Source organism: Microbulbifer maximicatervae (SeqCode) (genome assembly GCF_052467815.1).
Genome location: NZ_CP174326.1, coordinates 641,885 through 757,227 on the forward strand (window position 1 = coordinate 641,885; position 115,343 = coordinate 757,227).

Here is a 115,343-nt window from a genome sequence, read left to right on the forward strand (position 1 = left end):
GCTCCGCTGTCGTATCGTTATTATTCCCAATCTGATTAATTTCCAACGAACTTGACTCAGTCATAAACTGCTGGAAAGACTCAGCCATATTGCCATCACCCTCTTGGTAGTGGGTCATGGTGTTACTTATGGCATCGCTCGCCTGGGTCGATGACGAAGAATTACCATCGCCAATCTGGGTGACATCTATCAGGTTCCCTATAGCCGTAGGGTCAACCTGATTGGCATTCGCTGTATTACCCACTCCCTGCTGATCTATTAACGTCGTATTATTACTGGCCATCGCGATTCCACTCGCTGTGGTCAAAATAACTAACGCAACAGGCTTCAACTTCCTCATAATTCAATCCTTCATTAACTATTCAAGCTTTTCTTGGGACTCAAACTAGAGGGCCTCATCAACAACATCGATACCAATAGGCATGTCGGCGTAAGGCATGCGCAAAATCCAATTTAGCGCCATCCCTACTCCAAACAGCAGTATCCACCAAAGAAGTGTTAAAGCTCGCCAAACCCGAGCGCTGAGGCAATAAAATTGACACAGGCAATTATGCGAACAACAAATCCCAAGAGGAATTGACATGCACTGGCACAAGGTCACTTGCGATAATGAACGACTGAATATTTAGAAACTATTCTCAAATCGCTGATCATGGGCCGACCAACTACTGGGTAAGAGTTAACGATAAGCGGCGATACAGCTATAAGAAGGAAGTGGGGAAAAACTAGGAACAAAGTTTGGGATTAAATTTCTGTGCCACACAGATCAGAACCTAGCAGCACAGAAATCAAAGAACTGACTGCTACTGTAAAATTGTGCCGGTATTACTTACTCCAGACTGTGTCGCTATTGCCGTCTCGGCGGTACCCGCTTGAGAGGTAACATGCATATTCAATGTACCCGTTTGGGATATTGTGGCAACACCCGTAGTGATATTGTTCTGATCAATATTTACATCATTGGAGTCGCCGGTTTGCAACACTGTAGCTCTGGTAAAGAAGGCATTTCCTTGATCCAGCGTAGACATATTCATATCACCAAACTGGTCGACAATCATAGTTGAATTTTCTACCGTAAACACCTGTTCCAGGAGCGCCATATTGTCATTAGCCATTTGCAACAGCTCCATCACAAGAAAGCTAACCGAACCTAGCTGATCCAGGGCTGCGACATTTCCTATGCCATCCTGAGCACCAACTATCAAACTTGAGCTGACGCCTAAGTTTTGATTAACGTCCATTTGATTCATTTGGCCAATTTGTGTGGCCAGCAAAGTAGAATCGACCGTCTGCTGCTATAGAGAAAAACTCGGGCCGACAATTAGAAATATCTCTTACAAAAACCAACTCCTTTACCTACACAGATCGAACCGCACTACTTAGGGAGCCTCTGAATAACTCCGTGATACCTCTGGCATGCATAGCGGTTCACAATCAAGGCGCGGCTTCGCAGGAATGTCTAGACCTTTCAAGAGGTCGCAACGCGGAGTGTGAATCGCTCTGCAAGCCCCGAAGGGCGGGCCTTGAAGGCCACAGCTGCTGCGTTGCAGCTCTTGCAAAGGGCTACGCTATTCGCGGCGAGCTGCGCCTAACATCTGCAACCTTCAAGACCCGCAGAGGCATTACGGAGTTATTCAGAGGCTCCTTAGAAACTAAATCCGCAACATCAAGGTAAGCAGTATCCACCATAATTGGTGGCACGAAATGCTTGAGGAGGTAGCAACGCCAAAGACTGCATCCTTATTTCTCTGAAACTAGATTCATAGCATTAACTGGCTTCAAATTCCTACCAATGCGTCAGAAGACAAGTCGATGGCTCATTCAATACTACAAATATAATCTAAGCCATCCATGGGAATAAAGTACCCAATAACTAGGTATAAAGTTTTACAAAGAATAGAAGTGGCAGGTTTAGTGCATTCAGGGAAGAACCAAGAAAATCAGACATTGAGAACTATAAGAAAGGAATTTTTGGTCGCACTTGGCTTCATACCTTGAGCAACCGATTAAAAGTCGAGATATAAAGCTTATACTAGCCTTGTTTTGGAGATATCTCACTAAACCAACCATAACTTTGCATAACGACTCACCACTCTATCCAAAACAGGTTCGACAAGCCTCTATTTACTGCCACTAAAACTCGACTCCTCCAATATCAATTAGTATGGAAATATTTTGTCTGCCAAGAACAATATACGAATGTGGAATTGGGTAACCAGCCACCAAAAATCATCCAGCAGAATCATGCCAAACCTATCAGCAGATTTTTTACTAGAGATCGAGGTTGCCAACGGCAATGGTATTTTTACCATAGAAAGCAACTCCCAGCCCTTGATAACTCTCAATAAGTAGAGCAGAATGCGCCTCAAATTATCACTTCGCAAGTACCAGCTTTGTCAATCTGCTACTTTACCAAAACCAAACAATCACGAGGCGCACGAAACCTACTGCCTCGTATAGCGTTGTTTTTATTTTTGGTACAAGCGTTGATTCCCACTGGGTACATGCCAGCCTCGATCGCTACTGATGGTACAGCTATCAAACTCTGTCCTAGTGGCGTCTCACCAGAAGTAATGGCGATTATTCATCAGGGACATAATCAAAAGCCATTAAGCAGCGGTACAAAGAGCGAGCAGAATCACCACTCCCATCATCAACATATACACCATGAGATGGCGAGTATGTCAGCCGATAAAGTTGCTGAAAGTACAGATCATGATCACCATGCCGAAGGTAATTGGCAGCTGGACTGCAAGTTTGGTATTGCAAAGCCAAATTCCGAAGTAACATTTTTATCTACCCCTTATCTATCTAGCCTGTCAAAAACACGCTATATCCAGCAGCGACACTTGGCTGAGGAAGTAATCGCCAGCCTACATCGCAAACAGCAGCAGCGCGCTCCTCCCTTCTTCACCTCTTTGTCCACAATTTAAGTCTTTGCTCTTCACTTTTTGGGCTCGTTTACGCCTGCCCAAATCATGAAGCCAGTAAGGCATTCGATATAAGCAAATCAGCTTGCTCGTAGATACTACCAATCTAGTATCAGAGCACCTGTGCCTGTCGCTATATCGTCTGCGTTACAGCATCTAATTTATTTTATCGGCACGCTACATAGCGTTCCGACAGGATACCTATACATGAAAATTACTCGAAAGCTGCTCATCTCCTTAGCACTTATTGCTATCAGTAGCGCGCCTCAAGCTAAAGGCCAAGATCATCAATCCCAGTCAATTGAGGAGGTTGTAGTTACAGCTGATATCGATAATTCACTATCTGCACACTCTGCAAGTGAAGCAATTCATAACCTTCAGCGTGTTCCAGGGGGAGTTGACTTGGTTCGTGCCGAAGACTATTTAGTTGAGTTTACGCAGAGTATTGGTGACGCGCTGAAGTTCACACCCGGCGTTTACGCAGACACTTCAGCGCAGCGTGACAATCGAATTTCTATTCGGGGATCCGCTGCGAATGCTACTTATGAACGCCGAGGAATTACTGTATTGCGTGATGGAGTACCGATTTCACGTGCCAGTGGCAGCACCGAGTATCAAGAAATAGATCCACTATCTATTGACTATATCGAGATCTATAAAGGATCAAACGGCCTTCGTTATGGTGCAGCTTCACTGGGAGGTGCAATCAATGTGGTAACACCGACGGGAGCTACGTCAAAAGCTGGAAGTAATATAAGGTTGGAAAGCGGGTCATTCGATACATACCGAACCAGTATTAACACTAAAGGAAGAAATGACGCTTTTGATTATTACGGTGCGGTAACCAAACTAAATAGCAGTGGATTTAGAGAACATTCCGAAGTCGACAGTATTTATAGCTTTGGTAATGTTGGCTACAAATTTAGTGACAACTTAGAAACTCGCTTTTTCCTAACCGCATTGCAAGACAATTTTGAGCTGGCTGGCTCTTTGACACACGACCAAGCACTAAGCAATCCTGACATGTCGCCAGAATCAAATATTGAACGCGACATGGATCGAAACCTTGATGTATTTCGCTTATCAAATCGAACAGTTTTTGCACTGGATTCGCTCACTATTGAAGCCGGGGCTTGGCTAGCAACAAGATATTTGGATCACGCTATAACACCATATGCCGGCATCATTGAGCAAAGCGGAATGGAGTTTGGTATATCTACTGATATTACTGGTGATTTCCAACTGGATATCACTGATATTTCCTGGGTTATAGGTATAACCCATGCTGAAAGTAACAATGAGTCAGAACTGTTTGCGTACTCTGAGGGCCCTTTTAGCCCAACACCAACTGCCGAGAAGGGGGATTTATCAAGTAAAGATGATCGGAATGCGACGAATACTGTCATCTATGGACAGCTAGACTTTTCCCTAAGCGAGTCACTTAACCTAATCGCAGGAGCTCAATATATTAGTAGCGTCAGAGAAAACAAAAATATCTTTAACTCTGACCCCGCTCAGGATACGGGTGGACCGGAAGATGACACCGGTAAGTTGAGCTTCGAAAAATTCAATGGGCGTCTTGGTGTTATTTATACCCTACAAGATGAAAATCAGCTATACGCTAATGTGAGTGAAGGTTATGAGCCACCAGGAATAACTGATCTAACTTCGGGTGGAGCGGATCCATTTACAATTCTTGATGCACAAGAGTCATTGACTTTTGAGGTTGGCTCTCGCGGGCAGAAAGGTATTGTAAGCTGGGACGCATCTATTTATCACAGTGAAATTAGCAACGAATTTGTAGACGTTGGGCAGTCCGGGTTTAGCGGCGAAACAACAAGTACAGAAAACGCAAGAGGTAACACACTACACAAAGGTGTCGAGCTTGGTCTCGATATACAAATAAATAAGAATATTCTCTGGCGGAACATCTATAACTATAACGACTTTTGCTTTGATAATGATCCGGATAGAGGGGATAACAAGTTACCTGGAATACCTCAATCAATCTACGCCAGCGAATTGAAATACTCGAGCAATGGCAGGTGGTATGCAGGCATTAACTTGCGACATATTGCCAACGGAGCCTACGTTGACTACGCCAACACTGAAAGAACTGCGGGATATGAATTAATTGGCATTATTGCCGGTATCTCGATAAACGAAGCGATCGACTTATTTGCATCTGCGGAAAACCTAACCGACGAAAAATATATCTCAAATGTGTCAACAGTATCAGATCTTAGTATGGCTTCCAGTAATTCAGTTTTTACTCCAGGTCAAGGTCGCGCCTTCTATGTTGGTGTCAGCACTAACTTTTAATAGCCCCTCACAGTAGGAAATACATAAGCGAGGTAGCTTGATGAAACTGCAATTCATTAGATGGCACAGATTCCTAACCTGGATAGCTTTTTTTGGTGTTGTAACTTGGTCTTTGTCTGGAATATTCCATCCAATAATGGCTTGGTTTGGTCCGCAAGCCAAAAATACAATGCCACCCACGTTTCAAGCCAATGCAGAGACCTTATATAAACTTGAAAAAATTGTTGACAAGCTGCCTATTGAAAGGGTGGCTATCGCTAAAGTTGTTCCTTCAAGTGAGGGTAATCTACTGCAGATTACAGAAGCTGATAACAGTCCAAGGCGTTATTTCAACCTTGAAACTGGAAGTGAGTTGTTTGATCATGATATAGCACAAGCAAAGTGGCTCACATCTCATTACTTGGACTTACCACAAGAAAATATTATTGATGTTAAATTCAAGGAGAGCTTTAGCACTGATTACCCGCGAGTTAATCGCCTGCTGCCAGTTTATGAGGTGACCATTGCCGCCGACGATAATTTACTCAAAGCTTTTATCTACACCGAAACAGGTGCCTTAGCTGCTTTAAACAATAGTTTTAAAGCCAAAACTCAACTATTTTTCAGAGCGCTACATACCTGGAGCTGGCTAGATACTACCGGCCATGGGCGTGTGCTCACTGTTGCACTATTTATGTTGACGCTTGTAGTGATAGCTTCAACGGGACTCTATCTGATTTTTGCACTCCCCAGCCGCAAAATTCCGAAGTCTAATCGACGCTGGCATCGCCGCCTCGGCTACCTACTTTGGCTGCCATTACTTGGCTGGTCAGCAAGCGGGTTTTATCATTTATTACAGGCAGAATACATACAACCCATTTCAGGCTTGCGACTGCTTGAACCTGTGCAACTGGAAAGCTTTGCAGTTGCGGAAAGCGAGATGGCTCAGTGGCGGCATAGCATAGGGAGTAGCATTCCTAAGAAAGCGCATTTAAATGCTATTTCGCTCAATCAGTCCATCGATAAAAAACCACTTTATCGACTTGGAATTAGCGTTCCGATTGAAGAGTCAATGTCCAATTACCAACAGCGTAAAGCACGCTTTGGCGGACTGCCTCTGGAAAGATCATCAGCTTTAATCAACGCTCAAACAGGGGAGAAAGAGTCGGTTAAGGATCAGGACTTGGCCAAAGAACTAGCTCTACAATTCATCCAATCTAATAGCAATACAATCGACAATAGTAAAATTGATGAAATCAAGCTGGTTACACACTTTGGCCCAAACTATGACTTCCGCAATAAACGATTACCAGTTTGGCAGGTCGACTTGAACGACCCAGCCGGTAGCAGGTATTTTGTTGACCCAGTAACAGGTATTTTAGTTGACCAAAATCGAAAGATTGACCGATTGGAATCACTTTCATTTTCACTGCTTCACAAGTGGAATTTTTTACGCCCATTAATAGGAGCTGAAAAGCGTGACATATTGATTGTAATTACATTACTCGCCTTAATTGCAATGTCCTGCTTTGGATTGGCTATTTATTTAGCACGCAGAAAGCCAAGAGCTAGGAGGGTTGGTTCCAGCCTACCCCCTCAGGAAGCGTCTGGCTACATTAAAGCCTCGAATTAGAACTAGCCTTTTTCTCAGGCAAAACTCTCGGTCAAGAGCAGCCCCTGCGCCCAGGATCTACCCTTGACTGAGAGACTTATAGGGCAGAATAACCTAAAGGCTATACACGCCCCCTTTTAAGCTCAAGTGTTAACCACAATTATCGATAAAGGTGTTTTTACTGTCTCGAACTGACTTTTATCTTAGCTAAAAGTTTCTACAACAGCTTATTTTCCACATGCAACCTTGACACCAACGAGCACTAAATCGTGTTCATTGCCGATCTGGCGAGACTCTCTAACTCGGCAAAAGCCGCCGCCAAGACCAACATAAGGCCCTCTAAAGTAAATAGCGGCTATTGAGCCCAGGGTTAAGCACACACAACTTAAAGCACACCCTGGCGAGCACATCTGCGCAGTCGGCGAGCCTTTACGATGCGGAAAACTCTGATAGATCACCATACATGTAATATCCACCATTCAGAATCGAAAACGAAAGGAGCTGATTAATACAGCAAATAAGCACGGTAATAGAAAGTCTGAAACTAGCCCACGTGTACGATGGTAATACAGAGAAACTGGTTAATTGATAGTGGGGAAAAGGAGAGATGGTGGGTCGTGCTGGATTCGAACCAGCGACCAATTGGTTAAAAGCCAACTGCTCTACCAACTGAGCTAACGACCCCCAGGATGGTTGGACTAACTTGGTAACGGTCCAACTTGGGTTGTTTTTACCTTCGCGCAGAAGTGTAAAAACTGGGTGGGCTGCCTTGGGCATCCCTGTCGAAAATGGTGGGTCGTGCTGGATTCGAACCAGCGACCAATTGGTTAAAAGCCAACTGCTCTACCGACTGAGCTAACGACCCTTTTCGATGCCTCGTTGTGAGGAGCTGCGTATCTTACGGATCTATTTCGAAAAGACAATACCTAACTCAAAAAAAAATCTAACAAATTTAAGGAGTTAGGTATTTGTTCAAAAAATTGGCGCCAACGGCCAATTAAGGTGCGTAGACCGTGGGGTCCTCCAGGCCGGCCTCTGTGAAGCCGGCAGCCCTCAGGCGGCAACTGTCGCAGCGACGGCAGGCAGCGCCATCTGGCAAGGCTTGGTAGCAGGACACAGTTAAACTGTAGTCCACCCCTAAGCGGGTTCCTTCGGTAACAATATCCGCCTTGCTCATGTCCATCAGCGGCGCACGTATAGACAGCTTGCTGCCCTCGACACCGGCTCTGGTAGCCAGGTTGGCCATCTTCTCGTAGGCCTCAATATATTCCGGGCGGCAATCCGGATAGCCGGAGTAGTCCACGGCGTTCACACCCACAAAAATATCCTGGGCGCCCAGCACCTCTGCCCAGCCCAGGGCAATAGACAGGAATACCGTGTTTCGCGCCGGCACATAGGTCACCGGAATACCGGAGGTTTCCTCTTCGGGTACTTCGATAGAGTCATCGGTCAACGCCGATCCACCGATTGAGCGCAGGTCGAGCTTAACCACCTTGTGCTCAACGGCCCCCAAGTCCTTCGCCACCTTCTGCGCAGCCAATAGTTCTGCCTCGTGACGCTGGCCATAATCGAAGCCCAGGGCGTAACACTCGTAGCCCTCAGCGCGAGCCATGGCCAGTACGGTGGCTGAGTCCAGGCCACCGGATAGCAAGATTACTGCTTTCTTTGCTGTCATTTTTTCCTCTTTTCTTGATGTGGCGCAGCGGCGCTTTAAACCCCTGGGATGTCGCCCCACAACAGCTTGTGCATTTGCATCTGCATACGCACCGGTAACCCATCTTCCAGTATCCATTCAGCTAGCTGGCGCGGCTGCAGCTGCTCGTAGCTGGGGGAGAAAAGCACCTCTCCAACCCGCTCAGGTATGCGGTACTGATCCAGGGTAAATCGAGCCCAGTCATAATCCCCGCGATCACAGATCACAAACTTGACCTGGTCCTGGCGAGTGAGTACTTGCATATTCTCCATACGGTTGCGGTGCTGCTCCCCGGAGGCCGGCGTTTTCAGGTCGACCACTCTCGACACCCGCTCATCCACTTTATCCACAGGCATAGCGCCACTGGTCTCGAGGGACATCGCATAGCCCGCATCGCAAAGCGCCTTCATCAGGGGAAAACAATTGGGCTGGGCCAGGGGCTCACCACCGGTAACGCACACATGGCGAGTGGGATGGCTTTGCACCTGCTGCAAAATCTGCTCCAGCGTCATGCGCTCGCCGCCGTAAAAGGCGTACTCGGAGTCGCAATAGGTACAGCGTAACGGGCAGCCCGTCAGGCGTACAAACACCGTAGGAAGGCCACTTTCTCGCGCCTCTCCTTGAAGGGAGTAGAAAATTTCACTGATTCTGAGTGATTCTTTGGAAAGATCGGTCATACACACCCAACACAAAAACGCCCGAGTGGCACATGCCACCCGGGCGCGGGATCATAGGCTTTTTCTGCTCAAAAAACCAGCGATGACAGCCAGAAGCGGCGGAAGGCTACTGGAAGTTCTCCTGCAGATACTTCTTCGCCAGATTCGACGCTCTGGCGTCACTGGCTGCCACCTGCTCCAGCAGGTTGCGGGCTTTTTGCTGGTCGCCCAGCTGGTGATAAACAGTACCCAGCTTGTAGCGGCCATCCCAGACTTTACTGGAATTCGGGTAACCGTCGAGGAGGGCTACGAACCACTCCCGAGCCTCTTCCAGGTTGCCTTGAACCAGTGCAATCTCACCCAACCAGTAATTCGCATTCGGGGCGTACTGACCATTGGGGAAGTCCTGCAACAGGCTTTTGAACTCTTCACTGGCGCCGCCGTAATCGCCATTGCGGGCCAAGCCAAAGCTGGCCTGGTAGCGGTCGCGCTCGCTCTTGCCGTCTTTCGGGCCCAGGGGTTTAGGCGGCATTGCTGAGCCCCCCTGCCCTTGCATTGACGAAGCACCGCCTTCAGCGGTAGACGGCGGCTGAGCCGCTGGTTCTGTACCACTCAGGCGTGCAATACGCCGGTCCAGATCCATATAATCTTCGGTGCGCTGCTGTTTGAGACGCTTGATCTCATGGCGCAACTCTTCAACTGTGCCACGCAACTCCCGCACTTCCTGCTGCAAAACCTGCATTTGATAGTAGGCTTCGGCCTGGGGATTACCCTGGGCTCGGGGTGGTGACATACCGGCGCGGGCAAGCTGGGTCGGAGCACTGCTATCCGCTTCATCGGTATAAGTAATGGTCGACTGGTCCTGGCTTTTAGAAGACAGGTCTACAATCGGGGCCTGGGAAAATACCGGCGATGCCGCAGTCATTACTGCTGCGGCGATCGCTAGTTTTCTAATCGTTAAAGCCATTGGCATCCATTTTTACGATTAGTTAATAACAACGCGACGGTTCATCGCACGGGCAGATTCGTTAGAACCCATTTGAGCCGGACGCTCTTCACCGTAGCTGATTACTTCCAGGTTAGCTGCGTCTACGCCTTGCAGTACCAAAAAGTCGCGAACGGCATTGGCACGACGCTCACCCAGAGCCAGGTTGTACTCGCGAGTACCCAGTTCGTCAGCGTGGCCTTCCAGGCGAACAGAACCGGCAGCAGCGCGCATACGGTCAGCGTGACGGATCAGCAGCTCACGGGTTTCGGGCTTCAGCAGGGACTGGTCGAAATCGAAGTAAACTACGTTTTCCAGAGGTGCAACTGTCTCGGTTGGCGTGGTATCAAAATCGGTGGTTTCAACCGCAGTTTGATCTGCCTGGTCCAGGGTCTCCTGGCTGCCTTCGGTGGTGTCAGTGCTGCTACAACCAGCCATAACTGCCAATACACAGGCTAACCCAAGGCCTGTTTTTACTGATTTCAACATAAGCTACTCCGCTTTATATATAGTGTTATCGAAAATCCTGAAAGATTTCTACTTGCTCTAATTCACACCCTTCGCTTAAGCGCGTCGGGCACCCCCGCCTTATTCAAAGTACGGCGACCAGGCCGGTTCACGGACATCACCCCTCTGAGAGGGCAGGTTGTACTTCACCCCGGCATCCAGCGACACCGCTGCCAGAATACCTTTATCCCCACGTTTGGTAGCGTACATCAACATGGCCCCATTCGGCGCGATACTAGGGGATTCGTCCAGCGTAGTCTCCGTAAGGACACGCACTCTGCCCGAGTTGATATCCATCGTAGCGATGGTAAATACGCCCCTATTACGATGCACCATCACCAGTGTCTTTCCATCGGGAGAAACACGGGGCCGCGCATTGTAATCGCCATCGAAGGTTAAGCGGTCGACTTGACCAGTGGCAAGAGTCAATTGGTAAATTTGTGGCTTCCCTCCCCTATCGGAGGTGAAAACCAGTGATTTACCATCTGGCATCCAGTTCGGCTCGGTATCAATGGAGAAGTGCCTTGTCATTCTTGTCAGCTTATTACTGACCAGATCCAGCACGTAGATCTCCGGGTTGCCGTCCTTGGAGAGCACCATCGCCAGTTTGGTTCCATCCGGGGACCAGGTCGGCGAGCTGTTGATGCCCTTGAAGTTAGTTAATTGCTTGCGCGCACCCGTGCGCAGGTTCTCGCGGAAAATTGCCGGGCGCCCGGTTTCAAAGGAGACGTAGGCGAGCTCCTGGCCATTGGGGGACCACATGGGAGACATCACCGGCGCGCTAAAACGGCGGATTTGCTTGGCGCGAGCACCATCGATATCGGCACGCATCAGCAGATAGCTGGGCTTGCCGCCACGGGTCTCTTCCTGCACATACACCATTTCGGTGGAGAAGGCACCACGAATACCGGTGACGGCTTCAAAAATTTCATCGGCGGCGCGGTGGGCGATATCCCGCAGCTGGGTCTGGCCGCCGCGCACTTGCTTGGTAAACACCTTGTGCTGCCCAAACACATTGACCAGATCAAAAGTGAGTAGGTAACCAGTGGCCTGAGGCTCAATGCGGCCGGTCACTATGTATTCGGTGCCGAGGATACGCCAGTCGCGGAATACCACGTCTTCCGGGGCCTTGGGGAAAGACAGCATGTCCTCCTTGGGCACAGGGGAGAAAAGGCCACTGCGGCGCAAGTCTGCGGAAATAATCCCGGAAACATCTTCCGCCAGTACCCCGCCACCAGACCAGCTGAATGGAGATACGGCGATCGGCGTGGGGTCATCGATACCACTGGTAATATCCACCACCAGCTGGGCTCGAACTCCCAGGCTTACCGAGGCGACTGCAAAAATAACAATTGTTTTCAATAAGCTCTTGATCATTGGCGCAGATCTTCGGGTCTAAAGTTAACTATAGTTGTACGGACTTCCCGCTCAAATATCACCGGTTCCTCTCTGGCCAACTCGGCTACTTCGGGAAAAACTTCCACCTTTTTAATGGCGGTGAGTACGGAGCGATCGTAAGCCGCATTTCCGCTACTCTCGATGATATTAGCTGCCACCACCCGGCCGGTGGGGACAAAGTTTATTTTTACCGTGGTTAGCATACCGTTACGGGCGCTGGGTGGACGACTCCATACACCTGCAATATGTCGATTGATCGCATCACTAACCGAAGCTAAAGCCTGTTCCGCCTCGGGGGCATCTAGCAGGTCCTCTTCATCCTGAAGTGCCTCGTCAAAGGAACTCTGGCGCTCTTGGGCCAGCTTCTCCTTCAGCTCTTTTTCTTTGCGCGCCTTCTCTTGCTGCTCTTTCTCGCGACGGGCCTTCTCTGCCTGTGCCTTGCGATCAGCTTCGACTTTCGCTTTGCGTTTCTTTTCCGCCTCGAGCTTTTTCTTCTGCTCCAGGGCTGCGCGGCGCTTACGTTCGACCTCAGCCTTGCGTTTTTGCTCCGCCTCGCGCTCAGCACGCTGTTTTATTTTATCGACCTTTTTCGGCAGTTTCTTCTTCGGTGTTGCCGCTTCAATCGTCACCAGCTTGGCCTGCACAAACTTCGGCATCGGTTTGCGCTCGGGCATACTGCTGGCTTCCCAGCCGTAGGTCATGGCAGCTATCAACGCCCCGTGTAACACGAGGCTGATGATAATCGCCAATGCATAAAAGCCTTTATTCACCGGCACCCTACCCCTGAGGTGGCTCTGTCACCAGGCCGACGCTGGGCGCTCCCGCCTGCTGCAGTTCGGTCATGGCATTGACGATCAGGCCATAGCGAGCCTCGGTGTCACCCCATACCAAAACCGGAGTTCCCGGCTTTTGGCGCAATACTTTAGCAACCGTTTGTTTAATCTCTTCGAGCGGCTTGGCACTCTTCTCGTCAGTCCCCAAATTTAGGTAATAGGTGCCATCGGAGCGCACAGAAATAATCAGCGGCTCCTCATCGGTTTCCTCCATCGGCGCCGAGGGCGCGTTTGGAAGGTCGACTTTGACCCCCTGCATCAACAATGGTGCCGTGACCATAAAGACAATTAGCAGCACCAGCATTACGTCAATGTAGGGCACCACATTGATCTCGGAGACCAGCTTCTTTTTGGTTCCCTTGCGAAACACACTCATAGGGTTCGCCTATTCACTACTCAGCCGGAATGCACTTTGCGGTGCAAGATAGAGGAAAACTCCTCGGCGAAAGTTTCGTAGCTGGACAACAGCGACTCCGCTTTGGCGGAATAACGGTTAAAAGCCATCACCGCAGGAATTGCTGCAAACAGGCCCATAGCCGTAGCCACCAACGCTTCACTGATACCAGGTGCGACCGTAGCAATAGTGGCCTGGTGCATAGTGGCGAGACCACGGAAGGAATTCATAATCCCCCACACGGTGCCAAACAGACCGATATAGGGACTGACAGAGCCTACGGTTGCCAGGAACGGTAGGTTCATTTCCACCTTTTCCTGCTCCCGGGACATAGCCACACGCATGGCCCGCTCAGTGCCTTCCATCACCGCTTCAGGGCCGCTGCTGCCCTGTTGGCGCAGACGGGTAAACTCGGTAAAACCGGCGCGGAAAAGGGACTCAACACCATCCGTCTTGCCTTTTTCCGCTCGTTCGTTACCTTCGCGGAAGAGTTTGTTCAGGTCGGCACCGGACCAAAAGCGGCGTTCGAAATTGTTCAGGGAGCGCTTGGCCTGGGACAGGTAAAGCCCGCGCTGGATAATCATCACCCAGGACACCACAGAGGCCAGTAACAGCAGCAGCATTACTAACTGTACCAACAGGCTGGCGTTCTGGATTAGCCCCCAAAGAGAAAGTTGTTCACCGGCGTTCATCTTCTTAAATAACTGCCTTTAATGCTGAATAAATAGGTTCCGGCAGGGCACAGGGCCTGCGGCTGTCGTCAGCGACACAAGCAACTTTGACCACACCTTCGCAAATTAGCTCATCGCCGCGCCAGATTTTTTGCTCAAAAGTCACTGCGGCCCGCCCCAGTTTGCCAATCGAGGCCGTAGCGCGCAATGCATCATCAAGAAGTGCGGACTTTCGATACTGGATCTCGGCGGAGTGCACCACCAGTAACAGACCCTGTTCTGGCATCGCCGGCTTATCATACCCGAGGGAGCGCAGCAGTTCTGTGCGCGCGCGCTCCATATACTTCAAATAATTGACGTAATAAACGATACCACCTGCGTCGGTATCCTCGATATAAACCCGCAGCGGAATACTGAAAACTTCCTTCACCCCATCCTCTCTCTACTTATTATCTGGCTTCGGCAAGCCGAAGTGCTCGTAGGCCAGGCCGGTTGCCACTCGCCCTCGCGGTGTGCGGGCGATATAACCCTGCTGAATCAAGTAGGGCTCTAATACATCTTCCAGGGTATCCCGCTCTTCACTGACTGCTGCAGCGAGACTGTCCACCCCCACCGGTCCACCATCGAACTTCTCGATCATGGCCAATAGCATACGGCGATCCAGCTGATCGAAACCACGGGAATCCACATTGAGCATGTTGAGGGCGGCATCGGCAATTCCGGAATCCACGGCACCATCACCTTTAACTTCGGCGTAATCGCGCACGCGGCGCAGCAGGCGGTTGGCTATTCGGGGGGTACCCCGAGCTCGACGGGCAACTTCGAGAGCACCACCTTCATCCATCTCCACTCCCATCAGGCCAGCGGAGCGACGGACAATACTGGTGAGATCCTCAACGTTATAGAACTCAAGCCGCTGGACGATGCCGAAGCGATCCCGCAGTGGCGAGGTAAGCAGGCCCGCCCTCGTGGTGGCTCCCACCAATGTGAAGGGTGGCAGGTCTAGCTTAATCGAACGCGCCGCAGGTCCTTCGCCGATCATAATATCCAGCTGGTAGTCTTCCATCGCCGGATACAGTACCTCTTCCACATGGGGGCTGAGGCGGTGGATCTCATCGATAAACAGCACATCCCCCGGCTCCAGGTTGGTCATCAACGCAGCCAGATCGCCAGCCTTCTCCAGTACCGGGCCCGAGGTGGTCTTAATGGCCACTCCCATTTCGGCGGCGATGATATTTGCCAGGGTGGTTTTACCCAGCCCCGGCGGTCCGAATACCAGGGTGTGATCCAGGGCCTCTTTTCGCAGCTTGGCAGCCTGAATAAAGATCTCCATTTGCTCCCGCACCACTGGCTGACCCACATAATCATCCAGGGTTTTGGGGCGCACGGCGCGGTCGTACTGCTCTTCCTGGCCCGAGGGGCCCACGGGCTCCGGTGCCACCAAACGGTCGGCTTCGATCATTGCAACAACTCCAGGGCCTCAGATTAAGCGGGGGCCATTCCCTTAAGGGCCAGGCGAATCAAAGTCGCACTATCGGCATCCGGCTGCTCCTTGCTGGCGCGGGCCACCATTTTGCTGGCTTCAGTGGGCTTGTAACCCAGAGCCGCCAGGGCGCTCTCCGCTTCACCGGTGTGGTCCACCTTGGGCTCGGCAGCAGCGGCCATCAGGGGGATATCGTTGGCGTCGCCAAAATCCGGGGTCAATTTATCCCGCAGCTCCACAATCAGGCGCTCGGCAGTCTTTTTACCGACGCCAGGGACTTTGACCAGCGCCGCTACATTATCCTCCGACACACAGCGGGCCAGGGCAGCGCCGTCCAGCCCGGATAAAATAGCCAGGGCCATCTTGGGACCCACTCCACTCACCTTGATCAGGGTGCGAAACAATTTGCGGTCCCCATCGCGAATAAAACCATATAACTGCTGGGCTGTTTCGGATACCGCTAAATGAGTGTGCAGCTGTACCGGCTGCCCCAGTGCGGGCAGTTCAAAAATCGTGGTCATGGGTGCGAGCACTTCATAGCCCACCCCCTGTACATCCACCAACAGCAGAGGTGGCTGCACTGCGGCCAGGGTACCGCTCAATCTTCCAATCATGTGTTATTCCAGGTTTATATTGTCTGCGCCCTTTACGGGGCCAATTCTACCAGCCAATCACACGCTCAGGCGGCCGCGACGAAAACGACTGCGCGCACCGCCAGCGGTAAATACCAGGGTTTGCTCGGTATGCATATGACACAGAGCCACGGCCAGCGCATCGGCGGCATCCTCCTGCGGTGATGCAGGTAGGGACAGCAGGGTTTTCACCATATGCTGGACCTGCAATTTATCCGCTCCACCGTTACCGACCACTGCCTGCTTCACTTTGCGAGCTTCATATTCGGCTACTGCCAGACCACTATTTGCCCCTGCCACAATAGCTGCCCCCCGGGCCTGCCCCAATTTCAGGGCGGAGCCGGCGCTCTTGGACATAAAAACATTTTCAATTGCCATCTGAGCAGGCTGGTATTGCTGGGCGATCTGGCTCACTGCATCAAAAATCAGTTTGAGGCGCTCAGGCAGGGCACCTTCGGGAATACGAATCACCCCGCTGGCCACATAGCGAGCCTTGCCCCGCTCCACATCGATAATTCCATAGCCCGTTTTTCGCGAGCCGGGGTCAATACCCAGGATTCGGGTCAAAAGGCAGCTCCCCAAATATCTGTATGTTTATATAGTGGTGGGAGTGTCCCAAGGTGAACAGGAAGCGTCAAGGGAGGGGGAGTAAGAAGGGCTTGAAAAGATAAAAAACCAGAGGCGGGACAGTAGCCGCCTCCAGTTACGGAACCGGCTTTAGCCCAGCTCCTCCATCACCTCTGCCGGAATATCCGCATTGGTGTAAACGTTTTGCACATCATCCAAGTCTTCCAGCATCTCGATCAGAGCGAGTACTTTTTCAGCACCGTCTTTATCCAGTGGAATCGTGGTGGACGGAATCATGGCAATTTCGGCACTGTCCGGGGTAAAACCAGCTGCAACCAGGGCGTCCTTAACCGTCAGGTAGTCCTGGAATTCAGTGGTAACTTCAACACTGCCGTCATCGTTGGATTCGATATCCTCAGCCCCGGCTTCGAGAGCTGCGTCCATCAACGCATCTTCATCCACTCCGGTCTCGTAGAACATCTGACCTTTGCGGGTAAACAGATAGCTAACGGAACCGTCGGTGCCCAGGTTGCCACCGCGCTTGGTGAAGGCGTGGCGCACTTCAGCCACAGTGCGGTTGCGGTTGTCAGTCAGGCACTCCACCAGGACCGCTACACCACCAACGCCGTAGCCCTCGTAAACTACGGCTTCGTAGTTTTCACCATCCGCATTGCCGGCGCCACGAGCGATAGCTTTGTCGATGGTGTCGCGCTTCATATTGGCGCCCAAAGCCTTATCGATAGTGGCGCGCAGCGCCGGGTTATCGTCCGGGTTTGGACCCGATTTGGCGGCTACCGTCAACTCTCGAATGATCTTGGTAAAGACCTTGCCCCGCTTGGCATCCTGAGCTGCTTTGCGGTGCTTAATATTGGCCCATTTACTATGTCCGGCCATTTTCCGTCTCTCTTCAGTCAGTGCGTAGGATGGGCCAAAGAGCGAAGCGAATCGCCCATCACTACGATTGGATAGGCCCGCTTCGCTCGGCCCATCGGGGAAAAATCAGCTGATTTTCTCTTCTTTTTGTCGCAGGCGAATACTCAGCTCACGCAGTTGTTTCGCATCTACAGCACCCGGGGCATCTGTCATCACACAGGCGGCGCTCTGGGTTTTCGGGAAAGCGATAACATCGCGAATTGAGTCACTGCCGGTCATCAACATCACCAGACGATCCAGGCCAAAGGCCAGGCCACCATGGGGCGGCGCACCGTATTTGAGTGCATCCAGCAGGAAGCCAAACTTCTCGCGCTGCTCTTCAGCATCGATACCAAGGATGCGGAATACTGCTTCCTGCATTAACTGGTCGTGGATACGAACAGAACCACCGCCCAGCTCGGTGCCGTTGAGTACCATATCGTAAGCGCGGGAAAGTGCTTCAAGCGGATTCTTTTCCAGCTCTTCCGGGGTACAGGAAGGCGCAGTGAAGGGGTGGTGCAACGCAGTCAGGCTGCCGTCGTCATTTTCTTCAAACATGGGGAAGGCGACAACCCACAAAGGCGCCCACTCGCTGGTGTACAGATCCAGGTCTTCACCCAGCTTGCAGCGCAATGCACCCAGGGCTTCGGAGACAATCTTGGCCTTGTCCGAGCCGAAGAAAAGAACGTCACCATCTTCTGCTTGCAGGCGATCGAGGATAGCTGCACGGGTTTCAAGCGGCAGGAATTTGACGATTGGCGACTGCAGACCATTTTCCAGGTCAGAGCGATCGTTAACCTTGATGTACGCCAAGCCCTTGGCGCCATAAATACCGACAAATTTGCCGTAATCGTCCAGCTGCTTGCGGGTCAGTTTCTTACAACCGCCAGGTACTTTAATCGCAGCAACACGTCCCTTCGGATCATTGGCCGGCCCAGAGAATACCTTGAAGTCCACCTCGGTCATCAGGTCCTTGATCTCCACCATCTCCAGCGGAATACGCAGGTCCGGCTTATCGGAACCGTAGCGCAGCATCGCCTGGTAGTGGGTCATGCGCGGGAATTCACCCAGATCAACACCCTTAAGCTCTTTAAACAGCTTGCGAACCATGTTCTCGGTGATCGACATGATTTCCTCTTCGTCGAGGAAGGAGGTCTCAATATCGATTTGGGTAAATTCAGGCTGGCGATCAGCACGCAAATCCTCATCGCGGAAACACTTGGCGATTTGGTAGTAGCGATCGAAACCGGAAACCATCAGCAACTGCTTAAACAGCTGTGGTGATTGTGGCAGGGCGAAGAACTTGCCCTCGTGAGTGCGGCTCGGCACCAGGTAATCCCGGGCACCTTCTGGGGTGGCGCGGGTCAGGATTGGGGTCTCGATATCGAGGAAGCCGTGCTCATCCAGGTAATTGCGGATTGCGGTAGTCAGCTTGGATCGGAAATACAGGTTGTTCTGCATTTCGTTGCGGCGCAGATCCAGATAGCGGTATTTCAAGCGGATATCTTCACCCACCTCGGTGTGCTCATCCAGCTGGAAAGGCACTGTCTCAGCAGTATTGAGGATCTCCAGCTCTGTGCCGTAAACCTCAACTTCACCGGTCACCATATTGGGATTCACGGCCTCTGGGGCACGGGCGCGCACACGACCTGTCACTTTAAGCACATATTCGCTGCGCACGCGATCGGCCATCTCGAAGTGTTCGGCCGCATCGGGGTCGAACACCACCTGTACAATTCCCTCGCGGTCGCGCAGGTCGATAAAAATCACTCCGCCGTGATCGCGGCGGCGGTCGACCCAGCCACAGAGGGTTACTACGCGGTCAATGTCCGCAGAACGAAGGACGCCACAGTAATCGCTGCGCATGGATGAAAATTCCCGTTATCGATAGGTGAAAAGATTAGTTAGAGGGTACACCGCACGGACAGCCCCGCACAGCTCGCCTAGGCCGTCTTTGCCGCCGCTGTGCCAGACTTGTCGCTTTTGGCCTTACCACTGTTGGCAGAGTCACCGCCAGCGAGGTTTTTCTTGCTACCAGTTTTAAAATCAGTCTCATACCAACCGGCGCCCTTCAGGCGAAATCCAGCCGCTGAGATTTTCTTGCGCAGCTCGGCCTTCTCGCAAGCTGGGCAGTCTTTGAGCGGGGCATCGCTCATCCGCTGCAAAGCTTCCATTTCATGGCCGCAGGCATTGCACTGGTATTCATATATCGGCATTACACAGTACCTGGTGCTTAAAAAAAGGGGGAGAGAGTATACATGAGGCCTACAGAGGTAAGAAGCTGCATGGGTCTTTTCCCTGGGTAAAGCGTCCCATAAAGGCGACGTGAGGCTAAAAAATGTAAAAAAAGCACTATTTTTCTAGTATTTCTTCGTGCGGCCGAACAAAAACTATATATACTTCCCCCATCACCCGCTGAGACACCCGTAACGGATGCAGCGCAGCGGGAGAAAAAACACACTTTTACCGGATATATACCGAACAACAAAGAAGGAAGTAAGCCATGGCTGTCTCCAAGAAAGCTGCTACTAAAAAGGCCCCGGCAAAGAAAGCTGCGGCCAAAGCTGCACCGGCCAAGAAAGTAAAAGCAATCAAGGAAAAGTACACTAAGACCCAAGTACTTAATCAGATTGCAGAAAGCACTGAGCTGTCCCGCAAGCAGGTTCAATCTGTTCTGGACGAGCTGAACGATATCATCGAAGGCCACATCAAGAAGCGCGCAGTTGGCGAATTCACCCTGCCGGGCCTGATGAAAATCACCACCGTGAAAAAGCCGGCTAAGAAAGCTCGCAAGGGTATCAACCCGTTCACCGGTGAAGAGACTACCTTCAAGGCGAAGCCTGCCAGCATCCAGGTTAAAGTTCGCCCACTGAAGAAGCTGAAGGAAATGGCAGAGAACTAATACACTCTGTAAAGCCTCAGCTTAAAAACCCCGCTTATGCGGGGTTTTTTATTCACTCCCATTCCAAGCCAGTGCCCAGGCACCTGCTAAATAGATACCCCGGTATAGCAAAAGGCAATCCGCATTGAGGCAATACTGCCCCCAGGCAATATTTATTGCCCAGCGAATAGCGTAAAATAGCCAGCTTACCCGTAATAGAATCCATATAATTCCTATGCGCGCATCTCGTTATCTCATCGCAACCCAAAAAGAAACTCCCAACGACGCAGTGGTGATCAGCCATCAGCTGATGCTGCGTGCCGGCATGATCCGCCGTCTGTCTTCAGGTCTCTACACCTGGCTGCCCACCGGGTTGCGGGTGTTGCGCAAAGTCGAGCGCATTGTTCGCGAAGAGATGGACCGCGCTGGCTCCCTGGAAGTACTGATGCCGGTCGTGCAGCCGGCAGAGCTTTGGGAAGAGTCCGGCCGCTGGCAGCAGTACGGCCCCGAACTCCTGCGCATCAAGGATCGCCACAACAATGACTTCTGCCTGGGCCCGACCCACGAGGAAGTCATCACCGACCTGATCCGCGGTGAAATCAATAGCTATAAGCAGTTGCCCGCCAATTTCTACCAGGTGCAGACTAAATTCCGCGATGAAATCCGTCCGCGCTTTGGCGTAATGCGCGCGCGCGAATTCACCATGAAGGATGCTTACTCCTTCCACGTGAACGAGGATTCCCTGCAGGAAACCTACGATATTATGCACGGCGCCTACTGCCAGATTTTTGAGCGCATTGGCCTGGACTACCGTCCGGTGCTGGCAGACACCGGTTCAATCGGTGGCTCCAGCTCTCACGAATTCCACGTGCTGGCGCAGAGCGGCGAAGACGATATCGCCTTCTCCACAGAATCCCGCTACGCCGCCAATGTCGAATTGGCAGAAGCGGTTGCCCCAGCTGGCGAGCGCCCTGCTCCGTCGCAGGAAATGCAGGAAGTTCATACGCCGAACCAAAAAACCATCGCCGATGTCAGCGAGTTTTTGAAAAGTGATCCCGCCCACTCAGTAAAAACCCTGATTGTTCTGGGCGAGTGCGAAGAGGGTGAAACCGCTCCATTAATTGCCCTGGTACTGCGTGGCGATCACGAGCTGAACGAATTAAAAGCAGAGAAGCTGGCTGGAATCGCCAGCCCTATTCAGTTCGCCTCGGAAGAGCGCATCGCCAAAGAACTCAGTTGCAACATTGGCTCCCTGGGCCCGGTGGGCATAAAGATCGAGACTGTTGTGGATCGCTCTGCAGCGCACCTGGCAGACTTTATCTGCGGCGCCAATCGCGATGACTACCACTTAACCGGAGTGAACTGGGGTCGCGATGTTGAGTTGGGCCGCATCGAAGACCTACGCAATGTAGTGGCAGGCGACGCCAGCCCCGATGGCCAGGGCACCCTGGAAATCAAACGGGGGGTCGAGGTCGGCCACATTTTCCAGTTAGGCGACAAGTACAGCCGCGCTATGAATGCCACAGTACTGGATGAAAACGGTAAAGAGCAGGTTATGTCCATGGGCTGCTATGGCATCGGCGTTTCCCGTATCGTCGCTGCGGCCATTGAGCAGAACCACGACGACTCAGGGATTATCTGGCCCACTGCGATTGCACCTTTCCAGCTGGCGATTGTGCCAATCAATATGCACAAGAGCGATGTGGTAAGGGAAAAGTGCGAGCACCTGTATGAGTCCCTGCGCAGCAAGGGTATTGATGTATTGCTGATGGACGAAGCCAAAGCGCGACTGGGTGCTATGCTCGCCGATGTGGAGCTGATCGGTATTCCCCACCGCATTGTTATCGGCGATCGCGGCCTGGAAAAAGGTGTGGTGGAATATAAAGGTCGCGGAGATGCAGAAAGCCAGGAGTTTGCCGTATCCCAGCTCGAAGAAGTGTTATTGGAAAAATTTAATCAATAATTGTCGAGCCGCCCGGTCTGCCCCCAAGCAGGCCGGGACCTCTTACGGCAAAAGTGCTTTTTATCGGCGGCGTCACAAAATCACGCTGCCCATTTTGCCGGGCTTTTCGTAGAATCACCCCATGATAAAAAAAGCCACCGCCCTCTTGTTGCTCTGCCTTACCTGCTGTGCCGCCCAGGCTCAAAGCAGTAGAGCCGAGATCGACCCGGAGTTGCGCCTCGCCCTGCAGGACGCAGTTACCCAGGCCGACAGCTTTGTGGACCGCTTCGATGCGGAAGTGTGGCTAATGTCTAAATCTCAGCCTCTGTCCCGCTATATCAAAGATCCCAAGCGGCGGATGCACGTACTGAAAGCCGTCCACCGGGAGGCAACTCGGGCCGGGCTACGCCCGGAAATTGTATTGGCGGTTATCCAGATTGAGAGTGCTTTTGACCCCTATGCGATATCCCGCGTTGGCGCTCTGGGTATGATGCAGGTAATGCCATTCTGGAAAAATGAAATCGGTCGACCCGACGATAACCTGATCGATATGGACACCAATCTAAGGTACGGCTGTACCATTCTTAAACACTACATCAAAAAAGCCAAAGGCAATCTAGCCAACGCCCTCGCCTATTACAATGGTAGCTACGGCCGCCATACTTATAGCAGCAAGGTCCTGGATGCCTGGGCCGAGCGCTGGAGATAAACGATGACCGCCGGCTACTTATTTTTCTCCGGCGGCGCATGCGCTCTTCTTTTATTGGCAGCAACCAAGGTTGCTATACATCACTACCGGCTTGTTGCCGGGCGCTGCTTGCTGGCCCTATTGATAGCCGTGATCTGCTATTTACTCTGGCCCATCCTGCCACAGTTAAGTGGACCTACTGCGCTCTTGCTTAACCTGCCAATTACTCTGATTCCCGCAATTTTTTGGCTATTTACTCACCTGTTATGCCGCGAGGAAGAACCTTTTCCCCTGTGGGGCTGGATTCCGATTGGTATTACCCTGGTCATCGGCATAGTCGCCTACCACGCACCATTGCCATTGACGTCAGATCAGCAATCCCCACTATTTACCCTTTCGCAGCTACTCAAACTCGGGTTAATCAGCCTCGGCCTACTGACACTACAACGACAGTTTCACCTGGACTTGGTTGCAGAGCGCCGACGCCTGCGCACAACCCTACTTATCGCCGTCGGCGCCTATATGCTGGTGGTAATTGGCGCAGAATCTATCTTTGCTTACCGCCCGCTTCCCAACGGTGTACCGACACTGCACGCACTATTTGCCAGCCTGTTGTCACTGGTTGCCTGCCTATGGTTGCTGGCCCTTTCCCCCAGCGCTCTGGGAGAATCCCTGCCGCGCCCGAAGAGCAGCGAGCCAGAGGAGGAAGAACAGCCTTTAGCTCCGCCACCTGAACTGGATGAACAACAGCAGACCCAGCTGCAGAAATTACAGGAACATATGCACAACGGTGGTTATCGCCACACCGGACTCACCATCAGGGAGCTCGCGGAGCAGTTGGATATTCGCGAACATGTGCTACGTGTGCTGATTAATCGCCACCTGGGTTATCGCAATTTTAACGAATACCTAAATCAGTTTCGTATTGATGAGGCCAGCAACCGGTTGGCAGACCCGGAGCAGGCCCATTTGCCAGTACTCACCATTGCTCTGGACATCGGCTATCGCTCCTTGAGCCCATTTAACGCTGCTTTCAAGCGCCGTCACAGCCAAACCCCCACTGAGTACCGCCGGGAAAAGCTGCCCGCCTGAATCTCCTCTCCTGAAAGAATCCGTCAGCATTTTTTCATATTCCGTAAGCCCGCAAAGTAAAAGGCTCCCAGACTGGGAGCGCGGTGAAAGCGATTTTCCCGCTGCGTGCCCGGCTCACCGAGACCCGATTTAACACCGGTGAGTCTCCCTTCAATAGAAGAATAATGATGGTGAGAATATGGATTTTTTAGTCGACATATCCCAGGACGGAGCCAAACATTTCCAGTTAAGTTTATTTCGCTATGTGCTGGCCGCTTCAGTAATGAGTATTTTGGCCGGCTGGCTATTTCGCACCTGGATGAACCGGCGCCGTATCCAAAAGCGTCGTGCCGAGTGGAAAGATATTCGGCGGGAGGTGAGTTATTCACTATTAACGGTGTGTATCTTTACCCTGGTAGGGGTTATTACCACCATGATGCATGATCTGGGACTGACCAAATTTTACTGGCAGTGGAGCGATTATCCACTCTGGTGGAGTATTGCCAGCCTGCCAGTAGTGATTTTGATCCACGACGCTTATTTTTACTGGACCCACCGAGGTATGCACCATCCCAAGGTGTTTAAACACTTCCACCGCCTACACCATCAGTCCAGAACACCCACGCCCTGGACGGCATACAGTTTTTCCGTAGGTGAAGCGGTCCTGATGGGCGCTTTCTCTCCCCTAATTGCGCTGATACTGCCGCTTAATCCAACTATTTGGTTCACCTTTTTATTTATCAGCATCTTCCGCAACGCCATGCTGCACACTGGCCGCGAGTTCCACCCGCGCAGCTGGGTCGACGGCCCTATGGACAGGCTCACCACCACGACTCACCACGACTTGCACCACCAGCGCTTCCAGGGCAACTACGGCTTTTACTTCACTTGGTGGGATCGCTGGATGGGCACAGAATTTAAGGACTACAAGCAGGTCTTCCGGCAAGCAGTGGATGGGCAATTACACGGGGGAGAAAAAGAGGTGGAAATAGACAACAGCGCAGCGGAAGGCGCAAAAGCTCACGCTTAACCCACTCAAATTACTTAAATGGGTGCCGGGGTTCCCCCGGCTCCTTTCTACTAGCCGTAACAACCGTGTTAATGGCCATGCTGTAAAGGCAACCAGCGGGATTCTCGGTAACAGTAAAGTCCCCAGATAACAAAGACGACTTCGATAGCAAAAAGCACTAAATTGCGCTGGTCAAAACCACTGATAAATAACATTCCGTAGAGGCGCCCAAGAGCGAAGCCGATATAGGCGATAGACATCGCAGCGTAAGCAACCCTGCGGTGCGGGCGCATAGCCAAGGCCACCAGTAGAATCACCGCGATGGCCAACATAAACCCGCCATAAGTGGCCATAAACTCGGGCATGGCTTCGGGGGTATCAAATGAAAAATCCACTTCATTCGCAAGGCTCTGCGGTTTAAACAGGGCCCAGAGGCCAATAGAAGCAAAAACCAATAGATTGAGTGTCAAATAGACTCTTCCCAAATATTTCAATCGATTCTCCCCTCTAATTTCTGTTACTCACCCCTAGACAAGGGGAACACCGCTTTGGAGTACTGTCACAGTATATATGAGCCACACCCCGCCATACGCCGGAACAATTCACCAATTTGGTACAAAGCGATGGATTTATCAATATTTTCTTACTGGCAAACTGAGAATGTCTTTCCATAATTAGAATCCACAGCGCAACTCCGACCCACTCAAAAATAAGGGCCGCGCTTTTGAATACCACCACCTTCCTCAAGTCATTGGCGAAAGAGCCCCTGCTGTATTTTATTGCGATCGCCCTAATCCTATTGGGATTGGGAGAAATCCTGGAACCGCCAGCACAAGAGATTGTTATCAGCGAGGGGCGCGTCGAACATCTACGTTCGGTGTTTGAGCGCAAGTGGCACAGGTACCCCACCGATAGCGAGCTGGAGCAACTTATTGAAAATTACCTAAGAGAGGAAATACTTTACAGGGAAGCGCTTGCCCTGGGATTAGCCGAGAACGACACGGTAATCCGCCGCCGCCTGCGAATGAAAATGGAACTTACGGCGCGTAATTTCGCTGACACTCAAGACCCTGGCGATCGAGTATTGGAGAAGTTCCTTCAAGGCCAGGCCGATAAATACCGGGTTCCACCCACCCTATCTTTCCAACAACGATTTTTCTCAGTGGATCTGGCCTCATCAGATTCACGTGATTTTAACGACTTACTCATGCAGCTAAACAGCGGTCAGGCTTCGCCAATGATTGGAGACTCAACCCTACTGCCAGCTGCATTTATCGACACTTCAGAGCCACGAATAGACAGGCAATTTGGGCTGGGATTTTCCGCTCAATTGTCCAAGTTGCCTATAGGCAAGTGGAGTGGTCCAGTCCGCTCGACCTTCGGCGATCACCTGGTCCTCCTTGAGGAAATCAAGTCCACCCAGCTACCGGCATTGGCTGAAATACGCAGCCGCGTACTAAATGATTGGCAATCCCAGGCGCAAAAGAAGATTCTGCAGGAGCAGTATCTCCAATACCGTAAAAACTACGAGGTCACTGTCCACAAGCCGGATAACTTCTCAGCCGAGGTTGCCGTCAAGTGATGCACATCCGGCCACTCCTGTTCATTCTGCTCCTCAGCTTTACCCCAATACTATCTGCCCACGAGCTGCGCCCGGCTTACCTGGGCATCACTCAAGTTGATGCACAATTATTTAAAGTACTTTGGCGATTGCCCGCACAAGGCGATCTTCGCCTCGCTCTGAATGTCCATTTGGACCAAGCTGCCTCCCCCCTAAGCCAACCCAGAGCGCAAATAAGTAAGGGCTACTACACAGAGCACTGGACTATCCATCACCCCAGGGAGCTACAACAGCTGTCGATTCATATCGATGGCCTACAGAGCACTATGACCGATGCGCTAGTGCGGATCTCCTGGTTGGATGGGCGTGAGCAAGTTATCCGACTGACACCAGACCAGCCAAAATGGACCCTTGACCAGCCAACTAGCGAGTTCCAAGTCGCTCAAACTTACTTTGTGCTGGGCGTTGAACATATTCTTCTCGGTGTCGATCACTTGCTGTTCGTTTTGGCCCTGATCTTACTTAAACAAAGCCTTCGCCAGCTGATCGGCACTATCACTGCTTTCACTATCGCCCACAGTATTACCTTGGCAGCTGCCGTACTGGGCTATATCCATCTGCCGTCGGCGCCAGTGGAGGCGATTATCGCCCTCAGTATTTTACTGGCAGCCAGGGAGACAGTACGCCAGAGGCATGGTGTTTTCAGTTTGACCAGTCGCTACCCATGGGCAATTGCCTTTGCTTTTGGACTTTTACACGGTTTGGGTTTTGCCGGTGTACTGGGAGAAATTGGGCTTCCCCAGGGGGCTATTCCACAGGCATTACTGACTTTTAATCTCGGTGTGGAAGTGGGGCAATTAGTATTTATCACCGCAGCTCTTGCAGTTATCCACTTGTATCAAAAGCTCCTTAAACACTGGCCAGGGTATGCCATTCGGAACCGCGAACAATACTCTTTCGGGGAGGGTGGAGGTATCGGAATACCAGTCGCTACAATGGTCGCGTATACGCTGGGGGGCATTGCCTGCTACTGGGTGATTAAGCGCAGCCTGCTTATTGTTTTCCCATAACAGAGAACATTAACCGGTGCCCTGCAAATCACGGGCACCGGTTAATTTAAGGCTCAGTCCTGAAACAAGAGTTCCAGTGGGTAGCCGGTAAAAGGCTTGGTTTTCTCAATCACCAAATGAGAAGTCATACGGGAAATCGCCGCCTCTTCATTGGCCAACAACTGCTCTGAGACTCGATTAAAATCTGCTGCGTCTGGGCAGACGAAATGCAGCATATAGTCGAACTCACCAGACATCTTCACACAGGAAACAATCTGTGGAATATCGCTAATAATGCGGCGAAAGTTCTCACTGGTACGGGCATCCTGCCGCTTAAGCGCAACGTTTACATAAAACTCTGCATGCCGAACTTTATCCAGGTTTATCTCGGCAAAGAACTCGCGGATATAGCGCTCACTGGTCAGGCGTTTAACCCGGGCCAGGCAGGCACTTTCCGATAATCCAATTTTTTCACTCAAATTCAGGTTACTTGTACGTGCGTTTGATTGCAGGGCCTGCAAAATACGCAAATTATGCCGGTCAATTTTCACGGAGCTATTTTCTTTTGAATCTGAAAGGGGGCAAGGATAGCGGTATTCGCCGGTGGCATAAACATTACAGCCACCGGCATGGGAAACTTGTCATCACTTCAAAGGCGAATTTGGCGACAACCAGCCTCCCGGCAAAGGCCTAACCGGCCTGGCGGTTACCACTGGTGACGAACTGTTCAATGCGATCCAAGGCCCGCGACAACTCGGCCTCATCAGCCGCCAGGGTGAGGCGAACATGATTCACTGAACTGCTACCAAAGGGCGCGCCAGGCAGTACCGAGACCCGCTCAGCATCCAAAAGGGCTTCAGCGAAGGTTTGCCCTGAGCTGGATACCTTGGAGACATCCACCATTACAAACATCCCAGCCTCAGGGCTGTAGCAACTCAAGCCTGGTATCAGGCCAATCCTCTCAACAATCAGGTCTCGACGCTGCTGATAGGCATCCCGCATCTGCTTCACGAAGTAGCTATCAAACTCCAGGGCAAAGGCAGCGGCTTCCTGGATGAATTGCGGGCACCCAAAAATTGTCGCCCCTGCAAAAGCAATCAAACGATCTACCAGGGGACCACGAGCCACTGCCCACCCCAGGCGCCAGCCACTCATGGCGTGGGATTTGGACAAGCCATCAACCACAACAATATTATCCAGCGACTCCGCAGCCGTACGCAGAGAGGTGTGGCGACGGGCAAAGGTGATCATTGAATAAACTTCATCACATACCAGCCAAATATTGCGCTCGCGGCAGTATGCCGCCAACTCGCGCAATTGTTCAGGGGTAGCCATCGCGCCAGTCGGGTTTACCGGCGTATTGATCATAACGACCTTGGTCTGCTCGCTGATGGAGGCCTTGATAGCGTCGACATCAAAAGCGAAATTAGTCTCCGCCGGGCAAGTCACCCGCTTTACGGAGAGGCGCAAGGCATCACAAATGGGGACATAGCCGATATACATCGGCTCGGGAATTACTATCTCCTCACCGGGGTTTAGCAGGCAGGCAAGTACTGCGTAGATAGCGTTGGTTCCACCGGGGAAAACAACAACATCATCTGGATTACAGGGGTGGGGAGAGACCTTGCTCTCGATATCCGCGATAGCCCTGCGCAACATTGGCTCCCCGGCCGCAGGGGAATAGTGGGTGCGCCCCACTCCCAGGCGAGCACGGGCAAAGTCGAGGATCGGCTCGGGGGTGTCAAAGTTGGGATCACCTACACAGAGAAAGATGACATCCTCCCCTTTATTGGCGAGATCGTGAGCCCGGTCGCTCACAGCCCAAACATTGGCGTCCTCACCATTCAAAGCCTCACTTTGCAAGCTGAACCTGGGGGTAAAATTTGTCACGTTTTTCACTATTTAGCAGCCATTTATAGGGGCTAAGGTAACAACCATCTGGGTAATCGGTGCCGCTATATGACCGTCAATTTCGCATTAGAGGGAGCTTTTCTCAGGTATTCCCGCAGATAATGCGGGGGCCAGTGTGTTCGCGTGGATCGCGACTAGAAATAGATTTTTAGTCTCAGTTACTCAGGTCGATCCTGGCGCCCCAGAGAGAGCGAGTAATGAGTAAAACTTAAGCAAGGTATCACCCCATCCCACTGCAATTGAATACTATTAACCGGAGCCAGGAAAATCCCAGGGCTATGGACAAAGCTTCATTACGATGTTCTTTTTTGACATCCCGTCCGCGCCCCATACCCCTTTCACCTGGCTCGCAGCAATCTCCCTCAAGTTTTCGCTGTATTTAGATTAACTTTAATCTTCAAAGATGGAGGGCAAGCTCCAATCCCGGTATAGGTGCAAAACTGGCCCCTTAGCGCCTCTGGATATACTTAATGTTAACCAGCTTTGGGCTTCGGAGACTATCTATTACGACTTGATTGCGTGTTATCGTTAACACCTGAAAACCAATAAGTAAATATAAATCATGGATAAGAAGAAACAATTACTAACCTAACTTTTGCTCTCCTGTTCACTTACGGCAATCGGCACTGAAATTTCTCAGGAAAGGAAGTTGGAGCTTATTAATTCTATCGAGAAAAAGATTGCCTCCAACTATGTCCTGCAAGAAAACCTGGAAGCGATTCACTCTTCATTAAATAAAGTTGCAGAGTCAGAGGCATTCAGGCAAGCCACTAATACAGAGTCAGTGGCTGGAATTATTAAATCTGCTTTAACAAAGCATGATAAACACTTTGGCGTAAGCTGGGATGATCCAGAATCTCCCCAATAGCAGCCGAAACACGAGGATTGGTTTAGTAAGCTCAGCAGAAAAAATTCTGGATTTACCTGAGTCGAAGTTTTAGAGGGTAACATCGGCTATATTGATTTCTGGGGGGTTGACCATGTTTACGAGGAGTCCCAAGGTTGAGTGGCTGCAGCTATGGCATTAATCCAGGATACTAGCGCTATTATTTTTGACCTGAGAAAGAATGGTGGTGGTAATGGCTTTATGGGCGGCCTTATCAGCAGTTATCTTTTTGATAAACCCACCCACCTCAATAGCATCCACTGGAAGCCAGCGGGCAATGTTACAGAGATTTGAAGTCAGGAAAAGGTTCAGGGTAAAAAGGTAGCAAACACCCCGGTATATATCTTAACCAGTAGCGATACCTTTTCAGCAGCAGTGGCCTTTGCGTACTATTTAAAGCACCTGGACCGTGCAACCATTATTGGAGAGGCAACCAAAGGTGGGGCAAATCCCTGGCAGTACTTCCCCCTTGAGAATGGCTTTACAATAGCAATCCCTATCGCCAAGGCAGTCAATCCGATTACCAAAACTAACTGGGAGGGGACTGGTGTAAAACCAGATATCGAGACATCTCGGGAGAAAGCACTTTCAACAGCCTATAGACTCGCTTTACAAGAGGCCAAAATCTCTACTGCACACCCGGAACATTTAAAAGAAATCTAGCAAAAGCTACAAGATCTCGTTAGCCTTTAAATTACCTAACCCTCCTTACAATAAGTATTCAGTCTATTAAATCAGGAGGGAGGCCTAGTCATTAGCCTCCCTTCCCAGATTAATTTAATATCTTACAAACAAAAAACGGCGTTTAAAAATTTTGAAGAACAGTCATTCACATTAAAATCCTAATGTAAACCTCATCTTATTCGTATTATGAGGCAAGTCAGATGTTTCAGTTTACCCAAATTCGTAGACATATCCCTGAGGATCTTGAGGACAGCTTTGCTCGACTCCCAGCAGATGAATATTTAAAATCCCAATATTCATATCGTTATCGAACATATTGCTCAGGATTATATCGTGGCAACTCAATCGAATGGAACTCTAGTACCATTTTCATGCAAAGTAAAACGATTAACAAATACCTCGGGGATATAGAGCGTCACTACCCCGCACTGGAACCAAGTGCTAGAATATTTTCGCAGAGCATTGTAAGGCACCTAGTATCCAGCCAATATATACCGGCAAACGAGTATCAGGTCGGATGCCACCAGATAAGAGTTCGTGCTACAGATGAATTCAACGCTTATCCCACCCCTGAAGGTTTTCACCAAGATGGGTTTGACTATGTAGCGATTAATTGTATTAATAGGAATAATGTCAATGGAGGCGAGTCATTCATCAGCAGCTTGGATGAAAATGAAATTATATTTCATGGCACACTAACCCCAGGAAAAGCTTTAGTTTTGAACGACAGGTCACTCAAACACTACGTAAGCCCCATCACCCCTCTTTTTCCAGGGGAGGCTGTTAGAGATGTTGTGGTAATTACATTACACAGCAATACAATCAATATATAAAAATATGAAGTTTACCCAATCTAGATCACAGGGAGTTATTTTTAGATCCAAAAGACTGGCCATCCAAATAAGTCTACCTTTATCTCTATACCTAACACTAGCTTATATATTTAAAGCCCCCCAAGAAACGGAAATCCTAGAAATATATCTAGTAGGATTATGCTTAATCCCAGTGCTGACCACACTCTGGCTATTAATATTTAACTCAGGAAAAGGAAAGGTAGACGAGTATAGCCTTGAGTTCACGGATAGTCACATCATCTATAGATCACTCTATGGCAATATAATCATTCCAATGTCAGATAAACTTTCAATTAAAACACACGGCAAACCACCTAACTCCATTTCCATAACGGGACACAACCACTCAGACCATGTTGATTTAAACCTATTTTCATCACAACAGAGAAAATAAATTCTTAAACAATGTCATTTTCTAAAAAATAACTGTCAAGATTAACCTTAGATACCACCACCTTCACTGTCTAGAGCCATAACTGCATAAACTCATTAAGGCTCACACTTCTCAATTACAAGAAGTTGATTTTTATCATACAATCTGGAGTTAGCTCTCAGATGGTTAGCACACCCTATCAATTCACCTAGAGCATTAACAAAAACCCTTTTGACTTTTAGATTTACATTTTTATAGTCATCAACAGATTGGAAAGCCCCACTTTCAAAATCAACAAAAGCTCTCTTTAAGTCTGAACTTGAAATACTCTGGGCCATTCGTACCCCTGAGAGAGTTACAATATAGGTACCTTCATCATACTGGCCAATATATAGGGAGCTACATTTAATGGCCCCATTCTCTATATCGTAAAACCCCTCCTCCATATCTAAAAACTGTTTGTAATCACCAAGAATTACTTTAACTTCATTACAAATATTTTGTTCTATTAGAGGCAATAAATCTAATTCTTTCTTATCAACCCCTTGTGTAACAAGCCCATACTCAATTACTGAGCAAAACTTCGCAACCTCTTCTTTATAGATTAAAGACAGCTCTCCACCATCCCCCACTTGAATAGAAAAGGAGAAACTAAACTGATTTAGAAAATCCACTTTCGACAGGAGATGGGAGTTTCCTTGGAACGAGGTTAACCAGGTGCCAAATGCATTAGGATACTCAACCAAGTAGATACCCGGTTCCACTTCTGCCAAATCAAGTATAAAGCTACAATCGATTGGCTGCCGCTCTGAAGGAGAGCCTGACTTCATTTTAAATATATCTTTTCTTCGTACTTCAAATTTTTGTGAGAACACTCAAACAAATTCTCTTATTAACTTAATATCCGCATCAAGATGCTTGCAAGACCATATAGTAAACCACCAGATAGCGTAGACATTTACCCATGGCAACCAACAACAAAAACCAAACCAAGCGAATCCTTAGAATACCAGCCATTACAGTAAGGGGATCACCAATAATAGGCACCCAGGAAAAAAACAGGGAGAATACCCCATATTTTTTAAATCTCTGTTCAGCCTTTACAAACTCCTCTTCAGACATTCTCAACCATTTCTTGATCACGCCCAAACTGGCCCAATAGCCTAATGCATAATTGAGAAGAGAGCCCGCTACATTCCCAGTAGTGGCGACTACTATCAGGGCCCAAGGGGAGAGCCCTTGGAGTAATAGACCTGTCAATACAATTTCTGAACTTAGCGGCAGAATGGTCGCTGCCAGGAATGCTGATACGAAAAGCCCCAAAAATCCAAATTCAAGAAAGTACCCCATAATGACGACTCACGCCCAGCTAAACTCGGCATTCCTTCTATCTATATTTATAATTGTGCCACTATAATCGAAAAAGGAGGACTTCCCAATAAACCCCTTCATCAATGATGGGCGATACTAGCCACAAGCCTCTACTTTTTTATTCACCCTTGTTAACGCATTTTACCTTACCAAGACTAACTTAGCCCCAAGTACAGATCCTCTCACTTGAAGAAGGAATCAATGTCCACCCCATAATCCTCCAGCCACCTTCCAGTTTTGCTATCGACAAGATATTGCAGGCAGCTTTCCTACTCCTTTCTTTTGATTTGGATCGCTGAAAAACAACAAGCGATGTTGCTGAGCCATCTTCTGAAACATAAATTTTCTCTATATATAATCCGGAAAATGGATATGTCTCTAGATCCATAGTTTTACGCAGCTGACCGATAATTACGGGAATTAAATCTGGATGATTGGACAACCCCGGCTGCTCACCGATAAAAAATAAAGGGGATTGAGCAAAGTATTTCTTCAAACTACTTGGCGGAGATGAACTATTAAGTGTGCGGTAAAAACTTTTTATAAGATCAGATACTTCACTGCGCGAGCTTGCATACATTTCAGATGAAAAGACAATAAATACGACAACCAATAGCGTCTTAGCAGTTTTCATGGTTACCGCTTCCTATTTTGAGGAGTTTCTGAGTAACTCTGCAATTAGAGGGGACTGACTAAAGGTTGAAGTATAGTTATGCTATTAATTCGCATGGACTAAAGAAGGAAATCTGACAATCACCAGACGGAGCTATCCTGTGCCAGAGGTAATAGTGGAGAGAAGTATTTACTGCCCTTATTGTGGTGAAATCATAAAAATACTGGTTGATTCATCAGTTTTGCCTCAACAGTACACTGAGGACTGCCAAGTTTGCTGTAGGCCTGTCGTTTTCTCTGTGGAACTCGATTTAAATGGCGAGCTATCTATCGTGGCTCATACTGAGGATGAAGCGTTCTAAATCGCATTGTCGCACTCAAATTCACTTCAAATTGGCAAAAACTTCAATCGCTCGCTTCCGTCCACCCCCCACATCGCAAATCACTTGAGGATAGCCTTGAGTCGGCGGTGGATCGTGTATGGCTTTGTCGCTCAGCTCCTTTAGCTCAGGTATAAACTTGCGGATAAAATCTCCATTGGGATCAAAACGTTGCGACTGACTATAAGGATTAAATACACGAAAATAGGGTGCAGCATCAGTACCCGTGGAGGCAGTCCACTGCCAGCCCCCATTGTTGGAAGCAAAGTCTGCATCAATTAAGCGCTGCATAAAGTAGCGCTCACCCCAGCGCCAATCTATCAGCATATTTTTACTGAGAAATGAAGCTACTATCATACGCAATCGATTATGCATCCAGGCAGTCTCATTTAACTGTCGCATCGCTGCATCAACTATCGGAACCCCAGTCTCCCCCAAAGTCCAACGCTCAAACTGATCCTTATTGTAGGACCAGGGGATTTGGTCAGTTTCCTGCTTGAATGGCCTCCCTTTACTCAGACGGGGAAAGTCCACCAACAAATGGGTATAAAACTCCCGCCAGATTAATTCGCTAATCCAACAGGCCGCCCCATCATCTCCACCCAGCCAACGCCCCTCATTCATATCCAACGCCATTGCTATACATTGGCGAATCGAAACAGCACCACTATTTAGGTAGGGGGATAAGCAGGAAGTACTATCAAGTGCTGGAAAGTCTCTCTCTGCCTGATAAGCAGATATTTTTCCACCGAACTTCTTGAGCCGTTTCAGTGCCGCCTTTTCTCCTGCTTGCCAACCTTTAATCAGGCCTGCATCGTCGATCTTATCTATCGAGTATGTCGACAGTTGCGTTGGAATCTTTTGGCTCAATTTCTGCCCTTCAGATAAAGAAAGCCACTTTGGCCAATGTGCTTCATTTTCCCGGGTAGAAATTTTCCGAGGCTTAGGCAAGGTTTTTACTTCACTATCGGCACACAATTGAATCAGAGCACGCTTGAAGGGGGTAAACACCTTGTAGGGTTCCCCTCCGCCGGTTCTTACTGCTCCCGGTGGAAGCAGGGTGCGGTCACTATAGAATTGAACCTGGACCCCCTCATTTGTCAGTAAATCTTTTACTGCATTATCACGGCGCAACTCATTGAGTGGATATTCAGCATTCGCATAGAGAGCATTGATATTCAGGCGCTCAACTATTTGCTGAAGAACCCCTGGAACCTGAGCAAAAGTAGGAACTTCAACGAAGTAGAGCGGTATATTGCGCTCCTCTAATCCATCTTGTAATTCACGCAAACAGGCGATACGAAAAGTCACCAGCGGATTGCCTTCATCCTGGCTCTGCCAGGTATCCGGACAGGCAATAAATACAGCAGCCACCTCCTTACATTGCACACTGGCTTGGTAAAGTGCTGAATTATCATTGAGGCGTAAGTCACTGCGTAGCCATACCAGGCCACGCGGCAAAGTCACTGGGCGACTCATAGCTTTAAAGACTCCCGCAATTGTGTAACTGCACTCTCTGTATTTCCGGCAAGTACTTTTGTTAAAGGGAGTCGGTTCAGTTCAGTCAAAGCCAAACGCTGCACCTCAATAAAATCACCCGCAAGCCACAGAGGATCCGTCATCCCCTGAACAGCACTTGGTAGCTCACGTTCAAGAATATTTTTGGGCAGAGCCTTGTGGCTATAGCAAAGCACTCCCTGAGCACTCAGTTTTTTGACTGTACTTCCCAGCTCCAATAATCCCGCAGGATAAGCCAGGGTAACGACCTCTATTCCTGCGGCAAGGAGTACCGCAATAAACATCTGTATAAATGCCTGTTGGCCCTGAACGCCAATGTCCAGTAAAAGAATACGGGGCTTCGCCTGGGACTTGTCTTTGTCCAGGTTTTTCCTGGCAATACCATTAGCCAGGAGTAGCTGTTCATTTAACAGAGGCCAGAAAAATGTCTGTGCTCCATGGGCTTCAGGTAGGCGAAACCGCTCAAGCCGCACATGCAAAGGTTTTAACCAGTGCTCCAATAGCAAAGCGGCAGGGAATGAGGAAAACCACTGATCGAGACGGCGGCGCAGCTGGGGTTCTGCAAAGTCTCTGAGAAGACTGGAGGTTTCATCCAGCATCGCCTGCCAATTGTTTTTTCCATCGCCTGTAGTCGCTGGCAACCCCAATTTGTCCTGCTCTCTCGCTAACAAGTTTCGCACTTGACCAATGGAAACGCCCCTGGCGAGGCATTGCAGGACCTTTTCAATCTGCTCGACTTCCTCTTCACTATAAAGGCGATGCCCTTTGCTGGTGCGCATGGGTTTTAGTAAACCATAGCGGCGCTCCCAGGCCCGTAAGGTCACGGGGTGCACCCCGGTCCTCCGAGCTATCTCACGAATCGGAAAATAGTTTTTTTCAACAACTTCTGGGTCGGACATGACGCTCATTATCGAAATTCACATAAACCTAATTCAGCCGGCTCGGCAGCGAGCAAGACCTGGCTGTGGATAAAGTGGTGTGGGCTTCTCGGCAAGTAATGACGGAGCATAGTAAGCACCGCCGAAATCGGTTTATGCCCTTGCCGGTACTCCTCGATAAGCTGGGCTAATTCAGCCCGCTCTTCCCGGCTTAAATAGCCCTTTAAATGCCCCTGGCTGTGCATCAGTGCATTGGTTCGATCCTTGCGCGATGCATGTTGGGAGAGAATATCCATAATCCGCCCACGAATTTCATAAGCGAACTCTTCGGGGGTCACCGCACGAGAGTTGGAAACAAACTGACCTAAGGCACGGGTCAGAGGCTGGCTATGGGCTAGCAAGAGGTACTTATAAGCGGTGTAAAACTCAATAACTTTAGCGGGTCGAGGATCCGGCGATACATAGCGATGCCAGGCATCGTAAGCAAATACTCGGGTTAAAAAGTTCTCGCGAATATCGCTGGCATTCAGTCGCCCTACTTCCTCCATAGGGAGGTGGGGGAAATTCTCTCTCACACGCGCAGCAAATAGACCTGCCGAATGCGCCAGTACACCGCGACCATCTTCTTTGTAATGGGGGGTAGTACGCACACCGCAGCTGGGAGACTTTTGCATCAGGATAAAACCGCGCAACTGCTCGACCTCCGGACTTATCTCGTCTGCGTAAGCTTCAAGGTCCTCTGTCACATCGATATTGGTGTCATCGCGCCCAACTGCGCGCAGGCGATCACTGACAATCAGGTGAATTGGCGGGCGGGGCACTCCCAAGCCTATTGCCACTTCCGGGCAGTAAGCTTGCAGATCAAAGCAATTACCCAGCAGCTGAGTGCAGACTTTGCTGTGCTTATGGCTACCGTTATATCGAACTGGATCACCCACGGCACAGCGGCTGATACCAACGGGAATCTTATGCGGCAGGAATTGAATATTCATAGTCACAAGGTGAGCAGGTAATGGCCTACCTTTTTTATAGCCTGCCACTAAAACTTATACAAGCTCTACCTTTGTATAAGTTTTGAAAATCTCCTGCAAGGTCGCCGTGGCTTGCGCAAATGCAAACCAAAGCTACAATGCAAAGCCGCGTTCATTCCGAGATTTAGCGCTGCGCGCACTATTATCGCCAGTCCCCGGTCTGCGATGCGGCCCACACCTCCCGGAAAGTACGGATTAGCTCATGATTCCAGCATTGCGCGAAGTCGACGAGGTTCAGGCGCTCTATTTGCAGTTCTTGCAGGAACTGAAGGACGCAGGTTTCCGTGGCGATACCACCCCCAGTTATGCCAGCCGCACGGTTCTGGCTACCGATAATTCGATATACCAGGTCCTCCCTCAGGCTGTTGTCTATCCCCGCGACAATCGCGACTTGCAGCTGCTCGCCGAGCTGGCTGACAGGGAGGAGTTTCACTCGGTAGTGCTATCCCCCCGTGGCGGTGGTACCGGCACAAACGGCCAGTCCCTGACCGATGGACTGGTTGTGGATATCTCCCGCCATATGAACCAGATCCTCGAAATCAATGTTGAGAAGCGCTGGGTCCGGGTACAGGCCGGTGTGGTCAAAGATCAACTGAATGCAGCACTCAAACCCCACGGCCTCTTTTTTGCTCCGGAGCTTTCCACCAGTAACCGAGCCACCATTGGCGGCATGATCAATACCGATGCCTCGGGCCAGGGTTCATGTGTCTACGGCAAAACCCGCGATCACGTGCTGGAGTTACACACCGTATTATTGGGCGGTGAGGTTTGGCACTCGGCCCCGATCGACGATGAGGAGCTGGCACAAGTTAGTGTCGGGGATAAACGCTCTGCGCAGGTTCACCAAGTCTGTGATTCTATCGCGCGTACAAAAGCAGAATTAATCACAGCAAAGTTTCCCAAGCTGAACCGCTGCCTCACCGGCTACGACCTGGCTCATATTCGCGACGACAAAGGCTTTAACCTCAATAGTGTTCTCTGTGGCTCAGAGGGAACCCTGGGTTTTATCGCCGAGGCAAAACTCAACCTGTTGCCAATTCCCAAATGTGTCGCCCTAGTCAATTTGAAGTACGACCATTTTCAAGAGGCGCTACGCGACGCCAAAGACCTGATGCTGGCCGGTCCCATGTCTATCGAGACAGTGGACAGCAAAGTGTTGCAGCTGGCGATGGAAGATATCGTCTGGCACAGCGTCAGTGAATTTTTCCCAGCGGACGATCGCCCGGTCAAGGGCATTAATTTAGTCGAGTACGCCGCCGATAGCGAAGAGGAATTGGAGCAGGCACTAGCCCAATTTACCGCTCATATTGATGAAGCTATTGGCCAAGCAGGTAAAAGTTTCGGTTATTCCATTGCCCGAGGCCACGCCGAGGTCAATCGAATCTGGGCCATGCGCAAACGGGCCGTGGGCTTACTGGGAAATGCCCAGGGAGAAAAACGCCCAATTCCATTTGTCGAGGACACGGCAGTACCACCGGAAAACCTGGCGGATTTTATCGCTGAGTTCCGCACGGTATTGGATGAGGCCAATCTCGACTACGGTATGTTTGGCCATGTCGATGCGGGCGTGCTGCACGTGCGTCCGGCAATTGATATGAAAGACCCCCGGCAAGCCGCACAAATTCGTCCGATCACCGATCAGGTGGTCGCCCTCACACAGAAATATAAGGGCCTTTTGTGGGGGGAGCATGGGAAAGGTGTCAGGTCTGAATACGCACCGGAATTTTTTGGCGAGCTCTATCCTGAGCTGCAAAAAATCAAAGCCGCCTTCGATCCTCGCAACCAACTCAATCCGGGGAAAATAGCTACCCCCAGTGATGACAGCCAGCTGCTGAAAATCGATGAGGTATCCACCCGAGGTGAGCGGGACCGGCAAATTCCCGCCCAAGTCTGGGAGGGCTATGAGGAAGGTGTACACTGCAACGGCAATGGCGCCTGTTTTAACTGGAACCCCGACGATGCCATGTGCCCTTCCTACAAGGCCACTCGCGACCGTATTCACTCTCCCAAGGGGCGCGCCTCTTTAATGCGCGAATGGCTGCGATTGCTCAGTGAAAAAAATGTCGATGCGGTCTCCAGTGCCCAGCGCCTGCGGGAGCGCTCCTTTTTTGTCGGACTCCCCAAGCGCATTATCAATTCCCTGGCAAAAACCCGTGGCGAGTACGATTTCAATCACGAAGTTAACGAGGCGATGCAAGGCTGTCTGGCGTGTAAATCCTGTGTAGGGCAGTGCCCGATAAAAGTGGATGTGCCGGAGTTTCGCAGCAAATTCCTCGAACTCTACTACAGCCGCTATTTGCGTCCGCTAAAAGATTACGCCGTCGGTGGGCTGGAATTCCTGATGCCACACCTGGCCAAGCTACCTCAGTTATACAACTGGCCACTAAAACTCAAGCCAGTTTCCTTCCTGATGGAGCGCCTGTTCGGCATGGTGGACAGCCCACTGTTATCGGAAAAAACCTTGAAAGCGACTATGGCGGAGCTGGGTGTGCCTGTCGCCAGTGCCGCCTGCCTGGAGTCCTTGGGCCCGGCACAGCGCAGTCGCGCAGTGGTGATAGTGCAGGATGCTTTTACCAGTTATTTTGATGCCCAAGTGGTTGCCGACATTGTGCGCTTGCTAAAGCAGCTCGATTTTGTCCCCATGCTGGCGCCCTACCGCGCCAACGGTAAACCCCTGCATGTCCACGGTTTCCTGCGCCAGTTCCAGAGGGTCGCTGAATTAAACAGCCAGATGCTTAACGACCTCGCCGCCAGCGGTATTCCCCTTGTGGGCATCGACCCCTCAATGACCCTGACTTATCGCTCCGAGTATAAAAAGCTGATGGGCGATGAGGCACCCAAGGTCCACTTGTTACAGGAATGGCTGGCTTCCCAGCGGGAGCACCTGGAACAACAGCGCCACCGCATAGCGCCCGCCAACTTCCAGCTTCTGCCCCATTGCAGTGAACAAACCAATGCCACCGCCTCGGTGAAAGACTGGCAAAATGTTTTCACTGCCCTGGGCCTGGAACTCGCTACCGAGAGCCTCGGCTGCTGCGGTATGGCCGGTACCTATGGCCACGAAGCAGATCACAAAGAGACCTCACGAGTCATTTTCCAGCAATCCTGGGCGCCCCGATTGAACAGTGGCGAAAACCAGTTGGCCACCGGCTATTCCTGTCGTTGCCAGGCCAGTCGCTTTGCAGGCGTATCCTTGCGCCATCCGCTACAGGGGCTACTGGCACAACTGGATAAATAGGCATTTACTGACGTAAGAGGCCCATATCTCCGGGTCTCTTACCGTCCACCCAAAGTAGCCTGCGGGAAGTGCCTATGCACAAACATCTCTCAAACCTGCTCATGCTGTTTTATGCACTGCTTGGCATCGCCGTATTGCTAGCAGCAATATCCATAAGCTCAAACTCCGGGAAAAAACAATTAGGGCACCATCTATCCCAGGCCCAACACTCCCTGGCATTGGTTACTGAGGCTGAAACCTACGCCCGCACGGGCAACTACGCCGACGCACTGCCACTTTACGAAAAGGCCATCTCCTCACTATCTGACTATCCGGATCAACAACAGGCCCTGCGCTACCGCTACGGCATTGTGCTCAATGCATTTAGCGCCCAAGCGCGACCTGACCTCTACCCCCTTGCCCGCGCACAGTTCGAATCGGTCCTCAATTACCTGGATGAGGGCGCGGTGCTACCGCAGTCCACCGCGAGAGTGCGGTCAGCCATGGCACACACTTACCATCAGCAAGCAGCAACGGAGAAGGAGCACACTCAGCGAGCTCATCTTCTACGCTCGGCTTACCTTCTATATAAGAGTGCAATCCAAGGCCTGCGCGAACAGGCGGAATGGCAGAACCTTGCCATCACCTATTTCAACCTGGGGCAAGTCTGTGAATGGCAGGGAAACCTGGAGGAAGCCATCATCTGGTTGGAAAAAACGGTGAAGCTGGACATGCAGCACAAGCTGCCGGACCTCCAGGAAGACAGTGACTACTTATCCGCATTGCGCAGCCAGGTGGAACCGATACTGGAAAACCCCGAAACCGCGCTGTAAGTACTGGGGATTCCCTGCACTTTTTAATGTGACGCACCGGTTTTTCCGCTAAAACCTGCTGTTTTTTGTCATATCAGCAATATATGGAGAATAAGTCACAAATAATTTATAAGGAATTTTTTACTGTTCCAGTCATGCTAAGCAATGCCCTCCACCACTCCTAGCACGACTCTTTAGAATGACATCGCTGTCACGCAATTTTTCTCTTTTGAAACCATTTACCAAGGAGCTGGGTTCTACCCGGCCATTTCCTTCTGTACAAAATATATACATTGCAATTTTATTGCTCTTTATATCTGAAAATTAAGCCATTTTTTTATTTTCTGTAAATAACCCGCCAATTCATACGGCTTTTTCTCGCTTTGCAGGAAAAAGTTGATACCTCAGGAATCGCCGGTAATATAGCCAGCGTTGATTAAATATTGATCAACGATTTCCAAACAAACTTGGAAATTTCACAAGCAGCCCTTGGCTTGTGACCATTTATGACCTGGAGGTAATGGGACATGATGAAACAGACTCTGCGAAATACTGCCTTTTTTATTGCTGCCTTGCTCGCTATCGGTGTAAGCGTTAATGCCTCAGCAGCACTTAAGAAAACCATGATTGTTGACGCAACTGCTTACAACTCTGTACCCGGACAAACTGACAGTGATCCCTGGGTAGCAGCTTGGAACAACCGCCTGCGCCCCGGTGACAAAATTATCGCCGTATCCCGTGACCTGGAAAAACACGGTCTGACTAACGGCGCCAAAGTTAAAATTGAAGGTCTGCCTGGCACCTATACCGTGCGCGACCGTATGAACAAGCGTTTTACTAACCGAATCGATGTTTGGATGGAGAAAGACATTAAGAAAGCCCGCGCCTGGGGCAAGAAAAAACTGAAGATTGTTTTTGAACCCGTAAAGTAATTAGACCTAATTTCAACAGAGCTTGTGACCCCGCCCTCCAGCGGGGTTTTTTTATTGTTAAAAGAAATTATATCTAATCCAGAAAAAAGCAATCAGGGTTCCATCTCCATTAAAAACCCTTCTAGCTCTATACAATTTGAATTTCCGATATAAAACAGGCTCGGCTGCTGGTTCTCGGTATAGCGATGTTTTAATCCATCCTCGCCAATTAATATTAAGTATTCTGATTTTACCCAGCGCTCACCCTCCCTGTATTCCGTTAGCCATAAAAGCGATGGCTGCCCCTCGTGACAGAGCCCATAAAACATGCGGGTTTTTTCCACCAGTTTCTTGGTCATGTAATCTAGATAGCGGCCGGGATAGGTATAGCGATCAGCCTCAATACCAATTTTCTCTGGGTTTATCCCCATATTGGCGCGGCCAACTCTCTGTATATAAATTGCCAGGTTCTCGTCGCAATCGAGACAATGGCGCCCGGCAACGATGGCATAGCCACTCAATTCGGAGATAAGTCGGGCTTCTTTCAGGTCAGTGGTGAGCAGCTGTCGATTGGAAAGGCGGATGCTCTCTGCGGATACCAGTGGACTTAATACAGTCACCAGCAGAATAAGGTAGCGCAGGTTCATGGGGAGGGTAACCGCAGGTTAGGTAGTACCGCCGGAGACCTGGATTCCACCATTGTCTCGCGGCGGCACTGTGATTGGGTGTGCTGTTACACAGTCGCGATTCCCTTCTCACATTAACCATAGCAGTTTGAACAAATGTCAGCCGACTTTTGCCACAACTCCCGCTGGGAATTGCCAGTCAGCCGATTCATTCTGAAGAGGGCTTACCAGCTGCCATCAGCTTCCTGAACTGGCCCAACAAAGGTAGCGATCCCCTCCTCTTTAAGAGCATCGAGCGCTTCATCCAGCGCTTCCCGCTCAGTCTCAAACGCGTCTTCCCAAACGGTTGAGTTGTTGTGTTCATCGACGATTTCAAGCAGCCAGCCGCCCTCACCATCTTCATAAATATCGATCTGGACGGAAACCTCGCCCTCCCGATAGATCTGGCTCAACTCCGATTCTTTCGGTGCAAACTCTTCGCCCATGGGATTCGCCTCGCTGTGACCTTGAAATTTCGGCCAGAACTTTGACAACTTGCGGCCCGACGGTCAACTACAAATCCCTTTTCTTGCAGATGCGGACCGCCTGCTTACTGTACGACAAGCTCCTTTTTTTGCGATAAAATGCGCGGCGATTTTTTCTGCTCCGGATTTGCGATCCGGCCCGCAACTGAGGAAGTACCATGAACCAATTTGTTGTCTGTGCACTGTATAAGTTCGTTACCCTTGAGAACTTTGAAACGCTTCGCGCCCCACTGCTGGAGGTGATGCAAGAAAACAGTGTTCGCGGCACCCTGCTGTTGGCCCAAGAGGGCATCAATGGCACTGTAGCCGGCTCCCGCGAAGGTATCGACGCGGTATTAGCCCATTTGAAGTCAGACGAGCGCCTCGCCAACCTGGACTACAAAGAGTCCATCACCCAGGCAATGCCCTTCCTGCGCAGTAAAGTGAAGCTAAAGAAAGAAATTGTCACCATGGGTGTAGAGGGCATTGATCCACTGCGCACCGTCGGCACCTATGTCAAACCCAAAGACTGGAATGCCCTGATCAGCGACCCAGAGGTTGTTGTCGTCGATACCCGCAATGACTATGAATTCCAGGTCGGTACTTTCAAGAATTCCATCAACCCGGAAACTGAGACTTTCCGCGAGTTCCCGCAGTATGTAAAAGAGAATATGGACCCGGCCAAGCACAAGAAGGTCGCCATGTTCTGCACCGGCGGTATCCGCTGCGAGAAGTCCACAGCTTATATGAAAGAACAGGGCTTTGAAGAGGTATATCACCTCCACGGCGGTATTTTGAAATACCTGGAAGAAGTCCCAGCAGAAGAATCCCTGTGGGAAGGCGAGTGCTTTGTTTTCGATGAGCGGGTGACAGTCAACCACAACCTGGAACGCGGTAAATATGATCAATGCAATGCATGCCGCATGCCCATCACTGAGGAAGACCAGCAATCTCCCCTGTTCGAGCAGGGTGTAAGCTGCCCGCACTGCCACGACAAGGTGCCTGAAGCCGACCGAGCCCGTTTCCGCGAGCGCGAAAAGCAAATTCAGCTAGCCAAACAGCGCGGTGAAGTACACATTGGCCAGGACGCCCGCGCGCAAACCGTCTCCCGCCGCGAGCAAAAGAGAGAGGAGCGCCGCCGCCAGGCTGAAGCCCAACAGGCGCGCAACCAGCAGGACTAACTCCTCCCCTAGAGAGCAAGAGGCTGAGGTACGACCTTTATCTGGGCTAGCCAGGCCTCGGCCTCGGCCTCCACAACGAACTCCCTAGAACTGAGCCTGCACAGGCAGGAGCCATGGCTGGGCAGCGGACAGGTCCAGCGCCCTCGCGGATGTAACACCGCGATAAATGCCCGTCGCAGCACAGGGTTCTCAGCAATAAAGTGAATAAACTTCTGGTGCTCCTCCAGTGTGGTTTTGCTGCGCGCATAACGCAGGTCGAGTAGTACACGTAAGGGTTTTCGGTGGCGATACTTTTCCACCAGTAGTGCAATGGCTTCTATTTTGTCCTTATATCCCACCGGACCAAAAAAAAGCACACGCGCTATTCCACCCGCCGGCCGATAGCTAATATGAAAATTCATTGATAACAGCACCCGTGCGCTTGTCTTTTTTATTTTTATCGACTACAGCTTCCGCAATGCCTCTTTTTATTGTCTTACCTGTACTGAAAACGCGAAATAAGGCAGACTTTTTTCTCGTACACTCCTGATATTTACTTCTACCTCAACGGCAATCCAACATCCGTATAAAGGGTTTGACGTTTGTCGGCGAAAATACTGCACCTGTAAACCCGTTTTAATACCCTCAGCCCCAAATACATTTAATAAGCGACAAAAAACCTGCAAATACTGCCACCTAAAAATCATAAGCGGTCTATATCGCAAAAAAATATCGGCTTTATGATTTTTAAAACAATAAGTAACTAGTACGATCAAAATACCCCTGTTTTTTACCAGGTAATTCTGTGAAATATTTTGAAAATTCTAATTTACCCAGGGCGCGACAGAAGTGGGCTATCGCTAAAAGGAAATCTGTACCATAAAACAAGGAACAAACTAGTACGGCTTACTTCAATGAGGGACACCGGGCTGCATCAATATAGAAATATTGGAGCCCGGTAAAAACAGAAAAACAAAGAAAATTATTTCTTTGTGATCAATATCGCGAATGGGTTCAACTTATTTCGATTTCCGGCATATCGCTGTCATCACTGCTGTTTAACCAGATCTGGGCAGCAGCCTTGCGGGCAATTTCGCAATAAAAACCAGCAATTTCACTATCTGGATCGGAAATAACACTGGGCTGTCCGCTATCCACATCGGCGCGGATTTTCTGTGCCAGCGGAAGCTCTCCCAGTAAATGGGTATCGTACTCTGCAGCGATTCGCTCACCGCCACCGGTACCGAAAATTGGCTCGCTGTGACCACACTTGGAACAAGTATGCAGCGCCATATTTTCCACAATACCCAGCACAGGTACCGATACCTTGCGGAACATCTCCACGCCCTTAATGGCATCTTTTAGTGCCAGGTCTTGAGGGGTAGTTACAATTACCGCACCGGCCAATGTAGTTTTCTGTGCCAGCGTCAATTGAATATCCCCGGTACCCGGGGGCATATCCACAACCAGGTAATCAAGCCCATCCCGACTTTCCCCCCACAGGGTTTGACTGAGAATCTGGTTGAGCGCGCCGCTGGCCATAGGCCCGCGCCATACCGCTGGGGTCTCCTCGGTCATCAGGTACCCCAGAGACATTGTCTCTATTCCGTGAGCCTCTACCGGCACAAAGAATTTCTGTTCTTTCACATGCGGGCGCTGGTCTTCAGTTCCCAGCATGGTGGGCAGGCTCGGGCCGTAGATATCAGCATCCAACAAACCAACCCGGGCACCTTCCGCCGCCAGGGCCAGGGCCAGATTGACAGCAGTCGTGGACTTGCCAACCCCGCCTTTGCCCGACGCCACAGCAACAATGTTTTTTACCTTCGCCAGAGTTTCCGGCGCCCCGGAAGTCGGCGTAGCGGGAATATCGCTGAACAGCTCAAACTGCAACTTGGAGCCTTTGAGGGGCCCGGCTTTCAACAGCGGCTGACAGCTCTCCTCCACCCGCTGGTGCCAATCTGCCTCCTGGCTCGCACACGGATATCCCAGGGTAATCCCGGCGAAAACAGTTTCGTCCTCATACCCAACTTCAATTTCTGCGTCCAAATCATCCAGCGGCAAGCCACTGGCAGGATCATGCAACTGGCCGAGGCACTCCGCCAGTCGCTCCAGTTCAGCCTGAACTTCCTGTGACAGCTCGTCATGATCGTGATGATGATCGCTCACGGTATCTCCCTCTCAGCGCTTCTAGATTGGCTCGCATTGTGTCGGATGACGCGGCCTAACACCAGCCACAGCAGCCAAACAAGGATTCACATAAGCCAGCTTGATCCCTCCACGACATAGTGCAAATCTGCTATATTCCGCGGTCTTTTGACGATCTTCGGCCCACTCTCCGTGAGTCCTTGGCCGCAACCCCACAGCGATGGAAAAACCGATGTCCGATACGCGCAACATTCTCGTCACCAGCGCACTGCCCTATGCCAATGGCTCCCTACATCTGGGCCATGTGCTCGAATATATCCAAACCGATATTTGGGCCCGCTTCCAGCGTGCGCGCGGTAATAACTGCCTGTATATCTGTGCCGACGATGCTCACGGCACTGCAATTATGCTGAAGGCTGAACAACTGGGCCTGACCCCGGAACAGCATATCGCCAATATGCAGGCAGAACACGAGCGCGACTTCGACGACTTCCTAATTGGTGTGGACAACTACCACTCCACCCATTCAGAGGAAAACCGCGAGCTGTCGGCAATGATCTACCGCCGCCTCAGCGAAAACGGCCACATCGCGTCGCGCACTATTACCCAGGCTTTCGATCCAGAGAAACAGCTTTTCCTGGCGGATCGCTATATCAAGGGAACCTGCCCCCGCTGCAGCACGCCCGACCAGTATGGTGATAACTGTGAAGCCTGTGGCGCCACCTACAGCCCTACCGAACTGATCGATCCGGTATCAGCGATCTCCGGCGCCACTCCGATAGAAAAGGAGTCCGAGCACTTCTTCTTTACCCTGCCCGCATTCACCGAATACCTGCGCGAGTGGACCCGCTCGGGCACTCTCCAGGATGAAGTGGCCAACAAGCTGGCCGAATGGCTGGAAGAGGGCCTGCAAGAGTGGGATATTTCCCGCGACGCCCCTTACTTCGGTTTCGAAATTCCCGATGCGCCGGGCAAATATTTCTACGTGTGGCTCGACGCTCCCATTGGCTATATGGCCAGTCTCAAAAACTACTGCGACAGCAAAGGGCTAGACTGGCAGGAGTACTGGAAAAAAGACAGCGACGCCGAGGTCTACCACTTTATCGGCAAGGATATCGTCAACTTCCACGCACTCTTTTGGCCAGCCATGCTGGACTCAGCGGACTTCCGCACCCCCAACAAAGTTTGCGTACACGGCTTCCTTACCGTAAACGGCAAGAAGATGTCCAAGTCCCGCGGCACCTTTATCAATGCCCGCAACTACCTGGATCACTTGAGCCCTGAGTATTTGCGCTACTACTTCGCCGCCAAACTGACCGGTGGCGTCGATGACCTGGATCTGAACCTGGACGATTTTATCGCCAAGGTGAACTCTGATCTGGTGGGTAAAGTAGTCAATATCGCCTCTCGCACCGCCAAGTTTGTCAGCAAGTCCGGTGGCAAGCTGGCCGGCGAACTGGCCGACGAACAATTGTGGAACCAATTTGTAGAAGCGGCTCCACGAATTGCTGAGTATTACGAGCAGCGAGAATACGCCCGCGCCATGCGCGACATTATGGCTCTGGCCGACGCCGCCAATGCCTGGATCGCCGACAAGGCTCCCTGGTCCCTGGCCAAGCAGGAGGGCACCGAAGCTGAGGTTCTGGCTATTTGCTCCCAGGGTGTGAATATGTTCCGCGCCCTGATCACCTGGCTCGCCCCGGTATTGCCCAGCACTGCACAAAAAGCGGCGGAGTTCCTCAACAGTGAGCTGGATTGGAACAGCGCAACCAAACCGCTGACAGATCACGAAATCAAGAAGTTCAAACCGCTGCTGCAACGGGTTGAGAAAACCCAGGTAGATGCGGTTATGGATGCGGCTGCGGAATCCCTGGCCCAGCTACAAGCGGAAACCAAAGCTGCTACCGGCCCTCTAGCGGAGGACCCCATTGCTGAGGAAATCCAGTTTGATGACTTCGCCAAAGTAGACTTGAGGATCGCCCTGATCGCCAAAGCTGAGCATGTTGAAGGCGCCGGTAAACTGCTGCGCTTAACCCTGGATCTGGGCGGCGAAACCCGCCAGGTATTTGCCGGTATTAAAAGCGCCTACGCCCCTGAGGACCTGGAAGGTAAGCACACCGTTATGGTCGCCAACCTGGCGCCGCGTAAAATGCGCTTTGGTGTCAGTGAGGGTATGGTTCTGGCAGCAGGTCCCGGAGGTAAGGACCTGTGGATACTGGAGCCCCACGAGGGCGCCAAACCCGGTATGCGCGTAATGTAATTTTCCTGCGCTAACGCAGGGAAACTGCAATCAAGCCGGCACACACCAGCCCCACTCCCAGCAGCTGGGGCCTGTGTGCCGGCTCCTTGAGTAACCAGACCGCCAAGCCCACGCCCAGGGGAATACTCAACTGCCTTAGGGCAACTACATAACTCACATTTTCAGTCATTGTCATCGCCAGCAGTACCAGGCCGTAAGTCGCTCCCATCATGGCACCGGTCAGGGCCCCGACCTTCAAATCCCGAAAACTTTGGATCAATGGCGCAGTGCCACTCTGACCCAAGCACCCCAGAAGCAGCCATACACCACAGGCAAGAAACTGCATCCCCAAATAGCTGTAGGCCAGAACAAGCGCAGGGATAGTGCCTCCCGCAGCATCCCCCAGGTAAATCAGCGCCCCTTTATCTGCCAGTGAATAGCCCACAGTGCCAATGGCTGCGACCAGCGCCCAGGCGCAGTCCGCGCGCCAATAAGCTCTCCAGTGCCACTCGCGGAAATACACCAACGGTACCAGCAGGCAGCCAATTGTCACCAACAGCATTCCCACCCAGGCGAGTGGAGGTAGCGATTGCCCCAACAATACCGTTGCCAGTGCAACCAGCAATACCGGCAATGCTCGAGCAACGGGATAGACCAATCCCATATTGGCTCGCTGGTAGGCGAGGGATAAGCCCCCCATATAAATCATTTGAAAAAAACCACTACCGATAAGGAGGATCCAGAAACTTCGCGGGAGCGAATCAACCTGATATAGCAACCAAAAATTTAGCGGTAAAAGAAAAATTCCAACACTGAGAGTCGCGATACAGAAAAAAGCGGGAGTTGGTGTGCGAGACTTCCCCAGTAAATTCCAACCCGCGTGTAGAAATGCAGAAATTAAAACAAGACTGGCAGCGGTAAACGATATTCCCATAGAGGCCCTCTTCAATTGCGACAGAAAGGCCCCGACAAACCAACCGTAGCCACGAATATGCGCAGTTAAGGCCGCTGGCCAGCAAAGTTTTGCATTCCTTCTTCACTGCCGTAGCATGTCCACCACACTGCAAATCTATCGAGGAGATGTCATGCGCGGCGTATTTCTGGACACTTTGACAATGAAGCTTGAGGAGCTGGATACCTCGGCCCTAACAAATAGTCTAGACCAGTGGGACTTCTATGAAACGACTCCCGCCGAAAAAGTCGCGGAGCGAATCGCCGAGGCCGAGGTGGTAATAACCAATAAAGTCATAATAAGCCGCACATTATTGGAGCAAGCCAGCAAATTAAAAATGATTTGTGTTTGTGCAACCGGTACAAATAACATCGATCTCGCCGCCGCACAGGAATTAAATATTCCGGTGTACAACGTTAAAGGTTATGCGGGGGCTTCTGTACCACAGCACACTCTTGCCCTGATCCTGGCTCTTGCTTCCAAGTGGCACCGCTATCACAACGATGTTTTTGCCGGACGCTGGAGCCAATCTACAATTTTTTGCCTGCTCGATCACCCAGTGGTTGAACTCGCAGGAAAAACACTCGGTATCATTGGCTTTGGTGCCCTCGGGCAGAAGGTGGCAAAACTGGGGGAAGCCCTGGACATGCGGGTACTGGTGGCTGAATCATTTAGCGGCACACCCGCTGAAGGCAGGACGCCACTGCAACAATTGTGTGCAGAGTCCGATGTCATCAGTCTGCACTGCCCGCTCACAGAAGAAACCGATCAGCTGGTAGACGAGCAATTCATCGCCGCGATGAAACCCGGCGCACTCCTGGTCAATACGGCTCGGGGCGGGCTGGTAAATGAACAGGCACTGGCGGATGCTTTGCGCAGTGGACACCTTGGGGGGGCGGCACTGGATGTCCTCAGCCAGGAGCCCCCACCCGCCAGTCACCCACTATTGGACAGAGATATCCCCAATTTGATTATCACCCCCCACAACGCCTGGATCAGCCGTGAATCACGCCAGCGCCTACTCAACGGCGTCGTAGAGAATATTGAAACCTGGAAAAGTGAGAGTACCAGCCATCCATAAACAACTCGCTTTTATCTAACCCAAGCCATCTCAGGCATCTGCCGGTCCGAGGACTAAGCCCCTCTGTGAACCCAGGCCGGCTTTTGCCGTTTGAAACCACGACCGGGCCCGAACAGCTGCCAGCCATAGTCCAAGATCAGTAGCAGAGACAGGGACTTTTTTCTGCAAAAATCGAGTGAAAAAAACCCCTTTTTCAAGTGGGAATTACCACGCGGGACTATAGACTTCCTCGGCAATTAAACCCCGAGAGGAGAAACCTGATGGCAACCGCAAGATCTCCACATACGAACTCCAGTAGGGAGAAGCTGCAACAGGCCTATAATCTTGCTGGAGAGGCCGCTTCACAAGCTGCTGGCAGCTTGAAAGAGAGGGCCCGGACCTCTGTAGAGTCCCAGAGACAACGTGCCACCGATGTAATGGAAAAAGCGGAGTCCTCACTTCGGGAGCGCCCCATTCTCGCTGTTGGCTGTGCATTTGTTGTTGGCTGGGCAATTGCGAAGCTCTTTAAGTAACGCTGCTCTCTTTTTTTCGACTGGTAAGGACACCCCCTGATGGGCGATGAAAAAAAGTCCCAAGCGTCTGGCGAGAATGCCGATTCCGCTGCGCAGGAGCGCAGCCCGGATCAGTCTTCACCTTCTCCTTCAGGGAAAGACTCTGATGGAGAAGGTGAAAATAGCCTTGAAGCTACCCTCGCTCGCGCCGAGGCAACACTGACCCTACTGACTGCCTGGTTGGCTAATATTCAAAAGCTATTCCAGTTGGAGTTGGATAGAACAATTGCAGCCGGCAAGCGTATTGTTGCCCTGCAACTGATGTTACTGCCTCTAAGTGCGGCCCTCATCGTCAGTCTCTGTGGAGGCGTTGGGCTGATTGCCTACTATTTTTCCCAGTCTATTTATTTGGCATTTCTGGTATTTATTCTTATCCAGGTCGCTATTTTGGCGGGAGCTATCGTTTATCAAAAGAAGCTGGTGCCCCTACTGGGTTTTGAAGAGACCAAGCGACAAGTTAAAGAGGCTTTAAACGATGTCACTGAAGTCTTTAAATAAACAGATCGAACTATGTAGTCGAGACACGGAGCGACAACGGCTCAGTGTGTTGGCAATAGTAAATCGACAACAGCAGGACGTTCAGCAGCGTTTACAGGGAATTCCCCTGCCACTGGTTTTAGGTCTGGCTTTAATCGCCGGCTTCGCGGTGGAAAAATTATGGCAATTGCCCCGCACCTCACAGGTGGTTCAGTTTATGCTGTCTATGAGGGCTTTTTAGCCGGCGCTACTCTTTATATAAATATTAATTCAACGGCCACTTCTAAAAAGAGGGGCACCGGAAAATAACCATAGAAAATAGATACTGGCACATCCTTGTGCCAGCCTTACCCATTAATACCCTGTATTAATCAACATCCTTATCGGTCACTTTATCTTGGGTGTTATTGTCAAAGTCACCGGCGCTGTGGCGCTCATGTAGTTGTTCGCTGGGCTCACCCCAGATTCGATTGACCATTCGTCCGCGCTTTACCGCTGGCCGCTCTGCAATTTCCCCCACCCAACGATTGAGATTTTTATAACTCTGGGTATCGAGAAATTCCGCCGCACTATAAGCTTCATTGCGCACCAGAGCCCCATACCAGGGCCAGATCGCAATATCGGCGATGGTATAAGTCCTTCCCGCCACATACGGATGCTTTGCCAGCTGTTGGTCCAATACGTCCAACTGGCGCTTTACTTCCATAGCAAATCGGTTGATCGGGTATTCATATTTTTCCGGTGCATAGGCATAAAAGTGTCCAAAGCCTCCCCCCAGGTAAGGGGCTGAGCCCATCTGCCAGAAGAGCCAATTCAAAGCCTCGGTGCGCTGCTCGGGCGTATGGGGCAAGAGGACATTAAACTTTTCTGCCAGGTAGAGCAGTATGGAGCCACTTTCAAATACCCGGATTGGTGGCGTAGTGCTGTGATCCACTAAGACCGGAATCTTGGAATTTGGGTTTGCTTCAACAAAACCACTGCCAAACTGCTCTCCTTCAGTGATACGGACTAAATGGGCATCGTATTCTGCTCCCTCAAACCCGAGTTCCAATAACTCCTCTAACATCACCGTCGCTTTAACCCCGTTCGGCGTGGCCAAAGAATAGAGCTGCATCGGGTGCTGCCCCTGCGGTAGCGCTTTATCATGGGTCGCACCCGCTACCGGCCGATTAATACTGGCAAAAGCGCCCCCGCTTTCCTTATCCCACTGCCAAACCTTGGGGGGAGTGTAGGTTTCGTTCGACATTAAACTGCTCCAACTGAATTTAAGGTTGCTCTCAAGCAAAAACACGCATGCCGCGTCAATATACTGTATTGCCTCTACCCCACGCTTAACACCAAGTACCAAACTGGGTTACCCATCTTGTACCTATCGTTTCAAATTGACATAGGTACTGCAAATAATATCCACAAAGGCCTCCACCTTTACTCCAAGTGGAGTCCTTTTGATCCAGAGGTGGCCCTTTGTCGGCCCTTTTCCCCTGCCACCCTCCTCACGAGTTGAAGCCCCCAAGCGACTCAACCATAATAGCCGCCCTGCGCGGCATTCGACGGTGCTCACAAGGAAGGTGCTAGTCTCACCTTAACCCTGCCGACGCCATTGCCGCTGTTCGCGCCACTCCGCCCTAGGGCTTTAACCGGACCTGTTATGACCGAATTTGCCGTCATTCTGCTCAGCACCATCTTGGTCAATAATTATGTGTTAGTGCAGTTTCTCGGCCTGTGCCCGTTTATGGGAGTTTCCAATAAACTGGAGACCGCTGTGGGTATGGCCGGCGCTACCACCTTTGTACTTACTTTGGCCTCTATTTGTTCATACCTGGTCAACACCTATCTGTTGGCCCCCTTTGGTATTGAAGATCTTCGCACCATCTCATTTATTCTTGTGATTGCTGTTGTCGTACAGTTCACACAGATGTTTATCCAGAAGACCAGCCCCTTGATGTACAAGGTGTTAGGCGTTTTTCTACCGCTGATCACTACCAACTGTGCCGTGTTGGGTGTCGCCCTACAGAACACTATGAAAGCGCATACTTTTATACAATCCACTCTTTACGGATTTGGCGCAGCAGTGGGTTTCTCCCTGGTATTAATCTTGTTTTCCTCGATGCGCGAGCGCCTCTTTGCCGCCGATGTCCCGCTGCCATTTCGCGGCGCTGCAATCGGTATGGTCACTGCCGGACTGATGTCGCTGGCATTTATGGGCTTTAGCGGTCTGGTATAGGGTTTCGAAATGCTGGACTGGATTTCACAAATTTCTTCTCCCCTGCTGGTGCTCGGTGGCATGGCATTGATATTCGGTGCCCTGCTGGGTTTCGCCGCCGTTCGCTTCCGGGTGGAGGGTGACCCCCTCGTTGAGCAGGTCGATGCCCTGTTGCCACAAACTCAATGTGGCCAGTGTGGCTACCCCGGCTGTCGCCCCTATGCAGAAGCGATAGTTCACGGCGATACCATCAACAAGTGCCCCCCCGGCGGGCAGGCCACTATCAATGAGTTGGCCAATCTGCTGGATATAGAGCCCATGCCATTGGACGCCGAGCACGGCGTTGAAGATGTAAAAAAAGTGGCATTTATCCGCGAGGCGGAGTGCATCGGTTGCACCAAATGTATTCAGGCCTGCCCGGTAGATGCCATTGCCGGCGCCGCCAAATATATGCACACGGTGATCACCGATGAGTGCACGGGGTGTGACCTTTGTGTCGAACCCTGCCCCGTTGACTGTATCGATATGGTTCCCCTGGAAACCGCTTTACAGGATTGGCATCCACACAAGCCCAGCGATAGCTCGGTGCTGATTGCCAGCGATCGCCGCACTATTCAAGAACATACCGGGGGAGGCGCGGTTTGAACCCCGTAGATAGCAAGACCAAACAAAGAGAGGCCGTTCAGGAGAGACGCGCAGCCCGCGAGTCACAACTGATTGCCAGTGAAAAAGCGCGCGAGCTGCGCCCCAACGACTTCCCCGGCGGAGTGCACCCTCCCGAGAACAAACACCAGAGTACCGGTGAGCCTATAGGAGTGATCCCCCTCGCCGAGGACTTGATCGTACCACTGCTACAGCACTCCGGTACCACCGCCATACCGCTGGTGAACCTCGGTGATAAGGTATTAAAGGGGCAAAAGATTGCCGAAGCCGACGGTTTCATTAGCTGTCCAGTGCATGCTCCCAGCTCCGGCAGGGTTATGGCCATTGAACCCTATCCAGTACCCCACCCTTCGGGTCTGCTGGAGGACTGCATTGTCATTCGCACAGACGGCGATGATGCCTGGTGCGAACTCACCCCGTGCGAAGATTACCTTCAGGTTTCACCGATAGAGCTTCTGGACAAGATCCGCGACTGCGGTATTGCCGGCATGGGCGGTGCAGGGTTTCCAACCGCTGTGAAGCTAGACCCTCACGGCGGCGCCGAAATTGATACTTTGATTATCAATGGCACAGAGTGTGAACCCTATATTACTGCCGACGATATGCTAATGCGGGAGCGTGCCGACGAAATTATCGCCGGCGTAGAAATTCTTGCCCATATCCTCGACCAGCCCGAACGGGTATTGATTGGTATCGAAGACAATAAGCCCAAAGCTATCCGCGCGATGCGCAAAGCTGTCGAAGGCACTCGATTCGATATCGTGGTATTCCCCACAAAGTATCCGTCCGGCGGCGAAAAACAGCTGATACAAATCCTTACCGGCCGAGAAGTGCCCAACAAAGGGCTACCGGCTAACGTGGGGATTGTATGCCAGAATGTCGGCACTGCTCGCGCGGTATATCGCGCGATTCGGTTTGGCGAACCCCTGATCAGCCGAGTGACGACTGTTGTCGGCAAAGCGCTGGAGCAGCAGCGCAATATCGATGTACCTATCGGCACTCCCATAGAACATATCCTCAAATATCACGGTGTCCATCGGGGCCTGATGCAAAAGGTGATCATCGGCGGTCCGATGATGGGTTATACGATTGACGATCAACGCGCCCCAATCGTGAAAACCACCAACTGCCTGCTGGTACCGACCCGTGAGGAGCTACCGCCAGCACCGGTGGCCCAAGCTTGTATTCGCTGCGGTTTTTGCGCAGAGGCATGCCCGGCTTCGCTGCTACCGCAACAACTCTATTGGTATGCCCGCGCCGACGAACGGGAGAAGCTACAGGCCTACAATCTGTTTGACTGTATCGAGTGCGGTGCCTGCTCTTACGTCTGCCCCAGTACGATTCCCCTGGTTCAGTACTACCGCGCTGCCAAGGGTGCAATTCGCACTGCTGAAGCGGAAAAAGAAAAGTCCGATCGCGCACGCGATCGTTTCGAATTCCGCAAGTTGCGCCTTGAAAAAGCTGAAAAAGAGAAAGAAGCGAAACGCGAAGCCCGGCGCAAAGCCGCTGAACAAGCTCGCCAGCAAAGGGAACAAAACCCTGAATCTCCGACTGCCAAAGCTGAGAAGCAGGAAGCAGATGTTGTCGCCGCCGCCCTGGCTCGAGTTAAGTCCCGCCAGGAGGATCCTAAGCAGCTTTTGGCCCGCGCCCAGCGTACTTTTTCCAGTGCCGAGAGCCGGGTGGAACGCATGCGCAATAAACTGGAAGCTGCCGATGAGAGCCAGCGCGACCAATTGGCAGCGCAACTCAAAGCTGCTGAAGTGAAATTGCAGGAAGCACAACACAAGTTGACCCTTGCCGAACGACGCGCCGATAGGGATACCACCCGGGAGCCCAACCAGGAAGAAACCAATGCAGCTGTGCGAGCAATTACCAAAGCCCGTGCCTCCGCAGAGGCGCGGGCCCAGATGAGTGACGCCGACAGACTTGCTGCAGATATCGAAGCACTGCGCAAGCGCGTCGCCAAAGCTGAGACTCGCCTGCAAAAGGCTCGGGATGAAGATGATGCCAATCTGGGCGCATTCGAAAGTGCCCTGGAGAAGCTACAAAAGAAACTGGAAGACAAAATGCGCGAACAACAAGCAGCACAGGACGGAAAGCAATAATGTCTCTGATGCGCGCCACCTCCCCTCACGCCCGTTCCGGCAATGACACCACTAAAGTCATGCTACAAGTCGCCGCGGCCACTATACCCGGTGTGCTGGCGATGGTGATTTATTTCGGTATCGGAGTACTGATCAATATTGCCCTGTGCACAATCACAGCGCTTCTGTGTGAAGCAGCGGTAATGAGATTACGCGGCAGGCCGGCAGCATTCTATCTGCGGGATTGCAGTGCTTTTGTAACTGCACTGCTGCTCGGTATCGCGCTTCCAGCCTACTGTGCCTGGTGGCTGCCGATAGTGGGCACTGCGGTGGCTATTGTCCTGGCCAAGCATCTTTATGGCGGTATGGGGTACAACCCATTTAACCCCGCAATGGTGGGCTATGTTGTCCTGCTGATTAGTTTCCCGGTAGATATGACCCGCTGGGTGGGAGCTGCAGAGGTTATCGGCGGGACACCTAGCCTGGAGGAAGCTTTCTCTCTGGTAATCGGTAGCTACAATGTCGATGGTTTTACCCGCGCTACACCGCTGGAAATCGTGCGGTTAAACGAGTCAGTGCTTCTCTCCCAGCTCTATGAAATGGAGCCGGTCCTCAATAAAGGCACATTTGCTGGAGTCGGTTGGGAAACCGTCAGCTTCGGATTCCTGTTAGGTGGGCTGTTCTTATTATTTCGCGGCATTATTACCTGGCATGCTCCGGTTGCCATGCTCGCCACCCTCACTCTGATTTCCCTGTTTTTCTACGACAGCGGCAGTTCCTTGTCAGAGGGATCCCCCGTACTGCATTTATTTTCTGGGGCCACCATGTTTGGGGCCTTCTTTATTATTACCGACCCTGTCAGCGGTGCCACCAGTAACCGGGGCCGCCTGATTTTTGGGGCCGGTGTTGGGCTGCTCACTTATGTAATCCGGGCCTGGGGCACTTACCCCGATGCGGTGGCTTTTGCTGTATTGCTGATGAACTTTGCAACACCAACCATTGATAACTACACGCTTCCACGGACCTATGGCCACAAGGGCTCCCGCCGCGCTACCGACCTGGAGGAGAGCTGATGCTTAAACAGTCAATGGCCTCCAATGCCGCCGTTCTCACTCTTATCGCCCTGGTCACTGCAGGTACACTCGCAGTGACCCAGATTACGACTAAAGAGCCGATTGAGAGAGCTATCCGGGAAGCTTCGGCGAAAGCACTACTGGAAATTATCCCATTGGAACGCCACAGTAATGACATGTTGGTAGACACCTATCCAATTCCAAAACCTTACTGGAATCAGCTAGGCCTACAACAAGGTGGAGATATCAATCTCGCGCGGGAAGAAGACGGAAAAGTCTCCGCAGTCATTGTGCCCGCAGTCACACCGGATGGATATTCCGGCCCGATAAAAATACTCGTTGGTGTGAATCGCGATGGCACCATTGCTGGCGTCAGGGTGACAAGCCACACAGAAACTCCGGGGCTGGGCGATAAAGTCGAGCTGAAAAAAAGTAACTGGGTGCTCCAGTTTGACGGCCTGTCACTAAAAAATCCGCCCTCAGCCGATTGGAAAGTACAGAAGGATGGCGGTGTTTTTGATGAATTTACTGGCGCAACAATTACTCCTCGCGCTGTTGTCAATGAAGTACACCAAGTGCTTGAGTTTGTAGCCCAGCACCACGAACAAATATTTAATGCGCCAATGTCCAAGCGAGCAGTAGAGATTGAGAGCTCTGAAATCGACTCGGAACAAGTACCTGCGGCGGTTGAGGAGCAGAACTGATGGCAACTCCCGGCTACACAGAAATCGCCCAAAATGGGCTGTGGAAAAATAACCCCGCGCTGGTGCAATTGCTTGGCCTCTGTCCCCTGCTGGCGGTCACCGGTTCCGTAGTGAACGGCATCGGCCTCGGCTTGGCCACTACCGGAGTTCTCACCTGCTCAAACCTTGCGGTCTCCCTGATTCGACGACAAATTCCGGATACTGTCCGTTTACCAGCCTCCGTTATGATCATCGCCACCTTCGTTACCTGCGTTGAGCTATTGATGAAGGCTTATACCTACGAGCTTTACTTGGTACTAGGTATTTTTATCCCGCTAATCGTAACCAACTGCGCGATCCTGGGACGAGCAGATGCTTTTGCCAGTAAAAACCCCGTGCTTCCGTCCCTGGCAGATGGATTTATGATGGGTATAGGTTTCACTGCAGTACTCATCGCCATTGGCGCAGTCAGAGAAATTCTTGGCCAAGGCACGCTATTTTCAGATATGGATTTGTTATTTGGTTCAATGGCAAAAGATTGGGGTATTTCAATTTTTGGCAGTGACTATCCAGGCGTTCTTGTTGCCGTGCTTCCTCCCGGTGCGTTCCTTGTCGCCGGCTTATTGATCGCAGCAAAAAACGCCATTGATATCGGTATTGAGAGACATAAAAGCCAGAAAGTTAAGATCATTCCAGGCTCAAAGCGCGTACGTGTTACCGGAAAAATCTCTTAAGATAAGCAGCAGCTAACCAATTTAATTCTGCAATTGAATGGCTATTTATCCTGCCAATCGATTGCAGAACTTAATTTTTTCACCAAAAGCCAAAATGTGAACCCCCTCACTAATCTGTATCTTGCGGATTTTTCATCTTTCACTTTTTCAGTATGATGAGATACATCATCAAATCCCCACTTTTTTACATTAATTGCGCTGTACCAGTGCAATATTCGTGTAATCGAATGTAATAGCATTATTCCCTTTTTTTAATTTTGTTTGGCTAGAATGGCACGGCCGACCAGCTTCACCTTGCTATCGGCGCCAACGCAATAAGACAGGGATAATGCTATGACTGTAGACACTGGAAAGTCTGAATTGGTCTACCACGGCCGCCGGGCCCAACGCGCAGATAGCCGTCTGCGGCGCAAGGCGATTCTAGAGGCCACCCTGAGACTGATCGTTAAAGAAGGTATCCGCGGCATCAGGCACCGTGCAGTCGCCCGCGAAGCTAACGTTCCTCTCGCGGCTACTACTTATTATTTCAAAGACCTGAATGACCTGATCAGCGATTCATTTACTTATTTTGTTGAGCAGGGACTCGAGGCTACACGCCAACTGCATGAAGAGAGTTTTAGTGCGGCACGTAATTTATCCGCACAGGAGCGGGCGTCACATAGCAGTCGTAAACTGCTGATTCAACAATTGACCCGTTTTATTCTTACTCATGTCCGCACCCAGGCTGAAGACCGGGATCGCAGATTGGTTGAACTGGCATTCCGCAATGAAGCGCTTCGCAATGAGCAGCTGACCCGCGCGGTGCGGATGGCCAATCACGCCAGAGAGTCAATGATTAAGGAATTCTTCCAATTACTGGGTCTGGCGGATTCTGAAGCGGCTGCACAAATTGCTCACGGTACGATCCTGAACCTTGAGTATGAAATTTTGAGTGGTGCTATTGCTATCGACTCACCGCTGTTGGAACGCACCGTCACCTTGATGATCAACGGATTAATTCCAGCGGCAACAGTTGTTGCTGAAACTGCAGCATACGGCTGAATCTTTCTGAATTACTCGTCTCCAGGAAACGGGTATGGAGTTGTCCCCTCCATACCCAACTCCTCTCCATATAGCTCTTTCCAGATATCTTCCAATAAAGATTAAGTGCAGCTTCCCGGTAGGGAGCTTACCCACTGCTTTAGTAATTCAACGCCCTCTGTATGCACCATGCTTCTACCTAATTCAGGCATCATGGCCCCAGGCGCGGTAGACTCTACACGAAAATTCAAAATAGAATTTTCAGGCTCTCCCGGTACTATTGCGAATAAATGCCCTCCACTGCCTGTACCCGCAGCAATAGGCGGTTTACATAGCCCAAGTTTGCGCCAATCAGTTTCGCCATGATGCAACATAAGCCCTGAGGTGTCTGCCGGCCCAGTGGGATTGTGGCAGTGGCCACAATTGATATCCAAATAAGCCCTGGCGCGATCCTCCAGCGACACAGTCGCATCGTAAATATTGGCATTTCTCGGCAAACTTTTCAGATCAGGCAGCCCACGTAAATAGCCGGCCTTCTGCCAAAACAACAATTGATTCTCTACTCCGCTACCGTAGGGATAGTCTTTATTCAGATGTCGAGCTTTAGGGCCGAGAGGAGAAATGGCTTTGTCAGTAAACTTTTCTGCATGGCAACCAGCACATTGATTGGCGTCAGGTACTACATAGCTAAGGTTTTCCTGCTGCCCGCTCAGACGAACCAACTGAAAATTTTTCACATCTCCAGCAATCTCAAGAGTTGCCTCAGTCTGCTCTTTATTCCAGACATAGGGCAGCGCCTGCCAATTTTCCTGCCTGCGGATTAAAAGTCGTGTCTCAACGAGACGGACACGATTTAAATCAAGTGCCTGCCCAAAGCGCCCCTCAACATAATCCGCAGAGAAGTCATTGGTACGACGAACTACACCACTACTCTCCTGTGGATAGTAAAATGTCTTGCTTAAGATAGTTCCGACAGGGTAATTAAACTGTTCTTCTCCGTAGGTTGCAAAAGCCCCCTCAGGCAGCCAGACGGTTCTGAACTTATGAGCATAATCGGTAAATAACCCCGTATTTAAATCATAGGGTAATGCTCTTTCCGCAGGAAAGAGCACACCTTTCTCCAGCCTCAATAAATTCCATGTACTGAGTTTTTCGGGCACCTCTTCTACTGGGAATAAATGAACATCCTTTTTGTATGATTCACACCCTGCAAGGCCAATCAGTAATACAAGGCTCCAAATAGAGTAGATAAGCTTCTTACTTATTTGATTATTATTCTTCATTAGCTACCTCTATCACTGCCAAACGGTCTTCATTTGCCAGCTTTGAATCAAAGTCTAAAACTACTTTGGCAAGCTTTTCCAAATGACACTGATGAGGTGCTATATCCGTGGATATATTCTTATACTCATTTCCAAAATCTATATTGAGAATTCCTGCAGGTTCGTTATCAATACATAACTTTAATGCCTCAGGTATTTGACCATCCACCAGTTTACTTTGATCAACAACCCCATCCCAAAGAATATCCGGCAATGTACCTGATATTCCAAACATAGCTAACTTCAGAGCTTTTAACTTAAGATGATCTGGCGATGTACCACCGCCAGAAAAGTTATTGGCATAGATATAGATCCCCTCTGGGTATGGGTCAAAATCAGCCTGCGTAGACTTATCACTATAGTATCCAGCCGTAAAATAGCTGCTGATCAATATATTAGCAGTATCATTATCAGAAATATCATTTTCAAAAATCTCCACCCGATCATTCGAGTTAATAACCACCCCAGATCCTGCTGGCACGGCAGCAACCGGCGTGCCCTCATGACCAAAATTTCCAGTATTATTATTCTTTATCTGGTTATTGTAGATACGTGTACTGTGCCCTGGCTGCGGAAGATTAGGCATATTAAAAACAAGAATTCCCCCAGTATTATTCACAGCAATATTGTTGTAAACATCTGCACCGATCGTATTCTCTACCTCAATACCCGCCACATTAAATTCTGCACGGCTATTGCGAACAATAACATTCCGTGACTGACCGACATAAATCCCTGCATCTGAAGCACCAATAGCTACCACACCATCGATTAAAGTATTTTCAGTCTGTACAGGATAAATACCATAGGCACCATTCTGGGTAGACGGGCCATTGGTCCATTCAACACGAACATCCCTGATGATAATGTTTTTGCCTTCATTAATTTTCAGGGCATCGCCTATGGTATCCTCAATAGCCAACCCCTCAATAGTAAAGTTACTGGCATTAACTAATATCCCCTCAGCACCCTGAATTTGCCCCTCAAAGGAGAGGACAGATTTATCCATGCCAGCTCCACGTAGCGTTACCCCATCAATATTCAGGGATAAACTACGATTAATATGGAATTTACCCTCAGGAATAGTAATAACATCCCCGGTCTTTGCAGATATCAGTTTTTTTAATAATTGCTTTTGAAAATCAACCTTACTGGAACGGTCCTCAACTCTGGATTCAGGCCGTTCAGCACATCCAACGGGTACTATTAAAGCCAGAATTACTCCCATATACGCTAAAGTCTTCATAGCCACACCTTTTATATAAATTATTGTCAATTGAGCTACTCAAACCCTAAACTGGTACTCATGTACCAATTTAAAGGTGAAAACAGGACTAAATACACACTTTGATACTATCCAACCAACACCTCGCTATCAAGGCGCTATTATTAATACAGAAGACAACCCTAGAAATTCATTTAAGCGCCATACTCCCAAAAACAAAAACCACTTATTGAAATCAAGATGGCCAGAACTTCAATTAAAAAATGTCAGTTTCTGTATTTTCTTATTTACGTATTCTGCTCACTTGACGCTGCTGCCGAAATGATAGCGATACAGATCTCTGCTCCTAATGGATCAAACCTCTACACAGAACAACCTATCGATAAAAGTACAGATATCAAAGGAAGCGAGCCTATCTATATCAAAATATCATCGACTCAATATCAAGCAATAAAGTGCAAAGGCCCGTGGGGCGCTACAAAGTACAAAAAATGGATGACGGAGGGGCCTGGTTTCAAGCTCTACCAAAGTGATAAGCAGCTGCTCATTCAGGTTGTTGAACACCGGGTAATTAGCGCTGACATGGCCATTAACTCCATGAGCATACATTGCATGGACGCAGAACCTAAACAAGTTATTAAATCAATAGCGGAGATAGTGATCGAAAGATCAATAAATTCAGAAGAAATACTAGAGTTTGATAACGGGTATAAATTATCTTACCAGTACTCAATTACAAAAGGAAAGCCGTAAGTTTAGTCATTCAGGAAACTATTCATGCCGGCATAAACTTTTGCGCACTCCCCTTTCACCAAGTCTTCAAGAATCAAAAATGGATGAATCATATCGGAAAAGTGAACATTTTCAGATCTAACGCCCACCTCTTCCACTTTCCGGTAGTAAATATCCCCTGTATCCCGGTGCGGGCAAAACTCCACGGTAAAAACTAAGGTTTCAGGAAGAGCTGCCGTAAAATCCATAAAAAGAGGGGATGCCTTTTTTCTACACTGTTCCTCAGCAAAATATTGCCCCAAGTACCAAATTGATTTTCGTGCCTCTAAAAAATAGCCTACGGCATTCTCTTCATGGGACCGTAAATGCATGGTGTAATCGAGAACCGGATAAATTAAAACCTGCTTTTTAATTTTAACGCTGTAGTCAAATTGAGCCAGGTGAGACATTGTGGCGGCCAGAGCGCCACCTGCAGAGTCCCCAGCGACAGACAAACTCGGTTGATAATATAAGCCCAATCTATCCAGTGCCGCCCAAACCCCAATAACTGCGGCATAGCAATCTGTTACTGCGCTCGGATAGCGATTCTCAGGAGCCAACCGGTACTCAGGCGCAACAACAATATGTCGAGTCTCCCGGGCAATCTTTCTGCAAATCGGGTCAAATGAATAAACGTTTCCAGCTACATGACCACCGCCATGAAAATAGACAAGAACAGGTAGAACTTCATCGGGATAGGGGACAAAGACTCTTACTGGTACATCGTATCCAGAGGCATAGATAATGCCATCTCGTACCGAGGCAACATCTGGAATATCGGTCACATACTTATCTATAAACTTTGTGGTCGATTCCCGAACATTGATGGGGCTGAACTCAAAGCCCTTCGAGTAGAGCTCTTTCATAGAGCTGTTGAATTCTTCGAGAAACCCCGAAAGGCGGTCATTTACTTTACGCATTGTCGTTACAGCCAGGATAGAAGAGACTTCGCCGTACCCGTGAATATGAGCCCCTTCACCGGGTACGACGTCGATAGCTTGTATCCCCACCACAACAACAGCCCTAAATCGCCTGGCGAAAATGCCTGAAACGACATTTCATCTAGTGATAGCTACGAGCCCAAACTACTCAAGAGGAGTAAAAGACCGGTGCGGATACATAACTCCAGAATAGAACTGTAGCAACCATAACAATGACTGCCATGACGAGTGACACCGTAATAATTGCACTGGCAAAAAGAAAGCCACGCTCTTCAGAAACACCCATCACAATAGGAATTCCCAAATAAAGCAGATAGACGGCGTAAGCAACCGCCAGAGTTGCGAGCAGTATGTCCAGCCACAACACAGGGTAAACCCCTGCAATACCCACAATAAAAATAGGCGTGGCAGTGAAACCCGCTACAACAACGCCTTTAAGGGGGTGAGTTTCAGCTCCGTAAGTCTTGGCCATCCAATGGATGAAATAACCAATAGCAGTGACTGCCAAAACCATTGTGCAATAAAATACGGCGACCAATTCCAAAGCACTTTGTCCCGTAATTCTCACCGGGGCACCAGTGCCAATCGTCCAGCCAACTTGTGTCGTGCCAAAATACCACGCAGCTGCAGGAAGTAATGCCAGAACGATGACATAAGGAACCTGTCTACGCAGATTACGTTCAGAGAGACTGCCAATAAGCTGCCACTGTCTACGTGGTTGCAGCATAAGGCCAAGCATATGGGTCAACATCTCGTTATCCTCAACTGTGCAAGGAACTATAAGCGAGACCTATTAGCTCAAATTGATCTTGGAACTGCTGGTCAAAATGAGGTGTACCGCAATCAGGCCACTCTCAAGCTCCAATTTATTTCTTATTTAACCCCTTCACTTTTAGGTGTTAAGGTCGCACAAGTCAACAAACTCAATTAAATTGGCGGGAATGTTTACGCGAGCGTTTCGCTTGGAAACAAGTAAATAGAAAACACTGCTACAAAAAAACCCGCGAAGGATAAAGCAGGATTTATAGTGGGGAAAAGCTGGTTACTAGACCCAGGCAGCCTTGGAAACTGCCTGGGTACGAAGATTCAGTACTTAAACTACAGGCTCAACAGAATGCATCCACCCGTAAGCATCCTCAGAACGCCCCTCCTGAATATCCAGCAGTGCTTGTCGCAAACGCTCTGCAACAGGACCTGGGGCATCGGCTAGTTCGTACTCTCTATCACCATCGCCAATTACGCTGATAGGACTGATTATTGCAGCAGTACCGCAAGCAAAAGCTTCGCTACAGTCTCCAGAAGCTATCTGCTCTAACAGCTCATCAATCGGGATCGCCCGCTCAACAACCTTGTACCCCAATCCCTCCGCAAGCTGGATCAGAGAATATCGGGTGATGCCCTCGAGAATTGAGCCGTTCAACGCTGGGGTATATATAGTGCCATCAATGACCGCAAAAAAATTCATCCCTGACAGCTCATCGATACTCTGCCGATTAGAGGGGCTCAACCAAAGCGACTGATCATAACCTCGCTCTTTAAGGCGGCCGATACTAAGTAGAGAACTGGCATAATTTCCGCCAACTTTGGCATCCCCAGTTCCCCCTACTGCAGCTCGAGCATCTTCTCTCTCAACCCACAAACGCATATTGCCGGAATGGTAGGCTTCCGAAGGACTAGCTATTACATAAAATTCATAGGCATTACTGGCTGAAACCGTTAGGTCCGGCTGGGTTCCCATTAGGAAAGGACGCAGGTACAGGGACTCACCGCTGTTGCTCGGGAGCAGGCCAGCGCAGTAAGCAGTCACAACACGAACGCCATCCAGGAACAGGGACTCAGGAACCGGAGGCATACATAAGCGCTTAGCTGAATATGCCATTCGTGCAGCATTCATTTCGGGCCTGAACAGTGCAGCTCCCCCCTCGGAAGTTCGATAGGCCTTCATTCCTTCAAAGCATGACTGCGCGTAGTGAAGTACCTTAGCAGCAGGGTCGACGGTCAGAGGCGCATAGGGGATCAACTCTCCACTACTCCAGCAACCATCCTGCCAAATGGCGCGAAACATTACTGGGGCCATGGCGGTTCCAAAGCCCAGCTTCTCGGGTGCTTCATAGCCCCTAAGGCTTACCGCGATCTCTGGATCGATATAGATACTCACTGAGCTCTCCTCTGAATTCGAATCAGCTGATTATGGCGCTTGTTACGCTGCAATCCAAATAGATCAACCTCTGATACAGCAACAGCAGTAATCTAACCCCAAATTCAGCCTACTTGTTAGGACGATGATCCACCTATTTAGCTTCCGCCATCCTGATGTGGCACCAGCGCCAACCAAGCCACTCGCTACACTTCGCTGCCAAGTCGCGATATCAGACGTAATCAACAAATTTTTGGCATCTACTTACAGTCCCTCACCCCTAATTTGCACTCCCAACTGCTAAACCAAAAGGGTGGTCACAGGCATGCTGGCGCAATTGGCATTAAGTGGCTGAAGTACCCGCCGCAGCTTCCTTCTTGGCACATAGTGCTAGCTATACTGACTAATACGCGGCCAGGCAGGCATTTATAAGCATCCAGTCGCGCCGTCACTGTGAGCTTGAGGATACCCCCTCAATGCGCTCAGGGTCGAGAGAACCACATTCAGGAGAGAACTTCCGCCGTATTCGCTGTTGCAGTGGGCGAGCGGAAATAAGACCCGAAAACTGACAGGTGCAGGTTCCAACCTCAGCTGTTTGGTATTCGGTGAAGCCAAATATGAAACGGAAGTGGTTCAATCGTGACACAGATAGATACCAGCAATTCCTTTGCTATCGGCTTGATGTTTACAGCCACAGCACTGCTGTGTAATGGCGCCCTGGCCGACGATGGCGCACCTGTGGCAGTCCAAACTAATGCACCTCCAAAAGCCTTTATTGAAGCCGCCTCGAAACCACTCAAGAAAACCCCTCGACAGCTAAGGCCCTCCGAGGCTGTCGAAAATTATCGTGAACGTATAGAGGAGCTCGAAGCCCAATATGGTGCTTATGGCGCCGGTATTGATGAACAGCTTTTGGGGCTAGCCACCGCATTACAGAAAGCTGGCGATCATGAGCAGGCTGTCACTGAATTTCGTCGTGCAATGCTGATTAGCAGAGTCAATGAGGGGCTCTATTCCCTAAGTCAAATCCCTATGATCAAGCGCTTGATCGAGAGCCAAATAGCGCTCAACCAATGGGAAGAAGCCAATGACAATCAGCAATACCTTTACTGGCTCTATCAGAAGAATTACGGAGAGAAAGATCCTCGGATGTTGCCAGTAATCAACAACCTGAGCCGGTGGCATTTACAGGCATATGTGGAGGAAAAAGGAGACACTCTATTTGAGCACCTAATTAGTGCAACCAACCTTTACAGCTTGGCTGTTGATATCATTACGAAAAATTTTGGTTCTGCCGACTTGCGTCTTGTGGATGCCCTGCGCGGATTAAAAGCTACTAATTATTATCTCGCTACCTACAAGGGCGAGCCCAATTCACCGGTATTTGTAAACGCCAGTTTTGGTGGCAGTAGCTCTGACTCACACCAGAGGACCAAACTAGACCACTATCGGATGAAAAGTTTTAAAACCGGAAAAAAAGCCATTACTCGCATCGTAGATGTTTACCAGAGAAATCCCAAGTCGCCACCGGCTGCCTCTGCAAAAGCCAAAGTTGAATTAGGCGACTGGTATATGATGTTTAACAAGTGGCACTCTGCACGTCAAACCTATGGAGAAGCTTATAAAGCACTTTGGGATAATGGTGCTTCTAACGAAGAAATAGAAGATATTTTTGGAAAACCCGTAGCTCTACCCTCGCTTCCCGTACTGGAATCGGACAGCAAAACTCTAGCTAACTCACGAATTACGGTCTCCTATGATGTCACCGCTTTTGGCAAAGCAAGAAATATAAAAATATTGAGGGCTTACCCATCCGATAAAGTAAAAATTCGATCAAAAGTTAAAAATATTCTAAAACGCGCCAAGTTCAGACCACGCTTTGAAGATGGAGAGGCGGTGGAAACTCAAGGAATTGTACAGCGCTTTATATTTGACTGAGATACTTATCACCACTCACACAAGCTCGGCCTGGATCCTACGCAAATAGTCAAATAACAACTATTTTTAAAGTTCCACGTCGAGCATTTGCTAAAGCCGGAAAGACGTCCATCGTGTCTCGTCCGGCCACACCGGCAAACAGTCTAGGAGAGAAAGAGATGACACCTCAAGCTGCGGTAGAAAATTTTCACCGCCATAGCTGTTTGTCGAAAGTACTGACATCTATTACCTTGGCGGTCGTTTTGACCAGTGGATGTAAGAGTCAGCAAACTCAGTCGCAGCCACCGGCGATGCCATCCCCTCCATCCTCCAGCTCGTCTTCCAGTTCTACATCGCAGTCGAACAATAGCAGTAGCTCGCAAAGCTCAAGCCAGTCTACGGCGTCGAGCAATGGACAGCCTAGCAGCAGCTCCTCAAGTCAGCCCAGTGCGAATATGCCAACGGCAAGATCAGAGCAGAGCCAATCCACTAGTAGCGGCAGTAGTGGGTCAGAGTCGAGGGATCAGAGTTCACCAGGCGACCAAATGCCAAACCCAGATGGCTCAAATGATCCATCGTCACCAATATATTCCGACCCAGAACAAACCAGTCAAACTCAGGAAAAACCTTCTGACCCTTCATCCGGGGAAGACGGAACTCCGCCCGAGGAAATTGACTTTTCAGAGGAAGAGCAATCATCTTCATCTTCATCTTCATCTTCCAGTAGCAGCTCTGCAGCTGACGGCGCTACTGCAAGTAATTCAAACTCTGGGCAGCCTGGTGGTGGCTCACCACGCTCCGGTAGCGCTCCCAATGAAGCTCCCTCTTCATCGGCAGATCGCGTTGCCGAACTTGAGGGCCAATTTGAATCCACTATGGTCAGCTATGACGGCATGATTTTGCGGGAGCGTGACTTTGTAAGAAACAGACCGGGATCAGCCTCTACAGAAAATGAAGAGGAAGCGATGGATGAAGCTCCTCCGTCAGGAGAATCTCTGGAAGACTTAATTCAATCTGCAGAGGCTGAAATTCCACCAGCGCCCAATGTGGGCCCTACCTCAGGTAAGGGACCAAAAAATAATAACTCCAGTGGCCAAATTACTGGCCCCGGCCTACCTGCCTCAGGTCGTAAAGGTGATTTTGACCACACAGGTTCACAAACTGTTGTCCCTGCCGATATACCCAGTGGTACTGATGATGACGTCGTGGCCCGGCAAATTCGTGAAGCCGCTACACGCGAAACCGATCCCGAATTGCGCGAGAAACTATGGGAAGAGTATCGCAAGTATAAAAGTGCAACGCAGTAGCCTTGGAGAACACCGATATGTCGACCAACCAAAGCACCCGACCGGTAAAATATCAACTCTTCACAAGGGCCATAGCATTTTTACTGACCCTTGTTTTAATCAATGGATGTACCACTACAGAAGTTAGAACCACCGCATTTACTCCCCTGACGATTGAAGATAACAATGTTCCGGAAGAGAGGCTTCTGGATGTCGGCGTCATCCAATTCAATCCGGGGCTCGACGTAGCACAAGCTGATGAAGATGAGCTTGTTTTCCCCGAACTACGCCAAGCAGAATCCCGTTATATGGCTGTAACTCTTGCCGATTCATTACAGTCCAGCCTGGGGTGGGGAGCTGTAAGGGTTATTCCATCGAGCCGCACCAATATTGATGTGACCGTATCCGGGCGTATTTTGCAATCTGATGGAGAAAAGCTGACGGTGGAAATCACCGTATCCGATTCCCGGGGGCAGTTGTGGTTTACCAAGCAGTATTCAGAGAACGCATCCCACTATGCCTACGACCGAAAGCACCCTACTGAAGGAGATGCTTTTCAGGGAATCTATAACCGTATTGCTAACGATATGCTGAATTACCGACAAAAGCTTTCAAATCAGCAAATCGTAGAGCTGCGCACAATTTCTGAGATGCGGTTTGCACGGGATTTTTCTCCCCAGGCATTCAATCGCTATTTAACTCAAAGCGCTGAGGGTGTCTATTTTTTAAGTGCTTTACCCGCAGAGAATGACCCCATGTTACAGAGGGTAAGAAAAATACGGGAAAGAGATTATCTGTTTGTCGACACTCTGCAGGAGTACTACGGCACCTTCGCCAAAAGTATGGAAGTTCCCTATCAGGAGTGGCGAGCCCGCAGCTATGAAGAAGTAAGGGAGATGCGAGAGTTAAAGCGCAAAGCCCGCAATCACACAATTATGGGGGCAGCAGCCATTATTGGAGGTATCGCTGCTGCTGGCGCTGGCACTGGAAGCGCCCAGGCAGCTGGGCAGGTTGGAATCGGTGCCGGGGGCTATCTTGTTAAAAGTGCATTTGACCGAAAATCCGATGCCAAGATGCATTTGGAAGCTCTGCAAGAATTAGGAGACTCCATCGAGGCAGAGGTAGAACCGCAAATTGTTGAGCTGGAAGATCGCACTATTACCCTCACAGGTACTGTTGAAAATCAGTATCGGCAATGGCGGGAAATTCTCAAGGAAATCTATGAAGCCGAAACTGGCGCAGTCAGTAACAGCATTTAAATTACGTTAGAGGTACCCAAAAAGCACGCTAATCAATGTGATTAGTTATTACTGAATACCCAACATCTTCACTGGGTCATTGAATAACACGGCGGAATCACTATGCAGCACCGCGATAATTCCAAGGAAGATACAGTTCATATAGAGCCCGCAGAATTCACATTCGGCGGAGAGGAAAGCTCTAAATCCCCTAAGTCAACGACTGCCAACACTATTCATCAACGGGAGCAAAGGTCCTACTGGCCCGCCGTTCTTGGAGTAATAATGGTAAGCGCACTGGTCGGTGTATTTTGGGGGCTTCCTCAGGTTGTAAAACCACCAAAGCGTTCAGCCGATACAATTGTCTCCGCACAGCCTGGAAACAGCGCAGCTGTGGAGAGCAACCAAAAATCTCCCTATAGCGATGCAGAAATAATGCAGCAGCGCAGGGAGGTTCAAAAGGTTCTCCAGGAAATTCTTGAAATCAAAGAAGAGCTCAAAGATCGAAAGGTAGAAGTATGGGCTTTTGAAGAATTCTATTCTGCTGAAGACTTGGCTCTAAAAGCTGATGAAATTTATCGCAAACGCAATTTTATGGCAGCGCTCGAAAAATACCGGGAATCACTCCAGGCATTAGAGTACCTGAAAGATAGTATTCCCGAGCGCATTGAAACGCATATTAGTGAAGGTAATCGAGCTCTGAGTCAGGGGGATAAGGATTCCGCCAGCGATGCTTTCAAGATGGTATTAACCATATCCAATAACCATCCCAGAGGCCTTAAGGGTATTGAGCGAGCCGACAAACTCCCCCTCGCTTGGTGGCACTTAACTCAAGGAACAAAGGCATTTAAACAGGCAAAATTGGACTTAGCTCAGGAACAGCTCAAGAAATCTCTCGCGATCGACTCAGAAACATCCGATGCTCAGGATCTATTGGCAAAGGTTGAGGGTGCAATTACAGAAAGGGATTATCAAAGCGCGATGTCATCTGGCTACGGTGCAATTGCCGAAGAAAAATTTGAATCGGCAAAATCCTATTTTCATCGGGCAAAAAACTTAAAGCCAACAGCAAAAGCCCCCGATATCGGCTTAGCACAAGCACAAAATGAAGCTGACAGAGTACAGATAGAAAAACTCCTCCAACAAGCCCGCATGGAAGAAACCAAGGAAGAATGGCACAGAGCCCTAAAGAGCTATACAGACCTGGTCAAGAAGGACTCTAGCCTGGTGGACGCAATAACAGGCAAGGCTAGAGCTGCTGCCAGAGCAAAGCTGGATGACCAGTTAAAAGACTTAATTCAAGATCCATTAACCCTTGGCGAAGGTAAAAGGAACTATTTTGCCCGACAAGTACTAACAGACGCTCGCAAACTCAATGCTAAAACCCCAAGGCTACAAAGACAAATTGAAGATCTTGAAAATGCCCTGACACAAGCCCTGATCCCCTTACCGGTTAAATTCAAGTCGGATCGAACCACCAGTGTCACCATTTACCATGTAGGGAAATTAGGTAATTTTGACCAAAGGGAAATCGCGCTGAAACCTGGGCGCTATATCGCCATTGGTACCAGAGAAGGTTACCGAGACGTTCGCCAAGAGTTTGTTGTAAAACCAGGTAAGACCACAACGGAAGTTGTTATCCAATGTGCCGAAAGGATAAATGGTGCCAATAATAGTTAAATGAGAGAACCCAGACAGCAGCATAAACTCTAAAAATAAGATTTTCCGTAATGAGCTGCGATGACAACAGACACCTCGTTGAGCTGAGCGAAACGAGGTGTTCTGTGACAAACACCCTATAAATCCCCATGCAGATTACGCCAGCAAGCTAAGCTTTCTGCAGATAGAAAAATGTGTACCCACCTTTGGTCAGGCTGACTGAGCATAAAGCGATACGTGCCAAACCAATGCCATTGCGAAAAATCTATAAGTACCAGCAATAGGGAAACATAAATGACAGTGAAGGAAGCAGTACCTGTCCAGGATGAAAAGCCGCCAGTTCAGGAACAAAGCCTGATTGAGCCAGTTGGATTCACCCCGGTACAAATAAAATCTACCCGCGCGCGACTCTTTCTTTCTAAGCGAGCATTGATTGTCGCAGGTTGCCTTTTACTCGCTATTTTTGCACTCAGCTATCTGATTATGGCGCGGTCATTAATCTTTGATACCAACCCGGTTGATGCCCGCATCAAAGTCAGTGGGTTCGCCATCCCTCTGGGCGATGGACATTTGGTTTTACCTGGTAATTATCAATTCACGATCAGTGCTGACGGCTATTTACCCCAGAGCGGCGAAGTCGAAGTAAAACGTGACGGGCACAGTCGCCACTCCGTTTCCCTGGAAAAACTTCCAGGCCACCTACGGGTTAAAACAACGCCCCCTGTACCAGTAAAAATTCTTATTAATGGACGGGAAGTACCCAATAAAAATGGTCTTGTGGAAGCAATCAACGCAGGTCCTATGCGTGTGACTGTCCTATCAGACCGGTACTTGCCGTTCACCCGTGAAATCAATGTTGAGGGGCTAGACAATACCCACACACTGGAGGCCGCACTTCGACCGGCCTGGGCCAATATCACCGTCAGCAGCAACCCTCCCGGGGCCACAGTCACGGTTGAAGGAAAAGTTCTCGGCAGAACACCACTGACCACTGAATTAGTTCAGGGCGACAGAACCGTATCCATTTCACTGCCGGAACATAAAACTGTTGATATCCCTGTCGCTGTTACAGCCGGTGTCGATCAAACGCTAGCAACCGTCAGCCTGGGACCCGCTGATGGACTCTTACGCGTTGTTACCACCCCAGAGGGAGCGGGGGTGACAGTCAACGGAGAGTTTCGCGGTCATACTCCACTGGAACTGGAATTGGCCTCCGGCCACAGGCATAGACTTCGCTTCTTCAAGGATGGCTACGCCTCTATTGAGCACACAGTTGACCTCGGTGCTGGAACACAGCGGGACCTGAATATAAACCTAAATGCTGTGTACGGCAGGGTTCACGTCAGTAGCGTTCCTCCAGATGCGGAAGTTTACATTGATGGTCAATACGCCGGGAACAGTGGACAAACTTTCAACCTGCCAGCCCGCAGCCATAACATTGTCGTACGTAAACAGGGCTACCAGGAATTTGACACTCGTGTCATTCCCAGCACCAAACTGGAGCAAACCGTCAGAGCAGTACTGCTTACATCCGAACAAGCGCGCTGGAGAGAAACCCCATCAACTTTGCGTCACGCAGCTGGCGGCACCATGAAACTCATGCGCCCCAACGCCGTATTTACCATGGGATCATCCCGGCGAGAACAGGGGCGGCGGGCAAACGAGGTTATGCGTCAGGTATCTCTAAATCGGCCTTTCTATATTGGGACCACTGAAGTTACTAACCGGGAATATCGGCGTTTCAAGCGCCTGCATACCTCAAGCCATGTCAATGGTGTCAGTCTCGACAATGACAATCTGCCAGTTGTAAATGTCAGTTGGGTAGAGGCAGTGCTATTTTGCAATTGGCTCAGTGAAAGAGACGGCCTCACACCGGTCTATTTGACGGAAGCCGGGCGTGTGGTCGGCTTTGATGGCGCAGCCAACGGTTATCGTTTACCGACTGAAGCTGAATGGGCCTGGGTTGCACGATACGATCAAGGCACCATGAAGAAATTCCCTTGGGGAAATGAGTTACCGATAAAGAGCAATTCCGGAAACTACGCAGATACTACTGCCACAAAACTAGTTCCTGCAGTTCTTCGCACCTACAGTGATCGTTACGCAGCCACCTCACCGGTAGGTAGCTACAGTCCTAATGCTTTTGGTATTTATGACTTGGGTGGAAATGTCTCTGAATGGATTCACGATCTATACACGATAGGTACCGGGTTATCCCGACGTATCGAAGAAAACCCTGTCGGTCCAGAGGATGGGGACTTCCATGTAATCCGTGGTTCCAGTTGGCGTCATTCGGGGTTGACTGAGTTACGCCTCTCCTACCGTGATTACGGAGAATCCGCTCGTAATGATATTGGCTTTCGCCTTGCCCGCTGGGTGAATTAGGAGACTAACGTGAAATTTTTATTACTTACTTTACTGCTTCTATTTATCAACTTCGCGTACGCAGAAGATGAAAACAAGCCGGAAGAGAACCAACAAACAGCGGCAGTAATCCCCAAAAAAGAAGCACCAATAACTAGGAATAAAAGTAATTCAGATGACTATAAAGCCTCGGAAGAAATCTCCGAAGACTTATCAGTTTCCTTTCCCATAGATATATAGAAATAGCTTCTAGCGAGTATCGCCATGAAATTTAAATCATCAGATTTTGTCTTCCAGGTCTTTGCTCTTCTGGGGTCTATTATTTTGGTCCACGCGATTTATGTCGCCATTATTCGCCCTAATGCAGATGCGCTAATTGAGGAGCAACTGGCGAGAGAAGCCGCTGGGGAAACCTACGTTCAACAACGCTCTATCTACATTGTGATGCGCGACTATGAGCAAGAGGCCTGCTTTGTTCTGATGTTGTGGGCAATGGCCATTATGGGACTAAAGGCACAGAGAAGCATTCGCGAGCGAAAATTACTGGACAAAGCTCTACTTAATATCAGCGAGGGAACTCCTATTCTTCCCGAGGATACGCGTGATTTATCCCGCCCGATACAAGCCCTTCCTGAAGAGGAACGACGATATTTAGTTCCCAGGGCACTACTCACCGCCCTGCAGAGATTCGGTTCTACCAAGAATGTCGCCGCCGTTTCCAACTCTGTAAAAGAGGTTTGCGAAACTGAGGGAGACAGACTCGACTCTGAGCTGGCAATGGTTCGCTATATTACCTGGGCTATTCCATCTATCGGATTTATTGGCACGGTACGAGGTATCGGCGAAGCATTATCACAGGCGCATCGAGCTGTAGAGGGGGATATAGCTGGCGTGACGGTAAGTCTGGGGGTCGCGTTTAACTCTACCTTTATCGCCCTGGTAATTAGTATCGTCATTATGTTTTTCACTCACCAGCTACAACTCATGCAGGAGCGCCTGGTGTTGGATACACAAAGTTACTGTGACAACCGCTTACTGCGCTTTCTGAAAATCAGCTAGCGGTTTTACCTGAATAAGTCGTAGCGAGGAATAAACCCATGGGACAAGGCGTCCTGGAAATAAATGACTGCGGATTACGTGTATTTTCAAATACTAACGAAGTACTGGAAAGTCCTGGAATTGCAGTTATTGAACACAATAAAATTCATATTGGTACCTCAGCTCAAATGCGTGCCAGGAGCCACCCGACTCAGGTTAACAACCAGTTTTGGAGAAGACTGAGCCTCGAGTCGCTAAAGTCAGAAAATCAACGCTGCCGCCACCATGCCGACTTGGTCTACTGCCACCTTCAGGAAATCGCAGAGCACTGTGACCTTCCCGATGAAATTGTTCTCGCTGTTCCCGGCAATTTTACCCACGAACAACTGGCTTTACTTCTGGGGGTAATTAAAGTTAGCGATATCAATATCGTAGGAATTGTTGATGCAGCAACCGCGTGCCTGGGTAATTTGGCTCCTGCTGGAATCCAACTGCATATCGACCTACAACTCCACCAGACACTGGTAACAAAGATTGCTGTGGATAAGCAAGCCACGGTGAAAACAGTAGAAACTGTTGCCGACGCAGGACTACACAACTTCCAGGAATCCTGGGCTCGCGTATTTACCGATGCATTTATTATGCAGTGCCGATTTGATCCGCTACATTCAGCTGAATCAGAACAGCAACTCTATGATTTGATGCCCCAGTGGACTGATCGAGCGATGCGTCACGGAGAAGTTCTAGCTGAACTTGATGACCGAACAGCAAAGGTCAGCCTGCGGCAGCTTCAAGATGCAACAACCCCTCTCCTTTCTCGTATACGAGCAATGATTGAAAACCTGGAGGAAAGTCAAAGTGTGAGTTTTATCTCCCATCGCTGGGCTGATATCCCAGGGGGAATTCAATTGGCCCAACGTGTACATCTTCTCTCAAGAGACTCCATTGCACATGCCATCAATCATCGCTGGAAAGAATTGCGCAGTGATAGCAGTACATTGAAACTGATCAACTCTGTCACTGCCCTCCCCCCCAGCGAGGTCAAGGTGCATGTAGAGAAATCCTCAGAAACCGTAGCGACACATTTACTTTTTGGCCACAAGGCACTGGCCGCCCAGGAACCTCTATTCGTTTTCTGGCATGACGAGAAATTTCAAGTCACCCCAACACCACCGGAGCACCCTGCCGCAACAGTCACAAATCATGCCGGCAGACTTGCTTTGCGGGTGGATGCTGGAATTCAGCTCACACTCAATGGAAAAGAGATTGAGTCACCCGTTAATCTCAACGCCGGCGATACAATTGGAGTTGCAGATTATCAAGATGTGATAACTGCGATTAGCGTGGAGCGATATGGGGCGTAAAAAGCGTCGTTTTTCCACATTTAGCCTATCCTTTCTCGACATCATGTCCTGTGGTTTTGGGGCTGTAGCATTAATTTTTCTTATTATCAAGCACGGCTCCGATCACCAAGTTGAAGTGGAGACCGAAGACCTCACTGCCGAGGTAAACCTTCTGGAAGAGGAGGTGGAATTTGGACAGGAGCACTTAGTTCAAGCCAGAAATACTCTGGATGTCGTTAGTGATGAACTGGTTGAGGCTCAAGGGCTTGCCAGGCGCATTTTGGAGCAAATAAAGGAAACCAAAGGTAACATCGCTGAAATAGACAGTATCGATGAAGAAGAGGATATCAAGAGGCTACAAGATAAACTCAAAAAACTGGAGCAGGCGAAAAAGAACCTTGAGGAAGAAAATAAAAAGCTGGGAAATAATGTTCGCAAATTTGTCGGTGATGGAGACCGTCAATACCTCACCGGCCTGCGCCTAGGCGGTAATCGCATCCTGATACTATTGGATTCATCGGCGTCTATGCTCGGCGACGAGCTTATTAAAATAATACGCGCCCGTAACATGTCTTCACCGGTAAAACGCAAAACTGAAAAATGGCGCAGGGCCGTCAGCACAGTCTCCTGGCTTACTGCTCAGTTTCCCAGGGATAGCCAATACCAGATCTATACTTTTAATACCTCTTTTCGTGCCGCAATCGCCGGTACAGAAGATCGCTGGCTCAATGTGGATGACCGCGACCAGTTGGACCAGGCTATCAAGGGACTAGATGAAGTAGTGCCGGAAAATGGTACCAGTCTAGAGAGAGTATTTAACGCTATTAACGCTATGACGCCACTGCCCGACAACATTATTCTCATTACCGATGGGTTACCGACCCAAGGGATGAGTGCGCCCAGAAAACCCACTATTTCGGGTAGAGACAGGCGCAGTCTATTCAAGCGCGCGGTCAAAGTGCTCCCCAAGAATATCCCCATCAATGTCATTCTTGCCCCCATGGAGGGGGACCCATTTGCGGCTAGTGAATTTTGGAAGCTGGCGATGCAAAGCAAAGGCTCTTTCCTTGCACCTTCGAGGGACTGGCCATGATAGGAGCACAAAAAAAGCGTCGCCAGGAGGAGTTCAGCATTTCCTTCCTGGATGTTATCTGCTGCGGATTTGGCGCAATTGTTTTGCTGCTGATGATCGCCAAGACTGCAGAACCGATTGTATTAGAGGAAGCTGAAGTAGACCTCGAAGGGCAGGTATTGGAACTACAGCAACAGCTGGCAGAAATCCGTGGTGAGACCACAGTTATCAACCGGGATCTAAATTCAAAGCGAGAACAAATCGATATCGAGCGCAAGAGAATTGCCAACCTGCGCGGTGAGTTAGAAGCACTTCAAGCGGAATTTGCCAGTAAAACCGAAGGGCAAAGTGAGGATGGCAAACTCAAAGGTGAGCTGACCATTGCACTACAATCCATCACTGATGAAATGCGTCGCCTACTGGGCGAGAACTACCAGCGTAAAAACAATGTTATTGGCGGAATCCCTGTCGACAGCGAATACATTCTCTTCATTATCGACACCTCCGGCAGTATGTTTAATTACGGCTGGGACCGAATGATGGCGGAGATGGTCAATACTCTAGACCTTTATCCCAATGTTAAAGGTATCCAGGTCATGAATGATATGGGGGACTATATGTTCTTCAATTATCGAAACAAGTGGATACCTGATACCCCAGGGCGCCGCCAAGCGATATTAAAGCGGTTGAAGTCCTGGAATCCTTTTAGTAACTCCAGCCCTGTTGAAGGTATCCAGAAAGCCGTCCGCAGCTTTTATGATCCCAGTAAGAAAATCAGTATTTATGTGCTTGGCGATGAATTCACCGGAAAATCAATCCGCAGGGTTATGTTAGCTGTCGAACGGGTAAATGCTAAGCACGGTGAGGGAAAACGAAATATCAGAATCCATGCAGTAGGATTCCCCGTACAGTTCTCTCGCCCTCCACACCTACAAACCACAGGACTGCGCTTTGCGGCCCTTATGCGCGAACTCACCTATCGAAATGGCGGCACTTTCGTGGGGTTGAATGACTTTCGCTAGTTAAATGATTCAAGGAGGAACATATGAGGTATAGGTCGACTTCCTTTGGACACCTAAAGGTACTTATTCTTGTAAGTTTCTTCCTGGGTGCTTGCAGTCATACAGTACAGGTGGATGGCAATTACCCAGCCCCAATAGGCGATCAATTGCCAATAACAGTAGGCTTCTACCTCAGTGAGGACTTTAAAAGTTTCACTTATAAAGAAGACAGTGAAGATCGTGAAGAATGGAATATAAGCACAGGCAGAGCACAAAAAAATCTGTTTGAAACAGTATTGGGTTCCATGTTTACCGATACCGTATCTCTATCCAGTTATCCACAAGAAGTCCCCGCCAATGTCGAACTGGTGATAGTTCCAGAAGTGCGAGAGCTGCAGTTCACAATGCCCAGGGAGACAAGGGTCAATATTTTTGAGGTATGGATTAAATACAACATGACCGCATTTGACCCCAGTGGCGGACAGGTTGCCAACTGGGTAATAACCGCTTACGGAAAAACCCCTACCGCATTTTTACAATCCCAGGAACAGGCATTAACTCAGGCGATAAATATCGCCCTGCGCGATGCCGGAGCAAATCTCTATACCGGGTTTGGGAAAGTTCCTGAACTACAGGCCTTTCTCTCTGGGAAACGCCGATCGCTATCACTGAGAGAAATCAAGGTGAAAGCCAAAAAGGCTGAATAAGAGGAGTAAATCGTGTTCAAGCCAATTCTAGTTGCAGCGATAATCTTTATTAGCGGTTGTACCACTGTCGTAATTGATGAGTATCGACGCTCCGATGGTGAGCTTGCCGAAGGAGATTCCGTCGTCATCCTGGGCCGCCGTCACTCCAGTGAATATGAAACAGAGCCTGATTTAATTGCCTGTGTTGGTAGAGAACTACACAACCCTGAGTTAGGTGTAAACATTATTCCAGAGCAAGACTTTGTCGATCTTATGTACCCCTGGTTTGAACCCAGGACAGCACCTATGCATGTTCGCTCCCTAGATCGCCTGATGGAAAATGAAAGTGTGCGTGAGCGAATGGAAAACTATGGAGTGAAGTACATCGTCTGGATTGATGGTTCAACAGAGACCACAGCCAGTGCCGGCTCTATCAGCTGTACCATCAGTACCGGCGGTGCAGGGTGCTTTGGCTTTGGGACCTGGGATAAAGAATCTGACTACGAAGCGGCAGTATGGGATTTCAGGGACCGCGAACTATCTGGGAAACTTAGTGCAGATGCCAAAGGAACCTCCTATATGCCCGCGATCGTGGTTCCAATACCACTAATCGCCAGGGTCCAGAATAATGCCTGTAAAGGAATGGCGCTGCAGCTCCAACAATTCTTGATGCCAGCAGTAACACCCAGTTCATAAAAATTAAGACGCTACAGGAGGCCAGGGGTAATGAAATTTATCGAGCGTGCTTTTGCCAGCGCTATCCTAATACTCAGTGCAGGCTGTGCATTTAACCCTGCCACCAATAAGCCTGACCTGGTTCTAATGTCAGAGGACAAGGAGATCTCCATCGGTAAGGAGATGCATGAAAAGCTGATAGAGAGCACTCCGATCTATAAAGACCCAGTCCTAACCGCTTATGTCAATCATGTCGGGCAAAAAGTTGCCGCCGCCAGCGACAGACCGGATATCAAGTACCAATTTACGATCATCGACAGCCAGGATATCAACGCATTTGCCCTTCCCGGTGGGTATATCTACATCAACCGAGGCCTTCTAACTTACCTGCACTCAGAAGCTGAAATGGCCGCTGTACTAGCTCATGAGATTGGCCATATCACCGCCCGCCATGCGGTAAGGCAAAAAACAGCTGCGACCGGAGCCAGTGTTGTATCAGTATTGTCAGTTTTGGTTACCGGCAGTGGTGTAGTTGGGGATGTTGCAAACTTATATAGCACCGCTGCTGTGAAGGGCTACGGCCGCGAGATGGAACTGGAAGCGGATCGCTTCGGCGCCCAGTATATGTTCAACGCTGGTTATGACCCCCAGGCCATGATCAATGTTATTGGGCTATTAAAGGATCAGGAGACATTTGCCCGGCGCCGTGCCCGTATTGAGGGCAAGAAACCGCAAACTTACCATGGTGTTTTTGCATCTCACCCGAGAAATGACCTTCGCCTACAGGAAGTTGTAAACGCTGCGGGCCAGCTTCCCGAAGATAACAAAGAAACCAAAGTAGAATACTATCGGGAAAAAACAGATGGCCTTGTATATGGACAAAACACACAGCAGTCCACTAAAAATCGCTACAATCACAAGCGGCTGGGTTTCTCCCTTTTATTTCCCGATGGCTGGTTGGTAGAAAATCAACGTTCAGCCATTGTCGGCTCTGCACCTGATAAAAGTGCACAAATTACCATTACAGTGACCCAACGCGATGGCAACCAGCCCGCTGATATGGCTCTGCGCTCAGAGTTCGATCTACGACAACTGGAAAAAGGGGAGAAACTCAATCAATATCGACTTGAAGGTCATACCGGAAAAATTCCACCGCTTGAAAAAGAGGATGCAGATCCAGACAGAATTGCGGTAATTTTTTATGGTAGCAGACAATTTGTACTGCAGGGGAAAGTCACAAATGATGAAGACTCAGATCCAGAAGCTATTGATAAATATGACAATTTATTCCTGACCAGCATTAGAAGCTTCAGGCCGCTACGACAAACTGACATTGTAGAAGAGAAGGACATCAAACGCTTGCGCTACGTCCAGGCCAATGAAAAAACTACCTTTGCCTCCCTGGCAAAACATATGGAAATCGGCGAATATGCAGAGGAGCAATTACGCCTGTTAAATGGTTATTATCCCCGAGGAGAACCCAAGCCCGGAGAATGGATAAAGATCGTTCAATAATTTTATAAGAATCAGCCCCTAATCCTTTTTCTATCACCCTCCAAAATTTTGGAGGGTTAGTGTCTATCTGAAAATAAAAGATAATAATAAGGAGTAAGTGATGAACGGCATGATGATGCAATCCCAGCTCATCCTCACCGGTATTATGAAGCATGCTCTAAGCAACTCACCGGATAGTGAGATTGTTTCAGTTACCTTGGATAACCCCGATTTTCGTTATAGCTATCAACAAGCTTTTGAGCGAGTCTCGCAATTGGCAAATGCACTACAAAAGCTTGGAGCCAATGATGGAGATCGAATTGGTACTCTTGCCTGGAACGATCACCGACATTTTGAACTCTACTACGCAACTTCTTGCAGCGGGCTCGTTTGTCATACCATTAACCCCCGACTTTTCCCTGAGCAAATATCTTACATTATTGAGCATGCCGCAGATCGATGGCTGTTTATTGATCCGCTATTTATGCCCCTAATCGAATCCCTGGCAGAATATCTAGATTCGATTGAAGGCATCATTGTGCTAACTGATAAAGCACATATGCCCACCACAAGCCTGAGCAATGTTTACTGCTATGAAACATTGATTGCAGCAGAGCCCACTGAATTTCACTGGCCTGAATTAGAGGAAGAGAGTGCAGCAGCTCTCTGTTATACATCAGGCACAACAGGTAATCCCAAAGGGGTTCTTTATTCCCATCGCTCTCTGATGCTGCATACCTACGGCGTATTGATGCCAGATTTTTTTGCGATTAGAAGGGACGAAGCCATACTGCCTGTTGTCCCCATGTTTCACGTCAACGCCTGGTCAATACCCTATGCGGCACCGGCTGTTGGAGCAAAACTCGTGTTACCTGGCCCCAAAATGGGGTGTGGAAAAACACTCAGTCAATTAATTCAAAAGGAAGCCGTTACTATCGCTGCCGGCGTTCCAACTGTTTGGCTCGCCCTGCTCAAGTACCTGCGGGAAAGTGAAGAGACCCTACCCAGCTTGAATCGAGTAGTCGTGGGTGGATCGGCTTGCCCCTGGAGTATTATGGATGAATTCGAGCAAAAGCATGGGGTATATACCCATCACGCCTGGGGCATGACTGAAATGAGCCCACTGGGAACCTACAATGCCCGCATACCTGAGAACCTCTCTAAAGACGAAGCAAAGACCCTCAGGCTTAAGCAGGGCCGAGCGGGCTTTGGGGTCGAGATGCGTATTGTAGACCCAGAGGGAAATACCTTGGCACAAGACGGGCTGGCTTTTGGAGCCCTACAAGTGCGTGGTCCCTGGGTCTGTGAGCGCTACTATCAATCCAAAGAGTCAGCACTTACCGAAGACCGCTGGTTTGATACTGGTGACGTTGCCACGATCGATGCTGACGGCTACCTGACAATCACTGATCGTACTAAGGATGTTATAAAGTCCGGTGGCGAGTGGATTTCCTCTATTGAGCTGGAGAATTTTGCTATGACACAGGCGGGAGTAGCCGAAGCCGCTGTTATTGGGGTTGCCCATGAAAAGTGGGCTGAGCGACCTCTCCTGATCATTGTTCCCGCTGAAGGCAAAACACTAAAAACTAAGGAGATTCTGGCATCCTTTAAAGGGCATTTTGCCAACTGGTGGATTCCCGATGACTGTGTCATTGCCAAGGAAATCCCCCATACGGCTACAGGCAAAGTCAGCAAAAAAGACCTTCGAGAAATCTATGCCGACTATCTATGGTCTCACGAAGCCACTGTGTGAAGGGGATTAAGACGCTTTTGGCAGGCATCATCGCGGCATAGCAAAGCGTTGCACTGTAATAACGCAATTTTACCTGCCTCAAGTCTTGATTAAATTTTGACGGCGCTGAAATAGCGCCGTTTTAGAATGCTTAACTTCCTGTTAATACCTAAACCAGCGGTCCAAGACGATACACCAATTTATAATCAAGCCCTGTATAGAGTGCTACTCCTTACCCTCTATTTCACCGGTTCCTCTGTAGGCGACAATCTTTGCTTGCTGACTATTAACCCTTATCGATTCATGGTTTCCGGGCTGACTGGATATCGGTTTATCTTCTATTGACTTACCAAGGCGTACTAGCCATCCAGAATTGTCTAGAATTATCTTGAGTAGAAGTATCTGACTGTGGATATTCTGGAATATCTCAGTCCATATGAGAGGGAATAGGAAATTTACACTTCCTTGCGTTGGATGGCACTGGCTTACAATCTAGTCATTATCATACTCCTCACAGCAACGGCATTTACTCATTAACGAGGAAGTCACAATGAAGAAATTATTCAGTTTGGTAATCGCTGCAATAATTGCCATTTCTGCAAATACCCTAGTTTGGGCAGATAATGACCATGCCGCACAACTTGCGGAGCGTTTAGAGGCAACGAAAGCCAAGCTTAACCTCTCTGATGAGCAGGTAGGAAAAGTAAAGCCAATCCTGGAATCAGCCAATGAACAACGCCGCCAAGTGCTTGCAAAATACGGCGTTAACATAGAAAGTCCCTCTGGCGCGATCCAAAAGATGAGCTTTCGCGAGAAGCGCCAGTTAGGCAAAGAAATGGCCGCTATCAGAAAATCTACACTCAGTGAAATATCTACCGTACTGACGGATCAACAATTATCAGAGTTCAAAAAACTTCAAAAAGAAAATCGAGAAGCCTTCAAAGCTAAGCTTCAAGAGAGACAAAATTAGAATTACCTGGGTTCATAATGCCTATAAGATAGAGGAAACCGTGCTGAATAGCTCTACGCTCGCTCTGCGAAAGCCTCACCCAGCGAGGCTTTCGTATTCAGTTATATCCCTGTCATATTTCTCTGCTAGAAAGTGCCCCACAATTCATCACGGGCCTTTATCACATGTTAAAAAACATTCTATCAGTAGTGTTGATTGGCTTTTCTATAGCCGCAACACTAACCTGCGCGGACAACTTTGATCAGAGAAATAAACAAACTATTGTGGTAGCTCATAGAGGTGCCTCAGCCTACCTACCTGAACACACCCTCGAATCCAAAGCGCTGGCTTACGGTATGCGTCCAGACTATATCGAGCAAGATTTGGTACTCAGCAAAGATGATCACTTGATCGTAATGCACGATATTTATCTAGATAGCGTAACTAATGTCGCCAACGTTTTTCCCCAGCGCGCTCGCGATGATGGTCACTTTTACACTATCGATTTTACCCTGGCCGAACTTAAACAGCTTCAGGTATCAGAGCCCTTCATAGATAGTGAGGATGGACTTCAAGCAAAATACCCTGAGAGATTTCCAATATGGAAATCTAGCTTTAAGCTGTCCACCTTTGAGGAAGAACTGGAATTGATCCAGGGGCTTAACCGATCCCTGGGCTACGATATTGGCATCTACCCGGAGATTAAAAAACCCTACTTCCATCACTGGGAAGGAAAAGATATTGCCTCTATAGCTTTGCAATCACTCAAGAAATATGGCTATACCGATCGCGATCACAAAGTTTTCTTCCAGTGCTTTGACGCAGAAGAGCTCCAGCGAATTAAATTTGAACTAATGCCCTCCATGGGGATGGATCTATCATTAGTTCAATTGATCGCCGCCACCGACTGGGGGGAAAAATTGGTCGAAGTGAATGGAGAAATTGAAAAGTACAATTATGACTGGATGCTGCAACAGGAGGGCTTGCACAAAATCGCCACCTACGCAGATGGGATTGGCCCCTGGTATCCTATGTTAATGGAAGTGACGGATGGCCAACCAAGGGCTAACAGTGTTGTCCGCCGGGCACACCGCAGACAACTAGAGGTTCACCCCTACACCTTCCGCGCCGATACAGGCAAGGTTCCCGAAGAATTTGAAAGCTTCGAGGACTTCCTGCATTTCGCTGTATATCAACTGCGCATTGACGGTCTCTTTACCGACCACCCCGACAGAGCCGTTAATTATCTTTCCCGGGGACATAGGGATCGTTAAAAATGAAATCAAAAAAAAGGCCGCATAGCGCGGCCTTTTTTACTTAATCAAACTTGGAGAAGTCCGCTGGTCTCTTCTCCATAAAGGCCATAGCAGCCTCTTTAAACTCATCAGAGGCGAGGCGCTCCTTAAAGTAACGGCCTTCCTCTTGAATAAACTCTAACCCTTTCTCTTGAGTTGCTCTGCGCAAAAGCTGCTTAGTTAAACGCAGGGCGGCCGGAGCTTTCCTCGCTAACTCAGCTGCGGCTTCACGTGCTCGAACTATGGCCTGTTCTGGCGCCACTGCGGCATTACAGATACCAATCTCAACGGCTTCCTGAGCACTAAAACGCTTGCTCAACAGTAATAGTTCAGAAGCTTTAGCATGGCCGGCGATCCTGGGCAATAAGTAGCTGGAGCCATACTCTGGACACAGCCCCAGGTCCACAAACGGCATCTGGAACATGGCGTCGTCTCCAGCAAAAGACAGGTCGCAATGCAACAGCATGGTCGTACCAATACCTACTGCGGGGCCATTAACAGCTGCAACTACCGGCTTGGGGAAGTGGTAAAGAGCACTCATAAACTGGAAAACCGGAGACTCCTCCCCTTCGGCAGAGCCGCCCAGGAAATCTGTCAGGTCGTTACCACTGGTGAATATGCCCTCAGCACCGGTAATAATCGCGACGCGAACATCCGGGTTTGTAGCTGCGCTATTCAATAACCCTGCCATCGCGGTATACATGGCCATAGTCAGGGCATTTTTGCGCCCGGGTCGATTAATCGTAATCTCGAGGATGCGGTCCTTAAGCTGAGCCTGAATTTCAGCGCATTCGCTTTGCATATTGTTCTCCGGGGTAAGAAGTAGATTGGGCTACTTCAGTAGCCTAATTATGGAACCCCAACGGAAGCCACTTTTAATCCGCTGTAGGCCATCTATTTAGGAGATTCATATTAACCGCTACTCCCAGAGGTTCGAGTTCCTAATCAACCACTTTCGTTGACGGGATTAACCCGGTCACCAGTGACCGGGCCCTCTAGGTAACCAGCAACAGTAATCAAACTTTATTGGCTGAATCCCGGCGCAGAGGTTGGCACATGCAATGAACGCCACCGCCCCCCGGAGTGATCATAGAAATATCTGGGTCGATAACTTCCAAACCATGTGCGCGACACTTCTCCGCCAGCCCAGTATTGGTCTTAGGCAGCATCACTCGATCGTTCCCCAGGGCAACGACATTCACTCCAAGTTCCAATACCTGCGGGAAGGGAATATCGATAATCTCTATATTTCGGCTTTTAAACCACTGCACCAGCTCCGGCTCAACGGCATCAATGCAAATCGCTGCCAGCTTTTCCGCAAGCATGGCTACCATCACATCAATATGCAGGAAGAACGGATCGAACTGGTAGCCTTTAACTTCCCAGCCCTCTTTTTCCACCCAACTTTTCATCTGCTCAAACCCCTGCGGGCTGGTGCGTTCGCCGGAGTAGCCACACAGAATGACGCCGGGCTCTAACACCATAAAATCACCGCCCTCCAGAGAGCCTGCGGTGATAATGTCGTAAATAGGGATATCCAGCTCTGCATATTTCTTCACTATGGGCGCCCACTCACCACGGCGCCAAGGGCTGAACATCTGAGTCACGATAGGCCCCCAAGGGGTCATTACCGAAGAATCGCGACCGTAAATTTGGTAGGGCAATGTGCTGTCCGCTGGAATTAGGTGCGTTTTCACTCCCGCGTGGCGGTAGGCATCGAGCATTTCTCCATGCTGTGCCACTGCCACCTTGTGATCAAACTTCATCCCAAGACGCTCAGCACGTCGTGCACTCGCATTGCCAGTGCGCCAACTGAAGTTATCCACAGGCCCAATGAGAACATCCCGCAGCACACCGTATTCTGAATCCATCCCCCACTCACTCAGGGGGGCCGTACCGCCGTTATCCTGACGGTACTTCAAAGTAAAATTACCCATTCGCCTATATTCCAACTTGTTATCAATTATGCCGAAACAAAGACAGTGCATCGCCTGCAGATCGCAGAAGCACTACCTTAACTGCTACCTATACCAATTCCGCACTGTTTATCATTGCATGAAGCAACACATTACAACCTGCCTCCAGGTGATCTGGTTCAGCCGACTCCGCCTCATTGTGCGACAGCCCTCCTTTACAGGGCACAAAGATCATAGAGACAGGGGCAACTCGGGAGACGTATACAGAATCGTGCCCAGCACCTGAGACCATCTTGCGATTGCTATACCCCAAGGTCTGCACAGCACTGCTAACCGAATCAATGCAATGCGTATCAAAGGCGACTGGAGGTGAGTACCACTCTTCGCGGATATCTATTCTGGTACCCGTCTGTTCCTGCACTTTTTCAGCTGCTTTATACAAAGCTTCATGCAGGTGGTTTAGCCCTTCGGGCAAGGGGTGTCGTAGATCCAGTGCCAATACAACCTCTTCGGGAACAGTGTTGCGACTACCCGGCGCCGCCCTTAGATCCCCGCAAGTCATACGTGCATCTTCTGAATACTCTCGAACTTCGCGATACAGGCGCTCACATAAAAGAGACATTGCCTGGACTGGGTCGCGGCGATCCTCCATCGGGGTGGGGCCAGCATGACAAGGCATCCCGTAAAAAGTTACGTCATACCAACGAATGCCCTGCACGCCGGTAACAACACCAATAACTTGATCCTGCTTCTCAAGAATTGGACCCTGCTCGATATGCGCTTCAAATGAAGCCTTAATAACCCTCGGCTGAGCGGGCTCACTACCTAGATAACCGATCCGCTCCAACTCTTCACCGATGGTGATACCCGATTTGTCCGCGCGGCTGTGCCCATACTCCAAGCTAAATTCGCCAGCCCAAACCCCAGAGCCTACCATTGCAGGAGAGAAGCGTGCCCCCTCCTCATTAGTCCATACAACCACCTCTAGCGGGGCCTTGGTCCTGATGCCCTGATCTTCTACAGTGCGCAGAACTTCCAGGCCGGCAAGTACGCCATATACACCGTCAAATTTGCCACCCGTGGGTTGGGTATCCAAATGAGAACCAGTCACTACCGCAGGCAAGCTGTTATCTGCTCCCGGTCGACGGGCAAAAATGTTGCCCATCTGGTCCACTCTGACCTCACAGCCTATATCTCGGCACCAGCGCACGAAAAGGTCGCGCCCTGCACGGTCTTCATCTGTCAGTGCTTGTCGATTGCATCCACCCGCTGGGGTCGCACCTATCTCAGCAATTTCCATCAGGCTATTCCAAAGGCGAGAGCCATTGACACGTAGGTTTTGTGCAGGGTTTTCCATTCAAAGAGCTCCGGGCTTTATAATGGGTCTAATATTAATCACTTTGCCGTAATTTTTGTTTTGATCCACACCGGCTAAAGAGAGCATTATTTTGTAACTGGTCAAAACACACTCAGGAAGCAGCTGACTATGACAATAACTTATAGCTCTTACCTAAAAGTAGACGAGCTTTTGCAGTGCCAGAAACCTCTTTCCGATGGCCCCGAGCACGACGAACTACTTTTCATTACTATTCATCAAAGCTACGAGCTCTGGTTCAAGCAAATGTTGCATGAACTGGATTTCCTGGTGCGACTGTTCAATGCAGGGGATCGCAATCGCGCTTTGCATACGCTAAAGCGTGTCGACACGGTTTATCGTACATTGATTCAACAGGTCGATATCCTGGAAACCCTCACCCCACTGGAGTTTATGTCTTTCCGCGATCGGCTATCCACAGCCAGTGGTTTTCAGTCGTACCAATTTCGCGAGTTGGAATTTCTTTATGGAGCCAAGGACCCGAAAAAGCTGGAAAACTATACCCCTGGCTCAGAGCACTACCAGCGCTTGATGAAGCGTCTTGAGGCGCCGACCCTTTGGGATGCTTTCCTAAACTTTTTGGTTCACGAGGGGCATAAGGTACCTATTACTGAGCTTGAAAGGGATTTTAGCCAAGTTGCGGAGCCTTCTTCAGCCGTCCAGAAAATACTGATCGATATCTATCGAAATGATCCGCTGGTAAGTGAAATCTGTGAGGCTCTGGTAGACATCGATACTTCGTTACAACAGTGGCGTTACCGACATGTAAAGATGGTCGAGCGAACAATTGGCAGGAAAATGGGGACTGGTGGCTCAAGCGGGGTAGGCTATTTACAGGGAACCCTATTTAGACCGGTTTTCCCCGACCTCTGGGCAATTCGTTCAGAATTCTGATATCGAATTTTATTTGAGGGGCACTTAAGTACCCCAATTTATGACCAGTTCAAAATCATAATTCACAAACGAAAAAAGCCAGCAATATGCTGGCTTTTTAAGCGCAGGTAACTCACCGGGAAATTTATTCCTCGTAAGGTACCAGGGAGACCTGAATACCCAGGCTCACTTCCTTCGCGGCATCCGCAATCTGTACGTAAGTATCCGCACTGGACTTGTTGTGCGCACGCACGATCACCATTGCCTGCGGGTTCTCCGCATACATTTGAGCGATACGGGCTCGTACCGCACGGCTGTCAATACGGCTGCCATCCGCCGTGGTGATTTCATCATTTGCGCTGACCACCAACAGAATATTCTGCTTGGTAGGATCTGGGTCAGTCTGGGTAGTCTCATTCGGATCAGGCACATTCACGTCCAGCGCCTTTTCTTTAACAAATGAAGCAGTCACGATAAAGAAGATCAGCATGATAAACACAACGTCCAACATGGGCGTCAGATCGATATCCGCCTTTTCTTCTTCTACGGCCTTTCCGCGTCGTCTACTCATAAAACACCGTGCAATTTTCAAATATCAGGGGTGCCGGATTGACCGGTCTAATCTGGTGGGCAAGATTGCCGCGATTTCGCAAGCATTGCAAGTGCGAGCGATAACACAGATAAATAAACCTTAAAAATCAATCAGTTACAGAATCAAACCAATTAAAAAGATCAAATTTTAAGCAAAAATTCCGATTAACGTCCTGCTAGATAGCTGTGATAGTCAGGCACCTCATGCTCGAAGGATTGGTCCATCAAAGGTGACTGTATCACCATATCTGCACTACTCTGGTTACAAGCCACAGGGATATTCCATGCTGCGGCAATACGCAGTAGAGCCTTGACGTCCGGGTCATGGGGCATGGGTTCAAAGGGGTCCCAGAAGAAAATCAGCAAGTCCACCTGCCCCTCACTAATCCTCGCTCCGAGCTGCTGATCCCCTCCCAGGGGGCCGCTTAAGAGCTTTTCAACACTCAAACCCGTCGCATCCTCAATCTTTCCACCAGTAGTGCCCGTAGCCAATAACTGGTGTTGTTTGAGCAACTCGTGATGCCTGAGACACCACTGAATCATGGCATCTTTACGGTTGTCATGGGCTACCAGAGCCACTCGCTTTGTCGCCGGCAGTGCCTTAGCAATAAATTCCATTAGAACCTCAATATCAAGAGTCTCTTCTATAGTATCTCAAATAAGCATCTATAGATTTTATTTTCCCGTAGGTTTAGTCCCAGTTATCGCAACCTAACTTCCTTAAATAGACCTCCCAAATTACTACAAGACGATTCATTAGGTTCACAGAAATACTGTGGATTAATTCAGAGACCGCTTTATTCATTATTATCTAGAGTAAGATCCCCCTGAACGCCCCCCCTCGCTATAATGCAGCAGCAAGAAACCGGACCTTTATAAGGAGTAAGTATGAGCGTAGGAGCCTGGGAGCCACAGGTAAGTGGCCCACAGAATGAAACTAGTGAAGAATTCAACAGGGAGCAGTTGCTCAGACTTATCGAAATTGCAGAGTCAGATAAACCTTTTACAGAATCAGTAGGGGCGTTTGAAAAAGTACCCTCCACACTTATTCGCCTTCCCTTCCAACACTGGATCGAAGAGAGCGAACATTGGAACAGTGCCCAGCTGTGGCAACTGATTCGCTTCTTTACCTTGGCAGAAATGAATCTGCCAGGCTGGGACGCCGGCGCTGAGTCTGCAGTAATTCCCCTCGCCAAAGTACTCAAGCAACGCTCGACGCCATTAACAAAAGAACAACTGTTATGGATTCGCCAGAATTCCAACAATCGTTATTTGCCCTACGGGCCACTATAAAGCTACACGATTGACTCCATATCACCCCAGTGACAGAGATATTCTGTTACTGGGTCAGTCCTCTCCCCCTCTCCCATTGCAAAACTCATAAGGTTGCCTTTGGTAAGAGCAGCCACTCCAAAGCAGAAGCATTGCCCATAAAAATATCATTAAGATTGTTGATCAACGTACGGATAATCAGGACTGCATTCAAATAGCTTCTGGTATTACTTGCCTCTGAATAACTGCCCTCTACTCCTTTTATGACTAGCAGGGATGTCACGTGATAGCAAAACAAATGACTGGAGACCAAGCGCTCGCTTTCTCGGTAATTAAAAAGACCTCGACTGAAGAGCACAAACTAATACAGTTCCGTCCCATTATATACATGGTTATAACTAGATTTATCACTGGTTTACTTTCCGCCATGTAAAAGTAAACCTCGCAGCAGTAATGGCAGATCCCGGCAGCCAAGCCCCCAAATACCCCAACCGGTTGGTACTTATATACGGGGCACTAGATCCCGTACATGAGTGTGAGTTCTCCCCCAGTTTTTAATTCCTTACTAAATACCAGGGTACGGCAATAGGACTCAAGCTGTCTCTGACATCTTGACACTTGCCAACTTTCCGCAATTTGAATATCACACTTCAATACGCAAGGTTACACAACCAGCTATGGAAGTTGCCTGCTATTTGTCGCAGGCTAAAGCTCGCAGTTAAGTTTTGTTAATCCGGCTCTCTGTTAATTGATGAACAGAAACTATCTGCCACTATCAAAATCCAACTATAAAAGCCAAAACAACTAAACCAACAGGTTCATAAAGCTTACAAAATTACTCAACTATTTAACGCCACAGATACTGACTTGATACAAGGAATATTGAAGTTGAAGAATCACCAGTAATGAGTGCTTTCAAGTTCCCAAAAAGATCAAAAACACAGTTCAAACGGCCCCCATTTGAAAAATATGTAAAAAAAAGCCATTTTTTTTACATTAAATAGAAAAAAACCATCTAAAGGACTTGCAATTAGGTATACAAATAAGCTGCAATTAGCGCCGCTAGCTTGGGGGGACTCACTATCAATTGTTTTCTGCCGAAAACATGCATCTTGGACGGTGCCTAATTCCGTTAAAGATGGCTGAGAATAATTGATAGGAATGCCCCCACTTACTAAAACAATTCATTTTGCAGGGATATTTAAATGGCTACTAAAAAAGCTGCTCAAGTCGCTACCAGCGACGTCGCAAAAATGGAAGCGGAGCTACGCTCCCTTACCGCTAAACTGGAAACTGCCCGCCTTAAGCAGGAAAAAGACCTGACTGTCAAAGCCGAGAAATTGGCAAACAGTGCCAAGAAGGCTGCCGCTAAAGCAAAAACTACTCAAGATAAAGTAGCGACTGTTAGAGCTAAGAAAAAGACTGCTGCTCAACAGCAACAGCTGAAAAAAGCACGTGAAGCCGCCGCTGCAGCTAAAACTGCTGCAACTGAAGCCAAAACTGCCGCAACTGAAGCCAAAGATGCACTGGCTGAAATCAAAGCCGCCAACAAGCTGGCTTCTCAGGTAGCTAAGATCGTCGCTAAAGAAGAAGCTGCTGTAGCTAAGAAACTGGCTGCTGCTGAAAAGAAAAAAGCCGCTGCCGAAGCGAAGAAAACTGCTGCTGCCGCTAAAAAAGCCGCTGCTGCTGACAAGAAGAAAGCCACCGCAGCTAAGAAAAAGCCCGGTCGCCCAGCTAAAACTGAAGAAGCCAAGAAGAAGCCTGGTCGTCCCGCTAAGACCGAAGAAGCCAAGAAAAAGCCTGGCCGTCCCAAAAAAGACGCCACTGAAGCCAAAAAGAAGCCCGGTCGTCCAGCAAAAACTGAAGCCGCTAAGAAAAAGCCCGGCCGCCCCAAAAAAGCAGAGACCGCAGCCGCCGCAGCAACTGATGCTGCTCCTGTAAAACGCGGTCGTGGCCGCCCACCTAAGGCAGAATCCGCACAAAAGAAGCCCGGTCGCCCAGCAAAAGCGGAAGCCGCTAAGAAAAAGCCAGGGCGCCCCAAAAAAGCAGAAACCACAGCCGCAGCAGCAACTGAAGCTGCTCCTGTAAAGCGCGGTCGCGGTCGTCCGCCCAAGGCTAAGTAAGCCAGCGCTAAAGCAAACTGATTTATTCAGTTAGTTTAAACCCTGGCTTCGCCAGGGTTTAAACAGATCTTACTGCATCCACAAGCCCTTCACCTGATGGTCCTCCCCCAACTCAATAATACAATCTGCCCAGCCCGGCATATCCTCTAGTAAGCTCCGCGTCACTCTTTCGTAGTGTTGTACAAACTGAATAATTTGTTGATCTGTCATCCCCATTCCGGAGCGAACCCTGAGTTTATGTTCCTGTAACTTACGCCATTCAACAATACATTCCATACTCGGCGCTTTGAGCATCACCCATACATCGATAAGCGAAAAAAGATCTCGATAAGGATCTTCCAACTGTTGATTAACATAGTTTCGCCATTCGCCAGTACTATCTTCCCTGCACTCCAGTTCATTGAGCGCTCCTTCATGCTCTTCTGAAGGCTTGGCCCCTAGGCACCATCCTTCGAAGATAACAACATCAACTTGCCCCCTGAATATGGGCCACAAGTGCTTAGGGACCCGATCATCACGTCCTTTATCAAACCTAGGTAATGCGATAGCAGAATCACTACAGGCCGCACATAGGGCCTTGAGCGTGCTGATTCCCAAGCCGATATCATGGGTTCCCGGCACACCACGAGTTTCGAGTAAAGGGTGTACCTGTGTAGCCAGCTTGCGGCGCTGTTCCAGAGTTAAATAGATATCATCCAGAGACAAAACACAGCAGCGATAGCCCATCGCCTGGTAAATACATTGCCACACATCTGCCAGGGTCGACTTGCCGGTACCCTGCCCCCCGCTAACCCCAATTATTAATGGATTACTGCGCTTATGGCGAGTCAGTACCCAAACTCCGAGGGGAAGAAAAAGTTGTTCGAGTACCTGGAGGAAATCGCATGGTAATTGATGCTCACGCAACAGCTCCTTAAACGGCCCCGATAAACTCTCCTTAAGCTGTCCACTACGCTCTAAAACTTCATTCGGCCATTTATCCTTATTCATAAATTCCCCGCTATAAAAACGGGGGCCTAAGCCCCCGAATTTTGTGATCACTAATTATGATTACAGTACTTATATAACCGTCACTAACTTGCTACCGACTCAATAACCCCCTCTGGATTACCCCTCTTCTTGGAGCGGCCCGGTAGTACTAACATAATGGGTGTGACCAATAACGTCAGCAAAGTGGAAAAGGTAAGCCCGTAAACAATTGCACTGGCTAGCTTCACCCAAAAAGAGGCTATCACTCCGTCGACAACAATATTGCGTCCGACCATATCCACACTGACGCCTAGCGCCAGGGGCAACAACCCGAGGATAGTTGTTGCCGTTGTCAAAAAGACCGGTCTCAACCTCTGTGTCGATGCCTTTACTGCTGCTTCCGTTGGCGTGAGGCTCGGCTCATTCATACGCACGAAATTATAGGTATCTATCAGTACAATATTATTGTTCACCACGATTCCAGCCAGCGCCACAATACCCACCCCAGTCATAATCACACTGAAGGTGCTTTGTGTTATTAGCAGACCAAGCATCACCCCCAAAGTGGACATAATCACAGATGAAAGTACCAATAAAGACTGATAGAAACTGTTGAACTGTGTTACCAACAGGATAAACATTAAAAACAGAGCCAGGAGGAAGGCTATGCCGAGGAATTGAAAAGACTCATTCTGCTCCTCATCCGCCCCACGGAATAGCAGCTCAACCCGGTTATCCACCGGATTAGTCTGCAACCACTTCCTTATTTCCTTCACTTTGTCATCCGGCAGAATCCCCTCTTGCGCATCAGCCTTAATTTGCATGCGAGTAATTCCGTCGATTCGCTCAATCTTATCGACCTTGGGCATGGCTTCCGTATGTACGAAACTGCTAATCGGAACGGTACCCTGCACGGTATTAACTTTTAGCTGATCGAGCGCGGCTATGCCTCTGGCACTTCTGGGGTACCTGATACGTATATCTACTTCTTCATCCGTATCATCGGGTCGATATTCTGCAACCCGGACGCCATTGGTAACCAACTGCACCGCCCTGCCAACTTCAGTTAGATCGGCACCATATAGGGCAGCCTTCGCTCGATCGACTTTCACTTCCCACTCGATACCTGGTAGTGGCGCGGTGTTTACAATATCTCGCAACCCGCCAATTTCCTCCATTGCACGGTGCAGCCGCCAGGTTTCCAGCAGTAGCTGCTCATAGTTCTGACTGCGCAACTCCAGAACAATATCCTTGCCTACCGGCGGTCCTCCCTCCATTACATTTGCGGTTACTTTAATTCCAGCAAAATCTGAGGTGCGGGAACGGATATCAGCAAAAATGTCGCGGCTCCGCCGCTCGCGTTCCTCTGCGGGATAAAGCTCCACTAACATATTGGCGATTTGATCTGGGGAACGATCAGAATTTCCAGAAATTCCGCCAGAACCAATAGTAGTGTGAGCTATTCGGACCTCAGGCACACTAAGCACGGCTCTTTCCACTTGCACCACCAGGGCTTTTTTCTCCTCCATGGACAAATTGCCCTGGGCCCTAATTTCTACATTGCCATATTGCTCTTCTGTATCCGTGAAAAATTCAACACCCGCACCAAAATTGACAAAGCCAATAAAGATGGCAACCAGAATGGCAATAGTGGTTAAGAACCCTCCCAGGGGGCGCTGAAGAACCTTCTCAAGAATACGCGCATACCAGCCGGTAATTCCAGGCAGGGCTCGAGGTAAGCCATCCTCTAACTGGCTCAGGTAGTTACGAGTAGAGGCATCCATTGCGCTTTTGCCAAACAGTGAACCCAGCACAGGAGCAAAAAACAGGGCGTACAAGAGTGACCCCGCCAATACTGCAAACACTGTAACGGGCAGGTAACGCATGAAGTCTCCCACCACTCCAGGCCACAGCATGATCGGCAAAAATGCCGCAAGGGTAGTCGCCGTTGAGGCAACTACCGGCCAGAACATCCGGCTGACTGATGCAATATAGGACTCCCTTGCTGACAAGCCTTCAGCCATTTTCCGATCGGCAAACTCGGTAATCACAATGGAGCCATCAATTAACATACCGAGGGCCAGCAACATTCCGAACATCACCATAAAGTTAAACGAATAACCCAGATACCAGGTGATGATGGAACCAAACAGTAAAGAGAAGGGCACTCCCAGCCCCACCAGAATTCCCGAGCGAAAGCCGAGCGCGGCAACGACAATAATCATTACCAGTAGCATCGCGGTCAGGATGTTTCCCTGCATCTCACTGACCATATCCCGTGCGAAATCAGATTGGTCAAAAACAAACTCAACCGTAATTCCCTGTGGCAAAACATCAAATTCAGCCTGAACAACTTCCCGGACTCGATCTGCGACATCGACAGAACTGGCATCGTTGCGCTTTTCAACATTAATAGCGAGCCCCGGGCGACCATTGATACTGGTGTAGCTCACTGCATCCTTGAAGGTTCTGCGAATATCTGTAACAGCACCCAAGGTCACAACCCCATCGCGTGACTTCTTGAGCGGAATTTCATAAACATCCTGAGCGGTCTCAATCAACCCAGGGACTTTCACTGAAAAACGGCCCCGATTGGTTTCCAGCTCCCCTGCTGGAATTAACAGATTGTTCCCCAATACCGCGTTGATTAACTCCGCACTGGTGATCTGATAGTGCTCCAGTCGCACCGGATCAATCACTGCCTCAACGACCTCCTCCCTATTACCATGGAGATCTGCGCCGAGCACCTCAGGGATACTCTCTATCTTCCGCTTAAGCAATTCAGCTGAGCGCAGTAAAACCCGTTCATTCACTTGCTCGCCGGATAGGGTAACGACGATGGTGGGGAAAGGTTGAGCGGATACTTCCTCCACAGTGGGTTCGTCGGCATCCCGGGGCAGCTCAGCCCTGGCCCGCTCTACAGCATTGCGAATATCATCGACGGCATCATCTACACCAATGGCAGAATCAAATTCAATCACGATATATGCAAGGGATTCCCGGGCGACAGCAATCACCTCGACGACCCCTTCCACCGCACGAATTTCCTTCTCCAGAGGGCGGACCAGCAGGCGTACACCATCCTCTGGGGAAATTCCCTCGTGAGTGACCTGTACAATTACAAATGGGGGGTTCACCTCAGGGCTTGATTCAATTGTCATCGCTGCCCGAGCAACTATGCCAATTAAAACAATCAGCAGCATCAGGCATATTGTGCTGCGATTTCTCTGAACAGCGCTTTCCAACAGCTTCATCGCGAATCCCCCTCGGGAATCACTGAAGTTTCGGATACCGGAGTCACCTCAGCAGAATCTACCGGGGAAGCTTCCTTCGCTTGGTTCTCCCGGGAAAACTCTTCCCCAGTTTTCAGTATTTCTGCACGAACCAAATCTCCCGTAGTGACATATTCTTGTCCCACGGTAATCAGAGTGACTGTGTCGGGCAGTCCAGAAACCCAGACGCCGCCATCACCATCCCCAACCAATGAAACATTGATAAATTGCACTTGGTTTTTATCATTGAGAGTCCGCACCCCCAATTCACCGCTATCATCCAGCGTGAGTAGAGAGGCATTAATATGGTGGGCCGTAATTTCACCGGTCGGGAGGACCAGCTGACCACTCAAACCTCCAGGAAGTTGATTACCTGGATTATCTACTGCTACCTCCACTCGGTAAGCCCGAGTAATTTCCTGCGCCTGTTGACTGATATAACGGAGGTATCCGTCTACTAACAGCCCTCTTTGTAATTGGGCTCTGGCCGGCCCTCCCTCAACAAGGCTCCCCACTTGATCCTCTGAAACTTCGCCAACAATTAAGATGGGATCCAAGTCAAGAATGGTCGCGCATTCCTCTCCCCGGCGAATAAAATCTCCCAGCTCCACCGCTCGGCTATTCACTACTCCAGCAAATGGTGCACGAATTTGCAGTTTCTCTACCGTCACTTTGGCACGTGTGTACTCCGCCTTGGTTCGGGCAAGCTCAACTTGCTGCTGGGCCATTGCTGTATCCGACTGCAATCCTTTTTTCTTAAGTTTCTCAGCACCGGCAAAGTCTATTTCTGCTTTACGTTTTGCCGCTTCAGCTAATGCCAGTTGCTCAATACGATCTTCAGCCTCGATTTCACAAATGACATCCCCTTGTCTAACTGTCTGCCCTTCCGCAACTGGAAGTGCAGCAATAATGCCATCCAGTTCAGCGCGCAAACGTACATGCCGGTTAGCCTCAGTGCGCCCATTCACTAGTATCTGAGTGGCGTATGGGCTGGACTCAATGATTTGGGCTTGAATTCGCAATTCAGGCTCTGGCTTCTTGGCAGTTACCTCTTTAGATTCTGACTGCTCATCCTCTGCATCGGAGAATAACTGCCCACTCAGCAGCCATAAAATAGCGATCACCGAAACAATAATTGCCATCCGGTAATTGCGCCTTGACCAGATTGATGCCAATACATTCATAACTTACTAAACCTGTTGGGCAATGATGCGCCATCGCAAAAGGGGTCTTAAATCCAATCGAAGGGATCTGCGATAACAACTGAAGCGAAGCGATTTTTACACAATCACAGCGACATATAAAAAGCTCCGCTGTGTCCTACTCGAATTCTGTCAATAAATACGTGGTTAATGTCGGGCAAATGAAATATACGAGTGATCTACAAATTTAGACTGGAATCAGCAGATAGTCCCCCCTAAAGAAAGGTGTACACATGTGCCAATAAAAATAAGTACAAAGAGGAGGGAGAGCAGTCAGGAGCGAGGGAATAATTCTCCCGCCCTTGGTTTGAACGGGAAATCTCTACGACAGCATAGATTCCAGAAATCCAAGCATGTCGGATTCATCATCAACCAGCTCACCAGAACCAAACTCCGCATTCCAGTCGAGCAGAATTTGAGCCAAAGCTTTCGCCTGTTCCGCTAAGGCAATTAACTCTTCCCGGCTATTTTTTGGTCCTGTATAAAGTTTCAGCTTTCTATGGCTATTCGCCAACTGATGCCCCGGATACTTGGACCTATAGACCTCCAGTTTCCAACGCAATGAATGCACCATATTGCGATAGAAAACCAGTTTTGCTGGCAACTGTAAAAGTGATAAGTCTTCCAGGTCACCAAACAGTGTACAATCAACGCCCAGAACCTGAGTATCCTGGCTATTATTCGCGGCAAATACATCGGCACTACGGGGCTCCGCTAATAGCATCGACAAATCACCAAACAACTCTCCCGGGCGTATGACCGCCAAAGGACGCTCATTTCCCGATGCCTCCTCAGCTGAGGGACTATTCACCTTCACATGTAACTCGCCGCGTAACAAAAAGTAGACCCATTGATCCACATCCCCCGCACGCAGCAGCTGTTCACCCGACTGAAGACTGACCAACCGGGAGCGCTTTAGCAATACATCGTATTGCCACTCACTTGAGGCACGAATATCCCGAAATAGGTGAATGACATTGAGAAGACGATCCACAGCATCCCGTGGATACTCACTAAGAGGTTTAATTTCCATGCACAATTCAAATTTAGTGAAAACTATTCCATTTTCGAGCAAAGAGTGACCTCAGCCACTCTGCAAAGCGCCATTCTAAACGATATCGACCTATCACACCTGTTTATAGGTGTGATAATCGTTTCTTTACAGCCCCATTATCTTGGGCGAATGAGGACAGTCTGTCCCTATCAGGGTTGAACTCAGTTCCAGTTACAGTAGAGTTAAGCGCAGTGGGTAGCACATTGTACTCCCACAAGCTTTGGGCGCGCACTTTTTAATCTGACTTGTGTGCATTGGGGTTGGGGCCCCTGAATTCTTACATAGCGGAACATTTTGCTCTTGCTACTGAGACACCGTAGAACAATGAAATCGATAAAAATTGTCCTCTCTCTTTGGGTGGTTACATTTGCTCTGGCCGCAAAAGCAGCACCACTTTTAAATGGTCTAGCACTAGAAAAGCAGTTTAATAAAGATATTTATATCGCTGCAATTTACTCTGAAAGCCTGACCCGAGACTCCACTACATTACTCGATAACAACATTCCTCGGCGCTTGGAGGTTCGTGTTATCACCAAAAGTCTGCCGGCGCGGCGACTCCGCAATCAATGGATGGAAGCCATTGCCATTAACAACCGGGGCGATACGCTCAGCGGTCAGGCAGAAAACATGGTGACCTTTGCCAATCTGTTTAACGGGCGCTTTGCTCACGGTGATCAATTGAGTATCGAGTTCGCCGCCGATACCGGCTCGACAACAATCTCCCTTAACAGTATTCGCCTTGGAGAGATTGCCGACCCCGATTTCTTCAATACCTTGCTTCGAGCCTGGATTGGTCCTGTCCCCCCATCCACCGACTTCAAAGATGGATTGCTATCAGCAGGCCAAGTCTCGGGCAATCTGGTAACCACTTTCGAGGCCCTCGCCCCGACAAGTGAGCGAGTTGCAGAATTACAGCTCAAGAAAATAAGCCGGGAGGAAGCCGAAACCGCAGCAGTCGAGAAAGCTCCAGCTGAAACCTCAGTACCGAAACCTGCTATTCAAATAGCCGATCTGCCCCCTCCTACGCTAGCCCTTGCGGCAACTGCCCCTGCTGCTGCAGTGCCATCTGGTACAGGAAGTCCTGAAGGGGCAAATGAGCAGAATCCACAACTGGAGGAAGCTGCTCCCACACAGGCTGAGGATGAAGTTGAACTGATTACCCTATCCCCTGAAGGTGGCCCGGCATTAGCTGCCGATACAGAGGATATGATGGAAGATGAGGAAGAAGCTCCACTGACAGCTGATATGATCCTAGCACGTCAAATCTATCATTCCAGCTTACTGCGCCACACCTTCCGTTACATTCGCTACCCCAAAAGGGCCCAAGAACGAGGCCAGGAAGGTAGTGTTCGCTTAAATGTGACGATCGGCTCCCAGGGACAGTTGATAGATATCCAACCGATCCAGGAGTCCCGCTTCTCCAGTCTCAACCGAGAAGCCCAAGCTGCCGTTCGCCGAGCGGAGCCTTACCCTGGTGTACCTATGCAATTAGGTGCTGATAGCTACAATTTTTCAATTCCTATCACATTCCGCTTACCAGACTAGTAAGACACCTAAACTCCAAGCTCTGCTCAACAGGGCTTGGAGAGTTCAACTCACTTCAACACCCCCTATCCCCCGCTAGGCGCAGCCCCCTTGCCCAGGCTCCCCCCTGCTTTTAGTATGCTCTACGGACATTCAGCCAAAAGAGCAAAGATGAAAAAATTACTATTACCACTCGCTATCGCTGGTACCCTGATCGGAGTCCAGGTTCCCCTCTTCGCAGTCGCTCATGACCACACTAACAGTAAAGCTTCCATTGAACAGGTAAAGCTCTCCTCAGGTATTGACCTAAATGCCATGGATACCAGTGTGCGTCCCCAGGACGACTTCTTTGCTTATGTAAATGGCACTTGGCTGAAGAATACTGAGATCCCTGCGGACAAGTCCCGCTGGGGGGGATTCTCTATTCTGAGAGATCAAAGTACCGAGCAAGTCAAAGCTCTGATTATGGAAGCCAGCCAAGGAGCCAAGGACCCCGATGCCAAGCAAATCGGAGATCTCTACAACAGCTTTATGGATAAAAAGCTGATCGAGAAAAAAGGCCTTTCCGCTGTATCCGGCGAACTCGCCAAAGTCGATGCAATTAAAAACCGCAAGGATCTTACCGATTTCTTCGCCTATGCGGATACCGTCGGCTACGATGTACCATTTGGTGGAAGTATCTGGCAGGATCTGAAACAAGTAGAAAACTACATGACCTTTCTGTGGCAGGCAGGCCTTGGACTCCCTGATCGCGACTATTACTTCGAGGACACTGAGAAGAGTAAGAAACTCCGCGAAGCCTATGTAACCTACCTCACTGATCTTCAAGATCTCGCAGGACTTAAAGAAGCTGACGACTTTGCCAACAAGATCTTCAAACTTGAGGAAAGCTTGGCAAAACACCATCGCAGCCGCGTTGATAACCGAGACCCGGAAAAGTATTACAACAAGAAAACTGTTGCTGAACTTAAAGAGCTAATGCCCGTTGTAAATTGGGACAGCTACCTGGCCAAAGCTCAATTGAAGAAGGCGGATAGTTTTATTGTCGGCCAGCCTGAGTACCTGGAAGCGGCCAATGAGATTATTGCCAATACTGAACTGGCAACCTGGAAGCGCTATCTGAAAGTTAAAGTACTCAATGCAATGGCGCCCTACATGCATGACGAAATCGCACAACTGCGCTTTAACTTCTATGGCACCACTGTTCACGGTATCGAACAGATGGAACCCCGCTGGAAACGCGGCGTGCAATTCGTCAATGGTTCTGTAGGCGAGCTGGTCGGTAAGCGCTATGTAGAAAAACACTTCCCGCCCGAAGCTAAAGAGCGCATGATCGTACTGGTTGACAATCTCAAAGCCGCATATCGCGATTCTATCGAATCCCTCGATTGGATGGGTAAGGATACAAAAAAGCAGGCTCTATTTAAGCTTAACAATTTCACCACCAAAATTGGTTACCCGGATAAATGGCGTGATTATAGTGATTTAACTGTTAGCACCGACGACCTGGTTAGAAATGTACTCGCAGCCAAACTGTTTGAATCCTCTTATGAGCGTAATAAGTTAGGCAAACCTATCGACCGCGGCGAGTGGAGTATGAGCCCACAAACAGTCAACGCTTACTATAACCCAGCCATGAATGAAATTGTGTTTCCCGCAGCCATTCTACAACCACCATTCTTCAATATGAGTGCAGACGATGCAGTCAACTACGGCGGTATCGGCGGTGTGATCGGTCACGAGATTGGGCACGGGTTCGATGATAAAGGCAGTAAATTTGATGGGCGCGGCTATCTCAACAATTGGTGGACCGACTCCGATCGTGACAATTTTGAGCAGCTGACCAGCAAGCTCGTATCTCAGTACAACGCCTACGAGCCGCTTGAGGGTGAGCACATCAACGGCGAGCTGACCTTGGGCGAGAATATTGGCGATTTATCAGGCCTGGGAATTGCCTATAAAGCTTATAAAATGTCTTTAGATGGAGAAGAAGCACCTGTTATTGACGGCTTTACTGGCGATCAAAGGGTATTTATGGGCTGGGCTCAGGTGTGGCGCAGCAAGATGCGCGATAAAGCCCTCAGTGGCCGTTTGAAGGTAGATAGCCACTCCCCCGCTGAATATCGTGTGAAAGGCGTACTGCCAAATATCGATGCTTTCTACGAAGCATTCGATATTAAGGAAGGCGATGGTATGTACCTGCCTGAAGAGGAACGGGTAACTGTCTGGTAAATCGGTGCCCTCACCTGGCCGCCCATGCGGCCAGGTTTCCCCTCGAACAATTCTACCTCTCCCTCAACAACCCCTAATCTATCGTACCAATGTACCCACTATCACGGGGGATACCTCCCGTCGGCAGTATGACTTACCATTAGCTCACTTAAATAAGAAGAGAGTTGCCAATGGCTAACCAGTCTCAGTTTCATCTTCTCACTAGCCGCCGCTTTTTGCCGTTCTTCTGCACCCAATTCCTGGGCGCCTTCAATGACAATGTCTATAAAAATGCCCTAATTGTCATGATCGCCTTTCGCCTGGTGGAAAGTGAAGCGAACGCACTAATTAATCTGGCTGCTGGTTTGTTTATTCTTCCCTTTTTCTTATTTTCTGCCTCCGCCGGTCAGATCGCAGACAAATACGACAAGGGGAGGTTGATACGCTGGATTAAGCTAGGAGAGATCGGTATCGGTGCACTGGGCGTTTTCGCCCTTTTTAGCGGAAGCAACGCACTCTGTTTAACTGTGCTCTTTCTCCTGGGCATACAGTCCGCCTTTTTTGGCCCGGTGAAGTACGCGATTATCCCTCAACACTTGAAGCGTTCCGAACTGATAGGGGGCAATGCTCTGGTGGAAATGGGGACATTTGTGGCCATTTTGACGGGAACAATTGTTGGTAGCCTACTTGCGGGCCTCTCAGGCCAAGGTCAGCAGGGAATCCTTTACTTAGGCCTGGTAATTATGGGCGCAGCTACCCTGGGATATCTGGCCAGCCGCTCAATCCCCACAGCGCCAGCCCCCACACCCAATCTCAAAATAAACCCTAACCCCATTACTCAAACCCATAAAATACTCCGTGCCAGCGCGAATACGCCCTCAATTTTCTACTCCATTATTGGAATATCTTGGTTTTGGTTAATGGGGGCCGCGTATCTAACACAAATTCCCAGTTTTACCAAGAATGTCCTAGGTGGCAGTGAATCAGTGGTTACATTGCTGCTCTGCAGTTTTACCATTGGTATTGCCATTGGGTCTTTAATCTGCGAGCGCCTATCCAGTGGATTTATTGAACTTGGCTTAGTGCCTGTTGGCGCGGCTGGCCTAACCATAAGTGGCATTGCTCTGGGTATTGTCGGGGGGAACTTCACCGAACTCCACGAAGCCAGCTTTACCGCATTTCTAGGTACTGACGGTGCATTCTCTATTCTCAGTTGCCTGGTGCTACTGGGCATATTTGGTGGCCTCTACATAGTCCCTCTCTACACCATGATTCAGGACCGTTCTGATCCGGCAATTCGTGCACAAATTATCTCTGTAAACAATATATTGAACGCCCTCTTCATGGTGGTTTCGGCTCTGCTTGGAATTATGTTCCTCAATATATTGGGCGCGACCATTCCCCAGTTCTTTCTTGTTATTGCACTTATGAATGCAGCTGTCGCCATTTTTGTATTCGCCAAAGTGCCAGAATTTGCTATGCGCTTTTTGATCTGGGCCCTTTCCCACACCATGTATCGCGTAAAGCATGAGGGACTTGACCAGATACCTGCAGAAGGACCAGCCCTGATCGCTTGTAATCATGTGAGTTATGTCGACGCACTATTACTCGCCGGCGCTGTCCGCCGTCCTATCCGCTTTATTATGTACAAGCCCATCTATGAAATTCCAATCTTGCACTTTGTCTTCAAAACAGGACGGGCAATTCCAATTTGCTCCAAGCAGAAAGACCCTGAAGGGTATGAACAGGCTTTTCAATCCATTGAGGAAGGGCTAAAAGATGGAGATCTTCTCTGTATATTCCCCGAAGGTCAGTTGACTAAAGACGGAGAACTACAGCCATTTAAAGCCGGCATAGAAAAAATTCTGGAGAGAACCCCTGTCCCTGTAATTCCTATGGCCCTCCAAGGTCTCTGGGGTAGCTTTTTCAGCCATAAAGACGGTCATGCCTTCACTACATTGCCCAAGCGTTTTTGGTCGCGGGTGAGCGTCGTTGCTGGCAGGCCTGTCGAAGCAGCCGGTGCCAAGGCAGAGGCTCTATACCGCCAGGTGCTGGGCTTGCGCGGAGGGAAACGCTAGCCTCTCCTTTTTCTTGACCAACAAGGGTATGTGCCTACTTCACTGGTAGGCACATAAATTCTTCTCCTGCCCCACGACGCCAGCCCCCTCCTTAAATCATTCCGATCACCTATTCTGATAGCGAGAATATAAATACATAGCTGCTAAGGGCGGCACAGGAACGAAGGCCTAACCATGGCTCAAAGCAACCAGTTCAAGCTCCTCGCCAGTCGCCGCTTTATGCCACTGTTTCTCTCACTGTTAAGCAGCGTTTTTAATGACAACCTGTTTAAAAACTCCCTGTTAGTCATACTGGCATTTCATTTGGCCAAAGCAGAAGCCAATACACTGATTAATCTCGCCAGTAGCCTCTATGTCATACCGTATTTTCTATTTTCACTCGCCGCTGGACAATTAGCTGACAAATATGAAAAGGGTCGGGTCATAAGAATTATTAAAGCCGCCGAAATACTAATCGGTATCCTCGGAGCCATTGCACTACTCACTGATGACCGAGTTTTAAGTTTTATCGTACTAATACTTTTTGCCACCCACACAGCTTTCTTTAGCCCTGTCAGATATGCCATCTTACCTCAGCACCTAAAGCAATCAGAATTACTTGGAGGAAATGGTCTAGCCCAGGTTGCATCCTTTTCCGGAGTACTGGTTGGAACAATTGTCGGCACCCTCCTAGCCGGTGATGTGGGCCAGGGAAAACCAGGGCTTCTATATCTGAGCTTGGTGATGGTCACTGTCGCCGTACTAGGCTATCTCGCAAGTAGGGCAATCCCCCCCGCTCCTTCCCCAACCCCAAATTTAAAAATAGATTGGAACCCCATCAGCCAAACGCTGAGAATTATGCGGGAAGTAATCAAAGCACCCACAGTTTTTTACGCAATTATTGCAAACTCCTGGTTCTGGTTATTTAGCACAGCATTCCTAACCCAGGTTCCCAGTTTTGTAAGAAATGTGCTTGGCGCCAGTGAACCAATAATCACGATTCTACTCTGCTGCCTAACTGTTGGCGTTGCTATAGGCTCACTAATGTGTGAAAGCTTGTCTCGCGGCCGTATTGAACTGGGCTTGGTGGCAGCCGGCGGGCTGGGAATGACGGTGGCGGGACTTTGGTTGGGCATCCTATCGGGAAACTATCAGATGCTCTCCAACGCATCCCTTAGCCAATTTCTACAGAGTGATGGTGGACTGACCATCTTATTTATCACGACTTTCATTGGCGTTGCTGGCGGTATTTTTATCGTACCTCTATACACTATTATTCAGGAAAGAACAGCAGAACAAATTCGCGCGCAGGTTATCTCTGTAAATAATGTCCTTAATGCCGTATTTGTAGTCATCATATCTTTTTCTATTATTGGGCTACTCGGGCCTGTGGGAATGACTATTCCCCAGGTATTTACCCTACTGGCCGTACTAAATTTCGCTCTTTTAGTACTCCTGCTTTTTCGAATGCCGGAAATGTTATTCGACACCCTTTCTTGGCTTACCTATATCCTGCCCAGGCGCACGAAATATGAGGGGATTGAGCAAATCCCTAGCGAAGGTTCAGCACTTCTAATTGCCCGCTACTCGAACCTGCTAACCCCATTTATTGTTAGCGGGGCAACGCAACGCAAGGTTCGCTTTATCCCCAGCGACGCCATTACTAACAGCCCTAGGCTTCACGCACTTTTACGCAAAAGTGACTATTTCCCCAAAAACTACTATGAAATCGAAGCTTCAGAGCTCAAGAGAAAGCACAATGCGATTCATGAGGCAGAGGCAAACAGGGATCTTCTGTGCATCCTGATTGAAGAAAACAGCAGGAAAGAAATTACGGAGCTTGTCACTCTGCTCAAGGAAAATTTTCAAAGCGCATCATTGCCACTTATCCCTCTATCGATCCAAGGTTCGTTTAGCTATAAACGAAACCTAAAGACAACAGTACAGGTTGGCAGCCCAATACCGCTTGCAGAAATTTCTCCAGAACGGCTATCCGATAACCTGAAGGATGCCGAATAAAGAGAGGCAGGCTATTAAAAGTAGGGTACCCACAGAGTTGCGGGTACCCGAAGGCCATTTAGGCCGCTTTAGCGGAACTGGAATCTGAGCGGCTGCCTTTCAGTAGCAACCACAGAGCGACAACCAGTATTGCCCCCTGAACACCAACACCTTGCCAAGTCGGATAGATACCCAACCAGTCGAAGCTGAGATTTACCGGCAGCGGAGAAATCGCAATCCACGCCGCTTCTTGCAGTGCCGCGACTGCCTTGCCCGCAAGAACAAATGACAACGCCAACAGTAAATAGGTCGTCATGGAGAAGAACTTGCCTATAGGCAAGCGAGCAGAGAAGCGCACAAAGGCAATGCCCAACACAACCAGCAATATCGCACCGGCAGCGAGGCCACCCCATAGGGCGCTGTACTGACTGGAAGCTGTTTGCACCAATAGGGCCTGGTAGAACAGGATGGTTTCAAAAATTTCGCGGTACACAGCGACAAATGCGAGACCGGCGATGCCCCACAGGGCGCCAGCGCTAAGGCTACGGTTGATGCTGTTCTGGATATATTGCTGCCACTGATCCGCCTGGGTCTTACTGTGCATCCAGAAACCCACATAGAAGAGCACAACTGCGGCCAGAAGCGCTGCGACCCCCTCCATAACTTCCCGGCTGGCGCCACTGATGGAAACCAAACTCTGTGCGGCAACCCAAGTAACAACACCTGCGACCGCGGCGCTGATCCAACCGAAGTGAACAAATTTCAACGCATCGCTACGACCGGTTTTTACCAGAATCGTTGTCAGTGCAATCACTACCAGTAGCGCCTCGAGACCTTCGCGCAGAAGAATCACCAAGCTGGCAATAAATAGTGCACCCGCAGAGAGAGTTGTCTCCTGCATTAAAGATTCGGCGCGCCCGAGTTGCTCAAGAATTACCTGTACCTGAGCCCCGACTTGCTCGGGGTTACTATCGGCATTCAGTTGACTGCGCAGCCCCAGCAGCTCCCGCTCAGTGGCTTTACGCAGATCGGCATCGAGGGAATCCAGAGAACTCTCCGCCATCTCAAAACCGTCCAGGTAGGCACTAATAGCTAGGGTGCGGGCGTGATCGTAGTTACCTTCCTGGTAGGCCACCAGGGACTTTTCCAGTTGCGCACGGGCTATCTCAATCGGCTGGGTGCCGAGGCTCTCTTCACCAGCAAAGAAGGGTGTGGGGTCGGCACGCAGGGAGCCAACTGCCGCGCCGGACAGTTCCGGGCGATCACTCTGCAGCACATTGGGGCTGTACATCACTATATCCTGCAAGCTCGGCTCAGCGCCTTCGCCCTCCCCCACTTCACCTTGGAAAGCCAGGCCGCCAACATAAAATGCCAGGGACCAGCGCTGCTGCTCATTCAGGTTTTTGAAGGCGGTCATTGCAGTGCCATCGATACCGTTACTGATAGCATCGTAAAGGCCCAACAGGGAGCGATTTTCAGCGCGCTCCAACTCGTAGAAGTTTGTAGGCGCCGGCTCCAACTGTGCCGCTAAGGGGCCATCCCCTCTACCCTCAATACCATGGCAGGTAACACACTGCGCCTGGTAGATAGCGCGACTCTCATCCACATTCAGCAATGCAGTGGGTAAAGATAGCGCGGGGGCGATAGATAGTAGCCCCTGACGCAACTTGGCGGTATGCGCTTGCACTTCCTGCACATTGGCCTTGCGGAGAATCGCCGCTTGCAACGCATCCGCCTCGGTGCGGATCATCGCCGCTTCGGGCGACTCTTGCAGTTGTGCGCCGCGATCGATCAGTACCGAGGCGAACTCCTGCATCTCTGCAAACTCATCGTCACTAATGATCTCCCCGTCTGCCACCGCTTCCGGGTAATCCACACCGATGTACTCTGTCATCTGCATCAGCTGGCGCAATTCCTGCTCTGAAAGACCGGAGGCCTGGGCTTGGACGGGTAGAACCGTAATGGCCAGTAGCGCCACTAGCAGGCGGGCCAAGTGTAAGGTGAGGCGCATGGAGAATCCTTTACTGTTATTGCAAAAGGGTTTTATCAATCTGGCGCATAATATAATTGGTAATCATTCTCACAATAAAGCCTGCAAAAGGGCTACTCCCAAATAAAGCGGTTGCAAAAAAGATTGTGCACAACTAAATTTAGCAAAATACAAACCGTCGAGGCTCTCCCAATGACCGATCTCTACTCAATTCCTGTGCAAACCGCTGATGGGCAAAAGACCACTCTGGCCGATTACAAAGACAAGGTGGTGCTAGTTGTTAACACGGCCAGTAAATGTGGCTTCACCAAGCAATATGCGGGCCTTGAGGATTTATATAAAAAATACAAAGACCGTGGATTTACCGTCTTGGGCTTTCCCTGCAATCAATTTGGCAAGCAGGAACCCGGTAGCGATGAGGAAATTCAGGAGTTTTGTGAACTGAACTTTGGAGTCAGCTTCCCCGTCTACGCCAAGCTGGACGTCAATGGCGATGAAGCTCACCCGCTGTTTGTGGAGCTCAAGAAACGTGCGCCGGGCCTATTGGGAACCGAGGGCATTAAGTGGAATTTCACGAAGTTCTTGATCGGCAAGAATGGCGAGAATGTTAAACGCTACGCGCCGAAGGATGCACCAGCATCCCTGGAGACAGAAATCGAGCGCATGCTCTGATGGTTGTCTGTGATGACGATTCCGGCGAGCTGGCACTGAACCGCCAGCTATGTTTTGCCCTCTACGCCGCATCCCGAGCAATGACCCGCGCCTACCAGCCGATGCTAAAGGAATTGGGGATCACCTATCCGCAATATCTGGTTTTAATGGTTCTGTGGGAGTGGGCCAACACCAAGGCGCCATCGGAAGAAGAGCAGAGCGTCAGTGCACTGGGGCAGAGGCTGATGCTGGATTCCGGCACCTTGACCCCGCTGCTCAAGCGGATGGAGCAAAACGGCCTGGTCAAGCGTCGCCGCAGCAATCTGGATGAACGGATAACCCTGATCACTGTGACAAAGGAAGGCCTTGCCCTTAAACCAAGAGCCAGAGAGTGGGTGACAGCACAGCTGGACAACAGCCGTATCAGCCGCAGCGAGGTAGAGCAACTACACGGAGACTTGTGGCAGTTTCTGCATAAATTGACCGATACCGCCCCTTAAGAGCGGGCCCCATTGAAAGCTCCAGTGGGGCCGTCCACCAAAGCAAGGATAAAAACATCAAAAACCCGACATAAATGAAAGCAATATAACAAAATAGGAAAATTAAACGCCAATATTAGGATCAGCATTGACCTTCAACTTGATTACACTTCATAATGCCCTGAATCCGACCTAACGCGGAAACTGTTGTATATGAAGACTCCATTTATCACTCAGCGCCAGTCTTTTCTTGCCCTAGCTTTCTCGCTACGACTGCCCCTGCGCGGCATATAATTTTTCTCCCCCCCACCCCCAACAGAATTCCAAACTTTATTTGAGCGATGCATAGACAGCGGCAAGGCCCCCTGTTTAGCCTCAAAGCAAATAAGGAGAACAAACGAAAATGAGCACTAAAAAAGATAAGTTAGTCATTTTTGATACCACTCTGCGCGATGGTGAGCAGAGTCCTGGCGCCTCTATGACGAGAGAGGAAAAAATTCGTATCGCCCGCATGCTCGAGAGAATGCGTGTCGATGTCATTGAGGCTGGATTCGCGATTGCCAGTCCCGGAGACTTCGAGTCGGTCAAGGCCGTCGCTGAAGCCGTTACCGAATCACGGGTTTGCAGCCTTGCCCGAGCGGTCAATGCCGATATCGTGCGCGCTGGCGAAGCCCTGAAGAATGCCAACGCCTCCCGTATCCACACATTTATTGCCACTTCTCCAATCCATATGAAATACAAGCTGCAAATGGAACCGGAAGCGGTGTTGCAGCAGGCAGTGAAAGCGGTTCAAACAGCGCGCAACTTTACTGACGATGTGGAATTCTCCCTTGAGGATGGCAGCCGCTCCGAGCCGGAATTTATGTATCGCATCATCGAAGCGGTTATTGCGGCAGGAGCCGGCACTATCAATATTCCCGACACCGTTGGTTACGGAGAGCCGGAAGAATATGGGGCTATGTTCCGTCGCGTTATCGAAAACGTTCCCAACTCCGACAAAGCCATCTTTTCGACCCACTGTCACAACGACCTGGGCCTCGCCGTTGCCAACTCCCTGTCGGCCGTGATGAACGGTGTGCGCCAAGTGGAGTGCACCATCAATGGCTTGGGAGAGCGCGCCGGTAATGCCTCCCTGGAAGAAATCGTTATGGCAGTACAAACCCGCCAGGATCTCTACCCGGTAGAAACAGGGCTGGATACCAGCCACATCGTACCCACTTCGAGAATGGTGTCGTCGATTACCGGCTTCCCGGTACAGCCCAACAAGGCCATTGTCGGTGCTAATGCCTTTGCCCATGAATCCGGTATTCACCAGGATGGTGTTCTGAAACACCGCGAGACCTACGAAATCATGCGCGCTGAAGATGTAGGCTGGGGTCAAAACCGTCTGGTTCTCGGTAAACACTCCGGCCGGGCTGCTGTCCGCGCCCGCTACGAAGAGCTGGGGGTAGAATTCGCCGATACCGAAGAATTCCAGCAGGTATTTGCCCGCTTTAAAGACCTCGCCGACAAGAAACATGAGATCTTTGACGAAGATCTGCAGTCTCTGGTGAGCGGAGGCGAATCCCCAGTGGAACGGTTCCAACTGAGCGACCTAGATGTGCGCACCAAAATCGGTTCAGCCCCCCAGGCCTTTGTCAGCCTCACCATTGACGGAGAACTCCGGCAGACTGAAGCCAGCGGTGGCGGCCCCGTAGATGCCACCTTCAAAGCTATTGAACAGCTGGTAAACAGTGGCGCCGATTTAAAACTGTATTCTGTAAATGCGGTCACCCAGGGAACAGACTCCCAAGGGTCCGTTACAGTGCGCCTGGAAAAGGACGGCCGCCTGGTCAATGGCGTTGGCGCGGATACGGATATCCTGATTGCTTCAGCACAAGCCTACATGGATGCGTTAAACTTGCTCGCCAGCAGTGAGAGTAAGAAACAGGGCGTATAAGTGAACGAGCTTCAGCGAGCGGAATATTTATCAGTACTTGGGGTTCCAAGCTATGTGCCCCGATTCGTATTGCCGCTCGCACCCGATCCTCGCCAGGCCGAACTGCCTCCCGCCGAAGAGGCTCCTGGGACTCAGCAGCCTCCGGTTGCAAGTGGAATAGCTCAAAATCCACTGCCCCACTCAGCAGATCAGATAATTACCCAGCCGGTGCAGAGTCTGGAGCGCAACGCCCGTGTGCTAGATGAAATAAGCGCTCTCACCGACCAGACAAAACGCCCACAAGAGACGGTGGCAG

The 115,343-nt window shown here is 49.7% G+C and carries 105 protein-coding genes, 2 tRNA genes and 1 pseudogene (2 of these 108 running past the window's edge); 59 read left to right on the plus strand and 49 right to left on the minus strand.

The annotated features are described in order from the left end of the window. Together ACJJIW_RS02665 and ACJJIW_RS02670 are read right to left on the minus strand one after the other, a co-directional pair. A protein-coding gene (locus ACJJIW_RS02665) for a hypothetical protein (protein ID WP_444906386.1) crosses the window boundary here: on the minus strand, positions 1-340 show its 5' portion. The gene continues 854 nt to the left of window position 1, outside the view; 340 of the gene's 1,194 nt are visible here — the first part of the coding sequence; its start codon is at positions 338-340; the stop codon falls past the left edge of the window. 463 nt (positions 341-803) lie between these two features. Next, a complete protein-coding gene (locus tag ACJJIW_RS02670; protein ID WP_413664422.1) occupies positions 804-1,241 on the minus strand; it encodes a hypothetical protein in 438 nt (145 codons plus the stop codon). 1,332 nt (positions 1,242-2,573) lie between these two features. Here ACJJIW_RS02670 and ACJJIW_RS02675 point away from each other — a divergent pair. From ACJJIW_RS02675 to ACJJIW_RS02685, 3 genes are all read left to right on the plus strand, one after another. After that, positions 2,574-2,933 (plus strand): hypothetical protein, encoded by a 360-nt coding sequence (locus ACJJIW_RS02675; RefSeq protein WP_444936639.1) that lies wholly within the window; start codon positions 2,574-2,576, stop codon positions 2,931-2,933. Between the two features lie 204 nt (positions 2,934-3,137). Next, positions 3,138-5,252, plus strand: a complete 2,115-nt coding sequence (locus ACJJIW_RS02680) for a TonB-dependent receptor family protein (protein ID WP_444914732.1) — start codon at positions 3,138-3,140, stop codon at positions 5,250-5,252. A 40-nt stretch (positions 5,253-5,292) separates the two neighbouring features. Continuing rightward, positions 5,293-6,864: a PepSY domain-containing protein gene (locus tag ACJJIW_RS02685; RefSeq protein WP_444936640.1), complete on the plus strand. Its 1,572-nt coding sequence runs from the start codon at positions 5,293-5,295 to the stop codon at positions 6,862-6,864. Between the two features lie 587 nt (positions 6,865-7,451). Here ACJJIW_RS02685 and ACJJIW_RS02690 read toward each other — a convergent pair. The 17 genes from ACJJIW_RS02690 to ACJJIW_RS02770 all read right to left on the minus strand — a co-directional run bounded on the left by ACJJIW_RS02690 (position 7,452) and on the right by ACJJIW_RS02770 (position 19,790). Next, positions 7,452-7,527, minus strand: a tRNA-Lys gene (locus tag ACJJIW_RS02690). A gap of 105 nt (positions 7,528-7,632) precedes the next feature. Next, positions 7,633-7,708 (minus strand) — tRNA-Lys (locus tag ACJJIW_RS02695). 132 nt (positions 7,709-7,840) lie between these two features. Then, positions 7,841-8,518 carry a 7-cyano-7-deazaguanine synthase QueC gene (queC, locus tag ACJJIW_RS02700; RefSeq protein ID WP_444936641.1) on the minus strand — a complete coding sequence of 226 codons (678 nt, stop codon included), beginning with the start codon at positions 8,516-8,518 and terminating at the stop codon, positions 7,841-7,843. Between the two features lie 35 nt (positions 8,519-8,553). Further along, positions 8,554-9,213 (minus strand): 7-carboxy-7-deazaguanine synthase QueE, encoded by a 660-nt coding sequence (gene queE / locus ACJJIW_RS02705; RefSeq protein WP_444936642.1) that lies wholly within the window; start codon positions 9,211-9,213, stop codon positions 8,554-8,556. A gap of 106 nt (positions 9,214-9,319) precedes the next feature. After that, positions 9,320-10,159, minus strand: coding sequence for a tol-pal system protein YbgF (ybgF, locus tag ACJJIW_RS02710; RefSeq protein ID WP_444936643.1), 840 nt, complete (start codon positions 10,157-10,159; stop codon positions 9,320-9,322). An 18-nt stretch (positions 10,160-10,177) separates the two neighbouring features. After that, complete coding sequence (locus tag ACJJIW_RS02715; protein WP_282934229.1) at positions 10,178-10,666, minus strand: OmpA family protein; 489 nt, start codon at positions 10,664-10,666, stop codon at positions 10,178-10,180. Positions 10,667-10,765: 99 nt separating this feature from the next. Beyond that, a complete protein-coding gene (gene tolB, locus ACJJIW_RS02720; RefSeq protein WP_444936644.1) occupies positions 10,766-12,061 on the minus strand; it encodes a Tol-Pal system beta propeller repeat protein TolB in 1,296 nt (431 codons plus the stop codon). Continuing rightward, a complete protein-coding gene (gene tolA, locus ACJJIW_RS02725) occupies positions 12,058-12,852 on the minus strand; it encodes a cell envelope integrity protein TolA (protein WP_444936645.1) in 795 nt (264 codons plus the stop codon). Before tolA ends, tolB begins: the two co-directional genes overlap by 4 nt. Positions 12,853-12,859: 7 nt before the next feature. Next, a complete protein-coding gene (gene tolR, locus ACJJIW_RS02730; protein ID WP_444892812.1) occupies positions 12,860-13,291 on the minus strand; it encodes a protein TolR in 432 nt (143 codons plus the stop codon). Between the two features lie 20 nt (positions 13,292-13,311). Further along, positions 13,312-14,001: a protein TolQ gene (tolQ, locus tag ACJJIW_RS02735; protein WP_413664412.1), complete on the minus strand. Its 690-nt coding sequence runs from the start codon at positions 13,999-14,001 to the stop codon at positions 13,312-13,314. A gap of 4 nt (positions 14,002-14,005) precedes the next feature. Then, entirely contained in the window at positions 14,006-14,410 is a 405-nt protein-coding gene (ybgC, locus tag ACJJIW_RS02740; protein ID WP_282934233.1) for a tol-pal system-associated acyl-CoA thioesterase, read from the minus strand. A gap of 12 nt (positions 14,411-14,422) precedes the next feature. Then, positions 14,423-15,442, minus strand: coding sequence for a Holliday junction branch migration DNA helicase RuvB (gene ruvB, locus ACJJIW_RS02745; RefSeq protein WP_413664411.1), 1,020 nt, complete (start codon positions 15,440-15,442; stop codon positions 14,423-14,425). Between the two features lie 23 nt (positions 15,443-15,465). Continuing rightward, positions 15,466-16,077: a Holliday junction branch migration protein RuvA gene (ruvA, locus tag ACJJIW_RS02750; protein WP_282934234.1), complete on the minus strand. Its 612-nt coding sequence runs from the start codon at positions 16,075-16,077 to the stop codon at positions 15,466-15,468. A gap of 57 nt (positions 16,078-16,134) precedes the next feature. Next, a complete protein-coding gene (ruvC, locus tag ACJJIW_RS02755; protein ID WP_282934235.1) occupies positions 16,135-16,662 on the minus strand; it encodes a crossover junction endodeoxyribonuclease RuvC in 528 nt (175 codons plus the stop codon). Positions 16,663-16,812: 150 nt separating this feature from the next. Next, positions 16,813-17,556: a YebC/PmpR family DNA-binding transcriptional regulator gene (locus tag ACJJIW_RS02760; RefSeq protein WP_282934236.1), complete on the minus strand. Its 744-nt coding sequence runs from the start codon at positions 17,554-17,556 to the stop codon at positions 16,813-16,815. A 105-nt stretch (positions 17,557-17,661) separates the two neighbouring features. After that, complete coding sequence (gene aspS, locus ACJJIW_RS02765) at positions 17,662-19,440, minus strand: aspartate--tRNA ligase (RefSeq protein ID WP_282934237.1); 1,779 nt, start codon at positions 19,438-19,440, stop codon at positions 17,662-17,664. A 77-nt stretch (positions 19,441-19,517) separates the two neighbouring features. Beyond that, the gene (locus ACJJIW_RS02770; protein WP_444936646.1) at positions 19,518-19,790 is read right to left on the minus strand and encodes an FmdB family zinc ribbon protein; all 273 of its coding nucleotides are present in this window, start codon (positions 19,788-19,790) and stop codon (positions 19,518-19,520) included. Positions 19,791-20,077: 287 nt separating this feature from the next. On the opposite strand from ACJJIW_RS02770, the gene ACJJIW_RS02775 reads away from it, so the two are divergent. From ACJJIW_RS02775 to ACJJIW_RS02795, 5 genes are all read left to right on the plus strand, one after another. Next, on the plus strand, positions 20,078-20,476 hold the full coding sequence (locus ACJJIW_RS02775; protein ID WP_282934239.1) for an HU family DNA-binding protein: 399 nt from the start codon (positions 20,078-20,080) through the stop codon (positions 20,474-20,476). A gap of 214 nt (positions 20,477-20,690) precedes the next feature. Beyond that, a complete protein-coding gene (locus ACJJIW_RS02780) occupies positions 20,691-22,418 on the plus strand; it encodes a proline--tRNA ligase (protein WP_444936647.1) in 1,728 nt (575 codons plus the stop codon). Between the two features lie 121 nt (positions 22,419-22,539). Then, the gene (locus ACJJIW_RS02785; protein WP_108731817.1) at positions 22,540-23,106 is read left to right on the plus strand and encodes a lytic transglycosylase domain-containing protein; all 567 of its coding nucleotides are present in this window, start codon (positions 22,540-22,542) and stop codon (positions 23,104-23,106) included. Between the two features lie 3 nt (positions 23,107-23,109). Further along, positions 23,110-24,177 (plus strand): helix-turn-helix transcriptional regulator, encoded by a 1,068-nt coding sequence (locus ACJJIW_RS02790; protein ID WP_108731816.1) that lies wholly within the window; start codon positions 23,110-23,112, stop codon positions 24,175-24,177. A gap of 178 nt (positions 24,178-24,355) precedes the next feature. Continuing rightward, a complete protein-coding gene (locus ACJJIW_RS02795) occupies positions 24,356-25,186 on the plus strand; it encodes a sterol desaturase family protein (RefSeq protein ID WP_444892806.1) in 831 nt (276 codons plus the stop codon). A 68-nt stretch (positions 25,187-25,254) separates the two neighbouring features. Here ACJJIW_RS02795 and ACJJIW_RS02800 read toward each other — a convergent pair whose 3' ends face one another. Beyond that, the gene (locus tag ACJJIW_RS02800; RefSeq protein ID WP_282934243.1) at positions 25,255-25,659 is read right to left on the minus strand and encodes a DUF4345 family protein; all 405 of its coding nucleotides are present in this window, start codon (positions 25,657-25,659) and stop codon (positions 25,255-25,257) included. Between the two features lie 230 nt (positions 25,660-25,889). Here ACJJIW_RS02800 and ACJJIW_RS02805 point away from each other — a divergent pair, with 230 nt between their 5' ends. Together ACJJIW_RS02805 and ACJJIW_RS02810 are read left to right on the plus strand one after the other, a co-directional pair. Beyond that, entirely contained in the window at positions 25,890-26,747 is an 858-nt protein-coding gene (locus ACJJIW_RS02805) for a peptidylprolyl isomerase (protein ID WP_444936648.1), read from the plus strand. Beyond that, positions 26,747-27,796 carry a HupE/UreJ family protein gene (locus tag ACJJIW_RS02810; protein ID WP_444937343.1) on the plus strand — a complete coding sequence of 350 codons (1,050 nt, stop codon included), beginning with the start codon at positions 26,747-26,749 and terminating at the stop codon, positions 27,794-27,796. The genes ACJJIW_RS02805 and ACJJIW_RS02810 overlap by 1 nt, the downstream gene beginning before the upstream one ends. A 53-nt stretch (positions 27,797-27,849) precedes the next feature. Here ACJJIW_RS02810 and ACJJIW_RS02815 read toward each other — a convergent pair whose 3' ends face one another. Both ACJJIW_RS02815 and ACJJIW_RS02820 read right to left on the minus strand, forming a co-directional pair. Beyond that, positions 27,850-28,326: an Lrp/AsnC family transcriptional regulator gene (locus ACJJIW_RS02815; protein ID WP_108731811.1), complete on the minus strand. Its 477-nt coding sequence runs from the start codon at positions 28,324-28,326 to the stop codon at positions 27,850-27,852. A 139-nt stretch (positions 28,327-28,465) separates the two neighbouring features. After that, the gene (locus ACJJIW_RS02820; RefSeq protein ID WP_444936649.1) at positions 28,466-29,665 is read right to left on the minus strand and encodes a pyridoxal phosphate-dependent aminotransferase; all 1,200 of its coding nucleotides are present in this window, start codon (positions 29,663-29,665) and stop codon (positions 28,466-28,468) included. Between the two features lie 670 nt (positions 29,666-30,335). On the opposite strand from ACJJIW_RS02820, the gene ACJJIW_RS02825 reads away from it, so the two are divergent. The 4 genes and pseudogenes from ACJJIW_RS02825 to ACJJIW_RS02840 all read left to right on the plus strand — a co-directional run bounded on the left by ACJJIW_RS02825 (position 30,336) and on the right by ACJJIW_RS02840 (position 32,089). Beyond that, complete coding sequence (locus tag ACJJIW_RS02825) at positions 30,336-30,554, plus strand: hypothetical protein (protein ID WP_444936650.1); 219 nt, start codon at positions 30,336-30,338, stop codon at positions 30,552-30,554. Positions 30,555-30,692: 138 nt separating this feature from the next. Next, positions 30,693-30,866, plus strand: a complete 174-nt coding sequence (locus ACJJIW_RS02830) for a S41 family peptidase (protein ID WP_444936651.1) — start codon at positions 30,693-30,695, stop codon at positions 30,864-30,866. 33 nt (positions 30,867-30,899) lie between these two features. Further along, positions 30,900-31,235 (plus strand): annotated as a pseudogene (locus ACJJIW_RS02835) (S41 family peptidase); the annotation flags it as partial. A 221-nt stretch (positions 31,236-31,456) separates the two neighbouring features. After that, positions 31,457-32,089 (plus strand): 2OG-Fe dioxygenase family protein, encoded by a 633-nt coding sequence (locus ACJJIW_RS02840; RefSeq protein WP_444936652.1) that lies wholly within the window; start codon positions 31,457-31,459, stop codon positions 32,087-32,089. Positions 32,090-32,599: 510 nt separating this feature from the next. On the opposite strand, the gene ACJJIW_RS02845 is transcribed toward ACJJIW_RS02840, so the two are convergent. The 3 genes from ACJJIW_RS02845 to ACJJIW_RS02855 form a co-directional block, all read right to left on the minus strand. Beyond that, positions 32,600-33,358 (minus strand): hypothetical protein, encoded by a 759-nt coding sequence (locus ACJJIW_RS02845; RefSeq protein WP_444936653.1) that lies wholly within the window; start codon positions 33,356-33,358, stop codon positions 32,600-32,602. A 34-nt stretch (positions 33,359-33,392) separates the two neighbouring features. Beyond that, on the minus strand, positions 33,393-33,833 hold the full coding sequence (locus ACJJIW_RS02850) for a YqaA family protein (protein WP_444936654.1): 441 nt from the start codon (positions 33,831-33,833) through the stop codon (positions 33,393-33,395). 181 nt (positions 33,834-34,014) lie between these two features. Continuing rightward, the gene (locus tag ACJJIW_RS02855; RefSeq protein ID WP_444936655.1) at positions 34,015-34,488 is read right to left on the minus strand and encodes a hypothetical protein; all 474 of its coding nucleotides are present in this window, start codon (positions 34,486-34,488) and stop codon (positions 34,015-34,017) included. A 154-nt stretch (positions 34,489-34,642) separates the two neighbouring features. Between ACJJIW_RS02855 and ACJJIW_RS02860 the strand changes: the two genes are divergently transcribed. After that, positions 34,643-34,828 carry a CPXCG motif-containing cysteine-rich protein gene (locus tag ACJJIW_RS02860; protein ID WP_444937344.1) on the plus strand — a complete coding sequence of 62 codons (186 nt, stop codon included), beginning with the start codon at positions 34,643-34,645 and terminating at the stop codon, positions 34,826-34,828. A gap of 21 nt (positions 34,829-34,849) precedes the next feature. On the opposite strand, the gene ACJJIW_RS02865 is transcribed toward ACJJIW_RS02860, so the two are convergent. Genes ACJJIW_RS02865 through ACJJIW_RS02875 form a run of 3 tightly spaced genes read right to left on the minus strand, consistent with a single transcriptional unit; the run spans position 34,850 to position 38,234 of the window. Next, complete coding sequence (locus ACJJIW_RS02865; RefSeq protein WP_444936656.1) at positions 34,850-36,325, minus strand: cryptochrome/photolyase family protein; 1,476 nt, start codon at positions 36,323-36,325, stop codon at positions 34,850-34,852. After that, positions 36,322-37,272 (minus strand): MerR family transcriptional regulator, encoded by a 951-nt coding sequence (locus ACJJIW_RS02870; protein ID WP_444936657.1) that lies wholly within the window; start codon positions 37,270-37,272, stop codon positions 36,322-36,324. The genes ACJJIW_RS02865 and ACJJIW_RS02870 overlap by 4 nt, the downstream gene beginning before the upstream one ends. Continuing rightward, positions 37,272-38,234 carry a YbgA family protein gene (locus tag ACJJIW_RS02875; RefSeq protein WP_108731802.1) on the minus strand — a complete coding sequence of 321 codons (963 nt, stop codon included), beginning with the start codon at positions 38,232-38,234 and terminating at the stop codon, positions 37,272-37,274. Before ACJJIW_RS02875 ends, ACJJIW_RS02870 begins: the two co-directional genes overlap by 1 nt. Positions 38,235-38,475: 241 nt before the next feature. Here ACJJIW_RS02875 and ydiJ point away from each other — a divergent pair, with 241 nt between their 5' ends. From ydiJ to ACJJIW_RS02890, 3 genes are all read left to right on the plus strand, one after another. Next, positions 38,476-41,511 carry a D-2-hydroxyglutarate dehydrogenase YdiJ gene (gene ydiJ / locus ACJJIW_RS02880; RefSeq protein WP_444936658.1) on the plus strand — a complete coding sequence of 1,012 codons (3,036 nt, stop codon included), beginning with the start codon at positions 38,476-38,478 and terminating at the stop codon, positions 41,509-41,511. A 74-nt stretch (positions 41,512-41,585) separates the two neighbouring features. Further along, positions 41,586-42,323, plus strand: coding sequence for a tetratricopeptide repeat protein (locus tag ACJJIW_RS02885; RefSeq protein WP_444936659.1), 738 nt, complete (start codon positions 41,586-41,588; stop codon positions 42,321-42,323). A gap of 506 nt (positions 42,324-42,829) precedes the next feature. Beyond that, a complete protein-coding gene (locus tag ACJJIW_RS02890) occupies positions 42,830-43,234 on the plus strand; it encodes a 3D domain-containing protein (protein WP_238152122.1) in 405 nt (134 codons plus the stop codon). A gap of 92 nt (positions 43,235-43,326) precedes the next feature. On the opposite strand, the gene ACJJIW_RS02895 is transcribed toward ACJJIW_RS02890, so the two are convergent. Beyond that, positions 43,327-43,860: a hypothetical protein gene (locus tag ACJJIW_RS02895; RefSeq protein ID WP_444906410.1), complete on the minus strand. Its 534-nt coding sequence runs from the start codon at positions 43,858-43,860 to the stop codon at positions 43,327-43,329. A 203-nt stretch (positions 43,861-44,063) separates the two neighbouring features. Beyond that, positions 44,064-44,324, minus strand: coding sequence for a hypothetical protein (locus ACJJIW_RS02900; RefSeq protein WP_108731798.1), 261 nt, complete (start codon positions 44,322-44,324; stop codon positions 44,064-44,066). Positions 44,325-44,521: 197 nt separating this feature from the next. Between ACJJIW_RS02900 and trhO the strand changes: the two genes are divergently transcribed. Continuing rightward, the gene (gene trhO, locus ACJJIW_RS02905; protein WP_444936660.1) at positions 44,522-45,523 is read left to right on the plus strand and encodes an oxygen-dependent tRNA uridine(34) hydroxylase TrhO; all 1,002 of its coding nucleotides are present in this window, start codon (positions 44,522-44,524) and stop codon (positions 45,521-45,523) included. An 8-nt stretch (positions 45,524-45,531) separates the two neighbouring features. On the opposite strand, the gene ACJJIW_RS02910 is transcribed toward trhO, so the two are convergent. Beyond that, entirely contained in the window at positions 45,532-45,924 is a 393-nt protein-coding gene (locus ACJJIW_RS02910) for a hypothetical protein (RefSeq protein WP_282934259.1), read from the minus strand. A gap of 592 nt (positions 45,925-46,516) precedes the next feature. Beyond that, positions 46,517-47,668 carry an iron-sulfur cluster carrier protein ApbC gene (gene apbC, locus ACJJIW_RS02915; protein ID WP_413664391.1) on the minus strand — a complete coding sequence of 384 codons (1,152 nt, stop codon included), beginning with the start codon at positions 47,666-47,668 and terminating at the stop codon, positions 46,517-46,519. A gap of 211 nt (positions 47,669-47,879) precedes the next feature. On the opposite strand from apbC, the gene metG reads away from it, so the two are divergent. Next, positions 47,880-49,907: a methionine--tRNA ligase gene (gene metG / locus ACJJIW_RS02920; protein WP_444936661.1), complete on the plus strand. Its 2,028-nt coding sequence runs from the start codon at positions 47,880-47,882 to the stop codon at positions 49,905-49,907. Between the two features lie 10 nt (positions 49,908-49,917). Here the strand turns inward: metG and ACJJIW_RS02925 are convergent, their stop codons facing one another. After that, the gene (locus ACJJIW_RS02925) at positions 49,918-50,820 is read right to left on the minus strand and encodes an EamA family transporter (RefSeq protein WP_444906413.1); all 903 of its coding nucleotides are present in this window, start codon (positions 50,818-50,820) and stop codon (positions 49,918-49,920) included. A gap of 151 nt (positions 50,821-50,971) precedes the next feature. On the opposite strand from ACJJIW_RS02925, the gene ACJJIW_RS02930 reads away from it, so the two are divergent. From ACJJIW_RS02930 to ACJJIW_RS02945, 4 genes are all read left to right on the plus strand, one after another. After that, the gene (locus tag ACJJIW_RS02930) at positions 50,972-51,919 is read left to right on the plus strand and encodes a D-2-hydroxyacid dehydrogenase (RefSeq protein ID WP_282934264.1); all 948 of its coding nucleotides are present in this window, start codon (positions 50,972-50,974) and stop codon (positions 51,917-51,919) included. Positions 51,920-52,179: 260 nt separating this feature from the next. Further along, positions 52,180-52,431 carry a hypothetical protein gene (locus ACJJIW_RS02935; RefSeq protein ID WP_282934265.1) on the plus strand — a complete coding sequence of 84 codons (252 nt, stop codon included), beginning with the start codon at positions 52,180-52,182 and terminating at the stop codon, positions 52,429-52,431. A 39-nt stretch (positions 52,432-52,470) separates the two neighbouring features. Further along, the gene (locus ACJJIW_RS02940; protein WP_444936662.1) at positions 52,471-52,968 is read left to right on the plus strand and encodes a hypothetical protein; all 498 of its coding nucleotides are present in this window, start codon (positions 52,471-52,473) and stop codon (positions 52,966-52,968) included. After that, complete coding sequence (locus tag ACJJIW_RS02945; RefSeq protein WP_444936663.1) at positions 52,946-53,188, plus strand: hypothetical protein; 243 nt, start codon at positions 52,946-52,948, stop codon at positions 53,186-53,188. Before ACJJIW_RS02940 ends, ACJJIW_RS02945 begins: the two co-directional genes overlap by 23 nt. A 126-nt stretch (positions 53,189-53,314) precedes the next feature. On the opposite strand, the gene yghU is transcribed toward ACJJIW_RS02945, so the two are convergent. Continuing rightward, a complete protein-coding gene (gene yghU / locus ACJJIW_RS02950; RefSeq protein ID WP_282934268.1) occupies positions 53,315-54,193 on the minus strand; it encodes a glutathione-dependent disulfide-bond oxidoreductase in 879 nt (292 codons plus the stop codon). Between the two features lie 402 nt (positions 54,194-54,595). Here yghU and rsxA point away from each other — a divergent pair, with 402 nt between their 5' ends. The 7 genes from rsxA to ACJJIW_RS02985 all read left to right on the plus strand — a co-directional run bounded on the left by rsxA (position 54,596) and on the right by ACJJIW_RS02985 (position 61,428). Then, a complete protein-coding gene (rsxA, locus tag ACJJIW_RS02955) occupies positions 54,596-55,171 on the plus strand; it encodes an electron transport complex subunit RsxA (protein WP_108731788.1) in 576 nt (191 codons plus the stop codon). Between the two features lie 9 nt (positions 55,172-55,180). Next, a complete protein-coding gene (gene rsxB / locus ACJJIW_RS02960) occupies positions 55,181-55,795 on the plus strand; it encodes an electron transport complex subunit RsxB (protein WP_444936664.1) in 615 nt (204 codons plus the stop codon). Positions 55,796-55,866: 71 nt separating this feature from the next. After that, the gene (gene rsxC, locus ACJJIW_RS02965) at positions 55,867-57,918 is read left to right on the plus strand and encodes an electron transport complex subunit RsxC (RefSeq protein WP_444937345.1); all 2,052 of its coding nucleotides are present in this window, start codon (positions 55,867-55,869) and stop codon (positions 57,916-57,918) included. After that, the gene (locus ACJJIW_RS02970; RefSeq protein ID WP_282934269.1) at positions 57,918-58,970 is read left to right on the plus strand and encodes an RnfABCDGE type electron transport complex subunit D; all 1,053 of its coding nucleotides are present in this window, start codon (positions 57,918-57,920) and stop codon (positions 58,968-58,970) included. The genes rsxC and ACJJIW_RS02970 overlap by 1 nt, the downstream gene beginning before the upstream one ends. After that, positions 58,970-59,674 (plus strand): electron transport complex subunit RsxG, encoded by a 705-nt coding sequence (rsxG, locus tag ACJJIW_RS02975; protein ID WP_282934270.1) that lies wholly within the window; start codon positions 58,970-58,972, stop codon positions 59,672-59,674. The genes ACJJIW_RS02970 and rsxG overlap by 1 nt, the downstream gene beginning before the upstream one ends. Continuing rightward, entirely contained in the window at positions 59,674-60,387 is a 714-nt protein-coding gene (locus ACJJIW_RS02980) for an electron transport complex subunit E (protein ID WP_282934271.1), read from the plus strand. Before rsxG ends, ACJJIW_RS02980 begins: the two co-directional genes overlap by 1 nt. A gap of 333 nt (positions 60,388-60,720) precedes the next feature. Then, positions 60,721-61,428: a TetR/AcrR family transcriptional regulator gene (locus tag ACJJIW_RS02985; protein WP_282934272.1), complete on the plus strand. Its 708-nt coding sequence runs from the start codon at positions 60,721-60,723 to the stop codon at positions 61,426-61,428. Between the two features lie 101 nt (positions 61,429-61,529). On the opposite strand, the gene ACJJIW_RS02990 is transcribed toward ACJJIW_RS02985, so the two are convergent. Further along, positions 61,530-62,690, minus strand: coding sequence for an SO2930 family diheme c-type cytochrome (locus ACJJIW_RS02990; RefSeq protein ID WP_444936665.1), 1,161 nt, complete (start codon positions 62,688-62,690; stop codon positions 61,530-61,532). After that, positions 62,680-63,975, minus strand: coding sequence for a parallel beta-helix domain-containing protein (locus ACJJIW_RS02995; protein WP_444892790.1), 1,296 nt, complete (start codon positions 63,973-63,975; stop codon positions 62,680-62,682). Before ACJJIW_RS02995 ends, ACJJIW_RS02990 begins: the two co-directional genes overlap by 11 nt. A gap of 219 nt (positions 63,976-64,194) precedes the next feature. Between ACJJIW_RS02995 and ACJJIW_RS03000 the strand changes: the two genes are divergently transcribed. Then, the gene (locus ACJJIW_RS03000) at positions 64,195-64,707 is read left to right on the plus strand and encodes a hypothetical protein (RefSeq protein WP_444892789.1); all 513 of its coding nucleotides are present in this window, start codon (positions 64,195-64,197) and stop codon (positions 64,705-64,707) included. A gap of 2 nt (positions 64,708-64,709) precedes the next feature. Here ACJJIW_RS03000 and ACJJIW_RS03005 read toward each other — a convergent pair whose 3' ends face one another. The 3 genes from ACJJIW_RS03005 to ACJJIW_RS03015 form a co-directional block, all read right to left on the minus strand. Next, positions 64,710-65,738, minus strand: a complete 1,029-nt coding sequence (locus ACJJIW_RS03005) for an alpha/beta hydrolase (RefSeq protein WP_444892788.1) — start codon at positions 65,736-65,738, stop codon at positions 64,710-64,712. A gap of 76 nt (positions 65,739-65,814) precedes the next feature. Continuing rightward, positions 65,815-66,417 carry a Yip1 family protein gene (locus ACJJIW_RS03010; protein ID WP_444936666.1) on the minus strand — a complete coding sequence of 201 codons (603 nt, stop codon included), beginning with the start codon at positions 66,415-66,417 and terminating at the stop codon, positions 65,815-65,817. Between the two features lie 342 nt (positions 66,418-66,759). Further along, positions 66,760-67,824 (minus strand): branched-chain amino acid aminotransferase, encoded by a 1,065-nt coding sequence (locus ACJJIW_RS03015; protein ID WP_444906420.1) that lies wholly within the window; start codon positions 67,822-67,824, stop codon positions 66,760-66,762. A 618-nt stretch (positions 67,825-68,442) separates the two neighbouring features. Here ACJJIW_RS03015 and ACJJIW_RS03020 point away from each other — a divergent pair. The 16 genes from ACJJIW_RS03020 to glpQ all read left to right on the plus strand — a co-directional run bounded on the left by ACJJIW_RS03020 (position 68,443) and on the right by glpQ (position 87,531). Further along, a complete protein-coding gene (locus tag ACJJIW_RS03020) occupies positions 68,443-69,741 on the plus strand; it encodes a tetratricopeptide repeat protein (RefSeq protein WP_282934281.1) in 1,299 nt (432 codons plus the stop codon). Between the two features lie 524 nt (positions 69,742-70,265). Then, positions 70,266-71,027, plus strand: a complete 762-nt coding sequence (locus tag ACJJIW_RS03025) for a hypothetical protein (protein ID WP_282934282.1) — start codon at positions 70,266-70,268, stop codon at positions 71,025-71,027. A 17-nt stretch (positions 71,028-71,044) separates the two neighbouring features. Continuing rightward, positions 71,045-72,265: a hypothetical protein gene (locus ACJJIW_RS03030; RefSeq protein ID WP_444936667.1), complete on the plus strand. Its 1,221-nt coding sequence runs from the start codon at positions 71,045-71,047 to the stop codon at positions 72,263-72,265. Positions 72,266-72,367: 102 nt separating this feature from the next. Beyond that, positions 72,368-73,924, plus strand: a complete 1,557-nt coding sequence (locus tag ACJJIW_RS03035; protein WP_444936668.1) for a tetratricopeptide repeat protein — start codon at positions 72,368-72,370, stop codon at positions 73,922-73,924. 273 nt (positions 73,925-74,197) lie between these two features. Next, positions 74,198-76,288 carry a PEGA domain-containing protein gene (locus ACJJIW_RS03040; RefSeq protein WP_444936669.1) on the plus strand — a complete coding sequence of 697 codons (2,091 nt, stop codon included), beginning with the start codon at positions 74,198-74,200 and terminating at the stop codon, positions 76,286-76,288. Positions 76,289-76,297: 9 nt separating this feature from the next. Then, complete coding sequence (locus ACJJIW_RS03045; protein ID WP_444936670.1) at positions 76,298-76,507, plus strand: hypothetical protein; 210 nt, start codon at positions 76,298-76,300, stop codon at positions 76,505-76,507. Positions 76,508-76,531: 24 nt separating this feature from the next. Further along, positions 76,532-77,326 carry a MotA/TolQ/ExbB proton channel family protein gene (locus tag ACJJIW_RS03050; RefSeq protein WP_282934287.1) on the plus strand — a complete coding sequence of 265 codons (795 nt, stop codon included), beginning with the start codon at positions 76,532-76,534 and terminating at the stop codon, positions 77,324-77,326. A 38-nt stretch (positions 77,327-77,364) separates the two neighbouring features. Further along, positions 77,365-78,669 (plus strand): hypothetical protein, encoded by a 1,305-nt coding sequence (locus tag ACJJIW_RS03055; RefSeq protein ID WP_444936671.1) that lies wholly within the window; start codon positions 77,365-77,367, stop codon positions 78,667-78,669. Then, positions 78,659-79,741, plus strand: a complete 1,083-nt coding sequence (locus tag ACJJIW_RS03060; protein ID WP_444934872.1) for a vWA domain-containing protein — start codon at positions 78,659-78,661, stop codon at positions 79,739-79,741. Before ACJJIW_RS03055 ends, ACJJIW_RS03060 begins: the two co-directional genes overlap by 11 nt. Beyond that, positions 79,738-80,742: a VWA domain-containing protein gene (locus tag ACJJIW_RS03065; protein ID WP_413664370.1), complete on the plus strand. Its 1,005-nt coding sequence runs from the start codon at positions 79,738-79,740 to the stop codon at positions 80,740-80,742. The genes ACJJIW_RS03060 and ACJJIW_RS03065 overlap by 4 nt, the downstream gene beginning before the upstream one ends. Before the next feature lie 23 nt (positions 80,743-80,765). Beyond that, positions 80,766-81,428: a hypothetical protein gene (locus tag ACJJIW_RS03070; RefSeq protein WP_282934292.1), complete on the plus strand. Its 663-nt coding sequence runs from the start codon at positions 80,766-80,768 to the stop codon at positions 81,426-81,428. Positions 81,429-81,440: 12 nt separating this feature from the next. Further along, positions 81,441-82,103: a hypothetical protein gene (locus tag ACJJIW_RS03075; protein ID WP_444936672.1), complete on the plus strand. Its 663-nt coding sequence runs from the start codon at positions 81,441-81,443 to the stop codon at positions 82,101-82,103. Between the two features lie 30 nt (positions 82,104-82,133). Then, a complete protein-coding gene (locus tag ACJJIW_RS03080) occupies positions 82,134-83,597 on the plus strand; it encodes a M48 family metalloprotease (RefSeq protein ID WP_282934294.1) in 1,464 nt (487 codons plus the stop codon). Between the two features lie 100 nt (positions 83,598-83,697). Further along, positions 83,698-85,329, plus strand: coding sequence for a long-chain fatty acid--CoA ligase (locus ACJJIW_RS03085; RefSeq protein ID WP_444936673.1), 1,632 nt, complete (start codon positions 83,698-83,700; stop codon positions 85,327-85,329). A 529-nt stretch (positions 85,330-85,858) separates the two neighbouring features. After that, on the plus strand, positions 85,859-86,278 hold the full coding sequence (locus ACJJIW_RS03090) for a hypothetical protein (RefSeq protein ID WP_444936674.1): 420 nt from the start codon (positions 85,859-85,861) through the stop codon (positions 86,276-86,278). A 164-nt stretch (positions 86,279-86,442) separates the two neighbouring features. Beyond that, positions 86,443-87,531 (plus strand): glycerophosphodiester phosphodiesterase, encoded by a 1,089-nt coding sequence (glpQ, locus tag ACJJIW_RS03095; RefSeq protein WP_282934297.1) that lies wholly within the window; start codon positions 86,443-86,445, stop codon positions 87,529-87,531. A gap of 43 nt (positions 87,532-87,574) precedes the next feature. Here the strand turns inward: glpQ and ACJJIW_RS03100 are convergent, their stop codons facing one another. From ACJJIW_RS03100 to ACJJIW_RS03110, 3 genes are all read right to left on the minus strand, one after another. Further along, positions 87,575-88,354 carry an enoyl-CoA hydratase gene (locus ACJJIW_RS03100; RefSeq protein ID WP_282934298.1) on the minus strand — a complete coding sequence of 260 codons (780 nt, stop codon included), beginning with the start codon at positions 88,352-88,354 and terminating at the stop codon, positions 87,575-87,577. A 214-nt stretch (positions 88,355-88,568) separates the two neighbouring features. After that, positions 88,569-89,489: a dimethylarginine dimethylaminohydrolase family protein gene (locus ACJJIW_RS03105; RefSeq protein ID WP_282934299.1), complete on the minus strand. Its 921-nt coding sequence runs from the start codon at positions 89,487-89,489 to the stop codon at positions 88,569-88,571. An 88-nt stretch (positions 89,490-89,577) separates the two neighbouring features. Beyond that, complete coding sequence (locus ACJJIW_RS03110) at positions 89,578-90,825, minus strand: Zn-dependent hydrolase (RefSeq protein ID WP_282934300.1); 1,248 nt, start codon at positions 90,823-90,825, stop codon at positions 89,578-89,580. A 129-nt stretch (positions 90,826-90,954) separates the two neighbouring features. On the opposite strand from ACJJIW_RS03110, the gene ACJJIW_RS03115 reads away from it, so the two are divergent. Continuing rightward, positions 90,955-91,737 carry a tryptophan 2,3-dioxygenase gene (locus ACJJIW_RS03115; protein ID WP_282934301.1) on the plus strand — a complete coding sequence of 261 codons (783 nt, stop codon included), beginning with the start codon at positions 90,955-90,957 and terminating at the stop codon, positions 91,735-91,737. 124 nt (positions 91,738-91,861) lie between these two features. Here ACJJIW_RS03115 and ACJJIW_RS03120 read toward each other — a convergent pair whose 3' ends face one another. Continuing rightward, a complete protein-coding gene (locus ACJJIW_RS03120; RefSeq protein WP_282934302.1) occupies positions 91,862-92,287 on the minus strand; it encodes an ExbD/TolR family protein in 426 nt (141 codons plus the stop codon). Between the two features lie 185 nt (positions 92,288-92,472). Further along, positions 92,473-92,925: a methylglyoxal synthase gene (locus ACJJIW_RS03125; RefSeq protein WP_282934303.1), complete on the minus strand. Its 453-nt coding sequence runs from the start codon at positions 92,923-92,925 to the stop codon at positions 92,473-92,475. Positions 92,926-93,195: 270 nt separating this feature from the next. On the opposite strand from ACJJIW_RS03125, the gene ACJJIW_RS03130 reads away from it, so the two are divergent. Together ACJJIW_RS03130 and ACJJIW_RS03135 are read left to right on the plus strand one after the other, a co-directional pair. Beyond that, positions 93,196-93,600, plus strand: a complete 405-nt coding sequence (locus tag ACJJIW_RS03130; protein WP_282934304.1) for a hypothetical protein — start codon at positions 93,196-93,198, stop codon at positions 93,598-93,600. A gap of 1,184 nt (positions 93,601-94,784) precedes the next feature. Beyond that, positions 94,785-95,702 (plus strand): hypothetical protein, encoded by a 918-nt coding sequence (locus ACJJIW_RS03135; RefSeq protein WP_444936675.1) that lies wholly within the window; start codon positions 94,785-94,787, stop codon positions 95,700-95,702. A gap of 69 nt (positions 95,703-95,771) precedes the next feature. On the opposite strand, the gene ACJJIW_RS03140 is transcribed toward ACJJIW_RS03135, so the two are convergent. The 4 genes from ACJJIW_RS03140 to ACJJIW_RS03155 all read right to left on the minus strand — a co-directional run bounded on the left by ACJJIW_RS03140 (position 95,772) and on the right by ACJJIW_RS03155 (position 102,178). Beyond that, positions 95,772-96,692: a phosphoribulokinase gene (locus tag ACJJIW_RS03140; protein WP_444936676.1), complete on the minus strand. Its 921-nt coding sequence runs from the start codon at positions 96,690-96,692 to the stop codon at positions 95,772-95,774. A gap of 83 nt (positions 96,693-96,775) precedes the next feature. Next, on the minus strand, positions 96,776-99,925 hold the full coding sequence (locus ACJJIW_RS03145; protein WP_444936677.1) for an efflux RND transporter permease subunit: 3,150 nt from the start codon (positions 99,923-99,925) through the stop codon (positions 96,776-96,778). Then, entirely contained in the window at positions 99,922-101,085 is a 1,164-nt protein-coding gene (locus ACJJIW_RS03150; RefSeq protein ID WP_444936678.1) for an efflux RND transporter periplasmic adaptor subunit, read from the minus strand. The genes ACJJIW_RS03145 and ACJJIW_RS03150 overlap by 4 nt, the downstream gene beginning before the upstream one ends. Positions 101,086-101,467: 382 nt before the next feature. Beyond that, on the minus strand, positions 101,468-102,178 hold the full coding sequence (locus tag ACJJIW_RS03155; protein WP_282934309.1) for a Crp/Fnr family transcriptional regulator: 711 nt from the start codon (positions 102,176-102,178) through the stop codon (positions 101,468-101,470). A 345-nt stretch (positions 102,179-102,523) separates the two neighbouring features. Between ACJJIW_RS03155 and ACJJIW_RS03160 the strand changes: the two genes are divergently transcribed. From ACJJIW_RS03160 to ACJJIW_RS03175, 4 genes are all read left to right on the plus strand, one after another. After that, the gene (locus ACJJIW_RS03160) at positions 102,524-103,744 is read left to right on the plus strand and encodes a TonB family protein (protein WP_444936679.1); all 1,221 of its coding nucleotides are present in this window, start codon (positions 102,524-102,526) and stop codon (positions 103,742-103,744) included. 150 nt (positions 103,745-103,894) lie between these two features. Next, positions 103,895-105,955 carry a M13 family metallopeptidase gene (locus tag ACJJIW_RS03165; RefSeq protein WP_444936680.1) on the plus strand — a complete coding sequence of 687 codons (2,061 nt, stop codon included), beginning with the start codon at positions 103,895-103,897 and terminating at the stop codon, positions 105,953-105,955. Positions 105,956-106,125: 170 nt separating this feature from the next. After that, entirely contained in the window at positions 106,126-108,012 is a 1,887-nt protein-coding gene (locus ACJJIW_RS03170; protein ID WP_444936681.1) for an MFS transporter, read from the plus strand. A gap of 174 nt (positions 108,013-108,186) precedes the next feature. Further along, entirely contained in the window at positions 108,187-110,010 is a 1,824-nt protein-coding gene (locus ACJJIW_RS03175; RefSeq protein ID WP_444936682.1) for an MFS transporter, read from the plus strand. Positions 110,011-110,068: 58 nt separating this feature from the next. Here ACJJIW_RS03175 and ACJJIW_RS03180 read toward each other — a convergent pair whose 3' ends face one another. Beyond that, on the minus strand, positions 110,069-112,000 hold the full coding sequence (locus ACJJIW_RS03180; RefSeq protein WP_444936683.1) for a cytochrome c/FTR1 family iron permease: 1,932 nt from the start codon (positions 111,998-112,000) through the stop codon (positions 110,069-110,071). 171 nt (positions 112,001-112,171) lie between these two features. Here ACJJIW_RS03180 and ACJJIW_RS03185 point away from each other — a divergent pair, with 171 nt between their 5' ends. The 4 genes from ACJJIW_RS03185 to ACJJIW_RS03200 form a co-directional block, all read left to right on the plus strand. Next, positions 112,172-112,651, plus strand: coding sequence for a glutathione peroxidase (locus ACJJIW_RS03185; protein WP_282934317.1), 480 nt, complete (start codon positions 112,172-112,174; stop codon positions 112,649-112,651). Next, a complete protein-coding gene (locus ACJJIW_RS03190; protein ID WP_282934318.1) occupies positions 112,651-113,130 on the plus strand; it encodes a MarR family winged helix-turn-helix transcriptional regulator in 480 nt (159 codons plus the stop codon). Before ACJJIW_RS03185 ends, ACJJIW_RS03190 begins: the two co-directional genes overlap by 1 nt. Before the next feature lie 382 nt (positions 113,131-113,512). Next, entirely contained in the window at positions 113,513-115,048 is a 1,536-nt protein-coding gene (locus ACJJIW_RS03195; RefSeq protein WP_282934319.1) for a 2-isopropylmalate synthase, read from the plus strand. Beyond that, positions 115,049-115,343 carry the 5' portion of a uracil-DNA glycosylase family protein gene (locus tag ACJJIW_RS03200; RefSeq protein WP_444892761.1) on the plus strand. 494 nt of this gene lie beyond the right edge of the window, so 295 of the gene's 789 nt are visible here — the first part of the coding sequence; its start codon is at positions 115,049-115,051; its stop codon lies beyond the right edge, outside the window. It begins immediately after the preceding gene.

Bases quoted from the DNA above. Each gene is read 5' to 3' on its own strand.
- ACJJIW_RS02670 (WP_413664422.1), bottom strand. From the start codon at position 1,241: ATGGACGTTAATCAAAACTTAGGCGTCAGCTCAAGTTTGATAGTTGGT.
- ACJJIW_RS02675 (WP_444936639.1), top strand. From the start codon at position 2,574: ATGGCGATTATTCATCAGGGACATAATCAAAAGCCATTAAGCAGCGGT.
- ACJJIW_RS02680 (WP_444914732.1), top strand. From the start codon at position 3,138: ATGAAAATTACTCGAAAGCTGCTCATCTCCTTAGCACTTATTGCTATC.
- ACJJIW_RS02685 (WP_444936640.1), top strand. From the start codon at position 5,293: ATGAAACTGCAATTCATTAGATGGCACAGATTCCTAACCTGGATAGCT.
- queC (WP_444936641.1), bottom strand. From the start codon at position 8,518: ATGACAGCAAAGAAAGCAGTAATCTTGCTATCCGGTGGCCTGGACTCA.
- queE (WP_444936642.1), bottom strand. From the start codon at position 9,213: ATGACCGATCTTTCCAAAGAATCACTCAGAATCAGTGAAATTTTCTAC.
- ybgF (WP_444936643.1), bottom strand. From the start codon at position 10,159: ATGGCTTTAACGATTAGAAAACTAGCGATCGCCGCAGCAGTAATGACT.
- ACJJIW_RS02715 (WP_282934229.1), bottom strand. From the start codon at position 10,666: ATGTTGAAATCAGTAAAAACAGGCCTTGGGTTAGCCTGTGTATTGGCA.
- tolB (WP_444936644.1), bottom strand. From the start codon at position 12,061: ATGATCAAGAGCTTATTGAAAACAATTGTTATTTTTGCAGTCGCCTCG.
- tolR (WP_444892812.1), bottom strand. From the start codon at position 13,291: ATGAGTGTGTTTCGCAAGGGAACCAAAAAGAAGCTGGTCTCCGAGATC.
- tolQ (WP_413664412.1), bottom strand. From the start codon at position 14,001: ATGAACGCCGGTGAACAACTTTCTCTTTGGGGGCTAATCCAGAACGCC.
- ruvB (WP_413664411.1), bottom strand. From the start codon at position 15,442: ATGATCGAAGCCGACCGTTTGGTGGCACCGGAGCCCGTGGGCCCCTCG.
- ruvA (WP_282934234.1), bottom strand. From the start codon at position 16,077: ATGATTGGAAGATTGAGCGGTACCCTGGCCGCAGTGCAGCCACCTCTG.
- ACJJIW_RS02760 (WP_282934236.1), bottom strand. From the start codon at position 17,556: ATGGCCGGACATAGTAAATGGGCCAATATTAAGCACCGCAAAGCAGCT.
- aspS (WP_282934237.1), bottom strand. From the start codon at position 19,440: ATGCGCAGCGATTACTGTGGCGTCCTTCGTTCTGCGGACATTGACCGC.
- ACJJIW_RS02770 (WP_444936646.1), bottom strand. From the start codon at position 19,790: ATGCCGATATATGAATACCAGTGCAATGCCTGCGGCCATGAAATGGAA.
- ACJJIW_RS02775 (WP_282934239.1), top strand. From the start codon at position 20,078: ATGGCTGTCTCCAAGAAAGCTGCTACTAAAAAGGCCCCGGCAAAGAAA.
- ACJJIW_RS02780 (WP_444936647.1), top strand. From the start codon at position 20,691: ATGCGCGCATCTCGTTATCTCATCGCAACCCAAAAAGAAACTCCCAAC.
- ACJJIW_RS02785 (WP_108731817.1), top strand. From the start codon at position 22,540: ATGATAAAAAAAGCCACCGCCCTCTTGTTGCTCTGCCTTACCTGCTGT.
- ACJJIW_RS02790 (WP_108731816.1), top strand. From the start codon at position 23,110: ATGACCGCCGGCTACTTATTTTTCTCCGGCGGCGCATGCGCTCTTCTT.
- ACJJIW_RS02795 (WP_444892806.1), top strand. From the start codon at position 24,356: ATGGATTTTTTAGTCGACATATCCCAGGACGGAGCCAAACATTTCCAG.
- ACJJIW_RS02810 (WP_444937343.1), top strand. From the start codon at position 26,747: ATGCACATCCGGCCACTCCTGTTCATTCTGCTCCTCAGCTTTACCCCA.
- ACJJIW_RS02840 (WP_444936652.1), top strand. From the start codon at position 31,457: ATGTTTCAGTTTACCCAAATTCGTAGACATATCCCTGAGGATCTTGAG.
- ACJJIW_RS02850 (WP_444936654.1), bottom strand. From the start codon at position 33,833: ATGGGGTACTTTCTTGAATTTGGATTTTTGGGGCTTTTCGTATCAGCA.
- ACJJIW_RS02855 (WP_444936655.1), bottom strand. From the start codon at position 34,488: ATGAAAACTGCTAAGACGCTATTGGTTGTCGTATTTATTGTCTTTTCA.
- ACJJIW_RS02865 (WP_444936656.1), bottom strand. From the start codon at position 36,325: ATGAGTCGCCCAGTGACTTTGCCGCGTGGCCTGGTATGGCTACGCAGT.
- ACJJIW_RS02870 (WP_444936657.1), bottom strand. From the start codon at position 37,272: ATGAGCGTCATGTCCGACCCAGAAGTTGTTGAAAAAAACTATTTTCCG.
- ACJJIW_RS02875 (WP_108731802.1), bottom strand. From the start codon at position 38,234: ATGAATATTCAATTCCTGCCGCATAAGATTCCCGTTGGTATCAGCCGC.
- ydiJ (WP_444936658.1), top strand. From the start codon at position 38,476: ATGATTCCAGCATTGCGCGAAGTCGACGAGGTTCAGGCGCTCTATTTG.
- ACJJIW_RS02885 (WP_444936659.1), top strand. From the start codon at position 41,586: ATGCACAAACATCTCTCAAACCTGCTCATGCTGTTTTATGCACTGCTT.
- ACJJIW_RS02890 (WP_238152122.1), top strand. From the start codon at position 42,830: ATGATGAAACAGACTCTGCGAAATACTGCCTTTTTTATTGCTGCCTTG.
- ACJJIW_RS02895 (WP_444906410.1), bottom strand. From the start codon at position 43,860: ATGAACCTGCGCTACCTTATTCTGCTGGTGACTGTATTAAGTCCACTG.
- ACJJIW_RS02900 (WP_108731798.1), bottom strand. From the start codon at position 44,324: ATGGGCGAAGAGTTTGCACCGAAAGAATCGGAGTTGAGCCAGATCTAT.
- trhO (WP_444936660.1), top strand. From the start codon at position 44,522: ATGAACCAATTTGTTGTCTGTGCACTGTATAAGTTCGTTACCCTTGAG.
- ACJJIW_RS02910 (WP_282934259.1), bottom strand. From the start codon at position 45,924: ATGAATTTTCATATTAGCTATCGGCCGGCGGGTGGAATAGCGCGTGTG.
- metG (WP_444936661.1), top strand. From the start codon at position 47,880: ATGTCCGATACGCGCAACATTCTCGTCACCAGCGCACTGCCCTATGCC.
- ACJJIW_RS02925 (WP_444906413.1), bottom strand. From the start codon at position 50,820: ATGGGAATATCGTTTACCGCTGCCAGTCTTGTTTTAATTTCTGCATTT.
- ACJJIW_RS02930 (WP_282934264.1), top strand. From the start codon at position 50,972: ATGCGCGGCGTATTTCTGGACACTTTGACAATGAAGCTTGAGGAGCTG.
- ACJJIW_RS02935 (WP_282934265.1), top strand. From the start codon at position 52,180: ATGGCAACCGCAAGATCTCCACATACGAACTCCAGTAGGGAGAAGCTG.
- ACJJIW_RS02940 (WP_444936662.1), top strand. From the start codon at position 52,471: ATGGGCGATGAAAAAAAGTCCCAAGCGTCTGGCGAGAATGCCGATTCC.
- ACJJIW_RS02945 (WP_444936663.1), top strand. From the start codon at position 52,946: ATGTCACTGAAGTCTTTAAATAAACAGATCGAACTATGTAGTCGAGAC.
- yghU (WP_282934268.1), bottom strand. From the start codon at position 54,193: ATGTCGAACGAAACCTACACTCCCCCCAAGGTTTGGCAGTGGGATAAG.
- rsxA (WP_108731788.1), top strand. From the start codon at position 54,596: ATGACCGAATTTGCCGTCATTCTGCTCAGCACCATCTTGGTCAATAAT.
- rsxB (WP_444936664.1), top strand. From the start codon at position 55,181: ATGCTGGACTGGATTTCACAAATTTCTTCTCCCCTGCTGGTGCTCGGT.
- ACJJIW_RS02970 (WP_282934269.1), top strand. From the start codon at position 57,918: ATGTCTCTGATGCGCGCCACCTCCCCTCACGCCCGTTCCGGCAATGAC.
- rsxG (WP_282934270.1), top strand. From the start codon at position 58,970: ATGCTTAAACAGTCAATGGCCTCCAATGCCGCCGTTCTCACTCTTATC.
- ACJJIW_RS02980 (WP_282934271.1), top strand. From the start codon at position 59,674: ATGGCAACTCCCGGCTACACAGAAATCGCCCAAAATGGGCTGTGGAAA.
- ACJJIW_RS02985 (WP_282934272.1), top strand. From the start codon at position 60,721: ATGACTGTAGACACTGGAAAGTCTGAATTGGTCTACCACGGCCGCCGG.
- ACJJIW_RS02990 (WP_444936665.1), bottom strand. From the start codon at position 62,690: ATGAAGAATAATAATCAAATAAGTAAGAAGCTTATCTACTCTATTTGG.
- ACJJIW_RS02995 (WP_444892790.1), bottom strand. From the start codon at position 63,975: ATGAAGACTTTAGCGTATATGGGAGTAATTCTGGCTTTAATAGTACCC.
- ACJJIW_RS03000 (WP_444892789.1), top strand. From the start codon at position 64,195: ATGGCCAGAACTTCAATTAAAAAATGTCAGTTTCTGTATTTTCTTATT.
- ACJJIW_RS03010 (WP_444936666.1), bottom strand. From the start codon at position 66,417: ATGTTGACCCATATGCTTGGCCTTATGCTGCAACCACGTAGACAGTGG.
- ACJJIW_RS03025 (WP_282934282.1), top strand. From the start codon at position 70,266: ATGCCAAACCCAGATGGCTCAAATGATCCATCGTCACCAATATATTCC.
- ACJJIW_RS03030 (WP_444936667.1), top strand. From the start codon at position 71,045: ATGTCGACCAACCAAAGCACCCGACCGGTAAAATATCAACTCTTCACA.
- ACJJIW_RS03035 (WP_444936668.1), top strand. From the start codon at position 72,368: ATGCAGCACCGCGATAATTCCAAGGAAGATACAGTTCATATAGAGCCC.
- ACJJIW_RS03040 (WP_444936669.1), top strand. From the start codon at position 74,198: ATGACAGTGAAGGAAGCAGTACCTGTCCAGGATGAAAAGCCGCCAGTT.
- ACJJIW_RS03050 (WP_282934287.1), top strand. From the start codon at position 76,532: ATGAAATTTAAATCATCAGATTTTGTCTTCCAGGTCTTTGCTCTTCTG.
- ACJJIW_RS03055 (WP_444936671.1), top strand. From the start codon at position 77,365: ATGGGACAAGGCGTCCTGGAAATAAATGACTGCGGATTACGTGTATTT.
- ACJJIW_RS03060 (WP_444934872.1), top strand. From the start codon at position 78,659: ATGGGGCGTAAAAAGCGTCGTTTTTCCACATTTAGCCTATCCTTTCTC.
- ACJJIW_RS03065 (WP_413664370.1), top strand. From the start codon at position 79,738: ATGATAGGAGCACAAAAAAAGCGTCGCCAGGAGGAGTTCAGCATTTCC.
- ACJJIW_RS03070 (WP_282934292.1), top strand. From the start codon at position 80,766: ATGAGGTATAGGTCGACTTCCTTTGGACACCTAAAGGTACTTATTCTT.
- ACJJIW_RS03080 (WP_282934294.1), top strand. From the start codon at position 82,134: ATGAAATTTATCGAGCGTGCTTTTGCCAGCGCTATCCTAATACTCAGT.
- ACJJIW_RS03085 (WP_444936673.1), top strand. From the start codon at position 83,698: ATGAACGGCATGATGATGCAATCCCAGCTCATCCTCACCGGTATTATG.
- ACJJIW_RS03090 (WP_444936674.1), top strand. From the start codon at position 85,859: ATGAAGAAATTATTCAGTTTGGTAATCGCTGCAATAATTGCCATTTCT.
- glpQ (WP_282934297.1), top strand. From the start codon at position 86,443: ATGTTAAAAAACATTCTATCAGTAGTGTTGATTGGCTTTTCTATAGCC.
- ACJJIW_RS03100 (WP_282934298.1), bottom strand. From the start codon at position 88,354: ATGCAAAGCGAATGCGCTGAAATTCAGGCTCAGCTTAAGGACCGCATC.
- ACJJIW_RS03105 (WP_282934299.1), bottom strand. From the start codon at position 89,489: ATGGGTAATTTTACTTTGAAGTACCGTCAGGATAACGGCGGTACGGCC.
- ACJJIW_RS03110 (WP_282934300.1), bottom strand. From the start codon at position 90,825: ATGGAAAACCCTGCACAAAACCTACGTGTCAATGGCTCTCGCCTTTGG.
- ACJJIW_RS03115 (WP_282934301.1), top strand. From the start codon at position 90,955: ATGACAATAACTTATAGCTCTTACCTAAAAGTAGACGAGCTTTTGCAG.
- ACJJIW_RS03120 (WP_282934302.1), bottom strand. From the start codon at position 92,287: ATGAGTAGACGACGCGGAAAGGCCGTAGAAGAAGAAAAGGCGGATATC.
- ACJJIW_RS03125 (WP_282934303.1), bottom strand. From the start codon at position 92,925: ATGGAATTTATTGCTAAGGCACTGCCGGCGACAAAGCGAGTGGCTCTG.
- ACJJIW_RS03130 (WP_282934304.1), top strand. From the start codon at position 93,196: ATGAGCGTAGGAGCCTGGGAGCCACAGGTAAGTGGCCCACAGAATGAA.
- ACJJIW_RS03135 (WP_444936675.1), top strand. From the start codon at position 94,785: ATGGCTACTAAAAAAGCTGCTCAAGTCGCTACCAGCGACGTCGCAAAA.
- ACJJIW_RS03140 (WP_444936676.1), bottom strand. From the start codon at position 96,692: ATGAATAAGGATAAATGGCCGAATGAAGTTTTAGAGCGTAGTGGACAG.
- ACJJIW_RS03145 (WP_444936677.1), bottom strand. From the start codon at position 99,925: ATGAAGCTGTTGGAAAGCGCTGTTCAGAGAAATCGCAGCACAATATGC.
- ACJJIW_RS03150 (WP_444936678.1), bottom strand. From the start codon at position 101,085: ATGGCAATTATTGTTTCGGTGATCGCTATTTTATGGCTGCTGAGTGGG.
- ACJJIW_RS03155 (WP_282934309.1), bottom strand. From the start codon at position 102,178: ATGGAAATTAAACCTCTTAGTGAGTATCCACGGGATGCTGTGGATCGT.
- ACJJIW_RS03160 (WP_444936679.1), top strand. From the start codon at position 102,524: ATGAAATCGATAAAAATTGTCCTCTCTCTTTGGGTGGTTACATTTGCT.
- ACJJIW_RS03165 (WP_444936680.1), top strand. From the start codon at position 103,895: ATGAAAAAATTACTATTACCACTCGCTATCGCTGGTACCCTGATCGGA.
- ACJJIW_RS03170 (WP_444936681.1), top strand. From the start codon at position 106,126: ATGGCTAACCAGTCTCAGTTTCATCTTCTCACTAGCCGCCGCTTTTTG.
- ACJJIW_RS03175 (WP_444936682.1), top strand. From the start codon at position 108,187: ATGGCTCAAAGCAACCAGTTCAAGCTCCTCGCCAGTCGCCGCTTTATG.
- ACJJIW_RS03180 (WP_444936683.1), bottom strand. From the start codon at position 112,000: ATGCGCCTCACCTTACACTTGGCCCGCCTGCTAGTGGCGCTACTGGCC.
- ACJJIW_RS03185 (WP_282934317.1), top strand. From the start codon at position 112,172: ATGACCGATCTCTACTCAATTCCTGTGCAAACCGCTGATGGGCAAAAG.
- ACJJIW_RS03190 (WP_282934318.1), top strand. From the start codon at position 112,651: ATGGTTGTCTGTGATGACGATTCCGGCGAGCTGGCACTGAACCGCCAG.
- ACJJIW_RS03195 (WP_282934319.1), top strand. From the start codon at position 113,513: ATGAGCACTAAAAAAGATAAGTTAGTCATTTTTGATACCACTCTGCGC.